The sequence below is a fragment of the Flavobacterium sp. genome, from assembly GCF_044377315.1.
GTDB lineage: Bacteria > Bacteroidota > Bacteroidia > Flavobacteriales > Flavobacteriaceae > Flavobacterium.
Genome location: NZ_JBILJG010000007.1, coordinates 1 through 84,030, shown reverse-complemented (window position 1 = coordinate 84,030; position 84,030 = coordinate 1). Strand labels below are relative to the sequence as shown.

71 protein-coding genes, 1 tRNA gene and 1 pseudogene are annotated in these 84,030 nt (G+C 31.5%); 46 read left to right on the top strand and 27 right to left on the bottom strand.

Annotated features, from left to right (window positions below; genetic code table 11):
- The 5 genes from ACIQ66_RS03775 to ACIQ66_RS03755 form a co-directional block, all read right to left on the bottom strand.
- Window positions 1-905, bottom strand: a 905-nt coding sequence (locus ACIQ66_RS03775; RefSeq protein ID WP_396211473.1) for a hypothetical protein, incomplete at its 3' end; no start/stop codon positions are given.
- Window positions 906-910: 5 nt separating this feature from the next.
- Window positions 911-2,599: a DUF6909 family protein gene (locus ACIQ66_RS03770; RefSeq protein WP_396211472.1), complete on the bottom strand. Its 1,689-nt coding sequence runs from the start codon at window positions 2,597-2,599 to the stop codon at window positions 911-913.
- A gap of 42 nt (window positions 2,600-2,641) precedes the next feature.
- Window positions 2,642-3,475 carry a carboxypeptidase-like regulatory domain-containing protein gene (locus ACIQ66_RS03765; protein ID WP_396211471.1) on the bottom strand — a complete coding sequence of 278 codons (834 nt, stop codon included), beginning with the start codon at window positions 3,473-3,475 and terminating at the stop codon, window positions 2,642-2,644.
- 202 nt (window positions 3,476-3,677) lie between these two features.
- Entirely contained in the window at window positions 3,678-5,159 is a 1,482-nt protein-coding gene (locus ACIQ66_RS03760) for a GH3 auxin-responsive promoter family protein (RefSeq protein WP_396211470.1), read from the bottom strand.
- Window positions 5,160-5,187: 28 nt separating this feature from the next.
- A complete protein-coding gene (locus ACIQ66_RS03755) occupies window positions 5,188-5,682 on the bottom strand; it encodes a peptidase (RefSeq protein WP_396211469.1) in 495 nt (164 codons plus the stop codon).
- 174 nt (window positions 5,683-5,856) lie between these two features.
- Here ACIQ66_RS03755 and tatA point away from each other — a divergent pair, with 174 nt between their 5' ends.
- On the top strand, window positions 5,857-6,030 hold the full coding sequence (gene tatA / locus ACIQ66_RS03750) for a twin-arginine translocase TatA/TatE family subunit (protein WP_396211468.1): 174 nt from the start codon (window positions 5,857-5,859) through the stop codon (window positions 6,028-6,030).
- Between the two features lie 65 nt (window positions 6,031-6,095).
- Here the strand turns inward: tatA and ACIQ66_RS03745 are convergent, their stop codons facing one another.
- Window positions 6,096-7,226, bottom strand: coding sequence for an ATP-binding protein (locus ACIQ66_RS03745; protein ID WP_396211467.1), 1,131 nt, complete (start codon window positions 7,224-7,226; stop codon window positions 6,096-6,098).
- Between the two features lie 422 nt (window positions 7,227-7,648).
- On the opposite strand from ACIQ66_RS03745, the gene ACIQ66_RS03740 reads away from it, so the two are divergent.
- From ACIQ66_RS03740 to ACIQ66_RS03730, 3 genes are all read left to right on the top strand, one after another.
- A complete protein-coding gene (locus tag ACIQ66_RS03740) occupies window positions 7,649-9,019 on the top strand; it encodes an alpha/beta hydrolase family protein (protein WP_396211466.1) in 1,371 nt (456 codons plus the stop codon).
- 293 nt (window positions 9,020-9,312) lie between these two features.
- Window positions 9,313-12,078, top strand: a complete 2,766-nt coding sequence (locus tag ACIQ66_RS03735; protein ID WP_396211465.1) for an outer membrane beta-barrel protein — start codon at window positions 9,313-9,315, stop codon at window positions 12,076-12,078.
- Between the two features lie 17 nt (window positions 12,079-12,095).
- Window positions 12,096-12,857: a GLPGLI family protein gene (locus ACIQ66_RS03730; RefSeq protein ID WP_396211464.1), complete on the top strand. Its 762-nt coding sequence runs from the start codon at window positions 12,096-12,098 to the stop codon at window positions 12,855-12,857.
- A 3-nt stretch (window positions 12,858-12,860) separates the two neighbouring features.
- Here ACIQ66_RS03730 and ACIQ66_RS03725 read toward each other — a convergent pair whose 3' ends face one another.
- The 5 genes from ACIQ66_RS03725 to ACIQ66_RS03705 all read right to left on the bottom strand — a co-directional run bounded on the left by ACIQ66_RS03725 (window position 12,861) and on the right by ACIQ66_RS03705 (window position 18,870).
- Entirely contained in the window at window positions 12,861-14,987 is a 2,127-nt protein-coding gene (locus tag ACIQ66_RS03725; RefSeq protein ID WP_396211463.1) for a Tex family protein, read from the bottom strand.
- A 33-nt stretch (window positions 14,988-15,020) separates the two neighbouring features.
- The gene (locus ACIQ66_RS03720) at window positions 15,021-16,157 is read right to left on the bottom strand and encodes an ATP-binding protein (protein WP_396211462.1); all 1,137 of its coding nucleotides are present in this window, start codon (window positions 16,155-16,157) and stop codon (window positions 15,021-15,023) included.
- Window positions 16,158-16,282: 125 nt separating this feature from the next.
- The gene (locus ACIQ66_RS03715) at window positions 16,283-17,185 is read right to left on the bottom strand and encodes a cation diffusion facilitator family transporter (protein ID WP_396211461.1); all 903 of its coding nucleotides are present in this window, start codon (window positions 17,183-17,185) and stop codon (window positions 16,283-16,285) included.
- A gap of 327 nt (window positions 17,186-17,512) precedes the next feature.
- Entirely contained in the window at window positions 17,513-17,941 is a 429-nt protein-coding gene (gene rpiB / locus ACIQ66_RS03710) for a ribose 5-phosphate isomerase B (RefSeq protein ID WP_396211460.1), read from the bottom strand.
- Between the two features lie 695 nt (window positions 17,942-18,636).
- Window positions 18,637-18,870: a DUF2007 domain-containing protein gene (locus ACIQ66_RS03705; protein ID WP_396211459.1), complete on the bottom strand. Its 234-nt coding sequence runs from the start codon at window positions 18,868-18,870 to the stop codon at window positions 18,637-18,639.
- 108 nt (window positions 18,871-18,978) lie between these two features.
- Here ACIQ66_RS03705 and rnr point away from each other — a divergent pair, with 108 nt between their 5' ends.
- The 4 genes from rnr to ACIQ66_RS03685 all read left to right on the top strand — a co-directional run bounded on the left by rnr (window position 18,979) and on the right by ACIQ66_RS03685 (window position 23,273).
- On the top strand, window positions 18,979-21,159 hold the full coding sequence (gene rnr / locus ACIQ66_RS03700) for a ribonuclease R (protein WP_396211458.1): 2,181 nt from the start codon (window positions 18,979-18,981) through the stop codon (window positions 21,157-21,159).
- 48 nt (window positions 21,160-21,207) lie between these two features.
- Window positions 21,208-21,873, top strand: a complete 666-nt coding sequence (locus ACIQ66_RS03695) for a head GIN domain-containing protein (protein ID WP_396211457.1) — start codon at window positions 21,208-21,210, stop codon at window positions 21,871-21,873.
- Between the two features lie 96 nt (window positions 21,874-21,969).
- Window positions 21,970-22,656, top strand: a complete 687-nt coding sequence (locus ACIQ66_RS03690) for a LysE family translocator (RefSeq protein ID WP_396211456.1) — start codon at window positions 21,970-21,972, stop codon at window positions 22,654-22,656.
- Window positions 22,657-22,700: 44 nt separating this feature from the next.
- Entirely contained in the window at window positions 22,701-23,273 is a 573-nt protein-coding gene (locus ACIQ66_RS03685; RefSeq protein WP_396211455.1) for a hypothetical protein, read from the top strand.
- Between the two features lie 507 nt (window positions 23,274-23,780).
- Here the strand turns inward: ACIQ66_RS03685 and ACIQ66_RS03680 are convergent.
- Together ACIQ66_RS03680 and folB are read right to left on the bottom strand one after the other, a co-directional pair.
- Window positions 23,781-23,851 (bottom strand) — tRNA-Cys (locus ACIQ66_RS03680).
- Between the two features lie 99 nt (window positions 23,852-23,950).
- Window positions 23,951-24,310 (bottom strand): dihydroneopterin aldolase, encoded by a 360-nt coding sequence (folB, locus tag ACIQ66_RS03675; protein ID WP_396211454.1) that lies wholly within the window; start codon window positions 24,308-24,310, stop codon window positions 23,951-23,953.
- Window positions 24,311-24,426: 116 nt separating this feature from the next.
- Between folB and ACIQ66_RS03670 the strand changes: the two genes are divergently transcribed.
- The 4 genes from ACIQ66_RS03670 to ACIQ66_RS03655 all read left to right on the top strand — a co-directional run bounded on the left by ACIQ66_RS03670 (window position 24,427) and on the right by ACIQ66_RS03655 (window position 27,398).
- A complete protein-coding gene (locus ACIQ66_RS03670) occupies window positions 24,427-26,112 on the top strand; it encodes a glutamine--tRNA ligase/YqeY domain fusion protein (protein WP_396211453.1) in 1,686 nt (561 codons plus the stop codon).
- Between the two features lie 348 nt (window positions 26,113-26,460).
- Window positions 26,461-26,790: a YtxH domain-containing protein gene (locus ACIQ66_RS03665; RefSeq protein WP_396211452.1), complete on the top strand. Its 330-nt coding sequence runs from the start codon at window positions 26,461-26,463 to the stop codon at window positions 26,788-26,790.
- Complete coding sequence (locus ACIQ66_RS03660; RefSeq protein ID WP_396211451.1) at window positions 26,790-27,140, top strand: competence protein; 351 nt, start codon at window positions 26,790-26,792, stop codon at window positions 27,138-27,140. Before ACIQ66_RS03665 ends, ACIQ66_RS03660 begins: the two co-directional genes overlap by 1 nt.
- A 3-nt stretch (window positions 27,141-27,143) precedes the next feature.
- The gene (locus tag ACIQ66_RS03655) at window positions 27,144-27,398 is read left to right on the top strand and encodes a DUF6327 family protein (protein WP_396211450.1); all 255 of its coding nucleotides are present in this window, start codon (window positions 27,144-27,146) and stop codon (window positions 27,396-27,398) included.
- Between the two features lie 28 nt (window positions 27,399-27,426).
- Here the strand turns inward: ACIQ66_RS03655 and ACIQ66_RS03650 are convergent, their stop codons facing one another.
- Window positions 27,427-28,413 carry an SPFH domain-containing protein gene (locus tag ACIQ66_RS03650; RefSeq protein WP_396211449.1) on the bottom strand — a complete coding sequence of 329 codons (987 nt, stop codon included), beginning with the start codon at window positions 28,411-28,413 and terminating at the stop codon, window positions 27,427-27,429.
- Between the two features lie 141 nt (window positions 28,414-28,554).
- Complete coding sequence (gene gltX / locus ACIQ66_RS03645; protein ID WP_396211448.1) at window positions 28,555-30,063, bottom strand: glutamate--tRNA ligase; 1,509 nt, start codon at window positions 30,061-30,063, stop codon at window positions 28,555-28,557.
- A 241-nt stretch (window positions 30,064-30,304) separates the two neighbouring features.
- Between gltX and ACIQ66_RS03640 the strand changes: the two genes are divergently transcribed.
- The 7 genes from ACIQ66_RS03640 (at window position 30,305) to ACIQ66_RS03610 (ending at window position 40,657) form a co-directional block, all read left to right on the top strand.
- Window positions 30,305-33,709: a hypothetical protein gene (locus ACIQ66_RS03640; protein ID WP_396211447.1), complete on the top strand. Its 3,405-nt coding sequence runs from the start codon at window positions 30,305-30,307 to the stop codon at window positions 33,707-33,709.
- Window positions 33,702-34,121 (top strand): rRNA maturation RNase YbeY, encoded by a 420-nt coding sequence (gene ybeY / locus ACIQ66_RS03635; RefSeq protein WP_396211446.1) that lies wholly within the window; start codon window positions 33,702-33,704, stop codon window positions 34,119-34,121. Before ACIQ66_RS03640 ends, ybeY begins: the two co-directional genes overlap by 8 nt.
- Before the next feature lie 107 nt (window positions 34,122-34,228).
- Window positions 34,229-36,097 carry a tRNA uridine-5-carboxymethylaminomethyl(34) synthesis enzyme MnmG gene (gene mnmG, locus ACIQ66_RS03630; protein ID WP_396211445.1) on the top strand — a complete coding sequence of 623 codons (1,869 nt, stop codon included), beginning with the start codon at window positions 34,229-34,231 and terminating at the stop codon, window positions 36,095-36,097.
- 137 nt (window positions 36,098-36,234) lie between these two features.
- Complete coding sequence (locus ACIQ66_RS03625; protein WP_396211444.1) at window positions 36,235-37,080, top strand: class I SAM-dependent methyltransferase; 846 nt, start codon at window positions 36,235-36,237, stop codon at window positions 37,078-37,080.
- 217 nt (window positions 37,081-37,297) lie between these two features.
- A complete protein-coding gene (locus ACIQ66_RS03620) occupies window positions 37,298-37,882 on the top strand; it encodes an OmpH family outer membrane protein (RefSeq protein WP_396211443.1) in 585 nt (194 codons plus the stop codon).
- A 107-nt stretch (window positions 37,883-37,989) separates the two neighbouring features.
- Entirely contained in the window at window positions 37,990-40,248 is a 2,259-nt protein-coding gene (locus ACIQ66_RS03615; RefSeq protein ID WP_396211442.1) for a helix-turn-helix domain-containing protein, read from the top strand.
- Window positions 40,249-40,345: 97 nt separating this feature from the next.
- Window positions 40,346-40,657 (top strand): GIY-YIG nuclease family protein, encoded by a 312-nt coding sequence (locus tag ACIQ66_RS03610; protein ID WP_396211441.1) that lies wholly within the window; start codon window positions 40,346-40,348, stop codon window positions 40,655-40,657.
- 114 nt (window positions 40,658-40,771) lie between these two features.
- Here the strand turns inward: ACIQ66_RS03610 and ACIQ66_RS03605 are convergent, their stop codons facing one another.
- From ACIQ66_RS03605 to ACIQ66_RS03595, 3 genes are all read right to left on the bottom strand, one after another.
- The gene (locus ACIQ66_RS03605) at window positions 40,772-40,945 is read right to left on the bottom strand and encodes a hypothetical protein (protein WP_396211440.1); all 174 of its coding nucleotides are present in this window, start codon (window positions 40,943-40,945) and stop codon (window positions 40,772-40,774) included.
- Between the two features lie 126 nt (window positions 40,946-41,071).
- A complete protein-coding gene (locus ACIQ66_RS03600) occupies window positions 41,072-41,455 on the bottom strand; it encodes a DoxX family protein (RefSeq protein ID WP_396211439.1) in 384 nt (127 codons plus the stop codon).
- Window positions 41,456-41,459: 4 nt separating this feature from the next.
- Window positions 41,460-42,608 carry an ATP-binding protein gene (locus ACIQ66_RS03595; protein WP_396211438.1) on the bottom strand — a complete coding sequence of 383 codons (1,149 nt, stop codon included), beginning with the start codon at window positions 42,606-42,608 and terminating at the stop codon, window positions 41,460-41,462.
- A gap of 106 nt (window positions 42,609-42,714) precedes the next feature.
- On the opposite strand from ACIQ66_RS03595, the gene ACIQ66_RS03590 reads away from it, so the two are divergent.
- From ACIQ66_RS03590 to ACIQ66_RS03570, 5 genes are all read left to right on the top strand, one after another.
- Window positions 42,715-44,391 (top strand): hypothetical protein, encoded by a 1,677-nt coding sequence (locus ACIQ66_RS03590; protein ID WP_396211437.1) that lies wholly within the window; start codon window positions 42,715-42,717, stop codon window positions 44,389-44,391.
- Between the two features lie 123 nt (window positions 44,392-44,514).
- Window positions 44,515-45,702, top strand: coding sequence for a phosphoglycerate kinase (locus tag ACIQ66_RS03585; protein ID WP_396211436.1), 1,188 nt, complete (start codon window positions 44,515-44,517; stop codon window positions 45,700-45,702).
- Between the two features lie 215 nt (window positions 45,703-45,917).
- Window positions 45,918-48,527: a LysM peptidoglycan-binding domain-containing protein gene (locus tag ACIQ66_RS03580; protein ID WP_396211435.1), complete on the top strand. Its 2,610-nt coding sequence runs from the start codon at window positions 45,918-45,920 to the stop codon at window positions 48,525-48,527.
- Window positions 48,528-48,576: 49 nt separating this feature from the next.
- On the top strand, window positions 48,577-49,581 hold the full coding sequence (locus ACIQ66_RS03575; RefSeq protein WP_396211434.1) for a DUF4837 family protein: 1,005 nt from the start codon (window positions 48,577-48,579) through the stop codon (window positions 49,579-49,581).
- Window positions 49,578-50,027 carry a GNAT family N-acetyltransferase gene (locus tag ACIQ66_RS03570; RefSeq protein WP_396211433.1) on the top strand — a complete coding sequence of 150 codons (450 nt, stop codon included), beginning with the start codon at window positions 49,578-49,580 and terminating at the stop codon, window positions 50,025-50,027. The genes ACIQ66_RS03575 and ACIQ66_RS03570 overlap by 4 nt, the downstream gene beginning before the upstream one ends.
- Here the strand turns inward: ACIQ66_RS03570 and ACIQ66_RS03565 are convergent.
- The 3 genes from ACIQ66_RS03565 to rnpA form a co-directional block, all read right to left on the bottom strand.
- Complete coding sequence (locus tag ACIQ66_RS03565; RefSeq protein WP_396211432.1) at window positions 50,024-50,842, bottom strand: OmpA family protein; 819 nt, start codon at window positions 50,840-50,842, stop codon at window positions 50,024-50,026. The two genes, ACIQ66_RS03570 and ACIQ66_RS03565, sit on opposite strands and share 4 nt — an antisense overlap.
- Window positions 50,839-52,476 carry a S41 family peptidase gene (locus tag ACIQ66_RS03560; protein WP_396211431.1) on the bottom strand — a complete coding sequence of 546 codons (1,638 nt, stop codon included), beginning with the start codon at window positions 52,474-52,476 and terminating at the stop codon, window positions 50,839-50,841. The genes ACIQ66_RS03565 and ACIQ66_RS03560 overlap by 4 nt, the downstream gene beginning before the upstream one ends.
- Before the next feature lie 67 nt (window positions 52,477-52,543).
- Window positions 52,544-52,927, bottom strand: coding sequence for a ribonuclease P protein component (gene rnpA / locus ACIQ66_RS03555; protein WP_396211430.1), 384 nt, complete (start codon window positions 52,925-52,927; stop codon window positions 52,544-52,546).
- 94 nt (window positions 52,928-53,021) lie between these two features.
- On the opposite strand from rnpA, the gene ACIQ66_RS03550 reads away from it, so the two are divergent.
- Window positions 53,022-53,618: a peroxiredoxin family protein gene (locus tag ACIQ66_RS03550; protein ID WP_396211429.1), complete on the top strand. Its 597-nt coding sequence runs from the start codon at window positions 53,022-53,024 to the stop codon at window positions 53,616-53,618.
- 147 nt (window positions 53,619-53,765) lie between these two features.
- On the opposite strand, the gene ACIQ66_RS03545 is transcribed toward ACIQ66_RS03550, so the two are convergent.
- The 5 genes from ACIQ66_RS03545 to ACIQ66_RS03525 all read right to left on the bottom strand — a co-directional run bounded on the left by ACIQ66_RS03545 (window position 53,766) and on the right by ACIQ66_RS03525 (window position 59,478).
- Window positions 53,766-54,362 carry a mobile mystery protein B gene (locus tag ACIQ66_RS03545; protein ID WP_396211428.1) on the bottom strand — a complete coding sequence of 199 codons (597 nt, stop codon included), beginning with the start codon at window positions 54,360-54,362 and terminating at the stop codon, window positions 53,766-53,768.
- The gene (locus tag ACIQ66_RS03540; protein ID WP_396211427.1) at window positions 54,353-54,817 is read right to left on the bottom strand and encodes a mobile mystery protein A; all 465 of its coding nucleotides are present in this window, start codon (window positions 54,815-54,817) and stop codon (window positions 54,353-54,355) included. Before ACIQ66_RS03540 ends, ACIQ66_RS03545 begins: the two co-directional genes overlap by 10 nt.
- Before the next feature lie 180 nt (window positions 54,818-54,997).
- Entirely contained in the window at window positions 54,998-56,881 is a 1,884-nt protein-coding gene (locus ACIQ66_RS03535) for a M1 family metallopeptidase (protein WP_396211426.1), read from the bottom strand.
- A 75-nt stretch (window positions 56,882-56,956) separates the two neighbouring features.
- A complete protein-coding gene (locus tag ACIQ66_RS03530; RefSeq protein ID WP_396211425.1) occupies window positions 56,957-58,552 on the bottom strand; it encodes a S8 family peptidase in 1,596 nt (531 codons plus the stop codon).
- A 68-nt stretch (window positions 58,553-58,620) separates the two neighbouring features.
- Complete coding sequence (locus ACIQ66_RS03525) at window positions 58,621-59,478, bottom strand: MBL fold metallo-hydrolase (RefSeq protein ID WP_396211424.1); 858 nt, start codon at window positions 59,476-59,478, stop codon at window positions 58,621-58,623.
- Between the two features lie 167 nt (window positions 59,479-59,645).
- Here ACIQ66_RS03525 and ACIQ66_RS03520 point away from each other — a divergent pair, with 167 nt between their 5' ends.
- The 20 genes and pseudogenes from ACIQ66_RS03520 to ACIQ66_RS03425 all read left to right on the top strand — a co-directional run bounded on the left by ACIQ66_RS03520 (window position 59,646) and on the right by ACIQ66_RS03425 (window position 81,791).
- Complete coding sequence (locus tag ACIQ66_RS03520) at window positions 59,646-59,975, top strand: HesB/IscA family protein (protein ID WP_396211423.1); 330 nt, start codon at window positions 59,646-59,648, stop codon at window positions 59,973-59,975.
- A 6-nt stretch (window positions 59,976-59,981) separates the two neighbouring features.
- Complete coding sequence (gene sufB / locus ACIQ66_RS03515; protein ID WP_396211422.1) at window positions 59,982-61,430, top strand: Fe-S cluster assembly protein SufB; 1,449 nt, start codon at window positions 59,982-59,984, stop codon at window positions 61,428-61,430.
- A 127-nt stretch (window positions 61,431-61,557) separates the two neighbouring features.
- A complete protein-coding gene (sufC, locus tag ACIQ66_RS03510; RefSeq protein WP_396211421.1) occupies window positions 61,558-62,307 on the top strand; it encodes a Fe-S cluster assembly ATPase SufC in 750 nt (249 codons plus the stop codon).
- An 82-nt stretch (window positions 62,308-62,389) separates the two neighbouring features.
- Window positions 62,390-62,778, top strand: a pseudogene (locus ACIQ66_RS03505) (four helix bundle protein).
- A 46-nt stretch (window positions 62,779-62,824) separates the two neighbouring features.
- Window positions 62,825-64,141, top strand: coding sequence for a Fe-S cluster assembly protein SufD (gene sufD / locus ACIQ66_RS03500; RefSeq protein ID WP_396211420.1), 1,317 nt, complete (start codon window positions 62,825-62,827; stop codon window positions 64,139-64,141).
- A 278-nt stretch (window positions 64,142-64,419) separates the two neighbouring features.
- Window positions 64,420-64,773 (top strand): arsenate reductase family protein, encoded by a 354-nt coding sequence (locus tag ACIQ66_RS03495; RefSeq protein ID WP_396211419.1) that lies wholly within the window; start codon window positions 64,420-64,422, stop codon window positions 64,771-64,773.
- The gene (locus ACIQ66_RS03490) at window positions 64,773-65,678 is read left to right on the top strand and encodes a DMT family transporter (protein ID WP_396211418.1); all 906 of its coding nucleotides are present in this window, start codon (window positions 64,773-64,775) and stop codon (window positions 65,676-65,678) included. The genes ACIQ66_RS03495 and ACIQ66_RS03490 overlap by 1 nt, the downstream gene beginning before the upstream one ends.
- 53 nt (window positions 65,679-65,731) lie before the next feature.
- Window positions 65,732-66,592 carry a YicC/YloC family endoribonuclease gene (locus ACIQ66_RS03485; protein ID WP_396211417.1) on the top strand — a complete coding sequence of 287 codons (861 nt, stop codon included), beginning with the start codon at window positions 65,732-65,734 and terminating at the stop codon, window positions 66,590-66,592.
- Between the two features lie 46 nt (window positions 66,593-66,638).
- Complete coding sequence (gmk, locus tag ACIQ66_RS03480) at window positions 66,639-67,211, top strand: guanylate kinase (RefSeq protein WP_396211474.1); 573 nt, start codon at window positions 66,639-66,641, stop codon at window positions 67,209-67,211.
- A gap of 74 nt (window positions 67,212-67,285) precedes the next feature.
- Window positions 67,286-69,079 (top strand): excinuclease ABC subunit UvrC, encoded by a 1,794-nt coding sequence (uvrC, locus tag ACIQ66_RS03475; RefSeq protein ID WP_396211416.1) that lies wholly within the window; start codon window positions 67,286-67,288, stop codon window positions 69,077-69,079.
- A 21-nt stretch (window positions 69,080-69,100) separates the two neighbouring features.
- Window positions 69,101-71,350 (top strand): patatin-like phospholipase family protein, encoded by a 2,250-nt coding sequence (locus ACIQ66_RS03470; protein ID WP_396211415.1) that lies wholly within the window; start codon window positions 69,101-69,103, stop codon window positions 71,348-71,350.
- Window positions 71,351-71,428: 78 nt separating this feature from the next.
- Window positions 71,429-72,898, top strand: a complete 1,470-nt coding sequence (locus ACIQ66_RS03465; RefSeq protein WP_396211414.1) for an APC family permease — start codon at window positions 71,429-71,431, stop codon at window positions 72,896-72,898.
- A gap of 191 nt (window positions 72,899-73,089) precedes the next feature.
- On the top strand, window positions 73,090-74,250 hold the full coding sequence (locus ACIQ66_RS03460; protein WP_396211413.1) for a homogentisate 1,2-dioxygenase: 1,161 nt from the start codon (window positions 73,090-73,092) through the stop codon (window positions 74,248-74,250).
- Between the two features lie 77 nt (window positions 74,251-74,327).
- Window positions 74,328-75,488, top strand: coding sequence for a 4-hydroxyphenylpyruvate dioxygenase (gene hppD, locus ACIQ66_RS03455; RefSeq protein WP_396211412.1), 1,161 nt, complete (start codon window positions 74,328-74,330; stop codon window positions 75,486-75,488).
- A 289-nt stretch (window positions 75,489-75,777) separates the two neighbouring features.
- Window positions 75,778-76,551: a DUF3108 domain-containing protein gene (locus ACIQ66_RS03450; RefSeq protein ID WP_396211411.1), complete on the top strand. Its 774-nt coding sequence runs from the start codon at window positions 75,778-75,780 to the stop codon at window positions 76,549-76,551.
- Window positions 76,551-77,465 (top strand): tryptophan 2,3-dioxygenase family protein, encoded by a 915-nt coding sequence (locus tag ACIQ66_RS03445; protein ID WP_396211410.1) that lies wholly within the window; start codon window positions 76,551-76,553, stop codon window positions 77,463-77,465. Before ACIQ66_RS03450 ends, ACIQ66_RS03445 begins: the two co-directional genes overlap by 1 nt.
- A 90-nt stretch (window positions 77,466-77,555) precedes the next feature.
- The gene (locus tag ACIQ66_RS03440; RefSeq protein ID WP_396211409.1) at window positions 77,556-78,782 is read left to right on the top strand and encodes a peptidoglycan DD-metalloendopeptidase family protein; all 1,227 of its coding nucleotides are present in this window, start codon (window positions 77,556-77,558) and stop codon (window positions 78,780-78,782) included.
- Between the two features lie 250 nt (window positions 78,783-79,032).
- On the top strand, window positions 79,033-80,676 hold the full coding sequence (gene pgi / locus ACIQ66_RS03435) for a glucose-6-phosphate isomerase (protein ID WP_396211408.1): 1,644 nt from the start codon (window positions 79,033-79,035) through the stop codon (window positions 80,674-80,676).
- A gap of 85 nt (window positions 80,677-80,761) precedes the next feature.
- On the top strand, window positions 80,762-81,193 hold the full coding sequence (locus ACIQ66_RS03430; protein ID WP_396211407.1) for a hypothetical protein: 432 nt from the start codon (window positions 80,762-80,764) through the stop codon (window positions 81,191-81,193).
- A 79-nt stretch (window positions 81,194-81,272) separates the two neighbouring features.
- Window positions 81,273-81,791 carry a septal ring lytic transglycosylase RlpA family protein gene (locus ACIQ66_RS03425; protein WP_396211406.1) on the top strand — a complete coding sequence of 173 codons (519 nt, stop codon included), beginning with the start codon at window positions 81,273-81,275 and terminating at the stop codon, window positions 81,789-81,791.
- A 435-nt stretch (window positions 81,792-82,226) separates the two neighbouring features.
- On the opposite strand, the gene ACIQ66_RS03420 is transcribed toward ACIQ66_RS03425, so the two are convergent.
- On the bottom strand, window positions 82,227-82,694 hold the full coding sequence (locus ACIQ66_RS03420; RefSeq protein WP_396211405.1) for a CYTH domain-containing protein: 468 nt from the start codon (window positions 82,692-82,694) through the stop codon (window positions 82,227-82,229).
- Window positions 82,695-82,834: 140 nt separating this feature from the next.
- On the opposite strand from ACIQ66_RS03420, the gene dinB reads away from it, so the two are divergent.
- Window positions 82,835-83,917, top strand: coding sequence for a DNA polymerase IV (gene dinB / locus ACIQ66_RS03415; RefSeq protein WP_396211404.1), 1,083 nt, complete (start codon window positions 82,835-82,837; stop codon window positions 83,915-83,917).
- The last annotated feature ends 113 nt before the right edge of the window (window positions 83,918-84,030 follow it).

Here is an 84,030-nt window from a genome sequence, read left to right as displayed (position 1 = left end):
ATTTTATTATTTAATCCTTTCGTGTTTTGAATGTTTAAAGTTGAACTTCTTTCTTTTACTATTTTGTTTTGCGAGACAAGTTGGGTTTTTTGTAAACCAATATTATATATTAAATTATTCTTTGTTCCAATAACATCATTTAGTTGTGTGTTTTCATTATAGTAAACCAAATTGCTATTTTTTTGATTACTTGAAGCAGTGGCAAATTGATTCAATAATGCATCTATTTGATTAATCGTAATCATATCTTTTTCAATTTTATTTTTTAGATTATCAATATATACTTTTTGTATTTGTTTAAAAAAAGTAGATTGATTTAAATAATTTAAAATTGGCTCTATTGATTTAGAATTTGTAGTAAAACCATCTGTAACAATTACTATCTTATGATGATTGTAATTTCTACTAGTCAATGAATCTTTGATTACTTTATTAATATCGCCATCTTCAGCTAATAATTTTACTAATTCAAAGTTTTGAGTGTTTTGAGCATTATTTACTGTTGTGCCTCTATCTTCGTTAACAAAACTGTAAATGTCAATAACTGGTTTTATGGATATTCTAGAAATATTCTTTGGCTCAGCAATTCCTATTGATTTAAGAAATGAAGTGTCTCGTTGTTTAATTCTTGAATTAATTAGATTAATCTTATTATATAGATAATCAACACTTCCAAAGTTGGGAGAAACAACAACTTCATGATTGTAAACTTTAGTTTCAGAATCGAGATAATAACCTAATCCTGCTCCAAGTACAATTAGCGCCGTTAATAAAATGATATTCTTTTGAACAAAAAGAATTCCTTTAAAGATGCTTGTGATTATACTACTAAAGAAATTACCAATTTTACCAAACAATTGTCCTAAATCAATTTCTTCTTGGTCGTGATTTGTGTTTGTGCTCATTTTAATTATTTTATGTTAAAAATTTGTTCTATTATTTTAATTGTGATTAAATAGGTTGGTTTAACACCTGTTGTTCCTAGTCCGCCAGATGCTAATGTGCTTCCTGTTTCCAATGGATTATCTGATGCGTAATAAGCATAACGAACTTTTACATTAGGATTTATGCTCTTTCTAATTTTAGAAGCCGATTGTATTGCTTTTTGATAGTAAGAACCTTCCATTTCTAGTCCAATTGCTCCCCAAGTTGACTCATGAAAAAACTTCAACAAGTCTTTGTTTTGTAAAGATGTTCCCAAAACGGTAACCATTGGTCCTGCAAATACTGGAATTCCATTTCCTTCAAACATTTTGGCGGTTAATTCATTTTCAAAAGGATAATTATCTGCTGTTCCTTCATTAATGTGTGCATTCGGGATCATAATGTCGCCTTTTCCACCCTGAAGAATACCTGCTTTTCCCATTATAGAAACCGATTCGACATTCAAAAATAAGTTGTTTTTCTTGTTTTTGAAAGGTTTTAATAACTCATCGATGGTTTCATAAGCTTGTTCACCAAAAGCATAATCCATTACAATAATAACAGGGTTTTCACCTTTTATAGAAGTTTTTGGAAAACTTGATTTTGCCCAATCAATTTTGGCTGTATCAAAAATCTGAACATCAATATTGGTTCCTGATTGGTCTGGAAGCGAAATCATACCGTGTTGTAAAGCGAAAGTTTCAACTTTATTTCTCAAATCTTTGCTGCCTGAAGCACTTAAATCTTCGTAAATATCATATTCTGACTTTCCTTTGTATTTTGCTCCCAAAACTGGTGTGGCAAAAATTGAATTCATAACTGAGTGCATATTAGCGCTAATAATATGAATTGGTCTGTCAATCAGATTGTTGTCGTTTAAAACTTCTTTGATATTGGTTGCCCAAATTTCTCCGTGTATGTGATGCCCAAGTCTTTCTCTTAAAATTGGACTAAAAGTAATAGTTCGTTTGTTATTATCAAGAACTTCTTCTATCGCAATTTTCCCTAACCAGTAAATTACATGTAAAAATCTGTCTGGTTTTTCGGTTGTTGCAAATGAATCGTAAATAGCTAAAACCTCAGCAAAAGTTCTACCTAAAACGTTAGAAGTATGCGATATTGCTTTCTCTTTTTCTATTTGAGTCAACTTTTTGGTTTGTAAAGCGGCTTGTTCTAGTTTTAACCAATCGCGTGTTACTTCATTGCTTTCGTCTAGTAAAACTCTGTCTTTTATTTTGTGAGATTCGATGAAAATAAAAGTCAAATGTGTTAATATATCGTAGATGTCTGAACGTCCACGTGTGATTTCAACATTCATTTGTTCTTCGTCAATTCGGTAGCAATTTCTTCTTCTTTTTGGTGGAATTATTGCTTGAAAATGCGATTTGGAATAGCCTTCATCTGAAGTTAAGTTGATGTAACGACACTCTTCAATGCCTACCGGAAGCCTTTCTATTACATAAAGCAAACCGTTGAGCTCTACTTTTTCATCTGCAATACTTCCGTAAATTTCTGGTCGAAGCGCTAATAAGGCTTCTCTTAAAGTTTCTCCTGAAACACCCATTGGTTTGTAAAAACCTCTGTTAAATAAATGTCTCATGGTAATGTACAATCGTTCGATGGCTGCCGACGATTCTTGCGCTCGAGAACGCGAAATGTTTTTAATTTCCTTCATTAAATTTTGTCTTATAACCTGCAAATGTACAAATTTTATAGATTAATTGCTAAGTATTAGATTTATCGCTGGTTCAAACACCCTAAATTTGGTTAATGAATCTTCATTGGCAAGTCTTATTTCTTTGTGCCACTTTCCACCTGTAAATGTATAAGCAAAATCTCTTTCTTCACGGCTGTATAAAATAAATGGATAATAGGATTTACCCTCTTTGTTGCTTTCTATATTTAGTTTTTCAAAACCCACATATAAACCGTTTTTTGGCAGTATTAAATTTCGTTCCGAAATATTAACTCTGCTATTGTTAACTCCTTTTTTTACAGTAATAATCAAATCTTTTTTTAGCAATTCTTTGCCTGGCGAACCCAAAGAATCTACTGAGTAAAAATGAATTTTTACCGTTGCGTTTTCTACTTTACTATCGGTTTGAAATCGTAATTGCTTTATGAATTTGGTTTTCTTGTAACTTGGTTTGTATGGAAAAAACTTAACGTCTATTTTCGGACCATTATCGAAAGCTTGGTAGATTCCACTTGCGGTTTTTCCGATTTCTATTTGTTTAGTTTCTAACTTTTTTAGAATATTTATTTCTTGAAGTTCGTATGAAATAGGTTTTAAACTAACCATTGAAGCTTCTGCCAGTTTTACGCTTTTCTTTTCAAATCCTAAGGCTGAAAAGAAAAGTTTTTGGCTTTTGGAAGTTGTGTTTATAACAAAAGTTCCGTCTTCTTCGGTTGTGGCGGCTATATTTTCGTTTTCTACCCAAATGTTTACAAACGAAATGGGTTTGCCAGTAATGCTGTCTTTTACAACGCCTTTTATTTGAGCCGAAATTAGATTGGTAAGTAAAAGAAGAATTGCTATTTTAAGTTTCATTTTTGTTCCTTTTGTTTGCTTTATAGACCCGATTATCTCACTTCTTTAATAATTTTCATAGGTGTTCGATGAATTTCATTTACAATGGAAATCCTTTTCTTTTTTTCTTTAAAAAAGAAAAGATTGGAATGCAAAGCGGGAATCCTCGTTCGGCGGACAAAAATGGATTGTAGAAAAAGCCCAAGCCAATCGCTCCTGATTTTTAAACTAATTTGTCTGCAATTGTTCTGTCGTTTGATAATCTTGGTAGCTTATTTTGTCCGCCAAGTTTGCCTATTGATTTCATATATTCTTGAAAACCATTTTTTGAAACCTTAGTAATTACTAGTGTTCTCAATACTTTTCCAACAATTAAATCGTCGTAATATACGTTTTGTTTTCGCATTTGTGCATCGATAGATAACGCAAATTCTTCGAGATTGTTGGGTTCGTTTTCAAATTCGATAAACCATTCGTGATAAGGCAAGCCCGAATTTGGAGCAATTTTTGGTGCCACCGTAAATTCGTTTACTCGAATAGTGGTGTATTTCATGGCTTCTTGTAGCGCGCACTCGACTTCTTTGCCTATTACATGCTCGCCAAAAGCCGAAATATAATGCTTAATTCGGCCAGAAACGATAACTCGATAAGGTTTTAGACTTGTAAACTGAACCGTGTCGCCAATGTTGTAAGCCCAAAGTCCGGCGTTGGTAGAAATTAGTAGAACATAATTTACGTTTAGTGCTACTTCGCCAATAGTATATCTTCTTGGGTTTTCGGTGAAAAATTCGTCGGTTTTTATGAATTCGTAGAAAATACCAGCGTTTAGCAACAATAGCATTCCTTTTTCTTTTTGAGAATCTTGGTAAGCAAAAAATCCTTCAGAAGCTGGAAAAAGTTCAATGGAATCGACTTTTCGCCCGATAAGATTTTCAAATTTGGCTCTGTATGGTTCATAATTTACGCCGCCGTAAATAAAAAGATTGAAGTTTTTAAACAGTTCGCCAACTGGTTTATTGGCTTTTTCTTTGAGTTTTTCAAAATACATTTGTACCCAAGATGGAATTCCAGAAATAACAGCCATATCTTGGTTGATGGTTTCTTCTACAATGGCATTTACCTTGGTTTCCCAGTCGTCGATGCAATTGGTTTGCCAAGATGGAAGCCGATTTTTTTGTAAATAGTTGGGAACAAAATGCGCTACAATTCCTGATAATCTGCCTAGTTTGATCCCGTTTTTTTCTTCCAAAATTGGGCTTCCTTGCAAGAAAATCATTTTACCGTTTACAAAATCAGCGTTTCCTGTTTCGTGAATGTAACTCAAAATGGCGTTTCGTGCTGCTTCTATATGAAAAGGCATTGATTCTTTGGTAAGCGGAATATATTTGGCGCCAGAAGTTGTTCCTGATGTTTTGGCAAAATAAATGGGTTTTCCTTTCCATAGGATGTTTTCTTCGCCTTTAACAACTCTGTCAACATAAGGTTTTAACGCTTCATAATCGCGAACGGGAACTTGATTGGCAAAATCATGAAAGGTTTTGATTTGAGAAAAATGATGGTCTTTTCCAAACTGCGTTGTGGCTGCTTGACGAATTAAACTTTCAAAAACTTTTTGTTGCGTTTCAACAGGATTTGATGCCCATTTAATCGTTTTCTTGTGAATTTTTTTAGCAAAAATCTTAGCGGCTATTGATTTTAATGACATACTTTTTGGTTAAAACAAAGTTCCAACGTTATTTTTTCTTTTTTTCTAAATTGATTTTATTTTCTTCGGCAAGAACTTCTTCTCTTAGTTGAATTTCGGCTTCAGAAGGTTTTAGGTCTTCTTCTGAAAAATCTTCTTTTGTAACAGCCAAAATCGAATCTTTGTTTACTTTCTCATATTCCAAATCGCCATTTAATACTTTTTTAATAGAAGCTAAATAGGCTTCATTTTTTTTGATAGCAAATGATAATGAGTCCGATTTTAGTGCTAACTCGGTAGCTTCTCTTTTTAACTCAGATGAAGCAAACCCTGGTATATACTCTTTTAATGGAGTAAAAGCTATTAAAAAAGTAGTTGCTGTAATTATGAGAATTGCTGCCAAAGTTACTGCAACAAAAACATTCATTAAGGTAAGTCGAAACGAGAAAAGTTCTTCAAAAGAATCTTCGTTTAAAATTAATAAACGGTTTTTGGTAAGTAGTTTTTTCTTTAAAAACTTTTTATTAAAAATTCTTTTAAGCATCTTGCTATAGTTTATATTACAAATATAGAAAAATAAGTTCTTTTATACGAATTGAAAACATTTAACGAAGTTTAACTATAAATAATTGCGCTAAAATTAAATCTAATCTTTTTTCTTTTTACCTTTGCTTATTATTTTATATTAAAAATCTGCGAAAGCTTAAATTTATAAATCATGGGAAGAATAGGTGCTACCGAAATAATAATTATACTAGTAATCGTTCTGTTACTTTTTGGAGGTAAAAAAATTCCAGAATTAATGAAAGGATTAGGAACAGGAATTAAAGAATTTAAAGACGCTTCTAAAGGCGATCAAGCAACTTCTAAAAAAGAAGAAGAAACGAAGTAGTTTTTTTAAACTCAAAAAAACTCAAATCCCAAGTCCCAATTTTAAAGTTGGTTTTTGGGATTTTTTTATAAAATATAATCTAAATAATTATCTTGATTGATAATTTCAAAAGTTGCCTCTGGATAGGATTTTGCAAATTCGGTTGGAATTTTCCCTTTTGCTTTTCCATATTTATATTCAAATGCCGCTATTTGTTCGTTTTTAACTTCCAATCTGTCTATTTCTTGTTTGGTGTGTGTTCGCCAAAAATAATCAAAAATAGCTGTTTCTTGGTAGCTTAGCTTTTTTATTCGCTCCGAATTCAAATAGTTTTCCCACAGCTTTCCTGCGTCTTCTCTCATGTTTAACGGATTAAAAGAATTGATGATGGCATTTCTAATTCCGTTATCTACAAAATACCACTTTTTCATTTTGATGATTTCGTTATCTCTATTTTTGCTAAAACCAGATACACTGTAAATTATAAATACTTTGCTAAATAAATCCAAGTATTTTTCTACTGTGTTTTTACTAATTTGTAAATCGCGACCAATACTTTCTAAAGATATTTCGCTTCCTGTTCTAAAAGCTATGATCTGAAGTAATGCTATAATTTTATCTCTTTTTTTAATGCCTTCAAAAGCAAATATATCTCTCAATAATTGCGTGTTTACTATTTCTTTTAGATAATTTATTTTGTCTTCTCTGTTAATTATTTTGCTCAATTCTGGATAGCTTCCAAAAATCAATCTGTCTTCAAGATTACTTCTAGTTTCAATATAATTTTCTGTTTTGGAAAATTCTATCTGCGCAATTGGATATAAATTAATGGTTTTCATTCTACCTACTAATGGCTCGCCTATTTGATTGTTAATTTCAAATGCCGATGAACCCGTTACTAAAACCTTTAAATTGGGAATAGTATCGACCATTAATTTCAATTTCTTCCCTATATTGGGTATTTCTTGTGCCTCGTCAATTATTAGAAATCTTGTGTCTCCAAGTAGTCTATTAAAATTTGCTGTACTTTGTGTTTCTAATAAATTATGCGATTCAACATCGTCGCCATTAAGGAAAAGATGTTTTTCATTTAAATTTTTGATTACTTTTTCAATCAATATTGTTTTTCCAACTCGCCTTGCACCCAAAAGCACCACAACTTTATTGGGTTGTAACTTTTTATTGATCAAATTTAACGCAACTCTTGCTATTTCCATAAAGTAAAAAATTTAGGCAAATTTAAATAAAATATTTTTAATTGCGTCTATTAAATGACGGAAATTAATATAATTGCGTCAGTTTAATGACGGAAATTAATATAATTGCGTCAACTAAAAACTTCTTTGATTCTTTAGCAAGATTATTTACTATAAAAAAATGATATTTCTTTAATGAAATTAGTGAAAATTAATTTCTTTTTGAGGGAGAAATACTATTTACAGTAAAACACTCACTTTTTTTGTCATTATTATTCTTTGATATAGAAACTTTTATTTATTTTTGATAATTGTACATATTGTTTTATTTGGTGACAACCAACGCTAAAAAACCTATACATTTTGTTGTTTTTGGGTTACTTATTCTTTTTGCAGAAATACTTTCTAAAACTATTTTACCATTAATTTAAGCTACATTATTTATGAAAAAATCTTTTTTTCTTTTCGTTTTTGTTTTGTTTTTCACACCTTTCTTTGGGCAAGAAATTCTTGGTTCTTGGGCAGGAGAACTGGCTATTCAAGGAACAAAACTTCCTATAATTTTTAATGTAAAATCTAACGAGGCAGGCTTAACAACCACAATGGATAGTCCTGCTCAAAAAGCAAAAGACATTCCTGTTGCTAAAACAACATTTGATAAAACAGAATTAACTATCGATGCTTCCAATTTAGGAATTCTATATAAAGGAACTTTGTTAAACGATAAAATAGAAGGAATATTTAGTCAAGGCGGCATGAGTTTACCGCTAGTCTTATCAAAAAAAAAAGAAGCCATTCGGCCTCAAACTCCAAAAGCGCCATTTGATTATACTAGTGAAGAAGTAACTTTCATAAATCCAATTGATTTAAACACATTAGCAGGAACTTTAACAACTCCAAAAAACAAGAAAAACGTTCCTGTTGTGATTTTGATAACTGGTTCTGGGCAACAAAACAGGGATAGCGAGATTTTTGGTCACAAGTCTTTTTGGGTTGTGGCAGATGATTTTACCAAAAAAGGAATTGCAGTTTTACGTCTTGATGATAGAGGAATTGGTGGTTCGAATAAAGGAAACAATACTACTCCAACATCTCAAAATTTCGCAACCGATATAAATGCTGCTGTAAACTTTTTAGCTTTAAAAGGTTTTAAAAACATTGGATTGGCAGGACACAGTGAGGGCGGCATGATTGCGCCAGTGGTTGCTTCTCAAAATAATAAAGTAAAATTTGTAATTTCACTTGCTGGTCCTGGAATTCCTATTGAGGAATTATTGCAATTACAGTCTAGAGCTGTTGCAAAATTAGATGGCGCAAGTGAAGCTGACTTGAAAATGAATGAAGAATTGAATAGAAAACTTTATGCTATTATAAAAAATCCTAAATCAAGTGATTTGAAAACCGAAATTAAAACTATTTTATTAGAAGATTTGAAAAAAATTCCAAAAGAGCAATTACCGCCAGAAAGTGAAATTGAAAAAATGCTAGAAAATGAAGCTAAACAAATTTCAAATCCGTGGTTTGTCTATTTTTTAAAATTCAATCCTGATGATTATTGGAGCCAACTTAAAATTCCTGTTTTAGCTTTAAATGGAAGTTTAGATGCTCAAGTTACTTCTAAAGAAAACTTAGCTGGAATAAAATCTTCGTTAGAAAAAGCAAAAAATAAATCGTTTGAAATAGTTGAGTTGCCAAATCTAAACCATTTGTTTCAGGAAGCAAAAATTGGTTCGGTTGCAGAATACGCAGAACTTGAACAAACCATTTCGCCAGCAGTTCTAGACAAAATGAGCTCTTGGATTTTTAAATTATAGTAAAAAAATTCCAATTATGAAAAATTCCAAAAAGCAAAATTGAAATTTAGGATTTTTTATACTGAATATCTGTTTACAAATTCGAGGCAATTGTTCTCCAATCAAAGGATTAACCAATCGTTTACAGCTAAAAACAATTTCAATTATAATCTTACACCAATATAAAATATTTTTGAATAAAACTCGTTTCTAACATTGTTAAAGTTTCAAGAAAAATATTAAATACCAACTGTTTTCTAGTTTTTGTAAGAAATAGCTTTACATTTGTATTTATACGCTTTAAAAAATAGATTATGCTGAAATTTAATTTCTTACTGATTGCTTTATTATTGTTTTCATTTTCGTCATTTTCTCAAAAAGGATCTTTTTCTGGACAAGTTAGTGATCTAGAAAAAAATCCTGTTCAAAATACGGTCATAGCTTTGTTAAAGCCTAAAGATTCTATTTTATATCTATTTACAAGATCTGATAAAGAAGGAAAGTTTTTAATTAAAGACATCAACTCAGGAAAGTATATATTGACTACATCTCATAGTAAATTTGCCGACTATGTAGATGATGTAGAAATAAAAGAAAATGAAAATAAGATTGGAACAATTATCCTAATTAGTAAAAGTAAGTTGCTAGAAGAAGTTCTTATTAAAGGTGGTTCAATAAGAATTAAAGGTGACACAACTAGTTATAGAGCAAGCGATTATAAGGTTGATGTAAATGCTAATGTTGAAGACTTATTGAAAAAACTTCCTGGTATTCAAGTTGATAAAAATGGTGAAATTAAAGCAATGGGTGAAACGGTTAAAAAAATTCTTGTGGATGGTGAAGAGTTTTTTGGCGACGATCCTGGAATGGCTACAAAAAATCTTCGTGCTGATGCCGTTAAAACAGTTCAAGTATTTGATAAAAAAAGTGATCAAGCAGAATTTACAGGAATAGACGATGGGAAAAGCCAAAAAACAATAAATTTGAAACTTAAAGATGATAAGAAGAAAGGGCATTTCGGAAAAATAGACGTCGCAAATGGGCCTTTAATAGACATTGACCCTAGATATAACAGTAACTTATTGTTAAGTTCATTTAAAGGGAAAAGAAAAATTTCTGCCTTTTTATTAAATGGAAATACCGGTCAAGATGGATTAGATTGGCAAGACAACGATAAGTTTGGAGGAGGAAACGATACTGTTTCGATGGATATGGATGATGATGGAAATGTTAGTTACCAATGGATTGATGGAAACAATGATGATGAACCTCGAGTTGATACGCAAAATGGTTTTATAAAAAACACTAATGCTGGATTGCAGTACAATAACAAATGGAACGAAAAACAAACCTTAAATTTAACACCAAAATTTAATAATCAAATCTATACTAATAACAATCGAAGATTTAATAAAACACAAATTGGTGAAACACAACTAAATGAAAATACTGCTGCTGTAACAAACGTCACAAGAACCAATTATAAATTAAATGCAACTTATGATGTAAAATTAGATTCATTAAACACTCTTAAAATAAGCACTAAAACAAATTTTTATTCCACTAAAAGTAACGAATTTACAAATGGAATTACTACTGATGAAAACGGAATTATAAAAAATAATAGTCAAAAAAATATTGATACAAAATCGGATAAGCAATCATTAATGGCTTCACTTTTGTTCAAACATAAATTTGCCAAATTACGCCGAACTTTTTCAATGAACTTATCATGGAATAGTTTAAATAATGATTCGGATAACTACTTGAAATCTGATAATGAAAGTTTTATTTCAGGAATTTCTTCATCTATTATAAGTCTTAATCAAAATAAGGTTGGTAAAAAAACAACTCAAAGTACCAATTTAAATCTTGTTTATACTGAACCAATTGCTAAAAATTGGGCTTTACAAATTGGCTATCAAATTGATTACAACACCGGGAAAAACAATCAGCTAACTTATGATTTTTCAACTTTGTCTAATCAATATGACATACTTAATACTGGATTATCTAATCAATTTAAACAAACCATTACTACTAACAAACCCCATTTAAAAATGAGTTATAACTCTAAAAAAATAAATTATAGTTTTGGTAGTGGATTTGGTTTTACGAATTTTGATTTGATTGATCAAACCTTCAATAAAGAATACATACGAAATTATACCAACCTATTTCCATCAGCCAGTTTTTCTTATAAATACAAAAACAATGGTAATTTAAGAATAAATTATGATGGCGCAACAACGCAACCAACCATTGACCAATTACAACCCTTGCGAAACAATCAAGATTTCTTTAATCAAATTATTGGAAATCCTGACTTGAAGCAATCTTTTACTAATAGCATAAATATATCTCATAATAATTATAATATTTTGAGCGAGTCTCACATGTATCAAGGTGTTTATTTTAGGCAAACATCTAATTTAATTACTTACAATAGAGATATTGATATTGAGAATGCAAAAACTACTTCTAAGGCAATCAATACCAACGGAAACTTTTTTGGAAATTTTTATATGGGATATGGTTTCAAAATAAAAAAGTTTGATATGGATGCAGGTGTCAATCCTTCTTTTTATTATAATAAATCCATAATAAGCATTAATAATGTTCTGAGCAATTCAAAGAATATAAATTCAAATTTTTCGGTTTATTTATCTAAAACGAAAGAAAAAAGTTATGAGTTTTATATCAATAATCAATTTTCAAATAACAGAAATAGCACATCGCTTAACAACGAAGTAAGATCTTTTAATAGTTATAATTTGAGTATAGACGGAAGTTATTTTTTTAATAAAAATTGGAAAATTATCTCTAATTATAACTTATATACCCGACAAAAAACGGTTGATTTTCAAAGTAACCTTACTAATCAATTGTGGAATGCAAGACTTCAGCGCACTTTTAAAAATGATGAATTTACTGCCTACTTTTTGGTTAGAGATATTCTTAATCAGAACATAGGAATTGAAAGGTACAACTTCGGAAACGTAATTGGAGAAGAACAAAATGATAGATTAAAACGCTATGCTATGATAGGTTTTACATGGAATTTTAAAAATAAACAATAGTTAAAAACAAAAAAGCGATGAAATCATTATATTTAGTAGTAACTGTTCTGTTTTTTAGCATTTATTCTAAGGCTCAACAATTTGTTGACAAAGCCGAAATTGAGTTTGAGGTCAATACCAATGTCAAGAAAAATATGAGTAATAATAGTTGGGATGAGATGATGAAAGAAAATCTATCGGAACTAAAAACATCATTTTGGACTTATAGTTTTGCCAACAACAAAAGTCTTTTCAAATTTAACCGTTGGAGTGAAAAAACAAGAATTCCAAAATATCAAAAAGACCAAGATGAAGAAAAAAGTTGGTATTATGATTTTAATACTAATACCATGAGTTCCCAAAAACAGGTAGTTGGTTCTAGCATTGTAATTTCAGATAGTATAGCGCCTATTGAATGGAAACTTACAAACGAAAACCGAGAAATTGCTGGTTATAATTGCCGAAAAGCCGTTGGAAAAATCTTTGGTGATGTGTATGTTTTTGCATTTTATACTGATGACATTACCATTACTGGTGGGCCAAGTTCTATAAATGGGTTGCCAGGAATGATTTTAGGACTCACAATACCAAGATTATATACTTCATATATAGCAACCAAAATAAATTTAACCGTTACAAATCCAACGGAAATAAAACCTATAACCGCCAAAAAAATGTATTCAAATCTTGAATTTAGAACACTAATTGAAGACAAAACAAAAGATTGGTGGAGCTATGAAAACGATGAAGAAGAGAAAAAAAGAGAAAAAAATATTTTCCTTTGGAATGCGTTTCTCTAATAGTTACAATACCATCGTCAACTGAATGCGTTTTCTATGTTCATCAACCTCAACGACTTTTACTTGAACGTGTTGGTGTAGTTTTACGACTTCATTTACATCAGAAACAAAACCAGCTTTTAGTTGCGATATGTGAACCAATCCACTTTCTTTTACACCAATATCAACAAAACATCCAAAAGCGGTAATGTTGTTTACAATTCCGGGTAAAATCATTCCAGTGCGAACGTCTTTTATAGTTTTTACATTGGGGTCGAATTCGAAAACTTTGGCTGCTTTTCTTGGGTCTAATCCTGGTTTTTCAAGTTCTTTCAAAATATCTTTTATTCCTAAAATACCAATGGTTTCATTGGTGTAATTTTCGGGTTTTATTAAAGCTATTTTTTCTTTGTTGGCGATTAATTCGTTGACCGAAATCTTCAAATCTTTTGCCATTTTTTCAACAATTCCATAAGCCTCTGGATGCACCGCCGAATTGTCTAGTGGGTTTTTTCCATTGTGAATTCTAACGAATGCCGCCGCTTGTTGATAAGCTTTTTCTCCTAATCGTGGCACTTTTTTTATTTGTTTTCTGTCTTCAAATGGACCATTTTCTGAACGATAAGCTATAATGTTTTCAGCCATCTTCTCTCCTATTCCACTTACATAACTCAACAACGATTTACTCGCAGTGTTAATATTAATTCCAACAGAATTCACACAACGTACAACAACTGTATCTAATTCTTCTTTTAATTTAGTTTGGTCAACATCGTGTTGGTATTGTCCAACTCCTATTGATTTGGCATCGATTTTTACCAATTCTGCTAACGGGTCTGAAAGTCGTCTTCCGATAGAAACCGAACCACGAACGGTTACATCATAATTTGGAAATTCATCTCTTGCAATTTTACTTGCTGAATAAATTGATGCTCCTGCTTCTGAAACCACAAAAACTTGAACTGGTTTATCAAAAGCTATTTTCTTGATAAAAAATTCGGTTTCACGACTGGCAGTTCCGTTTCCAATAGAAATGGCTTCAATATTATAAGCGTTTACCATTGATTTTATCTTTTTCATTGCCATAGCAGTTTCATTTTGTGGCTGATGCGGATAAATGGTTTCATTATATAGCAAATCACCTTTTTCATCTAAACAAACTATTTTACAACCGCTTCTATAACCAGGATCAATTGCTAAAATTCGCTTTTCTCCTAATGGCGGCGCAAGTAATAATTGACTCAAATTCCCTGCAAAAACATCAATTGCTTTTATATCAGCTTTTGCTTTTGCTTCTTGCAATGTTTCATTTGAAATTGCGGGATGAAGTAATCGTTTGTAACTATCTTCAATAGCTAATTGAACATGAGAAATTGATGGACTATTCCTATTTTTGATTATCAATTCATCTATCAAATCATAAGTTTCATCAATATCGTTTTCGATTTTTAGTTTTATAAAACCTTCGTTTTCAGCACGCAACATCGCTAATAATCTATGTGATGGCGCTTTTGATAACGGTTCAGACCAATCAAAATATTGTGAAAATTTTTGTGCCGCTTCTTCTTCGGCCTTCTTTTTTACAACTTTAGTTTCAATGACTGCTTTTCTGTTATACAGTCGTCGCAAACTTTGACGAACAGCAATATTTTCATTTATCCACTCGGCCACAATATCTCTTGCGCCTTGCAAAGCTTCTTCTTCATTTGAAACATTTTTAGTGACATATTGCGTTGAAAGAAAATCTACATCATCATTTCTTTGAGCTAAAATCAATGTTGCTAATGGTTCTAATCCGTTTTCTCGAGCCACATCGGCGCGGGTTTTTTTCTTCTTTTTATAAGGCAAATACAAATCTTCAATTTCTTGTAAATCAAAAGATTTTTCGATTTTAGATTTTAATTCTGGCGAAAGTTGCCCTTGTTCTTCAATAGTTTTTAAAATGCTGTCTTTTCTTTTTACAATTTCATCATATTGTTTAGAAAGTTTGGCAATAGTTTCCACCTGAACTTCGTCAAGATTACCTGTTTGGTCTTTTCGATAACGCGAAATAAAAGGAATAGTACAATCTTCTGAAAGCAATTTTAAGGTTGCTTCAATGTTTTTAGGTGTTGTGTTTACTTGGCTTTGAATGAAATTTATATTGGTCATTTCGTTTTATTTTTTATTCTTAAAGGATTTATTTTACATTATAAAATCTAAGTAATTCTGCTTATTAATAACTTCAAAAGTCGCTTCCGGATATGCTTTTGCAAATGCAGTTGGAATTTTTGTTTTTCGGTTTTCGTTCCATTTGAATTCAAAGCCAGCGATTGTTTCTGCTTGGGTTTCCAGCCAATCCAATTCTTGTTGGTCATAGGTACGCCAGAAATAATTTTGTTTATATTTTTTTTGATAATGTTGTTTTTTAATTCGTTCTGAAGCTAAATAATTTTCCCAAAGCGCACCAACATCTGTTCGATTTTTAATTTCGTTGAAATTATTAATTATAGTATTTCTTATTCCATTATCATAAAAATACCAACGGGATGATTTCGTGATTTCTTTCCGCAAATTTTTAGAAAAGCCTTCGATTTTAAAAAGGATAAATACTTTTGAAAGTAAGTCTAAATAACTAGAAACCGTGTTTTTGGATAAATTTAATTGGTTGCCTAATTCTTGCATTGAAACTTCGCTTCCAACTTGAAAAGCGATTAACCTTAGCAAATCATAAATTTTATCTGCATTTTTAATTCCATCAAATATCAAAATGTCTTTTAGCAAATAAGAATTTATTATTTCTTTCAAATACACTGTTTTTTCATTCCAAGAATCATATTGCGTCAATTCGGGATAACCTCCAAAAATTAATCTTTCTTCTAGTTTTTCAGTTATTTGTTTATAATTTTCAAATTGCGAAAATTCTATTTGTGCTAACGGAAATAAATATAATGTGTTTTTTCTTCCAACTAATGGTTCTCCTAATTTATTGGCCAAATCGAACATTGACGAGCCGGTTGCAATAACTTTTATACCATCAATGGTATCCACAATTAATTTTAAAATTAAACCAATGTTTGGAATGTTTTGCGCTTCATCGATTACTAATAAAGTACTGTTTTTCAATAATTTACTGTAATTTAAAACACTTCTTTCTTCCAATAAACGAGCATCATTAATGTCTTCGCCGTTTAATTGTAGTACGGTTTCTTTACACGATTCTAAATACTTATTTATTATTTGTGTTTTGCCAACGCGTCTTGCGCCCAATAAAACAAGCACTTTGTTAGGTTTTAGTTTTATATAAAAATCATCTAAAACAGCTCTTTTGTAGTAATTCATGATAATTTGGATTTGAAAACAAAACACAAATATAATCAAAAAACATTAATTCAGTCAATTGATTGACTAAATTTACATTAATTCGGTCAATCAATTAACTGAATTTACATTAATTCGATCGATTGCTAATCCTGAACGATAAAATCTTTTGAGTCTTCTTTTTTGAATTCTGGTTGAATATTAATGTGGTTGATGTGAAATTGCGTAAACAAAACTTGCTCAATCTGATGCAATAAATTATTGAATTCACTCATTTTAATATCTTCCGAACAGTCTAAATGTGCTTCAAGGTGTAATTCGTCATCGTTTAAATGCCAAACGTGAATGTGATGCAATTTTCCAACTCCCCGAATTTTGTGAACTTCGCGAACAATTTCTTTAATATTGATATGTTCTGGTGTGAAAAGCATAAGCATTTTGGTTGATGTTTTGAGCAAATCAATTCCAACAACTATTAGATAAACAGCGATTAAAATAGTCATCACACTGTCAACCCAAAACCAGCCGAAATATTTCATTAATAAACCACCTACTAAAACCGCAACCGAAGCCAACATATCGGTAAATAAATGCAAATAAGCAGATTTCATATTGAGGTTGTGTTCAGCATCTTTTTTTAGCATTAAAGCCGAAATTCCATTGACAACAATTCCTAAAAGAGCCATCCAAATTACCAAACCAGACTTGATTATATGCGGATTATAAAAACGTTCAATTGCGCCATAAATTAAAAACAAGGCTACAATAATTAAGGTTGCAGCATTTACAAAAGCAGCAATAAGTTCGGCGCGTTTAAAGCCAAATGTATGATCAATAGATGCTTTTCGGCGCGATAATTTATTGGCAATTAAACTAAAAATTAAGGTAATTACATCTGAAAAATTATGTAAAGCATCTGAAATCAAGGCTAAACTTCCTGAAATAAATCCGCCAATAACTTGCGCTATTGTGATTAGTAAATTAAGTATAATAGAAAAAATTAAATTTCTTCCTTTTACTTCGTGTTTGTGAATGCGAACTTTAGACAATTGATGATGAAATTAAATTATAAATTCTAAATCCTAAATTAATATATAAAAGACCTATAGGTATATTAAGAAAAAGCAAAAAAAGAGAAACTAATATTGATTTTCTTTGTTGTTTATTAATAGAAAAGCTGAAGAGAAGCTGAAAAGTTAAAAAACTATTTACAAAAAATGCGGCTACAATAAAAAAAAGAGCAATATAAATAGTGCCGTGAAATTTTGTGATATAGTAAAGTAATAAAATAAGGCTTCCTAGCAGAAAAGTAAAAAAAGCCACTCGCCTACTCATATTGATTTGTTCTTTACATTCTTTTAAAAAAAACTCCATGTTTAACAACTAATTTTAGCAACTCGTGTTGCGTGTCTTCCGCCTTCAAAATCAGTTTTTAAAAATGTATCCACAATTTCTATAGCTTGTTGAATAGAAGTAAATCGCGCCGGAATACTTACCACATTGGCATTATTATGTTGGCGCGCTAGCGCCGAAATTTCTTTGGTCCAACAAAGCGCTGCTCGAATTCCTTGGTGTTTGTTAACAGTCATTGCAATTCCGTTTCCTGAACCACATATTACTATTCCTAAATCGGATTTTCCTGTTGCTACATCAATCGCAACTGGATGTGCAAAATCAGGATAGTCAACACTATCAAAAGTGTCTGTTCCGTGATTGATTATTTCGTGACCATTTGACTTTAAATAATCAACAATTGCTTTTTTATAATCTGGTCCTGCGTGGTCATTTCCTATTGAAATTTTCATACTTATTTATATTGTAGTTGTGGAAACAAATTTAGTCATTCTTATTTGTATTTCTATTTGATTTTTATAAAAATACAACTACCTGATTTACTTACTATAACGCTTGATTGTTGATAACATATTTTTCATAAACCACTGTAAATCATTAGTTTTTATTTAATTAAAATGTTAAATTTTTCGATTGTTAATAGTGTTTTACAAATCATTGATATTCAGCTAACTTTAAATTAACATGCTTTGTTGACAACTTTAGATAGAAAAGTAAAACTTTTTCATAGTTGTATTAATATAATTTGTAATCCAAAATTTGATTAAGAAAATCTAATTTAGTTTGGTGTTTTTATAGAAAAGTTATTAATAAAAAAATTTACTTTTTCAACAGAAACTAACAACTAAAGTTATTTACAAAAACTATCTTTTTTTGGTTGTGAACAACTGTTAACTATTTTTTAAAATCACTTTAAAATTAGGTTTTTAACCCTAAAAAAATATGTTGATAAATCGGTATAAAAAAAGATAACTTACAAATCAACTTCTAAATTTAAAAGTTATTGTAACAATTAACACGCTATAATAACCATCATAAATTAATTTAAATTTAAATTTTCTTTTTGTTGTTTTTAATAGATGTTGAAAACTTTCAAATTTTATAGAAAAATAAAATTTAGATTCCTACGTAATGACAAAGTTGGACTTTATACTATTTTTAAATTTGAATTTAAGTTATCTAAAATTTCTTTTACTTTTTCGATATCGTTTGGATGCACTTTTAGAAGAATTCCGCCGTAAGCAAAACTCGCCAATGGATCAACTGCAATTAGATTTTCGTTTTGAAATAAATACAAAATTCCTTCATGGTCTAAAATAGATTTTAAAACCATGATTTCGTGAGTAAAATTAAAAGTAGCAATGGTTATAAATTCAGTCATTTTTATTTTTTTATAAAGATACAAAAGTTATATTTTAGATAAATCTTATCATTATTTACTATTTACTAATTACTATTCACTAATTTTAAACTTTATTAAGAAAAGATTATGAGTAAATTCCCAAAAAAGTTTGGAAAAAAAGAGAAAACATTCTCTGAAAAGATTTTAAAAATACTATCAAAAAATGCCAATAAACCATTTAATTACAAACAAATATGTGCTGTTCTTGAATTGAACGATACCAAAAGCAGAAACGAAATTATTAAAGATTTAAAAATTCTAGCTGCTCAAAAAGTGATTATTGAAAGCGAACCAGGAAGTTATTTAATAAAAGCCGTTTCACAAGATTACTACGAAGGAACCATTGACATGACTTCCCGAAGAACCGCTTATTTTATTTGCGATGAGTTTGAAGAAGATGTTTTTATTCCGACTATTAACCTCAATCACGCTTTAGATAAAGATAAAGTTAAGGTTTATGTTTACAACCGTCGTAGAGGCAAAAAACCCGAAGGTGAAGTTATTGAAGTTCTCGAAAGAGCTAAAACAGAATTTGTTGGTGTTATAGATATTCAAAAGAATTTTGCTTTTGTTTCTACAGCTAATGCTAAAATGTACACCGATATTTTTATTCCAAAAGATAAATATAACGGAGCTGAACAAGGCGATGTTGTAGTGGTAAAAATTGAAGATTGGCCTAAAAAAGCCGATTCGCCATTTGGTTCAGTAATCAACGTTTTAGGAAAACCTGGCGAACATGATACCGAAATTCACGCCATTCTTGCTGAATATGGTTTACCGTATGATTTCCCTGTTGAAGTTGAAGTTTTTGCACAAAAATTAGACACTGCTATTCATCCAGAAGAAATTGCAAAGCGTCGTGATATGCGCGATACATTGACTTTTACCATCGATCCAAAAGATGCTAAAGATTTCGATGATGCTTTATCTTTTAAAAAGTTAGAAAATGGAAATTACGAAATTGGAATTCACATTGCCGATGTTTCGCACTATTTACAAGAAGGGACCATTCTAGATGATGAAGCTTATAAACGAGCCACTTCGGTTTATTTAGTAGATAGAGTTGTACCAATGTTGCCTGAAGTTTTGTCAAATTTTGCTTGTTCGCTTCGTCCAAATGAAGAAAAATATACATTTTCTGCCATTTTTGAAATTGATAATAAAGCTACCGTTTTAAATCAATGGTTTGGTAGAACGGTTATTAATTCTGACCAGCGTTTTGCTTATGAAGAAGCGCAGGTTATTATTGAAACTAAAGCTGCTACAATTCCAGCTGAAATTTCATTAACTGGAAAAGAATATAAAGCATCTAATAAAGTAACAGAAGCAACTTTAAAACTAGATGAATTAGCAAAAATTCTGAGAAGAAATAGAATGAATAATGGTGCTATTTCATTTGATAAAGTAGAAGTTAAATTCAATTTGGATGAAAAAGGTGAACCAGAAGGCGTTTATTTCAAAGTTTCAAAAGATGCCAATCATCTTATTGAAGAATTCATGCTTTTAGCTAATAGAAAAGTAGCAGAATTTATTGGTAAACAAAAGAAAACATTTGTGTATAGAATTCACGATGAACCTAATGAAGACAAGCTTTTTGCTATGCAGGCTCTAATTATGAAATTTGGTTACAAATTAGATTTACGCGATAACAAAAATATTTCCAAATCATTAAATCAATTGATGGAAGATGTAAATGGAAAAAAAGAACAAAATTTGATTGATACATTAGCTATCAGAACAATGAGTAAAGCCAAATATTCAACAGAAAATATTGGTCATTACGGATTAGCTTTTGATTATTACAGTCATTTTACATCACCAATTAGACGTTATCCAGATGTTATGGTACATCGTTTACTACAATATTATTTAGATGGTGGAAAAAACGCTGATGCTGATGTTTATGAAGAAAAATGTGCACATTCAAGCAATATGGAAAGTTTAGCAACCAATGCTGAACGTGATTCTATCAAATACATGCAAATTAAATACATGCAAGATCATAAAGATGAAGAGTTTTTGGGTGTAATTTCAGGTGTTACCGAATGGGGAATTTATGTAGAAATTGTATCAAACAAATGTGAAGGAATGTGTAGAATTCGCGAAATAAAAGATGATTATTACACATTTGACGAAAAACAATATGCATTAGTTGGACAAATTTCTAAAGATTTATTACAATTAGGCGACGAAGTTTACGTTAAAGTAAAAAACGCCGACTTAGTTAAGAAACAATTAGATTTTCATTTTATTAGAAAAAATTCATAATTTTTGTAACAATTACAGTTTCACTAAGTCTTTAAATTAAAAGAAAGCATGAAAAAATTAGTTTATAGTATATTGTTTATTAGTTCAATAACTTTTTCACAAGTAGAAAAAAAGGTTGGAGAATTTACTAAAATAACCTCGTTTGATAAGATAGATGTATTATTAGTTCAAGGAAATGAAAATAAAGTAATTTTAAGCGGAGCTGATGCTGAAGAAGTTGAATTAGTTAATAAAAATGGCGAATTAAAAATCAGAATGCCATTAACTAAAATACTTTCAGGCGATAATGTTTCAGCTACTGTTTATTACACTAAACTAGAAGCTATTGAAGCTAATGAAGGCTCAAGAATTTCTTCAGAAGATACTTTTACAACAACAGCTTTTGATGTAATTGCTAAAGAAGGCGCGCAAATAAAAATAAAATTAGAGGTTAGTAGATTGTCTTTACGTGTTGCGAATGGTTCTATTGTAAACGTACAAGGAAAAGCTACTAATCAAGATATTATAGTGAATTCTGGTGGAATTTATGAAGCCAAAAAACTACTTACCAATCAAACCGTTATTACTACAAACGCTGGTGGTGAAGCTGATATTTATGCTACAGAATTGGTTGATGCTAAAGTTAGGGCTGGCGGTGATATAACCGTTTATGGTAATCCAAAACAGTTAAACCAAAAAATAATTGCCGGCGGAAAAGTCCGAAAAGCGAACTAAAAAATAGTTTTGAAGTTGAAAAGTTTAGGAGTTTATTGTTTTTTAGTTTAACTTTACTTCTAAACTCTTAAACTCTTAAACTCTTAAACTCAAATAATGATTAACGATATTCTTGCAGCCTTTCCTTGGGGAATTTTATTAGCTTTTACTATTGGACCAGTATTTTTTATTTTACTAGAAATCAGTATTACAAAAGGATTTAGAGCTGCAATGGTATTTGATTTTGGTGTTGTATTTGCCGACGTTGTTTTTATTTTAATAGCCTATTTTAGTACCAATCAAATTCTTGAAAAACTCAAAGATGATCCAGGATTATTTATTTTTGGAGGTGTTATAATGTTTAGTTTTGGAATTATTTCTTATATAAAAGAAAAAAAAGATTTTAAGAAAAAACAAGAAGAAGACTATGATGACGATGATAATATTAAAAAAAACAATTATTTAGGATTATTTTTCAAAGGATTTTTACTAAACTTCATTAATATTGGCGTTCTAGTTTTTTGGATGGGAATTATAATAGTTTTTGGTCCAAAACTTAATATGGAAACCAATAGAATTATCCTTTTTATAACTGTAATTATCCTTACTTACTTTGCTGTTGATATTTTAAAAATATTGGTTGCCAAACAACTAAAAAGCAAATTAACACCTTTTAATATCTACAAAATAAAACGTGTAATAAGTGTTATTCTAATGATTTTTGGAGGTTTCTTAATGGTACAAGGTTTCTTCCCAAAAGAAAAAGAAATGATAAAAGAAAAATTAGAACAGTTGAAGGAGTAATGGTAGAAATCTAATATTTAGCCGTTATTTATAAAAAATAAACTATGAAAAAACTACTAAAGGCAATATTTTTAATTTTAGCTTCTGTTTCTGTGTATTCGCAAGAAGAATATTCAGAACAAGCTAAATATCGATTTGCGAAAAAAGTTTTTGAAAAAGAATATTTAGAAACTGTTTTTGAAAATTTTAGTGGGAAAATTGTTGTTGAAAATGAAAATACCATAAAATTTGATGAAAAAACTTTAACACTTAATGTAAAAGAATATCGAGAAATATTCACTAGCGGTTTATTCTATCCAAATCTTATAATTGGAAACCACACAGTAGATATCAAAACAAAAGAAGAATTAGAAAAAATGACAACAAATGAAATAGTTTTCTATAATATGACTCGAACAGATTCTGTAAGAATAGGAAACATGCAAGAATTAGTGCTACTTAACCCTAATTATCAAACTAAACGTTTTCTAATTTGGATTATGAGACCAGGTAGAGCAAATGCTCAGGAATGGTATTTCGAATTACAAAACAAAAAAGCTAATAAAAAAACTAAACTTTCAGATTTTATAAAAAACGCTAAACTTACTTATTCTAAAAGCGGAACGATAATAATTTAAACAACGGCTAAAAGCCGTTTCTAGTAATTACTAGGCTTGTGAATTATTAATAAAACTTAATTTTTAAAACTTAATTTTAGTTATATTTGTTATGGTTAGTGTCGAAATTACGCCACTTCACCAAGCTGCGAAACTTCAAATTTTAGTAGAATTTCTTACAAGATTTTTCATTCCTCTTTATAAAAGAATGTTCTCCTGCTAACGCGAGCTTCTAGCTCGTGTCCACACAAACATTTATGAATTCTTTATCAATCTGAAAGAATAGTTAAGTAAGAAGCAATATAATAATAGTTCATTTTCAAATTTAAAAATGATTAACCAAGATCTAAAAGCTCTCGTTAGCGTTGTGAGACTCTTCGTCACTCAGAATGACAAAAACAAAAAAAGACACATTTCTGTATCTCTTCTTTAGGCATCGTCTGGATTCGAAAATAACTTTACTTAATTTTTAGATTCTTTCAGAATGACAAAAATAAAAAAACCTCCAAGTTTCCTTGAAGGTTTATGAGGCATCGTCCGGATTCGAACCGGAGTAGGAGCTTTTGCAGAGCCCAGCCTAGCCGCTCGGCCACGACGCCAATTATTTATTGGATTGCAAATATATAAAAAAGTTTAAAGTTTAAAAGTTTAAAGTTTAAAAAGTTTTATTTTCGTACTTCTAATCTTGTACTTCGTACTTAATTTCTATATTCTTCCATTTCTATAGTAACTGCTTCAACATCACCACCAATAGGCGGATTAAGTTTAGAAACTGCCAACACAATTCTTGAAACAGATGGTATTTCTTTAAAGATCCTAGTGATGATTCGATGAGCTACATGTTCTAAAAGTTTCGCTCTAATATCCATTTCTTCCACCACAATTTGATTTAAAAGTACATAATCAACCGTATCTTTCAATTCATCTGTGAGTGAAGACTTTCTTAAGTCGGTTTTAATTTCGATGTCAACTCTATAATCTGAACCAATTTTTCCTTCTTCTTCAAGACATCCGTGAAAGGAAAAAGTTCTAATATTCTGTAATTTAATTGTTCCCATATTTTTAGTTTTCAGTCTCAGTTTTCAGTCTCAGTAACAAGTTTCTAAAAGAAAACTGTAAACTGTAAACCGAAAACTGTAAACTTTTTTATCTTTGCTAAAATTACGAAATAATTATGTCAACAGAAGAAAAGTCGCTAAATTTTATTGAACAAATCATAGAAGAAGATTTAAAAAACGGATTATCACAAGATAAACTTCGTTTTCGTTTTCCGCCTGAGCCGAATGGATATTTACACGTTGGTCATGCGAGTGCTATTTGTTTAAATTTTGGTTTAGGAATTGATTATCAAGCGCCAGTAAATTTGCGTTTTGATGATACCAATCCTGCCAAAGAAGAACAGGAATTTGTTGATGCAATCAAGAAAGATGTAGAATGGCTTGGTTTTAAATGGGATAAAGAATGTTATGCCTCTGATTATTTTCAAGAATTATATGATTGGGCAGTTCAGTTTATAAAAGATGGTAAAGCCTATGTTGACAGTCAAACTTCAGAAGAAATGGCTATTCAAAAAGGAACGCCAACAACTCCAGGAACCGATTCTCCATATAGAAATCGTTCCGTTGAAGAAAATTTAGACTTATTCGAACGAATGAAAAATGGCGAATTTCCAAACGGAACACACATTCTTCGGGCTAAGATAAGTATGGGAGCTAATAACATGTTGATGCGTGATCCAATTATGTATCGAGTTCTTCATGCTCATCATCATAGAACTGGTGATAAATGGTGTATTTACCCAATGTACGATTGGGCTCATGGTGAAAGTGATTATTTAGAACAAATTTCACATTCTTTTTGTACGCTTGAATTTTTACCTCACAGAGAGTTATATGATTGGTTTTTGAATCAAATTTATGATAGTAACAAAGTACGTCCAAAGCAACGTGAATTTGCTCGTAGAAACCTTTCGCATACTGTAGTTTCTAAAAGAAAATTACTGCAATTAGTTCAAGAAAAGCATGTTACATCTTGGGATGATCCTAGAATGAGTACTATTTCTGGAATGAGAAGACGTGGTTATACACCCGCATCAATAAGAAATTTTGCTAATACAATTGGAATTGCAAAACGTACAAATCTTATAGATGTTTCGCTTTTAGAGTTCTGTGTTCGCGAAGATTTAAACAAAACAGCACCAAGAGTTATGGCGGTTTTAAACCCCGTGAAATTAGTAATCACAAATTATCCACAAGGAAAAGAAGAATGGTTGGAGGCCGAAAACAGCCAAGAAGATGCAAGTTTAGGTTTTCGTAAGGTACCATTTTCAAGAGAATTATATATTGAAAGAGAAGATTTTCAAGAAGAAGCCAACAAGAAGTTTTTCCGTTTAACTTTAGGAACAGAAGTTCGTTTAAAAAATGCTTATATCATTAAAGGTGAAAGTGTTATAAAAGATGCTGAAGGAAATATCACTGAAATTCATTGTGCTTACGATGAAGATTCTAGAAGCGGAAGCGGAACAGAAGCAAGCCAAAGAAAAGTGAAAGGAACCATTCATTGGGTTTCAATTAATCACGCTATTGAAGCTGAAGTTCGATTATATGATAGGCTTTTTACACATGAAAACCCTGACGGAGATAAAGAAGTAGATTTTAAAGAATACATCAATCCAAACTCTTTAGAGGTTATTACTGGTTTTTTAGAACCAAGTTTAGCTTCGGCAAAAGATGGTGAAAGATTTCAATTTCAACGATTAGGATATTATTGTGTTGATAAAGATTCGTCTTCAGAAAAATTAGTTTTCAACAAAACAGTTGGCTTAAGAGATACTTGGGCAAAAGTTGAAAGTAAAGAATAATCCAATTTTGTCATTTCGACAAAGGAGAAACGTAAGTTCAGCGAAGCTAAATCTCAAAAAACTATTTTAAAAATAAAATAGTTTTTTCTTATAAAACCCAATAGAAATGTTGGGTTTTTCTATTATTGAAAAAACTTATCATAAAACAAAAAGTATCTTTTTTTACTATTAAAATCGGCTTTTATATTTTAATTTTAATCAATTTTTAAAGATTCACCAATACAATTCACCAAACCATCAATATACGTTGGTTATTTCGCTTTAAAATGACTTTTGCTTCTTTAACGACGATTTAACACTAAGACAAGATAAAATTTCGTAATTTTAGAATAATTAAAACTTAAAATTATGTCAACTAAAAATGGAAATAGCATTTTAGCAATTTTAGCAGGTGCTGCAATCGGAGTTGGGTTAGGAATTTTATTTGCACCAGATAAAGGTTCAAAAACTAGAGAAAAACTAAAAGAAGGTTTTGATGACTTAAAAGATGAAGCCAAAACCAAATGGGATACACTAGAAGAAGACACTAAAGAGAAATTTTCTAAAACCAAAGATGACTTGAAAGAAACGGTAGAAAATTTACTTTCTAGTTCAAGTTACAAAGCGGAAGAAGCAATTACTTTTCTAGAAGAAAAATTAGCCGAACTAAAAAAGGAAAACGCAAAACTTCAGAAATAATGGCTTTTGAAGAACTAAAAGAAAATACAGATGCCATTCAAGAAAATGCCAAAGCTTATTTAGAAAGCAGTATAGCTTACTATAAACTTTGGGGTTTTAAAGTTGCTATGAAATCAACTACATTAATGCTCAAATTTTTCTTGATTGCAGTATGTTCAATGATTGTTTTACTTTTTATTTCCATAGCAGGAGCAATGGCTCTAGGACAATTATTCGATAGTTATCCTATTGGATTTCTCGCCATTGCAGTAATTTATTTGGTATTGGCGTTGTTATTATTTTTAGTAAAAGACAAAATAGTAGAAGGTCCAATTTTAGAAAAATTTTCAGAAATATTTTTTAATGACTAACTTATGGAAACAAAAAAATATTCCTCATATGCACAAATTGAAAATGATTTGCAAATTTTGAAAGTAGAAAAAGAACTCCATTATCAAAAAATGCTTTTAAGCTTTGAAAAAACTAAACAAAGTATTCTTCCTTCAAAATCAGTTAATTTAATTGGAAACATGTATCAAAAGCTATTTTCAGGAACTTATGGAACGATTTTTAAAATAGCAATTCCGTATATTATCAATTGGTATATAAACAGAAAAAGAGGCGATTAGGCCTCTTTTTTTATTTGAAATTACTTTATTAACTTTCATTTTCAGAATTACTCGTGTCTGATGGATTATAATCAGCAGAAGTAGTATCAATTTTTTTCTTTGGTCGTTTTGGCTGATTTTTCATCGTTTCACCAATTTGGTTACTTGCAGAAAAACTCGCCACCATATTATTTAACATATCACTTCCAGCTTGCGGTGAATTTGGCAATAAAATCAAATTAGAATTAGTATCAGCACCAATAGCTTGTAAAGTATCGTAATGTTGTGTAACCACAATTAAAGCCGAAGCTTCTTGTGAGTTTATACCAACTGAATTCAAAACTTCAACACTTTCTACCAATCCGCGAGCAATTTCTCTTCTTTGGTCTGCAATACCTTGACCTTGCAATTTTTTACTTTCAGCTTCCGCTTTTGCTTTTGCAACAATTCTAATACGTTGCGCTTCTGATTCAAATTCAGCAGCAGTTTTTTCTCTATCTGCAGCGTTAATTCTGTTCATTGCATTTTTAACTTGAATATCTGGATCAATATCGGTTACTAAAGTATTGATAATATCGTATCCATAAGTGGTCATTGCTTCGTTCAACTCACGCTTTACAGCTATAGCAATATCGTCTTTTCTAACAAAAACGTCATCCAAAATAAGTTTAGGGACTTCAGCACGAACTACGTCAAAAACATAAGCCGTAATCTGATCGTGAGGATATTCTAATTTATAAAAAGCTTCATAAACCTTGTCTTGAATAACTTTAAACTGAACCGAAACTTTCATTTTGATAAACACGTTATCTTTGGTTTTGGTTTCAATTAAGACATCTAATTGTTGAATTCTTAAGTTAACTCGACCAGCAATTCTGTCAATAACTGGAATTTTAAGTTGTAAACCTGAGTTTCTTATACTTGTAAATTTCCCAAAACGTTCAATAACGACAGCTGTTTGTTGTTTTACAGTAAAAAAAGAGGAAAGAAGAATAAAAATTCCCAATCCGATAAATGCAAAGAAAAATGTTCCCATTTGTTGTTTATATTAATTTGTTATATCTATTATACGCACAAACTACTAATATGTTACAAATCACAGAAGATAAAAAAACGCAAATTCACAAATTATAGAAATTGTAATTTGTGAATTTGCGGTAATTTTTTTAAATAATAATTATAATCTAGCTATTGCTTTTTCCAATCGCTTTATCGTTTCGTCTTTTCCTATCATTTCTACAATATCAAAAAGATGTGGCCCTTTTAAAGCACCAACCATACTCAATCGGAAAGGCTGCATTACTTTTCCCATTCCAATTTCGTTTTTAGTCATCCAATCTTTTACGGTTGTTTCAATATTTAATGAAGTGAAATCTCCAATTATTTCTATAATAGAAATCAATTGTTGCATTAAACCTGGTGTTTCTTCTTTCCAGTTTTTAGCTGCTTTTTCATCATAAGATGTTGGTGCAACAAAGAAATAATCTGATAATTCCCAGAAATCTGACACGAAATTAGCTCGTTCTTTTAGTAAAGAAACTACTTTCGTCAAATCTAACTCTGTTGAAATTCCTTTTTCATCCAAAATAGGAGCGAAGGCTTTTGCCAAACTCTCATCACTTTGTTTTTGCAAATATTGATGATTAAACCATTTATTTTTCTCAGGATCAAATTTAGCTCCAGCTTTATGAACTCTATTCAAATCAAATTTTTCAGTTAATTCCTCTAACGTAAATAACTCTTGATCGGTTCCGTCATTCCAACCTAATAAGGCCAAAAAGTTAACAACTGATTCAGGAAAAAATCCTTTTTCTCTATAGCCATCCGATTTTGTCATGCTGGAAGCATCTGTCCATTCTAATGGAAACACAGGAAATCCCATTTTATCGCCATCACGTTTTGATAATTTTCCGTTTCCAATTGGTTTCAAAATCAATGGCAAATGGGCAAATTCTGGTGCTTCCCAACCAAATACTCTATATAATAAAACGTGTAAAGGCATTGATGGCAACCATTCTTCACCGCGAATGACATGCGAAGTTTCCATCAAATGATCATCAACTATATTCGCCAAATGATAGGTTGGCATACCGTCAGATTTGAACAAAACTTTATCGTCTAACAAATTTGTTTCAAATTTAATATCGCCACGAATGATGTCTTGCAAGTGCAAGGTTTCATCTACAGGTGTTTTAAATCGGATTACAAAATCTTCTCCGGCCGCAATTCTTTTATCTATTTCTTCTTTTGAAATTACTAACGATGTATCTAATTTTTCGCGATTGCTCCAATTGTATATAAATGTTTTTCCTTCAGCTTCATTTTGTTTTCTCAACGAATCTAAACTTTCCGCAGTGTCAAAAGCATAGTAAGCATTTCCAGAAGCAATCAATTGATCCGCATATTGTTTATATAATTCTTTTCTTTCTGATTGTCTGTATGGTCCAAATTTTTCATTCTTTCCAACGGTTTCACTTGGTGCAATTCCTAACCAATCTAACGCTTCCATGATATAGTGCTCTGCTCCGTGAACAAAACGATTTTGGTCGGTATCTTCAATTCGTAAATAGAAAACACCGTTGTTTTTTTTTGCAAATAAATAATTAAACAGCGCAGTTCGAACTCCGCCAATATGTAAAGGTCCGGTCGGACTTGGTGCAAAACGCACACGAACTTGTTTTGACATGGTTGAAAATTTTGGACAAAGATACGATTTCAAAAGTCAATTTCAATTTCAAAAATCAATTTCAAAATATTTCATTTTACTTTAGATACCTAGTCAAGTTTTTTTGAAGTTGCCTTTTGAAATTGAATTTTTCGTTTAGTAAAGATTTAACTTTTATTGTTAGTAGAAATTATTACTTTTATCGGTTATAAACACACGAGCAGTTTTTTGTGAACTGCCCGAAGGAAAATGATTAACAATTTTGGAAAACCAGAACATAATTTACAATAAACTTGAGCAGTTTATTAAGAAGTTTTATACCAATGAATTACTACGCGGAACAATTTTCTTTGTTGGTCTTGGATTGTTGTATTTTATCTTTACACTCTTTCTTGAGTATTTCCTTTGGCTAAAACCAACAGCAAGAACGGTTTTGTTTTGGACATTCATTCTTGTGGAATTATTCTTGTTGATTCGTCTTATCTTGTTTCCAATTTTCAAATTATTCAAACTCCAAAAAGGAATTAATTATGATGACGCTTCCAAAATTATTGGAAATCATTTCAACGAAGTAGGTGATAAGCTTACCAACTTTTTGCAACTTTCTCAAGACACTAATAAATCTGAATTACTTTTGGCTTCCATTGACCAAAAAGCCAATTCATTACAACCAATTCCTTTTGGAAATGCCGTTAATTTTTCTAAAAACAAAAAATATTTACCCTTGGCAATTATTCCAATTTTGTTTGTTTTGTTTTTTATGATTTCTGGTAAGATTGACGTTCTTTCTCAAAGTTTTAATCGTGTGGTGCATTACAAAGAGCAATTTTTGCCACCAGCACCATTTAAATTTCAAGTTTTAAATAAAAATCTTCAAACCGAACAAAATCAAGATTTTCTTTTAAAAGTAAAAACAGTTGGAAAAGTTATTCCAGAAACAGCAATGATTTTTATTGATGACGAAAGCTATTTTATGGAAACCACAAAAGCCGGAGAATTTCAATTTATAATTGCTAAACCAAATGCAAATATTGAATTTTATATCCAAGCCAACGATGTTTCATCAAATGATTATGAGTTAAATGTTATGACTGTTCCATCGATTGTAAATTTTGAAATGGTGTTAAATTATCCATCGTATCTAAATAAAAAATCAGAAATTAGTAAAGGAACAGGAAACGCCATTATTCCAGAAGGAACAAGTGTTACATGGAAAATAAACACTTTGGCAACTCAAAATGTGCATTGGTTAGATGCCAATATAAAATATCCTTTTTCTAAAAATAAAGATCAATTTACTTTAACCAAGAATATTTCTCAAAATACAGAATATCAAATTATTACATCGAATACTAAGGTGAAAGATTATGAAAAATTAAACTATCAAATCTCTGTCGTCAAAGATCAATTTCCAACCATCAATGTAACTAATGCCCCAGACAGTCTTAAAATTACTAAAAACTATGTTTTAGGACAAGTTTCCGATGATTATGGTCTTTCTAAACTGCAAGTGATTTATTATCCAAAAGACAAACTAACGAAAGCCAAACGTGGAACAATTACTGTTAAGAAAGATGTTTACGATCAATTTGTTTTTGCTTTTCCAAGTAATTTGCCAATAGATAAAGGTGTTGATTACGAATACTATTTTGAGATTTTCGATAACGATGCTATTCATAATTATAAATCAACCAAGTCTGCTGTTTTCTCCCATCGTGAATCTACAGAAGTAGAGAAAGAAGATGAGATGATACAACAGCAAAATGACAATATTAATTCATTAGAAAAGTCTCTTAAAACGCAAGAAAAGCAATTCAACGAAATGGAGAAATTGCAAAAAATGGGCAAGGAAAAAGACAATCTAGAATTCAAAGAACAACAGAAAGTAAATGATTTTATTCAGCGTCAGAAACAACAAGACGAAATAATGAAAGAATTTACCGAAAAAATGAAAGATAATTTAGAGAAGTTCAAAACTGATAAAAAGGATGAAGTCAAAGAATTATTGAAAGAACGTCTTGAAAAAGTTGATAAGGATTTTGAAAAGAACAAAAAGTTATTAGAGGAGTTAAAACTACTTAATGACAAAATTCAAAAAGAAGAATTGTTTGAAAAAATGGAAAAATTCAAACAAAGCAGTAAGACTCAAAACAAGAATTTGGAGCAATTGGTAGAGTTAACCAAAAGATATTATGTTCAGAAAAAAGCTGAGCAAATTGCTGATAAATTAGACAAGTTAGCTGAAAAACAAGATAAGTTAGCAGAAGCCGAAAAAAATGATGTTAACAAACAAGAGGAAATAAATAAAGAGTTTGATAAAATTCAAGAAGAATTAACCGAGCTTGAAAAGGAAAATAAAGAGCTAAAAAAACCTTTAGACATTCCAAATGATGCACAAAAAGAAAAAAGTATAGAGGAAGATTTAAACAAAGCTAGTGAAGAATTAAAGAAACAAAATTCGTCAAAAGCTAAACCAAAACAAAAATCGGCTTCCAAGAAAATGAAAGAAATGTCTCAAGGTATGGAGATGGAAATGGAAGGTGGAGAAATGGAACAAATGGAAGAAGATGTTGATATGTTGCGTCAGATTTTGGATAATCTTTTAGCGTTCTCCTTTTCAGAAGAAGACGTGATGGGACAATTTAAAGGTTTGAAAAGAGGTTCGCCTTCGTTCAATAAATATTTAAAAAAACAACAAGATTTACGTGAACAATTTAAACATGTTGATGATAGTTTATTTGCCATGTCATTGCGTAATCCAAAATTTACCGAAAACATAAATACCGAAGTTGGCAACGTACATTATAATATTGATAAAGCACTTGATAATTTAGCTGAAGCTCTTATTTCCAAAGGTGTTTCTCATCAACAATATGCCGTTTCATCTGCCAATAAACTAGCTGATTTTTTAAGTGATATTCTCAATAATATGCAAATGTCACTCTCAATGTCTGGTTCTGGTTCTGGAAAAGGAATGCCAAAACCCGGAAAAGGAAGTGGAGACGGAATGCAATTGCCGGACATTATCAAGAAACAAGAAAGTCTTACTGAAAAGGCAAAGCAAGGAAAGAAACCTGGTAAAAAACCTGGCGATGGAAAAGAAGGAAGTGAAGGTGAAAAAGAAGGTGGCAAAGAAGGAAAAGGGAAAGAAGGAAAATCTGGAAAAGAAGGTCAGGGTAAAAGCGGAGAAGACGGACAAGGCGGAGGTGGAAATGGCCAAGGAAATAAAAATGGAGAGAACGGTGAAGATGGCGAAGGCGAAGCTGAACGTATAATGGAAATATACAAAGAGCAACAACAATTACGAGAAGCTTTACAAAACGAACTTAACAAAAAAGGACTTGGCGGTGTTGGCCAAGGAACGCTTGATCAAATGAAACAATTGGAAAAACAATTGCTTAACAAAGGCTTTAATAATGAAGTGCTTCAAAAGATGATGAATTTGAAATACGAATTATTGAAATTGGAAAAAGCAGTTCAACAACAAGGTGAAGAAAAGAAACGCCAATCGGAAACCAACCAAAAGGAGTTTACTAACACCTCAAATGCGTTACCGAAACGATTGCAAGAATATATCAATAGCATTGAAATATTAAACAGACAAACATTACCTTTGCGCGCTAATTTCAACCAGAAGGTTCAAGAATATTTCAAAAAAAATGATTAGTTTTAATTACGAAACAGATTTTTTACTCGATGGCGAAATCCAATTTTCTGATTGGATTTCAAGAGTTATTTTATCTGAAAACAAAAAGGAAGGCGACATTAATTACATATTTTGCGATGACGATTATATACTCGAAATCAATAAGCAGTATTTAGATCATGATTATTATACAGACATAATTAGTTTTGATTATTCTATTGGCAACGAATTGAATGGCGATATTTTTGTTTCTATTGATAGGGTTAAAGAAAACGCAACAGATTTTAATACCACATTTGATGAAGAACTCAAACGTGTAATTATTCACGGTATATTACATTATTGCGGATACAAAGATAAATCAGATGAAGACGAAGCCTTAATGCGCAGTAAAGAAGATGAAAAAACAAATATGTTTCACGTGGAACATTAGCGCAAACATCTTGAAAAATTATAAACAAAATAATCGTTCCACGTGGAACACAAACGCATTTAGAATAGGATTGTTCTTATTTCTAAATTCTAAATTCTAAATTCTAAATGTTTAACACATACGATGTAATAGTAGTAGGAGCAGGCCATGCTGGTTGTGAAGCAGCGGCAGCAGCAGCTAATTTAGGTTGTTCAACTTTGTTGGTCACAATGAGTTTGCAAAACATTGCACAAATGTCCTGTAATCCAGCGATGGGCGGAATAGCCAAAGGACAAATTGTGCGAGAAATTGATGCTCTTGGTGGTTATTCAGGAATTATTTCTGATAAAACAGCTATCCAATTCAAGATGCTCAATAAGTCTAAAGGTCCAGCAATGTGGTCGCCTAGAGTACAATCTGACAGAATGCGTTTTGCTGAAGAATGGCGTTTGATGTTGGAAAAAACACCTAATCTCGATTTTTACCAAGAAATGGTTTCTGGTTTACTAATTAATAATGGTAAAGTCGAAGGGATTAAAACGTCACTCGGAATTGAAATTAAAGCAAAAACAGTTGTTTTAACTAATGGAACTTTCTTAAATGGATTAATTCATATTGGCGAAAAACAATTTGGAGGAGGTCGTGCTGGAGAAAGTGCTGCTTATGGTATCACAGAAGATTTAGTCAAAGCAGGATTTGAGTCGGGCAGGATGAAAACAGGAACACCGCCAAGAGTTGATGGACGTTCGCTAGATTATTCTAAAATGAATGAAGAACCTGGAGACATTCGTCCAGATAAGTTTTCTTATTCTGATGAAACCAAACCTTTGACACATCAAAAATCATGTCACATGACATACACATCGTTAGAAGTTCACAATATTCTTCGTGAAGGTTTTGATCGTTCTCCTATGTTTAATGGAAGAATAAAAAGTCTTGGACCAAGATACTGCCCGTCTATTGAAGATAAAATCAATCGTTTTGCTGACAAAGAAAGGCATCAATTATTTGTTGAACCTGAAGGCTGGAATACATGTGAAGTTTATGTTAATGGCTTTTCAACATCGCTTCCAGAAGACATTCAGTTTAAAGCATTAAGTTCAGTAGCCGGATTTGAAAAAGTAAAATTCTTTAGACCAGGTTACGCAATCGAATATGATTATTTTCCACCAACACAACTAAAACATACTTTAGAAACTAAGTTGGTTGAAGGTCTGTATTTCGCCGGACAAATAAATGGAACGACAGGATATGAAGAAGCCGCTTCTCAAGGAATGATGGCGGGAGTTAATGCGGCTTTAAAGGTTAAAGAACAAGAACCATTAATATTAAAACGTGACGAAGCTTATATAGGCGTTTTAATTGATGATTTGATTACCAAAGGAACAGAAGAGCCTTATAGAATGTTTACTTCTAGAGCAGAATTCAGAACTTTATTACGCCAAGATAATGCCGATGCTCGTTTAACGCCTAAGTCGTTCAAAATTGGTTTAGCATCTGAAAAGAGAATGCGTCGTATGGAAGAGAAGTTTTCTAAAAGTGATGCAATGGTTGCTTTTTTCAAAGAAACTAGCGTTACTATAGAAGAAGCTAATCCGATTCTTGAAGCAAAAGGAAGCACGCCCATGAATCAATCTGATAAAATGTTCAAAGTCTTTTCAAGGCCACAAATAGAGTTAGATGATTTTATTAAATTTGAAAAAGTACAAGAATATATCAGTACTAATGATTTAGATAAAGAAATAATTGAACAAGCTGAAATTCAAGTGAAATATTCTGGCTATATTGAAAAGGAAAGAAATAACGCTGATAAATTAACAAGATTAGAAGATGTTAAAATCCCAGAAAACTTCGATTATAACAAAATCAAATCTATGTCGATAGAAGCGAAACAAAAATTATCAACCATTAGACCTGTAACCATTTCACAAGCGTCAAGAATAAGCGGGGTTTCACCAAGCGACATTTCTGTATTATTAATTTATATGGGAAGATAATATGAGTTAGTAGCCTCAGTTTTCAATATTCAGATGAAAACATTCCGTCTACGTTCCACGTGAAACAATATTTAAAAACAATTAAATTAAAAGGTGTTCAGCCCTAACCGTGACTGAAAACTGAAAACCAAATAAAAATGAATAATGCAAATTCCAAACCTTTTTTAATAGTAAAAGACTATTCAGTTTCTGGAGAAACTTTCGAGTTGCTTCACGATGCCGATTTGGATATGTTGATTACACATCCGCAACCTTCTTTAGAAAAATTGCCAAGCTATTACGAAAGCAAGGATTATATTTCTCACACCGACGGAAACAAATCGCTTTTTGAAAAATTATATCAATTTGTAAAAAGTATTGCTTTAAAAAATAAATTGAAGTTAATTAATGAGCAATCGCCAAAAGGAAGAATTTTAGATATTGGAGCAGGTGTTGGCGATTTTTTATCCGTTTGTAAAAATGATGGTTGGCAAACTGTCGGAATTGAACCTAGCGAAAAAGCAAAAGCAATTGCTATTCAAAAAGGTGTTTCATTTGTAAATGATTTAGCTTCATTAGAAAATAATTCTTTCGACATAATTACCATGTGGCACGTTTTAGAACACGTTCCAAATCTCGAAGAATATATTTCAGAATTGAAACGATTAATAAAAGCTAACGGAACTATAATTATTGCTGTTCCTAATTTCAATTCTTTTGACGCAAATTATTATGGTAAATTTTGGGCAGCTTACGATGTACCAATCCATTTTTGGCATTTTTCAAAAACAGCTATTGCAAAATTATTTGCACCTCAAAAATTAAAATTGCAAAAAGTGCTTCCAATGAAATTTGACAGTTTTTATGTGAGCTTACTTTCTGAAAAATATAAAAATGGAAAAATGAATTACCTAAAAGCTTTTTGGATAGGATGGAAGTCCAATCGATACGGAAAACGTAATTCGGAGTATTCTTCACACATTTATATTCTAAAAAAAGAATAAAAAGCTAAATAAAACTAAATTTTAAACGATTTTAGGTTAAAACATCGCTTTTGTTGGCGCTTTTATAAAATCCTTTTAAATCGCTTTATATGAATTCACTTTCGATAAGATTTTAAAATCGATTAAATAAAAGCTATAACATTTTTTTATAGTTAACCAAAACAACTTTTTTTACTACTTTTGAACAAAATCATTTTATATAATTAAAAAATCACTTATGAAAAAAGCAATAGTAATTTTGGCATTAACGGCAACCATTTTTTCTTGTCAAAAAGCACCTGAAGCAAAAGAATATAAAACAGCTTATGTTGACACGATGGAATTGTTGAAAAATTATGACGAAGCTAAAGATATTGAAACTAAATATAAAGAAAAAGCTAAAATAATGGGAACCGATTTGCAAACCGAAATTGCAAAATTCCAACAAGAAGCTCAAAATTTTGAAGCAAATGCTCAAAAAAACGGACAGGCTTGGGCCCAGAAAAAAGGAGCCGAATTGCAACAAAAAGAACAACAATTAACCTATGCGCAACAAGCAATTCAAAGACAACTAGAAGAAGAAAGCGGTAAAGAAATGGATTCTTTAAAGTCAAATTTGAAGAAATTTATTAAAGAGTATGGCAAGAAAAACGGTTACACTTACATATATGGAACAGGTGAAGTAGCAACTGTTTTATACGCAGAAGACAAGCTTGATATCACTAAAGAAATGATTAAGTTGATAAACGAAAATTATAAAAACAAACCAAAAACTACTGAAAAAGAAGCCGTTAAAGCTGATTCTATAGAAGTTACAAAATAAAAAAAGTAAATTATTTTTACATAAAACCTTCACTTATTTAGTTGAAGGTTTTTTTATTTTTACACTTTAATTTAAATTTATATCTTTGACTTTTAAATATATAAGCCATGGAATTTATATCAGCCGAAGCAAAATACGTTTTGCAATTTATCAACCAAACCAATCGTTCTATTTTTCTAACCGGCAAAGCAGGAACTGGAAAAACTACACTTCTTAAAGAAATTATCCAAACCACATACAAAAATTGTGTCGTTGTTGCGCCAACAGGAATTGCAGCATTAAATGCTGGCGGCGTAACGATTCACTCAATGTTTCAATTGCCTTTTGGTGGTTTTATCCCAGATAATTCTTCGCCACAATTTAACGAAAGTTCTAAGTTTGAAAGTCGAGCAACGCTTCGTAGACATTTCAAAATGAGTAGTTTAAAACGTTCGGTTATACGAAACATGGAATTGCTTATTGTAGATGAAGTGAGTATGTTGCGCTCCGATTTGTTAGACGCAATGGACTTTATGTTGCAATCGGTTCGTAAAAACAACCACGCTTTTGGTGGTGTTCAAGTCCTTTTTATTGGTGATTTATTGCAACTTCCACCTGTAATTCGCGATGAAGAATGGCGAACATTGCGAAATTATTATAGAGGAAAATTCTTTTTTCATTCGCATGTTATCGAGCAAAATCCACCGCTATATATTGAATTATCTAAGATTTTCCGTCAAACCGATGAACGATTTATTTCGGTTTTGAATAATCTTCGAAATAATACAATTACTCAAAATGATATTCAAATTTTAAATGAGTTTGTAAAACCAAATTTTGATTTAAAAACCAACAAAGGTTATATAACATTAACAACGCATAATTCAAAAGCGGATGCTATAAATATTCAGTCACTACTTGATTTAGAAGGCGAATCAAAGGTTTATAAAGCCGAAATTACAGACGATTTTCCAGATAAAATATATCCAATTGAAGAATATTTGGAATTGAAAGTAGGAGCACAAATTATGTTTATAAAAAACGATTTGTCTTTCGAAAAAAAATTCTTCAACGGCAAAATGGGTTTTATTAAATCCATTTCTGAAAAAGAAATTTTAGTCCATTTTCCAGATGAAAACCGAACCATTGAAGTCGAAAAGTATGAATGGCAGAATATTAGGTATTATTTAAATGAAAATACCAAAGAAATTGAAGAAGAAGTTTTAGGAACTTTTGTGCATTATCCCATCAAATTGGCTTGGGCGATAACCGTTCATAAAAGTCAAGGATTAACGTTTGATAAAGCTGCGCTAGATGTTTCGCAAGTTTTTTTACCAGGACAAGCCTATGTTGCCTTGTCGCGTTTACGTTCGTTAAATGGTTTAATTTTACTTTCTCCGTTGCGAATGAATGGCATTTCTAACGATCAAGATGTGATGGAATACGCCAATAACAAAGCTACCGAAGAAGTCTTAGAAAACACCTTACAGCAAGACACCAAAAATTTTATTCATAACTATTTGATAAACAGTTTTGATTGGTCAGATTTGGCGCAAGAATGGCGAAACCATCAGTTTAGTTACAACGAAAAACCGGATGCATCAGAAAAATCAAAGCATGCTATTTGGGCAAAAAAATGTACCGAAGAAATTGATAAACTAATCGAACCTTCCAAAAAATTTATTTTACAATTGAATAAACTTTTTTCGCAAGACATTGACTTGAAGTATATTAATGAAAGAATTCAAGCGGCATTTAATTACTTTTTACAACCAATGGATAATTTGGTTTATGAGCTTTTATGGAAACTTGAAGAAGTCAAACGTATTAAAAAAGTAAAAACCTATTACGAAGAATTGTTGGTCTTAGAAGAACTTCAAATTAAAGCAGTTTTACGCTTGATGAAAGCCAAATTATTGATAGAAACAATAGTAAACGGCGAAACAATTTCTAAAGAAAAACTAACTTCAGATGAAATTAAATATTACAGAATCAATAAGTTAAAAGTAATTTCAGAAGAATTCAAAAAAGTAAATGTAACGCTTATAGAAGATGAAGTTGATTTAGATCGATACGAGAAAAAGAAAAAGACCAAAGAACCCAAAAAATCAACCTATAAAATCACACACGAATTATGGCTTGAAAATAAGTCGATTGAAGAAATTGCTATACTTAGAAAATTTTCTACTGAGACCATTTATGGTCATTTTACAAAACTTATTCAAGAAAAAACAATTTCTATTGATGCAATTTTGCCAGAAAGTGATTTAATAAATTTAGCAGCACTTTTTGAAGGCTACAATAATGAATCTTTAACGGAATTAAAAGAAAAATGTGGCGAAAAATACTCTTGGAGTACACTACGAATGTATAAAGCGAGTTTATGAGATTCCTCCGGAATGACAAACGTTGTGGTTAAAAATTCTTTATGAGTCTAGTTTGTCATGCTGGAAGCATCTCAAAACGTAATTAAAATTTCGAGAAATGATTGAATATACAGAAGGCATTTATAACTTTTATGTTTACATTTTAACAAATAAACACAAAACGGTTTTGTACACGGGTGTAACTAATGATTTAAAAAGAAGATTAATCGAACACAAAGAAAAATTAAATTCAAATAGTTTTACCGCTAAGTATAATGTTGAATTTTTAGTTTATTATGAGCATTTTGGATGGATTCAACTTGCAATAGCTCGAGAAAAAGAAATTAAAGATTTAAAAAGAGACAAAAAAGAAGCCTTAATAAAAGAATTTAATCCAGAAATGGAGTTTTTGAATAGTAGGTTTGTATAGTTTTTTGAGATTCCTCCGGAATGACAAACGTTGTGGTTAAAAATTCTTTATGAGTCTAGTTTGTCATGCTGGAAGCATCTCAAAGTAATGATTTTTCAGACCAAATGACAGGTTTCATTTTCTTGAAATTTTTGCATTTGCTTCACTAGTAGAATAGCCAATTTCACCAACATCAGAAGCCATCATAATTTCGTCCAAATGTACTTTATATTCCTGTACAGATAATGGTTTTCCTGATCTTGTATAAGCATAAACATCATTATCCAATAACTCTTCAATTTGTGACAACAATTTTGAGTTTCAAATATTCTGTGAACTATATTTTACGTTGGGTTTCTACACTCATAACGTTTTGAATTTGATTATAAAAATGATAATTATTTATGTAAAAAACAAAAACTTGTTTAGATGAAATCAACTCAACCAAAAAACAGCCAAAACAGCAGGAATAAAGTATATGGCGATATTTCTTGCGCCGTCATAATCTTTCGCTAGTCGTTGCCCAAAAAGCATTAGTAACAATGAAATACAGGAGAAAATTGCGCCATAAAAACCAAAAGTTCTTGAGGAATAAAACAACAACTGAAATATTCCCGCAACGCATAAGATTCCCGCAATTAACTCAACAACCAATAACAAAAATACACTTTGTGGAACAAAATTCTTGAGATAAGTTTTTTCAAAATGTGGTTTTAGCCAACTCATGTTATCGTTCCAATGAAAAACTTTGTCATGTGCTGACATTATAAATGTTATCGCCAAAAAAATCAAAACCAATATAGAAGCAGTATTGTTCATAGCATTATTTTTTATGAATTAAACGAGTTAATTTTATGGATAAATCGGTCAAGATAATCTTCGCATTTCCATTTCTTTCAATATGATACATCGCATCTGAAAGTTCTTTGAAAATGTCTTGAATATTGTTTCCATTAACAAAAGGCGCAAAATTTTCAAGTTTGAATTTATCAACTTTGGGTTCTAAATAAACCAATTTTGGCGTTTCGTAATTTAGTAACAACGCTTGTCTAAACATATTAATGCAAAAATCTAGGAATTTTTTCTGTGTTTCTCTACCTAAACCTGCAATTTGGTCGCTCCAATTAATTAAATCCTGAATAGCAGCTGCGTTTCCTTTTGCTCTAAAAGCAGCACGAACCCATTCAACAAACCATTTTTCAAAATGAGAATCTTCGCCATCATCACTAAGTAATTGCAAGGCTTTATTGAAATTTCCTTGTGCCTGATGTGCAATTTTAGTTGCCGTTTTTGGGTCGATATTGTATTTGATAATCAATCCTTCTTCAATTACTTTTTCTGGCAAAGCATTAAAATGAACTACTTGACAACGCGAACGGATGGTTTGAATAATGTCTTCTTCATTTTCTGAAATTAGAATAAAAACCGTTTTATCGGTTGGTTCTTCAAGTAATTTTAATAATTTGTTAGAAGCGGCAATATTCAGCTTTTCGGCCATCCAAATAATCATTATTTTATAACCGCCTTCATAAGATTTTAAGGCTAATGATTTCAAAATTTCTTGTGCATCATCAACCCTAATTTCACCTTGTTTGTTTTTTACATCCAATAACTGATACCAATCAAACAAACTTCCGTATGGATTTTCCTTTAGAAACTGTCTGAAATCGATAATAAAATCTATACTTTTTGGTTTTGATTTTACATCTTCAGTTGTAACGGTTGGAAATATAAAATGCAAGTCAGGATGCGAGTAATTCTCAAATTTCAAGTTACAAGCTTCATTTCCATTAGAATTTTCATTGTCTGAATTTTGACATAAAATATACTGCGAATAAGCTATTGCCATTGGTAATGTTCCACAACCTTCCGGACCAATAAACAGTTGTGCATGAGGAATTCTTCCTTGTGAAGCACTTTTTAGTAAGTGATTCTTATTGTAGTCGTGTCCTAATATTTCTGAAAATAGCATATAGCAAAGTTAATATAATAATTGAAATGACACCTAAATCATAATTAAAAATCTATTTTAAAATAAATCAATATTGTAGTATATAGATTATAAAATTGATAAAACAATGTATTTCATCGATTATTTTGTGTTTTTTAGCGATGATTTGATTTTGATATGTACTTTAGCAATTCCAAAACTAATTATTGATTTTATAAAAACTACTACTATGAAAACTAATTCTATAAACCCAGTTCAAGCTTTACTATCTTTAGTATTATTTTCTTCTTTTTCATTTGCTCAAACAGGCATTCCTTTTAAAATGAGATACCAATCTACTATAAAAGGCGACATGACTATTATTGCAAATGGTATAACCAATAGAGTTGATGCTAATGGAAGTGCCTTAACACCCTATAATAAAATTAAAAACGCATTGTTGAATGATGAACTTGAAATGAGTTATATCGACATTGATTCTGATGAAACAACTTTTTCTTCTAGTTCTGCAACTTTACAATTAGAAAATTCGCAAAACAAAAAAGTAGTTTATGCAGGTTTATATTGGTCTGCAACTTACAAGTTTAATCCAGGAGTTATAAAAGAAGAAGGAAAATTTGTAGCAATACCAAATAAAAGAGATGCAATCAAAAAAGTAAAAATAAAATTGCCAAATCAAGAAGAATACACGGATGTATTGGGCGAAATTATTTTTGATGGAAACAATTCTAAAGACTACAACCAAAACACACCTTATGCAGTTTATGCAGATGTAACTAGTTTAATGTCAAGTTTGGTTAATCCAAATGGTTCTTATACGGTTGCAAATGTAAGAGCAACTAACGGAATAATAGAGGGCGGAGTTGCTTCTGGATGGACATTATTTGTTGTGTATGAAGATGATCAAATGCCAGAAAAATTTGTGGCAAGTTATGATGGTTTTGCTAACATAAATGAAAATAATGCAAGCATAAAAGTTACTGGATTTAAAGCACTTCAACAAGGAAATGTTTCTGCAAAAGTTGCCTGTGCAGCTCTTGAAGGTGATGCAAATCTTAAAAATGATCAATTGTTATTTGCTGGAACTTCTTCAACGGGGTTGGTTGCTTTAGGAAACAAAACTAGAAGCGAAACAAATTTTTTTAATAGTTCAATCTCTAATGAAAATGGAGAAATGTCAAATAGAGTTCCAAATAGCAAAAACACACTAGGGTATGATTCATTTGTAATGGATATTCCTAATGCTGACAATGTAAATCTTGATAATAATGCAAGTGAAGTTACACTAAAATTTAACTCAACAGGAGACAGAACATATGTGTTTTTTACAGCTTTTAATGTGCAAGTTAGTGATTCAAATACAATGGTTGTTTGTGTTGAGCCTACACAAACAAATGATGTTAAAAATGAAACTGTTGCCGATGCTTATCAAACAAGCACGACGATTACAACAGTAACAGATAAACATGAAGTTACTTCTATTGATAAAAATGTTCAAATTCAAGCGCGAAGCATACCAAATCAAAAAAACGGTTATTATATAGTAGCTAATGTTTTTTCTGATCCTTATTTTGCAGAAGAATACATCAAAACATTGAAATCTCAAGGTTTTGAAGCAGATTGTTTTGTAAATCCAGAAAATAGTTTTAGATATGTTTATATTACCAAATCTGCCAATGAGCAAGATGCAGTTAGTCAATATTTGGCTTTAGCAGAAACAAAACAACAAGTTAAAACATGGGTTTTATCAGTAAACAACGAAGAAAGTTTTACTTCAAACTCGATGTTGGCATCAGAAGAATAGTTAGTTGGGATTTTTTATAAAAAGTCAGGTTTGAAAGTAGCTCTTTTAAACTTGGCTTTTGTCTTTTATTTAAAAAAACAAATTAGTTACCTTTGCGATTAACTACTTTAAAATATATTTATAATGAAAACCATTTCCGACTTCAATTTCAATTCCAAAAAAGCTTTAATTCGTGTAGATTTTAATGTTCCACTAGATGAAAATTTCAACGTTACTGACACTTCGAGAATTGTTGCTGCCAAACCAACAATAGACAAGATTTTAGCTGATGGCGGAAGCGTGATATTGATGTCACATTTAGGAAGACCTAAAGGGAAAGAAGATAAATATTCACTAAAACATATTTTAAAAACGGTTTCGGAAGTAATAGGAGTTGATGTAAAATTTGCCTCTGATTGTATTGGAGAAGTGGCTGAAACAGCGGCTAAAAATCTTCAACCTAAAGAAGTTTTAGTTTTAGAAAATCTAAGATATTATACCGAAGAAGAAGCAGGCAATGTTGATTTTGCTAAAAAACTAGCTTCACTTGGCGATATTTATGTAAATGACGCGTTCGGAACGGCACATCGTGCGCATGCTTCAACAGCTATTATTGCTCAATTTTTTCCTAACAGCAAATGTTTTGGATTGTTGATGGAAAAAGAAATTACAAGTTTAAATAAAGTTTTAAAAGATTCAGAAAAACCAGTAACAGCCGTTCTTGGCGGAAGCAAAGTTTCGACTAAAATAACCATTATTGAAAACATTTTAGACAAAGTTGACCATATGATTATTGGTGGCGGAATGACTTTTACATTCATAAAAGCGCTAGGAGGAAACGTTGGTGATTCTATTTGTGAGTTGGATAAGTTAGATTTAGCATTAGAAATTTTAAATAAAGCAAAACAAAAACACGTCCATATTCATATTCCAGTTGATGTTGTTGCTGCTAATTCTTTTTCTAATGATGCAAAAACTCAGATTGTAGATGTAAGCCATATTCCAGATGGATGGCAAGGATTAGATGCCGGTCCAAAATCTTTAGAAAATTTTAAAGAAGTGATTATGAATTCAAAAACTATTCTTTGGAATGGTCCATTAGGTGTTTTTGAAATGGAAAATTTTGCAAATGGAACAATCACTTTAGGCAAATATATTGCCGAGTCAACTGCAAACGGAGCTTTTTCTCTAGTTGGCGGCGGCGATTCGGTTTCGGCAGTAAAACAATTCGGGCTCGAAGACAAAGTTAGCTATGTTTCTACAGGTGGCGGCGCAATGCTCGAAATGCTTGAAGGAAGAATTTTGCCTGGAATCGCAGCAATTTTGGATTAATTTTTATAGCGAACAATTTTTAAGAAAAAATTACGTTTTATAATTATATAATTTTGAAGTAAGATTTGTATCTTTGCAGATTATATAAACGTTTGAAAACTAATAATTTGCGAAAACTTTTAAAAAAAGAGGTCTTTCGCAAACTTGTTGCATATAAAAAAATCAAGTTTTTTAATAGTCATTTTATGGCTTTTTCGGAAACAAAAACATACTAAATGAAACTAAAAAAAATCACATATTCACTACTAATACTTCTAACTGGAAGTGTTTTTGCTCAAGAAGATTCAACCATTCAATCAACAAAAATCACGTATTTAGATTCTATCAAAAAGACATTTGTTAAGTATGATATTGCTTCTAAAGTAGATAGTATGTGGGTTAAGGAGCTGAACAACAATGATTTGTACACCGATATTACCAGCGATATTGAAACAATAGACCTTAATCAAGATGTTGATTTTGAACTCCCTACAGGTTTATTAAAGGCAAGATTAGCCGAAATGGATGCTAAATCACCTTTCAATATTGAATACAATGCAGGTTTGGAAAATCTGATAAAATCGTTTTTAAAGAATCGAAGAAAATCTTTTGAACGATTGATGGGGTTGTCTGAATATTATTTTCCTCTTTTTGAAGATGCTTTTTCCAAGCAAAATATTCCTTTAGAAATCAAATATTTAGCGGTTGTTGAGTCTGCCTTAAATCCTAAAGCGGTTTCTAGAGTTGGTGCAACTGGTCTTTGGCAATTTATGTATCAAACAGGAAAAGAATACAAACTAAGTATCGATTCTTATGTTGACGAAAGAAGTGATCCATTAAAAGCTAGTGCCGCTGCCTCGCAATACATGACTAATATGTATAAAATTTTTGGCGATTGGGATTTGGTTTTAGCGGCTTATAATTCAGGTGCAGGAAATGTTTCTAAAGCTATTAGAAGATCAGGTGGACAAAAAAACTTTTGGAATATTAAAAAGTATTTACCTAAAGAAACACAAGGATATGTTCCAGCTTTTTTAGCAACTATGTACATTTATGAATACCATAAAGAACACGGAATTGTTCCAAGAAGAGCCGATGTAAAACATTTTGAAACCGATACTATTCAAATAAAACAACAATTATCGTTCAAACAAATTTCTGATTTATTAGACATTTCCGAAGCTCAATTGCAACTATTTAATCCTTCTTATAAATTAAAAGTTGTTCCTTATTACAAAGATAAAGCTCATTATTTAAGATTACCAATTGATAAAATTGCTGTTTTTACGGCTAATGAAGATAAAATTTATGCTTATGTTCAACATGAACTAAGTAAAAGAGAAAAACCTTTTACCAAAATTCAAACAGCTATTGCCGATTCTGATATAGAATCTGAAATGAGTTTTAAAAATGTTCAAAAAACTAAATTCCACAAGGTTAGACGAGGTGAAAGTTTGAGTGAAATTGCAAGTCGATATGACGTTTCAATGTCCCAAATAAAAAAATGGAATCATTTGAGAGGCAACAGCGTTTCAAGAGGAAGAAGTCTTAAAATTATTTCTTATGACCGTGTAGCTTTACGATCAAAAAAATTGCCTGAAACTAAAAATACTGATCAAGCTACAATAGAAGCGGTTGCTGAAATTCAACATCCTAAAAATGAAGAGGTTGAAAATTCAAGAGAACCCGCTAATTTTAAATGGGAAAAAGTATATGTAAACAAAGATGTTACTAAAATTCATAAAATTAAAAGAGGTGAAAACCTTGGTAAAATTGCTGACAATTACAATGTTACGGTTGCAGAGTTAAAAAAATGGAATAAGTTAAGAAGTAATACTGCGCTTGCCGGTAGAACACTTAAAATTGTTGTAATCGAAAGAGTGGCAACAAGAGTAAAAAAACCAATCAACAATTCTAATGATGAGCAAGAAGTTATTGCTACAAATACAATTAAAAAGGATGTTTCTACAAACGATACAACTTCATCTGCTAGTTTCGAAAATGTAGTTGAAAAACCTGTGAAAGCAGCAAAAGCTTTCAAGTATGAAAAAGTGATCACTTTTAAAGATGTAACTAAAAATTACAAAGTCAGAAAAGGTGATAACCTAGGTGAAATTTCAGCAAAATTTAATGTTTCTGTTGCCGATATAAAAAAATGGAACAAACTTAGAAGCACTAACGTGGTAGTTGGAAAAGAATTGAAAATAATTACTAATGAAAAAGTAGTTACAACTGTTAAAAAACCAATCAAAAACGATAGAATTGATGAGTTAGAAAAAGATACTAATTATTATACAGTTCAAAAAGGTGATAACTTATCTACAATAGCAAAAAGAAACAATGTAACGGTTGAAGAATTAAGAGAATGGAATCATTTAGATGACAATACTGTACAATTAGAAACTAAACTAAAAGTTGCTGATATTGCTCATAATAATGAAGATTCTGACGAAGAAACAACAACTAAAAGCGAAGTTAGAAATGTTGAGTACACTGTTCAAAGAGGTGACTTTTTAGGAAGTATTGCCAAAAAACATGGTGTTGCAATCTCCGATTTGAAAGAATGGAACAACATAAGTGATAATACAGTTGTTGCTGGCGAAAAATTGGTTGTTGGTAAAAAACTAATTTTAGATAAAAACCAGAAAAATGTTGTTGCCGAAAAACAAACAAAAAACAATAAAGCAACAGCTCAAAAAGAACAAGTTTATCATGTAAAAAGAGGCGATTCACTTTTTAGTATTGCCAAAAAATATCCTGGAATATCCGTTTCAGATTTAAAAAAATGGAATGGCATTCGCGGAAATGACTTAAAACCAGGAATGAAATTGAAAATTACCGGATAATTTGAAAATAGTAACTAAATTTAGGGCTTTATTCATTAGTAAATTAAAAATGAAGAAAGCCCTTTTTTTTATCGTCTTTTTTTTAGTTTTTTTATCTTCTTGTGATAAAAAAAGTAAACTTCCATCAACTTCTGGAAAAATAAATACTATTTCGGTAATTATTGATGATAAATTATGGGATGGCGAAATTGGCGATAGTATCCGAAACAAGTTTGCCGCCCCTGTTATTGGTTTGCCTCAAGAAGAACCATTATTCAATATCAATCAATATCCCGTTAAACTTCTAGAAGGATTTATGAATAATTGTCGCAATATAATTGTGATAAAAAAAGAAGCCAAAAATCAGTTTGTTATCAAAGAAAACGAATTTGCCAAACCTCAAATTGTCTATTATGTTTCAGGTAAAAATTCGATTGCTATTTTAGATTTAATCGAGAAAAATGCAACTGAGATTATTTCTAAAATCAGAAAATCAGAAATTCAAGAAAACCAGCGTATAATTGACACTTTGTTATTTGATTTTAGCAAACTTGAAAAACATTTTAATATCAATTTAAAAATTCCAAAAGAGTTCAAATATGCTTCTAAAAAAGACAAATTTGTTTGGTTAAAAAAAGAAATTACCAGCGGAAACACAAGTTTATTAATTTACCAATTGCCATTGTCGGTCATCGAAACTAAACCCAATGTTATTGATGACATTATAAAAATTAGAGATTCAATAGGAAATTTATATATCCATGGAACTTCTCGAAGAACTAAAATGATTACCGAAGCAGCTTATGCACCTTATCTTTCTTACACGGTTTTAGACAAACGTTATGCATATGAAACCAAAGGAACATGGGAAATGGAAAATGATTTTATGTCAGGACCATTTATTAATTATAGCATTGTCGATAAACCCAACAAACGTATTTTAGTGGTTGAAGGATTTTGTTATGCGCCATCAAAAGAAAAACGAGATTTGATGTTTGAACTCGAAGCAATTATCAAAACAATCAAGTTTATTAAATTTTCTAACACAATATCTAAAAAACAATATAAAAAATGAATCCAAAATGGAAAATAAAGTCATTTGAAGCACTTTCTGTTGTTGAACTATATTCTCTGTTGCAATTGCGCTCAGAAGTGTTTGTAGTCGAACAAAATTGCGTTTATCAAGATATTGATGGTAAAGACGTAAAAGCGCTTCATTTGTTTGGAGAATATGAAGGCGAAATTGTGGCTTATGCAAGACTTTTTAAACCCAAAGATTATTTCGAAAATGCCTCAATAGGTAGAGTGGTAGTTTCTCAAAAGTGCCGCGACAAAAAATGGGGTTATGACTTAATGATACAAGCCATAAAAGCAATTCATGAGCATTATAACGAAACTAAAATTACTATTTCGGCACAATTATACCTTCAAAAATTCTACGAAAGCTTAGGATTTGTAAAAACTAGCGAGGTCTATTTAGAAGATGATATTGAGCATATTGAGATGAAAAAAGAAGCCTAACTCTTTGTAATCACCAACTCAACGCGTCTATCATATTCTGGGCCTTTACCTAGCGGAACAGTGTTGCCATAACCTTTGAAAGTCATTCTCTTTTTGTCAATTTTCTTAAAAGCTAAATATTTATAAACCGCTTCCGAACGATTTATAGAAAGTTGCCTTTTTTTGGTATCTCTATCTATCGCTTCTTTTTGATAAGCCGGCACACAACATACATGACCTTGTATTTCGAATTGTAGCGTCTTATATTTTAGCAACAATTTTGCAATTTTGTCTAATTCAGTTTTTGCTTTTAGTGTTAGTTTGCTACTACCTCTATCAAACAAAAGATTTTCGAGATAAATGTGATCGCCAATCACGTGTTTTTTCTGAATGGTTTTATAATAACCTGGTATTTCAATTTTTGGTAATGGTTTTAAGTTCAAAACAACATCAACACGACGATTTTTAGAACGTTTTTCAGGTAAATTTTCAACAATATCATCATCAATAAGAATTCGCCCTTTTCCTTCAATGGTAACGATAATTTTATTGGTAATTCCGTTTTCAAGTAGCTTTTGCTGAATCGTATTGGCTCTATTGGATGAAAGTTTATAATTGTAAGCCTCTTTTCCAATATCATCTGTGTAACCATATATCTGAATAGCTTCTATTCTGGTTGAATCGGTTTTTTTGATAAAATCTACAACCGTTTTTGTTTGAACTTCGTCAAGATTATATTTGTCAAATTCAAAATAGACTGATTGTACAACTTCTTCTTGTGCAAAGAGAATTCCGCTAAATAAAAGCGATAAAATCTTTAATGATTTAGTAATCATAACTTTAATATTTTAGCATACTCAGAAGGATTATTTAAAATTTCTAAGGCTTTTTTAATTTCCGAATTATTTTGAGTGTAATATTGGTATAAACCTTCTTTATACTGGTATCGTTTAATTATTTCCTCCAAAATTAATTTTTTTATTTCTTTCTGATTAATATTTAGCTGACTTTCTTCACTTTTTTTAACAGCAGCTACTAATTGTTCGTATTCAACCGTAATTGAAGCATCAATTTTTTCTTTTTTGGCAGCTTCTAATGTTTTTTTTAATGAAATCTCTGTTTGTGTTTCAAATGAAATTTTTTCTTTTTTCAAAAATGCTTTAAAATCAGCGAAATCACTATCAGTAATATTTGGAATTTTGTTTCCTAAAGTTGGATTTTTATAGTAATATGTTGTAACATAATTAAATATAGCTTCTTTCTTGTTCAAAGCATCTACAATTGGGCTGGTTTTAGTTTCTTCCATCTCAATATCTGGCTGAACACCACCTCCATCATAAACAGTTCTTCCTTTTCTGGTTTTAAAAGCATTGTATTTGGAAGCATCTGTTTTAATTGCTTTTCCTTCAGCATCTTTATGTGTATAATCTAACGCTTGAATACATCTTCCTGATGGCGTGTAATATCTCGAAATAGTAACTTTTACTTGTGTTCCATAAGTCAATTCAACTGGTCGCTGAACTAAACCTTTTCCAAAACTACGACTTCCAATTACAACCGCTCTATCTAAATCTTGTAGAGCTCCCGAAACAATTTCCGATGCAGAAGCACTTCGACCATTGATTAAAATTACCAATGGAATGCTTAAATCAAAAGGTTCTTTGGAAGTTTTGTATGTGTTTGTGTGTTTTTCGCTTTTTGATTTTGTAGTAACAATCACTTCGTTTTTTGGCACAAACAGATTGCAAACATTGATAGCTTCTGTCAATAATCCACCTGGATTTCCTCTTAAATCTAAAATGATTTTTTGGGCACCATCTGCTTTAAGTTTTTCAAGAGCTGATTTGGTTTCACTAGTTGTTTTTTTGTTAAAAGCCGTTAGAACAATATAACCTGTTTTATCATCAACTTTTCCATAAAAAGGAACGGCATTTATATCAACTTCATCTCTTGTAATTTGGGTTGTGTATTCTTTACCTTGTCTTATGTATTTAACTTCTATTTTGGTGTTTTTTGCACCTTTTAAAAGTTGTGAAGCATCGTCTTTAAAGTCGCTAATCATCACATCGCCAATTTGAATGATTTCATCTCCAGCTTTAAGTCCGGCTTTGTCGGCAGGCATGTCTTTGTAGGCTTCTTTTACAATAAGTTTGGTTTCAACTCGAGTAATCATTGCACCAATTCCGGTGTATTCTCCAGTATTGTTTATTTTAAATTTTACAACATCAGCTTCGTTGAAAAAGTTGGTATAAGGATCCAAATCGGCAAGCATACTCTTGATTGCTTTATCCATCAAATCACCTGGATTTATTTCATCTACATAGTTTTTGTCTAATTCTTTAAAAACCATTGTGAATATTTCTATTTGCTTGGCAACTTCAAAGAAATTTTCTTTAAAACTAACTCCAACAAACAAAAAACCAGTAGCTATTGCTGGCAAAACATATCTTTTTTTGAACTTTAAACTCATTTCGGTTTGATAAATAATTAACTAAATTACAAATATAATTGCAAAAACTATACCTTAAAACATAACTCTAACTATTTGCCTTGTTTATTTCGGCAATAAACTTAGTAAAAAGTTGAACCGTTTTTTCATTGATTTCTTGGTAAGAAAGACGGTCTTTGGTTTGGTAAAAAAACATGATGGCGTAGTTTTCGTCTAAATTTTCAATAAGCAAATGCTTGTTCAATCGGTAACATTCGCGCAAAACTCGCTTGAAATAATTTCGGTCAACCGCATTTTTGAAATACTTTTTAGAAACCGAAACGCCCAATTTTAGTTTCTCTTTTTCTTCTAAAATATTTTTTACATAAACCAATCGTAAAGGATATTTAGATACCGATTTTCCATCAGAAAAAAGCAAGTCAATGGTTTTTTGACTTTTCAGTTTTTCGGTTTTTGGGTAGGTAAAGTTCATTTGCGATTAGAGTATTATTTGCAAAGATAAAGTTAAATGTACTTTCAATAGGTTTTAAATCATCTATTTTTGATGTTATTCTAATTTTCTTACAATGAAACATTTTATAAAAATAATTGGTGTTGTAATAGCTTTTTCATTTCAATTTGCAACAGCGCAAAGAATAAATGTTAATGATAAGGCACCAACTTTTACTGCTATCGATGTTAGCGGAACTAAAATTGATTTAGAAAAATACAAAGGCAAAAAAGTGTTTCTAGCTTTTTTTAGATACGCAAGTTGTCCTGTTTGTAATTTTAGAATGCATGACATTTTAGAAAATTATGACCAAATAAAAGCAAGTGGTTATGAGATAATAGCTGTATATGAATCGACAAATGAAACACTTAATAAATTTTTGAAAGATGAAAATGTTCCGTTTCCAATTATTGGAGATTCTGAATTGGTTTTGTATAAAAAATACCGTGTTGAAAAATCTTTTTGGCGAACAATAAGTTCTATTTTTGATAAAAAAGTAACTAGCAACAAAACCAAAGGAAAAGAACTATTTAAAGGCAAAAAACTAAAAAAAGATGGAAACTTAACTAGAATTCCAGCCGATTTTTTGATAGATGAAAGCGGAATAATCACAACCGCATATTACGGAACAGATATTGGCGATCACTTACCTTTTGAGCAAATTATAAAGTAAATTAGTTGTTTTCAAAAACGTTATTTTCTTTTTTCATATCTGCCATTAAACCACTTTCGTCGATAGTAATTTTCTTGATGTTATTTTTGTTTTTATTGATATAAAAAATTAATACTTATTGACATTATCTAACCAGGATATTTTTAATTATAATCTTGCAAATTCAATCAATGGAACATAGTTTGAATTGTCCGCTACTTTTAATGCTTTAATATACTTTTCACGATTTTCGTTAGCTTTAATCAAATTACTACTTCCCCAACTAAAATAGTTTTCATTGAATAATTTTGTAATAATTAAATCAGCCATTAATCTTGAATGTCTTCCGTTTCCATTTGGAAAACAATGAATACAAACAATTCTATGTTTAAATCGAATTGCTATTTCTTCATTGGAATAGGTTTTATTATTATACCAATATAAAGCATCATCTAACAATTGTTTTAGTTCTGTAGTTATTAAATAATATTTTACACCAATATTTTTTTCAGATTTTCTATAATTTCCTGCCCATTTCCAAACATCATTATACATTTTTTTATGCAAATTAGTTATGAACTTTTCAGAAAATAATTCTTCGGGTTTAACCTTTAAACGAATAGTCCATTCGATAGCTTTCTCAATATTTAATTGCTCAAATTCGTCTAATTCTCCACGTGTAGAAATAGAGGGAATTTTTAACCCCTCTATTTCCTCTTCACTTAATGCCGTTTGTCCTGTTATATATTCTATAGTTAATCCCATAAATACTTTGGCATCTCATATTTTATTTCTTCGGTCTTTTGTTTAATTGCTTTTTCAATTCTTTCTTTAGAATTTTGTTGGTCTTCCAAAGTCATAGTTACGTGAGTTCGACCAACAATTTGCTTTGCAATTTCTTGAGCACGCAATTCAATCATTTCTTCAATTGAGCCTTTGTTTGGAACAAACCCATAAACAAACCGCATGTCTAAAGCCAAAGCAATCTCTTTTAAGGCGTTTATCGTAATTGTTCCGTTTGCCTCTCTTTTTTCCATTTCAGCGATTCCTTGCGGACTAACATTTAATCTATTTCCCAATTGCTGTAATGACATTTTTATAACTGTCCTTATCGATTTAACCCAACCAACAGAAGGTAAAACAACTTCTGCTACTACCTTAAAACAAGAAAGTTTTGCGTCTAATTGTTCAATCAGCAATAATCTTTTACTATTTTTCATAAAAAACATATTTTTGAAATTAGCATCAAATATAAACATATATGTTTAATAAAATTATTTTTTAAATATATATGCGTAAAAACTGTATTTTATATCAACATATAGCTTTAAAATATAGTAAAAAAATCAAGTAATAGATTTAAAAAATGAGCCAGGAACAGACTGTAAATTGAAGTAAGTCTATTTGTTTTCAAAAACGTTATTTTCTTTTTTCACATCTGCCATTAAATCACTTTCGTCGATAGTAATTTTCTTGATGTTATTTTTGTTTTTATTAATTTCAAAAAAATAATTTGGATTTCCCCAAGCCCAATCTTTTAAGGTTGTTCTTTTGATTTCAGGTGTTGGATTTTCTTTTTCAAAACTCATCATTCTCAACGGAATATAGAAGGTTTCTTTTGTGCCATCAGTATATTCAACCAAAACATCTATTGGCATTGGCATTCTTCCTATTCTTTCTAACGAAACATCTGTTTTCTGAACGCCATCTGTTGCGTTTTCTACTTTTTTAATGCCGTAATCTATGGTGTTAGTGGTTTGTGTCCAATCTACCAAATACCAATCTAGATTTGCGCCAGAAACGCGCTCAGCAGTCCGTTTAATGTCATTTGGTGTTGGATGTTTAAATTTGAATTCGTTGTAAAAACGTTTGATTGTTTTTTCAAGATTTTTGCGCCCAATTAAATATTCTAATTGTGTCAAAAACAATTCGCCTTTAATATAAGAAGCAACGCTATAGCTTTTATTTTCGTCATACCTATCGGCATGAGTTGTAAGTGGTTGTTCTTTTCCAGATTCAACTAATTTAGTATATGCTTCATATGAACCAAAAATTGGATTTTTTTCTTTCTTATCCGATAATTCATAAAGTGCTGTGTCTTCAATAAATGTAGTAAAACCTTCGTCCATCCAACCGTGTTTACTTTCGTTACTTGCAAGAACGTGTTGGAACCAAGAATGTCCCATTTCGTGAGCTATTACGCCAATTAATCCTTCGTATGAACCGTTGCCTAATATTAATGTACACATTGCATATTCCATTCCACCATCACCACCTTGAATAATAGAATATTGTTCATAAGGATATTTACCTACAAAAGAGTTGTAAAATTTCATTAAATCAACAGTTTTTTGTTGTGCTGTTTTCCAATTTTCGATGATGATTGGATTATTTTTATAAAGAAAATGAAGTGTTGTTCCAAAATCTGTTTTAACAACATCATGAACATAATCTTTATCTGCAGCCCAAGTAAAATCGTGAACCATTGGCGCTTTGAAATGCCAAGTTAATGTTTTTTGCTTTTTAGGAATGACAACTTTTATGTCTTCTTTTTGATAATTATATCCAATTTCATTAGGGTTTTGAAGATAACCTGTTCCACCTAAAATATAATTTTTGTCTATAGTAATTTTTACATCAAAGTTTCCCCAAACACCATGAAATTCTCTAGAAACATAAGCATCTGCATGCCAACCTTCAAAATCAAATTCTGCTATTTTTGGATACCATTGACTCATGGATAAAGCAACTTCTTCTTTGTTATTTCTCCCTGAACGACGTATTTGAACTGGAACTTGTCCTTCAAAATCTAAAGTGAACAAAGTAGATTTTCCAGGTAAAAGAGGTTGATTTAAATTTACTTCAAGAATGGTTTCTATTTCTTTTGAAGTGGCAGCAATCCCATCTTGCTTAAAATTTGAAACATGTAAATAACCAATTTCGTTAGGTTTTAAATTAGCAATTCTACTTTGTTTTTCTTTAGCATCTTTTTTCAACTTGGTAAACATTCTTACATCAGGGTCTTTAATAGATTGTAATCGCATATCCATTTCGCTTCCCGGTTGAAAGGCATTGTTGAATAAATGATAGAAAACGCGGCGTAATGTATCGTTTGAATTATTTGTGTAAACAAGTTCTTGTTTTCCTTTGTATTGATAAGTTTTTACATCCATCTCTACTTCCATTTTATAGTCAACTTTCTGTTGCCAGTAAGAACTTTTTTGAGAAAAGCCAATAGTTGTTATACTAAAAAGTGTAATCGATAAAAAAAGCTTTTTTTTCATTTTTATATAAAAAAGAAAGCCACGAATTCACAAATGAAAAATTCGGGAATTCGCGACTTAAATTGATCCTATGAATTATTTTTTTGACATTTTTTCAGCCATCAATAATGCGTTGTATGCATTTACTATTTTACCCGAAGTACACGTGTTAGAAAACAGCATTGATTCTTTAGCCTCGCCTACGCTAACAGAACTGTTTATTGGAGTTCCTGAATCCATTATGATTTTTTTAACTTGTGATGCGGTCAAATTTGGATAAAAAGAACGAACCAAAGCAGCTACACCCGCAGCATTAGGAGATGCCATTGATGTTCCCTGAAGGTATTTGTATTGATTGTTGGGAATGGTCGCATAAATTTCATTACCAGGCGAGAATATATCCACATTCATTTTTCCAAAGTTTGAAAAAGAGGCTATCATATTAGTGCCGTATTCTTTGTTTAAAGCTCCAATTGATAGGAAATTGTCTGCAATTTCTTTGCCATCAACTTCATCTGATGGAAAGTTAGGTTCTTTATCAATATTTTTAGCATCATTGCCGGCTGCATGAACAATTAGAACATCTTTACTAGCTGCATATTTTATGGCGTCCCATACCCATTCTTTTTGAGGAGAATAATCTTTTCCAAAACTTCCATTGATAACTTTAGCACCATTATCTACTGCATAACGAATAGCCAATGCAATATCTTTATCATATTCATCACCATTTGGCACGGCACGAACCGCCATAATCTCAATATTGTTTGCGACAACACCATCGCCACCTTTACTATTTCCTTTTAGTTGAGCAATGATTCCAGCAACGTGAGTTCCGTGAAGAGCATCATCTATATTGGGACCTTTTACATTACCGTTACCGTAATTTTTGTCATTGATATCATTAGGATTATCGCCAACTAATTTTCTTCCATCATGGTTTACATTCAAATTGAAGTTTAATTGCTTATATACATACTCGATATACTCTTTTATTTCATCTTGAAAACCTTCTCCAGCTTGAGTTGCAACGCTTGTCATAATAGCTTTACTTTTTAACAAATCTGCATCGGTTGTTGTTATTGCTTTTAAGTCGGCAATTGTGTATTTGTCTTTTTTAAGATAAGTTCTAATGTCTTTATCAGCCTTAGCAAGCATATCAACAGTTGGTTTTTGCTGATTCATTTCAGCTAATTTTGCCTCTAATTCCGCTTTTGCTTCTGAATAAAGGGGAGTGTTCGGACCACTTTTAACAATTCTTGTTAGCTCTAAATTTTCATCATTAGATTCTCCTAAAAAATTCCAACCATTAATATCATCAACATAGCCGTTGTTATCGTCATCTTTTTTATTTCCAGCGATTTCTTTTGGGTTTTTCCAGATTCTTCCTTTTAAATCTTCGTGATCAATATCAATACCAGAATCTATAACACCAACGATAACTTTAGTTCCTTTTTTCCCTTTTAAAAGTTCTTTGTAAGCTTTATCAACACTCATTCCTGGAATGGTGTCTTTTACTAAGTCTAAGTGACTCCAGCGTTTTAAATCTTCTTCTTTAACAGGAGTTGTTTTTAAATAAGTTTTGTCAATATTAGCAGGATTTGTTCCAACCATTGGTGCCAAAGCTGGAGAACAACCAGAAAGAATTAGTGCTGCAAAAGCAGAAACATAAATAGGATTTGTAAATTTCATTTTTGTAAATTTTATATAAAATTGGTCTAAAAGTATTTTTTTTGTTACAAATAATAGGCAGATTAACACTATTTTAAGATTTCTTCACATTTAAAAACGTTTTTCATTCGAACACCTTTTTCTGTTTTCTCTACAGTGATGATTTCGTTATGTGCATCATGTTCAAGAAATAAATAAAAATTATTTTCGGCACAATTTTCTAAAAACTTAGATTTCTCGGGCATTGTTAAAAGTGGTCGAGTATCATAACCCATAACATAAGGCAAAGGTAAATGACCTGCTGTTGGAATTAAATCGGCACAAAAAACAATTGTTTTATCTTCATATTGAATGTGTGGAATCATCATTTTTTCAGTATGTCCGTCAACGTAAAAAACATCAAATCCTAATTCGCAAATTCCAAAATCAGAATCGGGTCTTTTTATGAAATTTAACTGTCCGCTTTCTTGCATTGGTAAGATGTTTTCTAAAAGAAAAGAAGCTTTTTCTCTTTCATTTGGGTTGGTCGCCCATTCCCAATGGTTTTCATTGGTCCAAAATTTAGCGTTTTTGAATGCTATTTCGTAACCAGTTTTATCTTTATTCCAATTGACACTTCCACCGCAATGGTCAAAATGCAGATGCGACATAAAAACATCGGTCACTTCATCACGATGAAAACCATATTTAGCCAATGATTTATCTATAGAATGACTTCCCCAAAGCGAATAATAACTAAAAAATTTATCAGATTGTTTGTTGCCCATTCCGGTATCAATCAGAATTAAACGATTTCCATCTTCAATTAAAAGACAACGAGCTGCAATGTCAATAAGATTGTTTTCGTCTGCCGGATTGGTTTTATTCCAGATAGTTTTTGGTACAACGCCAAACATGGCGCCACCATCAAGTTTGAAATTTCCAGCTTCTATAGGGTAAAGTTTCATGACTTTTATTTTTAAAAAACGTTGCAATTTACTAAATAGGTTGGTTTGAATAACGTTAAAATCAATTTTTTCTATATAGTCATTCGTTATAAAAATGTTATCACTTGTTGAAAAAATAGATAATTGTAGTAACTTTGTGCTTTATTTAGACAAAATCAAAATAAGCTATGATTAAAGTTTCAGATGATGCAAGTAAAAAAATCGTTGCAATGATGCATGAAGACGGTTTTGATGCTGCTAAAGATTACGTTCGAGTAGGCGTAAAAAGTGGTGGTTGTTCGGGTTTGTCATATGAATTAAAATTTGACAAAGAATTAGGCGAAAACGACAAAGTTTTTGAAGATAATAATGTAAAAATAGCCGTTGAGAAAAAATCATTCTTGTATTTAGCAGGAACGATTTTAGAATTTTCTGGTGGCTTGAACGGAAAAGGATTTGTATTTAATAATCCTAATGCAAGTAGAACTTGTGGTTGCGGCGAATCATTTTCGTTATAAAAAAATATGGCAAAATATACTGAAGACGACTTAAAAGTCGAATTAGAAAATAAAGAATACGAATACGGATTCTATACCGAATTAGATTCGGAAACTTTCCCAATTGGGTTAAACGAAGATATTGTTCGTGCCATTTCTAAAAAGAAAGAGGAACCACAATGGATGACTGATTGGCGTATTGAAGCGTTTCGTGCATGGCAAGAAATGGCAGAACCAGAATGGGCGAATGTGCATTATGAAAAACCCGATTTTCAAGCAATTTCATACTATTCAGCACCCAAAAAAGCTGATCCGAATAAAACACTTGACGATGTTGACCCTGAGCTTTTGGCAATGTACAAAAAGTTGGGGATTTCAGTAGATGAGCAAAAAATGATGAACAATGTCGCTATGGATATTGTGGTTGATTCGGTTTCGGTAGCAACCACTTTCAAGAAAACATTGGCTGAAAAAGGTATTATTTTCATGAGTATTTCTGAAGCAATTCGTGAATATCCAGAACTAGTTCAGAAGTATTTAGGAACTGTTGTTCCACAAAGAGATAATTTTTATGCTGCTTTAAATTCGGCAGTTTTCTCAGATGGAAGTTTTTGTTATATTCCAAAAGGCGTTCGTTGTCCAATGGAATTGTCAACCTATTTCCGAATCAATCAAGCTGGAACAGGTCAATTTGAAAGAACACTTCTTATTGCTGACGAAGGCAGTTATGTTTCTTACTTAGAAGGTTGTACTGCTCCAAGTCGTGATGAAAACCAATTGCACGCTGCTGTTGTAGAATTAATTGCACTAGATGATGCTGAAATTAAATATTCAACAGTTCAAAACTGGTATCCCGGAAATAAAGAAGGAAAAGGCGGTGTTTTTAACTTCGTAACCAAAAGAGGAATTTGTGAAAAAAACGCAAAAATATCTTGGACGCAAGTAGAAACAGGTTCTGCCGTTACTTGGAAATATCCATCGGTGGTTTTAAAAGGAGATAATTCAATTGGTGAATTTTATTCCATTGCCGTAACCAATAATTTCCAGCAAGCCGATACCGGAACTAAAATGGTGCATTTAGGAAAAAACACTAAATCAACTATTATTTCTAAAGGAATTTCGGCAGGAAAATCGCAAAACAGTTATAGAGGTTTAGTTAGAATTAGTGCAAATGCAGACAATGCTAGAAACTTTTCACAATGCGATTCCCTTTTAATGGGAAATAATTGTGGCGCGCATACTTTTCCGTACATCGAAAGTAAAAATTCAAGTGCAAAAATCGAACACGAAGCAACAACTTCTAAAATCGGTGAAGACCAAGTTTTCTATTGCAATCAAAGAGGAATTCCAACTGAAAAGGCTATTGCGTTAATCGTAAACGGTTTCAGTAAAGAGGTTTTAAATAAATTACCAATGGAATTTGCTGTAGAAGCACAAAAATTATTGGAAATTTCGTTAGAAGGTTCAGTAGGATAGTTTTGTTTCAGGTTTCAAGTTATACCTGAACTTAAAAACAATTAGAATATAATTTAAAATTAATTTAATATAAACGTTTCAAGAACAACATTTTATAAACTTGAAACTTTAAACCTGAAACTAAAAGATGTTACAGATAAAAAACTTACACGCTTCAGTAGAAGACAAAGAGATATTAAAAGGAATTAATCTTGAGATAAAAGCAGGAGAAGTTCATGCGATTATGGGACCAAATGGTTCTGGTAAAAGTACACTTTCAGCAGTAATTGCTGGGAATGAAAATTACGAGGTAACCGATGGGACAGTTGAATTAAATGGTGAAGATTTAGCAGAATTAGCACCTGAAGAAAGAGCACATAAAGGTGTTTTCTTATCGTTTCAATATCCAGTAGAAATTCCAGGAGTTTCTGTTACAAATTTTATCAAAACGGCTATCAACGAGAAGAGAAAAGCTAACGGACAAGAAGAAATGCCAGCCAACGAAATGTTAAAGTTAATTCGTGAGAAATCTGAATTATTGGAAATGGATAGAAAATTCTTGTCACGTTCATTAAACGAAGGTTTTTCGGGTGGAGAGAAAAAGCGTAATGAAATTTTCCAAATGGCAATGTTAGAACCAAAAATAGCCATTCTAGACGAAACCGATTCAGGTCTTGATATTGATGCACTTCGTATAGTTGCTAATGGAGTAAATAAATTGAAAAACGAAAATAACGCTGTGTTAGTTATCACGCACTACCAACGTTTGTTAGATTATATCATTCCGGATTTCGTTCACGTTTTGATGGATGGAAAAATCGTAAAATCAGGCGGAAAAGAATTGGCTTACGAGCTTGAGGAAAAAGGATACGATTGGATAAAGTCAGAACTTGTTTAAAGATTTGTTTCAAGTTTAAGGTTTCAATTTGCGCTACACAGAAACTGAAACTAAAATAACTTGAAACCTGAAACTATAAATTATGGCGACAATAGCAAAGTTTGAAGATTTAGAAATTTGGCAAGAAGCAAGAAAACTCGCAAAAGAAATTTATTTAATTTCAAAAGATACGGATTTAAAAACTGATTATAGATTTAAAGATCAAATTAAAGCATCTTCAGGTTCTGTTATGGATAAATTGCAGAAGGATTTGAAAGAGATGGAAATATTGAGTTTCGTCAATTTCTCTCAATTGCAAAAGGTTCGGCAGGAGAATCAAGATCACAAATTTATAGACTTTTCGATTACGAATATATTTTAGAAGAACAGTTTTTGGATTTGAAAAATAAGTATGAAAATTTAAGCGGAAAGATTAAAAACTTTATCACTTATCAAAATAAAAAAGACTTCAAGGGGAACAAATTCCAATAACTTGAAACTTTAAACAAAAAAACCCTGAAACAAAAACAGGAAAAAAATGGATTTAAAAGAAAAATTAGTATCGTCTTTCATGGCTTTCGAAGAGCAAATTGACGTTCAATCAGAACTTCACGACTTGCGAACTTCGGCTATCAAAAACTTTGAAAATAAAGGTTTCCCAACCAAAAAAGAGGAAGCATGGAAATATACTTCGTTGAACGCCGTCTTAAAAAATGACTTCACCGTTTTTCCAAAACACGAAAATGCGATTGAATTTGCTGAGGTTAAAAAGTACTTTTTGCACGAAATCGACACCTATAAAGTGATATTTGTTGACGGAAAATTTACGTCGTTTTTATCATCAACAACTCACGATGGATTGGATGTTTGCTTAATGTCATCGGCATTGACAAAACCAAAATACAAATTGGTTATCGATGAGTATTTCAACAAAATTGCTAGCAAAGACGAGAGTTTAACAACATTAAATACTGCTTTTGCAAACGAAGGTGCCTACATTAATGTTCCAAAAAACAAGGTTGTAGAAAAACCAATCGAAATCATTTATTTTTCTACAGGAGTAGAAAATGCATTGATGACACAACCACGAAATTTAGTAGTTATTGGCGAAAATGCGCACGTTCAAATTATTGAAAGACATCAATCTTTGAATGAAAACCCAGTATTGACCAATGCGGTTACAGAGATTTTTGCTCAAAAACGTGCCATTGTAGATTATTATAAAATACAAAATGATTTGCTATCGGCAAACCTAATTGATAATACCTATATTTCTCAAAAACAGGAGAGTAGAGTTTCGGTCCACACGTTTTCTTTTGGTGGAAACATTACTAGAAACAACTTAAATTTCTATCATTTTGGAGAAAGAATCGATTCTACTTTAAAAGGAATTACGATTATTGGCGATAAGCAACATGTTGATCATTACACACTTGTAAATCACGCAACACCAAATTGTGAAAGCCATCAAAACTATAAAACGATTTTAGCAGACAGTTCAACAGGAGTTTTCAACGGAAAAATTTACGTAGAAAAAGAAGCACAAAAAACGGATGCTTTTCAGCAAAACAATAACATTCTAATTGGTGATAAAGCTACAATCAATGCTAAGCCACAATTAGAAATTTTTGCCGATGATGTAAAATGTTCTCACGGTTGCACCATTGGTCAATTAGACGAAAGTGCTATGTTTTACATGCAACAACGCGGAATTCCAAAGAAAGAAGCTAAAGCTTTGTTGATGTATGCGTTTTCAAATAGTGTAATAGAAAGCATCAAAATACCAGAATTGAAACAACGAATTACTAAGATTATTGCCAATAAATTGGGTGTTAATTTAGGGTTTGATTTATGATTTTAACCACTAAGACACAAAGAATTCACAAAGAGCGCAAAGGTTAAAAAACATTGCGCTCTTTTTTTATTTTATATAAACTTCTTTCTATTCATAATCATTCCCAAATGAAGTTCTGTTTTGGTTTGCGCAACATTTGAAAGTAATAACTTTCTAAAACTTTAAATAAATTTGGCGGCTGGTTTCCAAAACCTTAAATAATGATTCCATAGCTTAAATTTTTATCAAAAACACAGATTATAAGTTTGAAATGAATTTTCTTTGCAAAAACAATTCTTATGGCAAACAAAATATACTACTTAGCTTCCTGCGATACGTGTAGAAAAATTATAAAATCGCTTCCAAATACGGATAAATTAGAATTCCAAGACATTCGACAAAACCCAATAACCGAACAACAATTGGACGGAATGTATCAATTATCGGGCAGTTACGAAGCTATGTTCAGCCGAAAAGCGCAACTATACAAATCGATGGATTTGAAAAGTAAAAACTTGACCGAAGCTGATTATAAAAACTATATTTTAGAACATTACACGTTTTTAAGTCGCCCCGTTTTTATTATTGATGGTAAAATTTACATAGGTAACAGCCAAAAAAATATTGCAGAAGTAATTAAAGCATTGAGTTAATGTCAAAAAGAAATTGGGCATTACTAGCCGCTACTTTAGTGTCAATTATTTATGGCGTAACCTTTACAATTGCCAAAGATGTAATGCCAAAATATGTTGAACCATTTGGTTTTATAACCATGCGAGTTGGTGGTTCGATGTTGCTATTTTGGTTGGTTTCGTTTTTTGGGAGATTGTTTCGTTTCTCTCACAATGACAAAGTTGAATTAGAAGATTTTCCTCGAATAGTAGCAGCTGCATTTTTTGGCGTGGCTTTGAATATGCTGACTTTTTTCAAAGGGTTGAGCTATACTTCGCCTATCATGGGCGCCGTTTTAATGGTTACAACACCAATGATTGTATTGATTCTTTCCGCAATAATCATGAAAGAACGAATGCAAAAACGTAAAATCTTCGGAATACTATTGGGTTTAACCGGAACCATAACACTCATTCTTTACGGAAAATCGATGGTTAACGCTCCCAATGCAACTTTGGGAAATCTACTCGTTTTTATAAACGCAGTTTCGTATGGTTTTTATCTAATAATTGTAAAAAAATTAATGGATAAATACAACGCTTTCACTTTTGTAAAATGGATTTATACATTTGGTTTCTTGATGGTTTTGCCTTTTGGTTGGAACGAATTTCAAGCTGTAGATTTTGCTAATTTACCAACAGATATTTTCTGGAAAATTAGTTTTGTAGTGATTTTTTCCACGTTTTTAACCTATTTACTCAACTTGGTTTCTATGCGTGAATTAAAGCCAACAACCGTAGCCGTATTTATCTATTTACAACCGCTTTTTGCTACTATTTTTGCCGTAAGTTTAGGAAAAGACGATTTGAGTTTAGTCAAATTACTTTCGGCAGTTTTGATATTTACAGGTGTTTATTTGGTAACACAGAAAAAACCTAATACCTAACAACTACCAACTACAACCTTTTTCATATATTTGAAGTCAATTAAAAGAACAGAATGATACAATCCATGACGGGTTTTGGGAAAGCTTCTTTGCAATTACCTACCAAAAAAATTACAGTTGAAATCAAATCGCTTAATAGTAAAGGTTTAGATCTGAATACCAGAATGCCATCGGTTTACCGCGAAATGGAATTGGGTTTACGCAACCAATTATCACAACGATTAGAACGTGGAAAAATTGACTTTTCACTCTATATTGAAGTTACTGGTGAAGAAACTTCATCTAAAATTAATGTGCCAATTGTAAAAGGGTATATCAATCAGATGAAAGCCGTAATTCCAAATGCAGACGAAACCGAATTGATGAAAATGGCAGTAAAAATGCCTGATGCGCTAAAAACTGAACGCGACGAAATAGACGAAAACGAATGGAAAGAAATTCAAAAAGTCATTGATGAAGCGTTAGAAAACATGGCACAATTCAGAAAAGACGAAGGCGCTTCTTTAGAAAAAGAATTTCAATTGCGAATTGCCAACATTCTTTCATTAATGAATGATGCCGTTTCATACGATGCCGAAAGAGTTGAAACCGTAAAAACCCGTTTAAGAACCGCTTTAGATGAACTAAAAGCTAATGTTGATGAGAATCGTTTTGAGCAAGAATTGATTTTTTATCTTGAAAAATACGACATTACCGAAGAAAAAGTACGTCTTGAAAATCACCTAAATTATTTCAAAGAAACCCTTGCTGGAAGCGAAGCCAACGGAAGAAAATTAGGTTTCATAACACAAGAAATGGGAAGAGAAATCAATACAATGGGTTCTAAATCAAATCATTCTGAAATGCAGAAATTGGTTGTGATGATGAAAGACGAATTGGAGAAAATTAAGGAACAAGTGCTTAATGTTCTATAAAGGAAATAGAGAAAAGAATAAAGAGAATAGACAACACAACAACACAATGCAAAAAGGAAAACTACTCGTATTCTCAGCGCCATCTGGTTCGGGAAAAACAACTATAGTACGACATTTATTAGCACAAGACGATTTGAATTTGGAGTTTTCAATTTCGGCTGCAACTCGTGATCCTCGCGGAGAAGAAGTCAATGGAAAAGATTACTATTTTATGTCAATTGCTGATTTCAAAAAACACATCAAAGCTGAAGATTTTGTAGAATGGGAAGAAGTCTATCGCGACAATTTTTACGGAACTTTAAAAAGCGAAGTCGAGCGTATTTGGGCAAAAGGAAAAAACGTGATTTTTGACATTGATGTTGCTGGCGGATTGCGAATTAAATCAAAATTTCCACAAGAAACATTAGCCGTTTTTGTAAAACCACCAAGTGTTGACGAACTAAAACGCCGTCTAAAAGAACGTTCAACCGAAAGCGATGAAAAAATCAATATGCGAATTGCCAAAGCGCATGTTGAACTAGCAACCGCACCACAATTTGACAAAATCATCAAAAACTACGATTTAGACATTGCCAAAGAAGAAGCGTATCAGTTGGTGAAAGAATTCGTATCTTTATAATTCTTCCGTATTATTTTTGGCAAAAATTAATTGCAATATTTCAAAAATAAAAAATAGTTAATCTGCAATAATAAATGTTAGCTCCATCTTTAGAACTTCAAATACAAACGCTTCCCGATAATCCCGGAGTCTATCAGTATTACGATAAAGAAGATAAAATTCTTTATGTTGGAAAAGCCAAAAATCTTAAAAAAAGAGTTTCATCTTACTTCAATAAAGTTCATGATAACGGAAAAACTAATGTGTTAGTTCGCAAAATTGTAACTATAAAACATATTGTCGTTTCGTCAGAGCAAGATGCACTTTTGTTGGAAAATAATTTAATAAAAAAGCTCCAACCGCGATACAATGTCTTATTGCGTGACGACAAAACTTATCCATGGATTTGCATCAAAAAAGAACCTTTTTCTCGCATATTTCCAACACGTAGAATGATAAAAGACGGTTCTGAATATTTTGGACCTTATACTAATTTCAAAACGGTAAATACGATTTTGGATTTAGTAAAAGAGTTGTATCCATTGCGAACTTGTAACTTTGATTTAGCATCGCAAAATATCGATAAAGGCAAATTTAAAGTGTGTTTAGAATTTCATATTGGAAATTGCAAAGGTGGATGTGAAGGTTATGAAACAGCTGAACATTATCAAATTCAAGTTAATGCCATTCGTGAAATATTGAAAGGAAATTTCAAAGAAAGCTTGAAAGATTTCAAATCTAAAATGTACGAATTTGCTTCCAATATGCAATTTGAAGAAGCACAAAAAGTCAAAGAAAAAATCGAAGTTCTCGAAAATTATCAATCGCGTTCTACTGTTTTAAATCCAAAAATTTCCAATATTGATGTTTTCTCTATTGTTTCCGATGAAACCATGGCGTATGTAAATTTTTTACAAATTGCACACGGAGCCATTATTCGTTCGTACACATTGGAGTTAAAGAAAAAATTAGACGAAACCGACGAAGAACTTTTAGAGTTAGCAGTTGTTGAACTTCGGGAGCGTTTTCATTTGACTTCCAAAGAAATTGTTTTACCATTTGCATTAAATTTAGGTGAAACTATAAAAGTTACCGTTCCACAACTTGGTGACAAAAAACATATTTTAGAATTATCGGAAAGAAATGCTAAATATTACCGATTAGACCAATTAAAACAAATTCAAATAGTCGACCCAGAACGCCATTCGAATCGAATTATGGCACAAATGCAAAAAGATTTACGCCTTTCTGAAGAGCCACGACATATAGAATGTTTTGACAATTCCAATATTCAAGGAACCAATCCGGTTGCAGCTTGCGTGGTTTTTAAAGACGGAAAACCATCTAAAAAAGAGTACAGACATTTTAATATAAAAACCGTAGAAGGACCAAACGATTTTGCTTCTATGGAAGAAGTCGTTTACCGAAGATACAAACGATTATTAGATGAAAATCACCCATTACCACAACTAATAATCATCGACGGTGGAAAAGGACAACTTTCATCAGCCTTAAAAAGCATCGACGATTTAGGATTGCGTGGAAAAATTGCCATCATTGGAATTGCAAAACGTCTTGAAGAACTTTTTTATCCAGGTGATTCGGTCCCATTATATCTTGATAAAAAATCGGAAACGCTCAAAGTAATTCAGTTTTTACGAAACGAAGCACACCGATTTGGAATCACATTTCACCGTGATAAACGAAGCAAATCGGCATTAAATTCTTCCATAGAAAGTATCCCAGGAATTGGCGAAAAGACTATGCTCACGTTAATAAAACACTTTAAAAGTGTTAAAAGATTGAAATTAGCCACAGAAAAAGAAATTTCTGATGTGGTTGGTACATCAAAAGCCAAAAAAATTTCCGACTTTTACAAAAAAGAATAAGTTTTTCAAATTTTGAGAATAATGATAAATCAAAAATTTAAATCAGAAATAATTTTGAGAAGGGTTTACACACTCGCTCTTTTTTCTTTTTTCTTTTTTCTTTTTTCTACAAATTGCTATTCTCAGGAAACCATTCCAAGAAAAAAAATTGGACTAGTTTTAAGCGGTGGCGGCGCTAAAGGTTTTGCTCATATCGGAGTTTTAAAAGTTTTAGAAACCGCAGGAATAAAAATAGATTATATTGGTGGAACTAGCATGGGGGCTGTCGTTGGCGGATTATATGCTTCGGGTTACAACGCAACTCAAATAGATTCTATTTTTAAAAAAATAAAATTTGACGAACTTCTTCAAGATTATAACCCAAGAACTTCCAAAAGTTTCTATGAAAAAAGAAATGACGAAATATATGCCATTTCATTACCTTTTAACAAATTTAGTTTGGGAATTCCTGTAGCATTATCTAAAGGATTATATAATTATAATGTTCTAAACCAACTAACAAATAAAGTAAGGCATGTAAGAGATTTTAGCAAATTACCAATTCCTTTTTTATGCATTGCAACCGATATTGAAACGGGCGCAGGAGTAATTTTAGACAAAGGTTATTTGCCGCAAGCTATGTTGGCTAGTTCTGCTTTTCCAACACTTTTTTCACCAGTAGAAATTGATGGAAGATTACTTATTGATGGCGGAGTTACAAATAATTATCCTGTTGACGAGGTCAGAAAAATGGGTGCAGATATTATTATTGGTGTTGATGTTCAAGACGATCTAAAAGACAGAAATTCTCTAAGAGACGCCACCAGAATATTAGTTCAAATATCTAATTTACAGATGGTTGAAAGCATTAAAGAGAAGATAAGCAAAACAGATATTTATATAAAACCAGATATTTCTGGTTACAATGTAATCTCATTTGACGATAGAAGAGATATTGTTAAAAAAGGCGAAGAAGCTTCTTTTACAGTGTATGAAAAGTTATTACCACTTGGAAATAAAGAAACGTATAAACTTCAATCTTTAAAAAATGTAAACGATAGTATCCAAATAAATAGAATTAGTTTTTCAAATTTAAATAACTTCACAAGAGCTTATGTTTTAGGTAAACTTGGATTTAAACAGCCATCAAAAGTAAGTTACACGGATTTAAAAAATGGAATAAACAAGTTAAACGCTACACAAAACTTTAGTTCTATAAGTTATAATTTAAACGAATTAGACAATGGTGATGATTTAAATTTAACATTAACAGAAAGTAAAAACAAAACATTTTTAAAATTTGGCTTACATTATGATGATTTATACAAAAGTGCCATTTTGGTAAATCTAACGCAGAAAAAATCAATATTTAGAAATGATGTACTTTCTTTAGACTTAGTGCTTGGCGATAATTTTAGATATAATTTAGATTATTATGTGGACAATGGTTTTTACTTTAGTTTCGGATTCAAGTCTAGATTAAACCAATTTAACCGAAATGTCTCAACCGATTATAGCAACGGAAGCCTATTTACATCACTTGATATTACGTCCTTAAATGTAGATTTTCTCGATATAAATAATCAGGCTTATGTTCAAACTGTTTTTTCTCAAAAATTTCTAATTGGCGCTGGAATTGAATGGAAACACTTGCGAATAAGATCAAAAACGCTTAACAATTCAGCATCTGTATTTGAAAACAGCGATTATGGAAGCGCATTTAGTTACATAACTTACGATTCATTTGACAATAAATATTTTCCTAGAAAAGGATTGAATTTTAATGGAACTTTTCAAACCTATCTTTTTTCAAATAATTATTACAATCAGTTTAACCGATTTTCAACTGTAAAAGGTGAATTGGGAATTGCTGGAAAATTATACACAAAAACTACTTTAAAAGTCCAATCGTCCATAGGATTAGCTATTGGCGAAGAAAGTGTCTCCTATTTAGATTTTGTTTTTGGTGGTTATGGTTACAACACCATTAATAATTTTAATCATTTTTATGGGTATGACTTTATATCGTTGGCAGCAGATAGTTTTGTAAAAACTGCCGCTACTATTGATTATGAAATTTTCAAAAAAAATCATTTGAATTTTTCGGCAAATTTTGCAATTATTGAAGATGCTCTTTTTGAAAAAGTAGATTGGATTGATAGAAAAAAACAATCAGGATATGCTGTTGGTTACGGACTAGAAACCATTATCGGTCCAATTGAATTTAAATATTCGTGGTCGCCAGATAACCCAAGACCTTTTGCTTGGTTGAGCGCTGGTTTTTGGTTTTAAACCTATAATTTTTCTATTTTCGTAAAATTATTAAACAAAAAAAGTATATTTGAACACAATAAACTAAAAAACTACATTATGTCTATTTGGAGAGTTAAACCCGTATCTGCCTTTGAAGCTGATATGAAAAAGAGTGAATTAAAGAAAGTTTTAGGGAAATGGAGTCTTACGGCAATAGGTGTAGGAGCTATCATTGGAGGTGGAATCTTTGTTTTAACAGGAACAGGGGCTTATTATCATGCAGGACCAGCTTTAGCATTATCTTTTATTATTGCAGGAGTTGCTTGTGTTTTTGCTGCACTTTGTTATTCTGAATTTGCCTCTATTTTGCCTGTTGAAGGTTCGGCTTATGCTTATGCTTATGGAACAATTGGTGAAATTTTCGCTTGGATTATAGGATGGGGTTTAATATTAGAATACGCAATGGGATCTATGACTGTCGCTGTATCTTGGTCAGGCTATTTCAATAAATTATTAAAAATGTTTGGAATAAAGCTTCCCGAATGGTTAACCACTGATCCAGGTAGTTATACAGGAGATGGTTTTTCTATGAATTTACCAGCTTTTTTAATAGTGCTTTTTGTTATTTCAATTTTAATTAAAGGTACTCAAAGCGCCGCAAAAGCGAATAACTTGATTGTTATTATGAAGGTGTCTGCAATCATATTCGTTATAATTGCTGGAGCTTTTTTTATCAATCCAGAAAATTGGTCTCCATTTATTCCAGAAGCCACTCAAATTATAGAAAAGAATACCATCCATGAAGCATATGGGTTTGGGGGTATTGTATCTGGTGCTGCAGCAATTTTCTTTGCTTACGTAGGTTTTGATGCTGTTTCGACACAAGCAGGTGAGGCAAAAAATCCAAAGAAAGATGTCCCTTTTGCAATTATAGCTTCTTTACTAATTTGTACATTGTTGTATATTTTAGTTTCACTTGTACTAACTGGAATGATGAATTATCAAGATTTTAATCCGCTTGGAAAATATCCAGATGCTATAAAAGCACCTGTAGCTTATGCTTTTGATATAGCTGGACAAGCTTGGGCTGGTTACATTATAACAATTGCAGCAACAGTTGGTTTAATATCGGTTTTAATGGTAATGATTATGGGACAATCAAGAATTTTTCTTGGCATGTCAAAAGATGGTCTAATTCCTCAAGTATTTTCTAAAGTTAATCCTATTTCAGGAACGCCAAAAACTAATCTTATGATTTTGGGTGCGGTTATAGCAACAGTAGCTGCTTTTACGCCAATAAACAAGTTAGCAGATATGACGAGTTTCGGAACCTTGTTTGCCTTTACAATGGTATGTGTAGCTGTTTGGATGTTAAGAATTAAGCAACCTAATATCGAAAGAACTTTTAAAGTTCCTGCATTGCCTGTGATAGCAATATGTGGTATTTGTATTAATACTTATTTAATGATTAATCTTAGTATGGATGCGCAATTATTATCTTTAGGTTGGTTATTAATAGGTGTAATTGTTTATTTCCTATATGGTAAAAGAAATGCAAAACTTGGAAAACAAGAAAATGTTGAATAAAAAAAAGCCACTTTTTAGTGGCTTTTTTTTATTTTTTACGATATTTGTTTTATGAAAAAATGGGACAGCCTTTTAATCTATTTAAAATTCCTCATCAAGAGAAATCCTGAATGAGTTGATTCTTTTTGAGTATTAACGAAAGATAGGTTCTCCTAAACTTTTAAACTTTTAAATTTTTAAACAAAAAGAAAATGCCATTTTATCACAAACTTGGAAATATACCACCTAAACGTCACACACAATTCCGAAAACCAAACGGCGATTTGTATTACGAACAGCTTTTTGGAACTGTCGGTTTTGACGGAATGTCAACCAATTCCTATCACGAGCAACGACCAACACAAGTAAAAGAGATTCGCTCTCAATATAGTGTTGCGCCAACTATTGCAAAGTCAAACAATATTCAATCTTATAAATTAAGAGGTTTTGATGTTGCACCACAAGACGATTTTTTAGAAAGTCGTAAAATTGTATTGACCAATTCCGATTGTCACATAGTTCTTGCAGCTCCAAGAAAATCAACAACCGATTATTTTTATAAAAACACCGATTCTGATGAAATGATTTTTATTCATCAAGGATCAGGAAAATTAAGAACTATCTACGGAAATCTTGATTTCAAATACGGTGATTATCTAATCATTCCTCGTGGAATTATCTACAAAATCGATTTTGACACCGAAGAAAACCGTTTGTTTATAGTTGAATCACATTCTCCAATTTACACTCCAAAACAATACCGCAATTGGTTCGGACAGTTATTAGAACATTCCCCATTTTGCGAAAGAGACATTCGTCGACCACATGAATTAGAAACCAATAATGAAGTAGGTGATTTTATAATTAAAGTAAAAAAGAAAGACGAAATTTTCGAAATGGTTTATGCAACACATCCATTTGATGTTGTAGGATATGATGGCTTCAATTATCCTTACGCACTTTCAATACATGATTTTGAACCCATAACAGGGAGAATTCATCAACCACCACCAGTACATCAAACTTTTGAAGCTAAAACATTTGTAGTTTGCTCTTTTGTACCTAGGCTTTATGATTATCATCCATTATCTATTCCTGCGCCATACAATCACAGTAATATTGATTCAGATGAGGTTTTGTATTATGTAGATGGCGATTTTATGAGTAGAAATGATGTAAAACCTGGAAACATTTCGCTTCATCCAGCAGGAATTCCGCATGGCCCACATCCAGGAGCAGCAGAAAGAAGCATTGGAAAAAAAGAAACGATTGAGTTAGCCGTTATGGTGGATACTTTCAAACCTTTAATGGTTACCGAAGAAGCTATGAAAATTGCTGATGAAACCTATTACCTATCTTGGTTGGATAAATAAAATAATTTTTTAGAAAATATTTTTTGAATAAAGTTGAATCTTATATTCTTAATACTTTCATCTTAATACAAAACAAAATGAGCAAAGAAGTAAAATCCGTAGATTACGGACTAGAAAAGATATTCAGTGGAGCACAAGATTTCCTTCCACTATTAGGAACAGATTATGTTGAATTTTACGTTGGAAACGCAAAACAATCAGCACATTATTACAAAACGGCATTTGGGTTTCAATCACACGCTTACCGAGGATTGGAAACAGGCTCTAAAGATTCTGTAAGTTACGTTTTAAAACAAGACAAAATCCGTTTGGTTTTGACAACACCATTAAATAGTAATTCACCTATTAATGAACATTTGCGCAAGCATGGCGATGGTGTAAAAGTAATTGCACTTTGGGTTGAAGATGCAAAATCTGCATGGGAAGAAACGACAAAACGTGGCGCTATTTCTTTCATGGAGCCTATAATTGAAAAAGATGAACATGGAGAAGTTGTTCGTTCAGGAATTTACACTTATGGCGAAACCGTTCATATATTTGTAGAAAGAAAAAATTACAACGGTGCATTTTTACCAGGTTTTGTTGAATGGAAATCAGAATACAATCCAGAACCACTTGGATTAAAATATGTAGATCACATGGTAGGAAATGTGGGTTGGAACCAAATGAATCAATGGGTAAAATGGTACGAAGACGTTATGGGATTTGAAAACTTCCTTTCGTTTGATGATACTCAAATTCATACTGAGTATTCTGCTTTAATGAGTAAAGTAATGAGTAACGGTAACGGAAGAATAAAATTTCCGATAAACGAACCTGCGAAAGGAAACAAAAAATCACAAATTGAAGAATATTTAGATTTTTATGAAGATTCGGGTGTTCAGCATCTTGCTGTTGCAACTGATGATATAATTAAAACCGTTGCAGGATTAAAAGCTCGTGGAGTAGAATTTCTTCCACCACCACCACAAGCGTATTATGATGACATTCCAAACAGATTGGGAGTTCACAGAGATATGATGAAAGAAGATATCAAAGAATTGCAAAGACTTTCTATTCTAGTTGATGCCGATGAAGATGGTTATCTTTTACAAATATTTACCAAACCAGTTGAAGACAGACCAACTTTATTTTTTGAAATAATTCAAAGAATGGGTGCAACAGGATTTGGCGCAGGTAACTTCAAAGCACTTTTTGAGTCAATCGAAAGAGAACAAGCGCTGAGAGGAACGTTGTAAAACCGCAATTTATTAAACAATTAGCAGGCTATATCGTTGTAGTGCATATTGAATTATGAAATAAATGTTAAAATTGATTTTTTATTGATGATATATCAAAAAAACGTTTTACATTTGCATCAGAAATAAAAGGGGTGGTTCCCTATTATTTTTTATAAATTTTTCATAATTTATAGTTTTTTGGTTGGTTAATAGCATAAAAACTCTATCAATTTTTGATGGAGTTTTTTTGTTTTAGTACATTTGGAACAAAAATTGCATTAGATTTATAGAATAAAAAAATCATAAAATGAAAAATTTTCTTTTAGTAGCACTATTACTGGTTACTGTAAGTTTTAATAATCAAAAACAAGCTTCATTTGATGTAGGCGAATGGTTTAAATTTAGAATACATTACGGTGTTGTAACAGCAGGTTATGCAACTGTTGAGGTAAAAGAAGCCTTAAAAAACAATAAAAAAGTTTTTCATGCCGTAGGAAAAGGTTATACAACCGGAATGACAAAGTTTTTCTTTAAAGTTGAAGATAATTACGAAAGTTATTTTGACAAAGTTACAAGCAAACCATATCAATATGTAAGAAAAATTGACGAAGGCGGTTACAAAAAAAATCAAGAAGGTTTTTTCAATCAAGACAAAAATACTATATTAGTTAAAGATTATAAAAATAAAACAGAGAAAACGTTTACAACTCCTGAAAATGTTCAAGATATTTTATCAGCTTTTTACTATTTAAGAAATCATCCCAACATAGACAAGCTAAAAGAAGGCGAATCTATTATTGTCGATATGTTTTTTGACGATGAAACTTTTAAGTTCAAATTAAAATATATTGGTAATGAAGATATTGAAACAAAATTTGGAACTGTTCCAGCCATGATTTTTAGACCTTTGGTTATGTCAGGAAGGGTTTTTAAAGAAGAAGAAAGTGTAACCGTTTGGATTTCAGACGACGAAAATAAATTACCAATACGAATTAAAGCAAGTCTTGCCGTTGGTTCTCTAAAAGCCGATTTAGAATCTTTTAAAGGATTAAATAATTCTTTCAAAATAAAAATGAAATAATGAACTCACAAACAACACAACTAATTTCAGAATTAGAAGAAAAATTTAATGCCATAAATCAAAATACAAACACACATCTTGAAGGTTTACTTTGGTCAAAACCAATTACTTATTGGGATTATATCCAAACCGATGCATTACTAAATCTACAAACTCAAAAAACCATTTTGCCCGACGAAATGGTTTTTATTATGTACCACCAGGTTAATGAGTTATTGTTCAAAATGGTTCTTTGGGAAATCAAACAAGTTTGCCTTTGCGATAAACCAACAACCAAGTTTTTTACCGAAAGACTAACTAGAATTTCTCGTTATTTTGACATGCTTACAACTTCATTCGATATTATGGGAGACGGAATGGAAATTGAGCAATACATGAAATTCCGAAATACATTAACGCCTGCCAGCGGATTTCAATCTGCACAATATCGTCTGATCGAATTTTCTTCAACCGATTTAATCAACCTTATTGATTACCGTTTCAGAGCAACTATTGATAGAAATACCCCTTACTCTCACGCTTTTGAGCATCTTTATTGGCAAGCAGCTGGAAAAGACCATACAACAGGCGAAAAATCTTTTTTAATTCTTGAATTCGAAAGAAAATATAAAGAAGAGTTTTTGCGTTATATGGAAGAATATAACACAATAAACCTATGGCAAATATTCAAACAATTACCCAAAGAAGACCAAAAAGATGCTGATTTAGTTGCCGCTATGCGTCATTATGACAGAACAGTAAATATCACCTGGGTTATGGGACACTTGAATGCAGCCAGAAAATATATTGGTGACGGAAATGCAACTGGAGGAAGCGATTGGAAAAAATACATGCATCCAAAATACCAACGAAGAATTTTCTTTCCAGAACTTTGGAGCGAAGAAGAACTAAAAAACTGGGGAGAAGATGCCTAATTTTTTTATTTGCCCCGTTTTTCTTAACTTCGTATAATGCTTTCAAGAGAAAAGTCCTTTCTTGTTGACAATGTGGTAATTAAAAAATAGTTGAAAAAAATAACGTTAATAGTATTTCTGCTTCTTTCTTTTTCTGCTTGTAAAAAAGCCGAAGAAGATTTTATTATTGAAGATATTGAACCACGCAAACCAATCGTTGATTTCGGATTCAAATATGACGATTTCAATGTGCATTATGATACCATTGGACACCGAGATACTTTTGAAAGAATTCTGAAAAAACAAAACCTGAATGGCAAAAAAGTCGCCGAAATAATTGATATTGTTAAAGACTCATTTCCAACACAAGTTCGTTTTATGCGCCCTTATGTTTGCCTGCGTTCTAAAGACAAATACCACAAACTTCAATATCTAATCTACCAACCTAATCGATTAGATTATTACTTAATTGATTTGACCGATTCTGTTGTTGGATTCAAAAAATCTAGACCTTTATCTTTCAAAATAAGAACAATTGCTGCTAGAATAAATGGTTCATTAGCATCAACACTTAAAAAAGAAGGAATAGATGCTTCCTTGTCTAAAAAAATAACCAAAGTTTATGCTTGGTCTATCGATTTCTTCAAGTTACGCCGTGGTGATAAATTTGCCCTAAGCTTTACAGAAAGATACATAAACGATACACTTTACGACGGAATCGATTCGTTAAGAGCTGCTTTTTTTGAATACAAAGGCGAAAAAATTTACGCTTTTCCGTACACACCAAATGACAAATCAAGCAAAGTCGATTACTACGACGAAAACGGAAAAACATTAAAAAATTATTTCCTAAAAGCACCTTTAAAATTCGTTAATATCACTTCACGTTTTTCTAAAAACCGCTTTCATCCAGTTCAACTTCGCTGGAAACCTCATAGTGGCACCGATTATGCCGCGCCATCTGGAACACCAATTATGACAACTGCTGCGGGTGTTGTAGAACAAACAGGTTATACAGCCGGAAACGGAAATTTTGTAAAAGTAAAACACGACAAAACCTATTCTACTCAATATCTTCACATGTCCAAAATTTTGGTACGTCGTGGCCAAAGCGTTCGACAAGGCGATATTATTGGAAAAGTAGGAAGTACTGGGCTTGCAAGTGGTCCGCACGTATGCTATCGTTTCTGGAAAAACGGAGTACAAGTTGATGCGCTTAAACTCAAATTACCCAATTCTATCCCAATGGATAAAAGACATTTACCGAAGTTTTTACAATACAGAAAACCTCTCAAACAAGAACTCGATAGCGTAGCTTTAGCTAAATTTGGTTATTAATTTCTAGAGAAGCTAATCCTTCTTTTCGTTACAATCTTGCCTATTAACAACCGTTTTTCTAAGCCATAAAAGGAGCTTCTTAGGTCGCTCTTTTACAGCAAGAAAAAACAAGTTGGAAATAGAGCAAGGATTTTCACTGCAAACACGAAGTGTTCATCGAACACCTATGAAAAAAAATGATTTAGTGAGGTAATAAGGGCTAAAAAATTCCCAAACAATGATTACTTTTGCACATCGAAAATTATAAAAAATGGCACTACAAAATACAAATCCTACTACAACAAAAGCTTGGGAAAAATTGCAACAACATTTTCAATCCATGCAAACAACCTCTATGAAAGAAATGTTCTCTGAAGATGCTTCAAGAGCTGCAAAATTTCATATACAATGGGAAGATTTTCTAGTAGATTATTCTAAAAACAGAATCAATCAAGAAACCATCAATTTATTGCTAGAATTAGCAAACGAAGTCAATCTAAAACAAGCAATTGCAAGCTATTTTGATGGACAATCCATTAATCAAACCGAAAATAGAGCGGTTCTTCACACTGCATTGCGAGCGCCAGAAAAAGCAACCGTTTTGGTAGATGGAAAAAACATAATGCCCGAAGTTTACGAAGTAAAAAACAAGATAAAAACATTTACCAACGAAGTAATTTCGGAACAAAGAAAAGGATATACAGGAAAAGCATTTACTGATATTGTAAATATTGGAATTGGCGGTTCAGACCTTGGTCCAGCAATGGTTGTTGAGGCTTTGCAATTTTATAAAAACCACTTAAATGTACATTTTGTTTCCAATGTTGATGGTGATCATGTAAACGAAGTAATCAAAAAAATAAATCCAGAAACAACCTTGTTTGTGATTGTTTCTAAGACATTTACAACACAAGAAACCTTAACTAATTCTGAAACCATAAAAGAATGGTTCTTGAAATCGGGCCAACAAGAAGATATTGCCAAACATTTTGTTGCCGTTTCAACAAACATCCAAAAAGTAACCGAATTTGGTATCGATTCGAACAACATATTCCCAATGTGGGATTGGGTTGGCGGACGTTTTTCACTTTGGAGTGCAGTTGGTTTGTCAATCAGTTTAGCGGTTGGTTTTGATAATTTTGACCATTTGCTAAAAGGTGCAAACAAAATGGACAATCATTTCAAATCAGAATCATTTGACCAAAATATTCCTGTAATTCTAGCTTTGTTAAGTGTTTGGTACAACAACTTTTTTGGAGCAGAAAGTGAAGCGCTTATTCCATACACACAATATTTACAAAAACTAGCTCCTTATTTACAACAAGGAATAATGGAAAGCAATGGAAAAAGTGTAGGTCGCGACGGAAAAATAGTGAATTACCAAACTGGAACTATCATTTGGGGCGAACCAGGAACAAATTCACAACACGCTTTCTTTCAACTAATTCACCAAGGCACAAAATTAATCCCTACAGATTTCATAGGGTTTGTAAAACCTTTGTATGGCGATAAAGACCATCATGACAAATTGATGTCTAACTTTTTTGCTCAAACAGAAGCATTGTTAAATGGTAAAACCCAACAACAGGTTCAAGCCGAGTTTGATAAACAAGGAGTTGCTGCCGAAAAAGCTGCTTATCTTTTACCTTTCAAAGTTTTTGCAGGTAATAAACCAACCAATACATTGTTAATAAACCAACTAACACCAGAATCTTTAGGTTCATTAATAGCTTTGTACGAACATAAAATTTTTGTACAAGGAATTATTTGGAACATTTTTAGTTATGACCAATGGGGTGTTGAATTAGGAAAACAATTGGCTAATTCAATTCTTGACGAAATAAATTCTAAAGAAGTTAAAAAGCATGATGATTCGACCCAAATGCTAATTACTTATTATTTGAATCGTTCATAAATTGATAAAAAAAAGCTAAAACACAAAACTCAATATGTTTTTTTTGAGCTTTTTTACTATATTTGAAATCCTAAAAAAATAATTTATGTACACTTTTATTCAAAAATTTCATTCTGGCTGGGCTTATTTAGTGCTTTTATTACTAGTTCTTGCTGTTGTAAATTCCTTTCTTGGATTATCTTCCAAAAAAGATTTTAGTGCTAAAGATAGAAAAATTGCTCTTTTTGCCTTAATTTTTACTCATGTTCAATTAGTAATAGGATTTATTCTTTATTTCGTTTCTGAAGTTGGAATGAAAGCTTTTTCAACCCAAGGAGCAATGAAAATTCCAGAATTAAGATTAACAATGTTAGAACATCCATTAATCAACATTATCGGAATTGTACTTATCACAATTGGTTGGTCAACACATAAAAAACAAGAGAGTAGTAACGGGAAATTCAAAAAAATAGCCATTTTTTACGGTCTAGGATTACTTTTAATTTTAAGTCGAATCCCATGGTCATTATGGTTTTAAAAACTTAGAAAGTCCTGAATAAGGGCTTTTTTTATCCATTTGGGTATGGTTTTTGTAAAAAAGTTATAAACGCTAAAAAATGAAAAAATATTCTATAACCTATATACTTCTGGTCGTCACAAATTTATTTTGCATTTCTTTTTATGCGCAAAAAACTCAAATTCAACCAAGTAAATCCACTCCAAAAGTTGAAAAAACTACAATCGCTGTAGATACACTCAAAAAAGGAAAAGAAATTGAATTAGAGAGCAATGACAAAACAATTGATACACTTATTGTCGAAAAAGGAAAATTTAAACTTCATAAAAAAAACGCACACGCTTCTTATTACGCCAATAAATTCAACGGAAGGCGAACAGCAAGCGGAAAAAAATTTAGTAATAACGGAATGACTTGTGCTCACAAAAAACTTCCTCTTGGCACAAAACTAAAAGTAACCAACGAAGTAAACAAAAAATCTGTCTATGTAGAAGTAACCGATCGCGGTCCATACGTAAAAGGGCGTGAACTAGATTTATCAAGAAGAGCTTTTATGGAAATTGCTCACAATAAAGGTTCGGGCTCTGTAAATGTGACTATTGAAATACTTCAAAAATGATTTTAAAAAAGAGTTTATCTTCCTTTTTTCAACCTTATTTTTGCTAATTACTTTAAGTTGTTCTTCTACCCAAAACGCTTCTGTTAAATTCTACAAAAGCAATCTAGAAGCTTCCTATTATAAAGACAAATTCAACAGAAGAAAAACTGCAAGTTGCCCAGCTTGGCAAAGAGTTCCCATGAAAAGCTCCGCAAATGTCTCCTGACTTTGCGGTTTTTATATTTTAAATGGCTATAACTTAAAGTTTAAATCAAATCCAGATGATTTTGCCAGCTGGGATTACCATTCAAAAAAAACTAGAGAAATCGATTTATATAAAAAAGCATTTATGCAAATTATTGAAAACAAAAATAACGGCAGTTTAACCGTAAAAATTGAAATTCTAAATTAAGTTTTAGCCCAATTTGTGAAAATTTGCCTAATTTTTGGTTGTGCTCACCACTTTGTAAAAGGATTGTTGCTTAAGTAAGCATTGTAATATTTCTCATCGTTTGTAACTTCTTTTCCCAACCAACTTGGTTTTTTAAACACTTCATCTTCGCTTTCCAATTCTATTTCGGCCATTACTAATCCTTCATTTTCGCCAAAAAACTCATCTACTTCATAAACATGATCGCCAACTTTCACTTCATAACGAATTTTTTCAATCGCTCCTTCTTCGCATAATTTTAATAAAGCCGTTGCTTCTTCTAGAGGTATCATTTTTTCCCATTCAAATCTCGACATACCGCTTTTATTTCCCTTTCCTTTAATGGTAATAAAGCCATCCTTGCCATTTGTCCTAATTCTCACCATTCTTTCAGGATTTGAGCTTAAATAGCCTTGTATGATGCTTTTTTTAGCATAAGCTTCGTTCTTAAACTCAAAACTTGTTACAAGAAACTTTCTTTCTATTTCTATCATTTTTTAGGAGCTTTATCCTGCTATACGTTCCAATCTTTTCTTTTTTAAAGAAAAAAAGAAAAGGATTTCCACTGCTATCAGGGCTAGATTACGTAACAAAGATAAAAAAACGAATGCTACTTTTTGATTAAATTTGTAACATGCAAGAACCAATTCCAAATAGAAAAATTATTCATGTCGATATGGATGCATTTTATGCCTCGGTCGAACAATTGGATAATCCCGAATTGCGAGGAAAACCGCTTGCTGTTGGTGGTTCTGAGCATCGTGGCGTTGTTTCTGCGGCAAGTTATGAAGCTCGAAAATTTGGCGTTCGTAGCGCATTAAGTGGCACTTTAGCCAAAAAATATTGTCCAGAGCTTATATTTGTACGACCACGATTTGATAGATACAAAGAGATTTCTAACAAAATTAGAAACATTTTTCACGATTATACCGACCTGGTCGAACCACTTTCGTTAGACGAAGCTTATCTTGATGTAACTATTAACAAAAAAGGAAATCCAAGTGCCAGCTTGATAGCGCAAGAAATAAGAAAACGTATATATGACGAATTGGGTTTAACAGCTTCTGCTGGTATTTCTATTAATAAATTTGTTGCCAAAGTAGCTTCTGATTATAATAAACCCAATGGACAAAAGACAATTGGTCCAGACGAAGTAATTCCGTTTCTTGAGCAATTGCCCATTAGAAAATTCTACGGTGTTGGAAAAGTTACTACCGAAAAAATGTACCAACTAGGTATTTTTACGGGTTTAGATTTAAAAAACAAATCGCTAGAATTTCTAGAAAAACACTTCGGAAAAGCGGGCACTTTTTATTACAATGTAGTTCGTGGTATTCATAATGGTCAAGTTAGGTCAAATCATATCGCCAAATCAGTTGCTGCCGAACATACTTTCAACGAAAATTTAACGTCAGAAATCTTTATGCTCGATAAATTGGAAAGAATAGCAGCCGAACTAGAAAGAAGATTAAAAAAGCACAATATTTCGGGGAAAACAGTCACACTCAAAATAAAATACAGTGATTTTTCGCAGCAAACACGAAGTAAAACCTTGCCTTATTTTATTTCAGACAAAGCATTAATGCTAGAAACTGCCAAAGAACTTTTGTTTCAAGAGCGCATGAAAGAATCGGTTCGACTTCTCGGAATTTCGTTAAACAATCTCAATACCGAAGTCAAAAAAACCGTTGAAGTTCAATTGAAATTTGATTTTTAATACAATTGTCACACTGAGTGCAGTCGAAGTGCTTTTACTAAAAAGGGTTTTATTTTTATATTTATATAGCCCATTTTAAACAAAAAACCTGCTTTTTATATTTTAAAGCAAAA

Bases quoted from the DNA above. Each gene is read 5' to 3' on its own strand.
- ACIQ66_RS03770 (WP_396211472.1), bottom strand. From the start codon at position 2,599: ATGAAGGAAATTAAAAACATTTCGCGTTCTCGAGCGCAAGAATCGTCG.
- ACIQ66_RS03765 (WP_396211471.1), bottom strand. From the start codon at position 3,475: ATGAAACTTAAAATAGCAATTCTTCTTTTACTTACCAATCTAATTTCG.
- ACIQ66_RS03760 (WP_396211470.1), bottom strand. From the start codon at position 5,159: ATGTCATTAAAATCAATAGCCGCTAAGATTTTTGCTAAAAAAATTCAC.
- ACIQ66_RS03755 (WP_396211469.1), bottom strand. From the start codon at position 5,682: ATGCTTAAAAGAATTTTTAATAAAAAGTTTTTAAAGAAAAAACTACTT.
- tatA (WP_396211468.1), top strand. From the start codon at position 5,857: ATGGGAAGAATAGGTGCTACCGAAATAATAATTATACTAGTAATCGTT.
- ACIQ66_RS03745 (WP_396211467.1), bottom strand. From the start codon at position 7,226: ATGGAAATAGCAAGAGTTGCGTTAAATTTGATCAATAAAAAGTTACAA.
- ACIQ66_RS03740 (WP_396211466.1), top strand. From the start codon at position 7,649: ATGAAAAAATCTTTTTTTCTTTTCGTTTTTGTTTTGTTTTTCACACCT.
- ACIQ66_RS03735 (WP_396211465.1), top strand. From the start codon at position 9,313: ATGCTGAAATTTAATTTCTTACTGATTGCTTTATTATTGTTTTCATTT.
- ACIQ66_RS03730 (WP_396211464.1), top strand. From the start codon at position 12,096: ATGAAATCATTATATTTAGTAGTAACTGTTCTGTTTTTTAGCATTTAT.
- ACIQ66_RS03725 (WP_396211463.1), bottom strand. From the start codon at position 14,987: ATGACCAATATAAATTTCATTCAAAGCCAAGTAAACACAACACCTAAA.
- ACIQ66_RS03720 (WP_396211462.1), bottom strand. From the start codon at position 16,157: ATGAATTACTACAAAAGAGCTGTTTTAGATGATTTTTATATAAAACTA.
- rpiB (WP_396211460.1), bottom strand. From the start codon at position 17,941: ATGAAAATTTCAATAGGAAATGACCACGCAGGACCAGATTATAAAAAA.
- ACIQ66_RS03705 (WP_396211459.1), bottom strand. From the start codon at position 18,870: ATGACTGAATTTATAACCATTGCTACTTTTAATTTTACTCACGAAATC.
- rnr (WP_396211458.1), top strand. From the start codon at position 18,979: ATGAGTAAATTCCCAAAAAAGTTTGGAAAAAAAGAGAAAACATTCTCT.
- ACIQ66_RS03695 (WP_396211457.1), top strand. From the start codon at position 21,208: ATGAAAAAATTAGTTTATAGTATATTGTTTATTAGTTCAATAACTTTT.
- ACIQ66_RS03690 (WP_396211456.1), top strand. From the start codon at position 21,970: ATGATTAACGATATTCTTGCAGCCTTTCCTTGGGGAATTTTATTAGCT.
- ACIQ66_RS03685 (WP_396211455.1), top strand. From the start codon at position 22,701: ATGAAAAAACTACTAAAGGCAATATTTTTAATTTTAGCTTCTGTTTCT.
- folB (WP_396211454.1), bottom strand. From the start codon at position 24,310: ATGGGAACAATTAAATTACAGAATATTAGAACTTTTTCCTTTCACGGA.
- ACIQ66_RS03670 (WP_396211453.1), top strand. From the start codon at position 24,427: ATGTCAACAGAAGAAAAGTCGCTAAATTTTATTGAACAAATCATAGAA.
- ACIQ66_RS03665 (WP_396211452.1), top strand. From the start codon at position 26,461: ATGTCAACTAAAAATGGAAATAGCATTTTAGCAATTTTAGCAGGTGCT.
- ACIQ66_RS03660 (WP_396211451.1), top strand. From the start codon at position 26,790: ATGGCTTTTGAAGAACTAAAAGAAAATACAGATGCCATTCAAGAAAAT.
- ACIQ66_RS03655 (WP_396211450.1), top strand. From the start codon at position 27,144: ATGGAAACAAAAAAATATTCCTCATATGCACAAATTGAAAATGATTTG.
- ACIQ66_RS03650 (WP_396211449.1), bottom strand. From the start codon at position 28,413: ATGGGAACATTTTTCTTTGCATTTATCGGATTGGGAATTTTTATTCTT.
- gltX (WP_396211448.1), bottom strand. From the start codon at position 30,063: ATGTCAAAACAAGTTCGTGTGCGTTTTGCACCAAGTCCGACCGGACCT.
- ybeY (WP_396211446.1), top strand. From the start codon at position 33,702: ATGATTAGTTTTAATTACGAAACAGATTTTTTACTCGATGGCGAAATC.
- mnmG (WP_396211445.1), top strand. From the start codon at position 34,229: ATGTTTAACACATACGATGTAATAGTAGTAGGAGCAGGCCATGCTGGT.
- ACIQ66_RS03625 (WP_396211444.1), top strand. From the start codon at position 36,235: ATGAATAATGCAAATTCCAAACCTTTTTTAATAGTAAAAGACTATTCA.
- ACIQ66_RS03620 (WP_396211443.1), top strand. From the start codon at position 37,298: ATGAAAAAAGCAATAGTAATTTTGGCATTAACGGCAACCATTTTTTCT.
- ACIQ66_RS03615 (WP_396211442.1), top strand. From the start codon at position 37,990: ATGGAATTTATATCAGCCGAAGCAAAATACGTTTTGCAATTTATCAAC.
- ACIQ66_RS03610 (WP_396211441.1), top strand. From the start codon at position 40,346: ATGATTGAATATACAGAAGGCATTTATAACTTTTATGTTTACATTTTA.
- ACIQ66_RS03600 (WP_396211439.1), bottom strand. From the start codon at position 41,455: ATGAACAATACTGCTTCTATATTGGTTTTGATTTTTTTGGCGATAACA.
- ACIQ66_RS03595 (WP_396211438.1), bottom strand. From the start codon at position 42,608: ATGCTATTTTCAGAAATATTAGGACACGACTACAATAAGAATCACTTA.
- ACIQ66_RS03590 (WP_396211437.1), top strand. From the start codon at position 42,715: ATGTATTTCATCGATTATTTTGTGTTTTTTAGCGATGATTTGATTTTG.
- ACIQ66_RS03585 (WP_396211436.1), top strand. From the start codon at position 44,515: ATGAAAACCATTTCCGACTTCAATTTCAATTCCAAAAAAGCTTTAATT.
- ACIQ66_RS03580 (WP_396211435.1), top strand. From the start codon at position 45,918: ATGAAACTAAAAAAAATCACATATTCACTACTAATACTTCTAACTGGA.
- ACIQ66_RS03575 (WP_396211434.1), top strand. From the start codon at position 48,577: ATGAAGAAAGCCCTTTTTTTTATCGTCTTTTTTTTAGTTTTTTTATCT.
- ACIQ66_RS03570 (WP_396211433.1), top strand. From the start codon at position 49,578: ATGAATCCAAAATGGAAAATAAAGTCATTTGAAGCACTTTCTGTTGTT.
- ACIQ66_RS03565 (WP_396211432.1), bottom strand. From the start codon at position 50,842: ATGATTACTAAATCATTAAAGATTTTATCGCTTTTATTTAGCGGAATT.
- ACIQ66_RS03560 (WP_396211431.1), bottom strand. From the start codon at position 52,476: ATGAGTTTAAAGTTCAAAAAAAGATATGTTTTGCCAGCAATAGCTACT.
- rnpA (WP_396211430.1), bottom strand. From the start codon at position 52,927: ATGAACTTTACCTACCCAAAAACCGAAAAACTGAAAAGTCAAAAAACC.
- ACIQ66_RS03550 (WP_396211429.1), top strand. From the start codon at position 53,022: ATGAAACATTTTATAAAAATAATTGGTGTTGTAATAGCTTTTTCATTT.
- ACIQ66_RS03545 (WP_396211428.1), bottom strand. From the start codon at position 54,362: ATGGGATTAACTATAGAATATATAACAGGACAAACGGCATTAAGTGAA.
- ACIQ66_RS03540 (WP_396211427.1), bottom strand. From the start codon at position 54,817: ATGAAAAATAGTAAAAGATTATTGCTGATTGAACAATTAGACGCAAAA.
- ACIQ66_RS03535 (WP_396211426.1), bottom strand. From the start codon at position 56,881: ATGAAAAAAAAGCTTTTTTTATCGATTACACTTTTTAGTATAACAACT.
- ACIQ66_RS03530 (WP_396211425.1), bottom strand. From the start codon at position 58,552: ATGAAATTTACAAATCCTATTTATGTTTCTGCTTTTGCAGCACTAATT.
- ACIQ66_RS03525 (WP_396211424.1), bottom strand. From the start codon at position 59,478: ATGAAACTTTACCCTATAGAAGCTGGAAATTTCAAACTTGATGGTGGC.
- ACIQ66_RS03520 (WP_396211423.1), top strand. From the start codon at position 59,646: ATGATTAAAGTTTCAGATGATGCAAGTAAAAAAATCGTTGCAATGATG.
- sufB (WP_396211422.1), top strand. From the start codon at position 59,982: ATGGCAAAATATACTGAAGACGACTTAAAAGTCGAATTAGAAAATAAA.
- sufC (WP_396211421.1), top strand. From the start codon at position 61,558: ATGTTACAGATAAAAAACTTACACGCTTCAGTAGAAGACAAAGAGATA.
- sufD (WP_396211420.1), top strand. From the start codon at position 62,825: ATGGATTTAAAAGAAAAATTAGTATCGTCTTTCATGGCTTTCGAAGAG.
- ACIQ66_RS03495 (WP_396211419.1), top strand. From the start codon at position 64,420: ATGGCAAACAAAATATACTACTTAGCTTCCTGCGATACGTGTAGAAAA.
- ACIQ66_RS03490 (WP_396211418.1), top strand. From the start codon at position 64,773: ATGTCAAAAAGAAATTGGGCATTACTAGCCGCTACTTTAGTGTCAATT.
- ACIQ66_RS03485 (WP_396211417.1), top strand. From the start codon at position 65,732: ATGATACAATCCATGACGGGTTTTGGGAAAGCTTCTTTGCAATTACCT.
- gmk (WP_396211474.1), top strand. From the start codon at position 66,639: ATGCAAAAAGGAAAACTACTCGTATTCTCAGCGCCATCTGGTTCGGGA.
- uvrC (WP_396211416.1), top strand. From the start codon at position 67,286: ATGTTAGCTCCATCTTTAGAACTTCAAATACAAACGCTTCCCGATAAT.
- ACIQ66_RS03470 (WP_396211415.1), top strand. From the start codon at position 69,101: ATGATAAATCAAAAATTTAAATCAGAAATAATTTTGAGAAGGGTTTAC.
- ACIQ66_RS03465 (WP_396211414.1), top strand. From the start codon at position 71,429: ATGTCTATTTGGAGAGTTAAACCCGTATCTGCCTTTGAAGCTGATATG.
- ACIQ66_RS03460 (WP_396211413.1), top strand. From the start codon at position 73,090: ATGCCATTTTATCACAAACTTGGAAATATACCACCTAAACGTCACACA.
- hppD (WP_396211412.1), top strand. From the start codon at position 74,328: ATGAGCAAAGAAGTAAAATCCGTAGATTACGGACTAGAAAAGATATTC.
- ACIQ66_RS03450 (WP_396211411.1), top strand. From the start codon at position 75,778: ATGAAAAATTTTCTTTTAGTAGCACTATTACTGGTTACTGTAAGTTTT.
- ACIQ66_RS03445 (WP_396211410.1), top strand. From the start codon at position 76,551: ATGAACTCACAAACAACACAACTAATTTCAGAATTAGAAGAAAAATTT.
- pgi (WP_396211408.1), top strand. From the start codon at position 79,033: ATGGCACTACAAAATACAAATCCTACTACAACAAAAGCTTGGGAAAAA.
- ACIQ66_RS03430 (WP_396211407.1), top strand. From the start codon at position 80,762: ATGTACACTTTTATTCAAAAATTTCATTCTGGCTGGGCTTATTTAGTG.
- ACIQ66_RS03425 (WP_396211406.1), top strand. From the start codon at position 81,273: ATGAAAAAATATTCTATAACCTATATACTTCTGGTCGTCACAAATTTA.
- ACIQ66_RS03420 (WP_396211405.1), bottom strand. From the start codon at position 82,694: ATGATAGAAATAGAAAGAAAGTTTCTTGTAACAAGTTTTGAGTTTAAG.
- dinB (WP_396211404.1), top strand. From the start codon at position 82,835: ATGCAAGAACCAATTCCAAATAGAAAAATTATTCATGTCGATATGGAT.